The 114,743-nt window shown below is 64.4% G+C and carries 104 protein-coding genes and 1 riboswitch (2 of these 105 running past the window's edge); of the genes, 40 read left to right on the top strand and 64 right to left on the bottom strand.

Annotated elements, in window-relative coordinates:
* From X743_RS160295 to X743_RS160320, 6 genes are all read left to right on the top strand, one after another.
* Positions 1-931, top strand: partial view of a D-ribose ABC transporter substrate-binding protein gene (locus tag X743_RS160295; RefSeq protein ID WP_013896812.1) — the 3' portion only. 11 nt of this gene lie to the left of the window's left edge; only the last 931 of its 942 coding nucleotides appear in the window; its start codon lies beyond the left edge, outside the window; its stop codon occupies positions 929-931.
* Between the two features lie 77 nt (positions 932-1,008).
* A complete protein-coding gene (locus X743_RS160300) occupies positions 1,009-1,671 on the top strand; it encodes a DUF2291 family protein (RefSeq protein ID WP_023764829.1) in 663 nt (220 codons plus the stop codon).
* Positions 1,668-3,263: a sugar ABC transporter ATP-binding protein gene (locus X743_RS160305; protein WP_023764828.1), complete on the top strand. Its 1,596-nt coding sequence runs from the start codon at positions 1,668-1,670 to the stop codon at positions 3,261-3,263. Before X743_RS160300 ends, X743_RS160305 begins: the two co-directional genes overlap by 4 nt.
* Complete coding sequence (locus X743_RS160310; RefSeq protein WP_023764827.1) at positions 3,263-4,327, top strand: ABC transporter permease; 1,065 nt, start codon at positions 3,263-3,265, stop codon at positions 4,325-4,327. The genes X743_RS160305 and X743_RS160310 overlap by 1 nt, the downstream gene beginning before the upstream one ends.
* Positions 4,328-4,329: 2 nt before the next feature.
* Positions 4,330-5,364 (top strand): Gfo/Idh/MocA family oxidoreductase, encoded by a 1,035-nt coding sequence (locus X743_RS160315; RefSeq protein WP_023764826.1) that lies wholly within the window; start codon positions 4,330-4,332, stop codon positions 5,362-5,364.
* Entirely contained in the window at positions 5,361-7,199 is a 1,839-nt protein-coding gene (locus X743_RS160320; protein ID WP_023764825.1) for a hypothetical protein, read from the top strand. The genes X743_RS160315 and X743_RS160320 overlap by 4 nt, the downstream gene beginning before the upstream one ends.
* A gap of 11 nt (positions 7,200-7,210) precedes the next feature.
* Here X743_RS160320 and X743_RS160325 read toward each other — a convergent pair whose 3' ends face one another.
* On the bottom strand, positions 7,211-7,924 hold the full coding sequence (locus X743_RS160325) for a transcriptional regulator NanR (protein ID WP_023764824.1): 714 nt from the start codon (positions 7,922-7,924) through the stop codon (positions 7,211-7,213).
* Between the two features lie 187 nt (positions 7,925-8,111).
* On the opposite strand from X743_RS160325, the gene oiaX reads away from it, so the two are divergent.
* Together oiaX and X743_RS160335 are read left to right on the top strand one after the other, a co-directional pair.
* Positions 8,112-9,362, top strand: coding sequence for a 3-oxo-isoapionate-4-phosphate decarboxylase OiaX (gene oiaX, locus X743_RS160330; protein WP_023764823.1), 1,251 nt, complete (start codon positions 8,112-8,114; stop codon positions 9,360-9,362).
* Between the two features lie 8 nt (positions 9,363-9,370).
* Positions 9,371-10,693, top strand: a complete 1,323-nt coding sequence (locus X743_RS160335; RefSeq protein ID WP_023764822.1) for a four-carbon acid sugar kinase family protein — start codon at positions 9,371-9,373, stop codon at positions 10,691-10,693.
* An 18-nt stretch (positions 10,694-10,711) separates the two neighbouring features.
* On the opposite strand, the gene X743_RS160340 is transcribed toward X743_RS160335, so the two are convergent.
* Complete coding sequence (locus tag X743_RS160340) at positions 10,712-11,524, bottom strand: class I SAM-dependent methyltransferase (protein ID WP_023764821.1); 813 nt, start codon at positions 11,522-11,524, stop codon at positions 10,712-10,714.
* A 156-nt stretch (positions 11,525-11,680) separates the two neighbouring features.
* Positions 11,681-12,220 (bottom strand): Lrp/AsnC family transcriptional regulator, encoded by a 540-nt coding sequence (locus tag X743_RS160345; protein WP_023764820.1) that lies wholly within the window; start codon positions 12,218-12,220, stop codon positions 11,681-11,683.
* 48 nt (positions 12,221-12,268) lie between these two features.
* On the opposite strand from X743_RS160345, the gene X743_RS160350 reads away from it, so the two are divergent.
* The 4 genes from X743_RS160350 to dhaL all read left to right on the top strand — a co-directional run bounded on the left by X743_RS160350 (position 12,269) and on the right by dhaL (position 16,013).
* Complete coding sequence (locus X743_RS160350; RefSeq protein ID WP_023764819.1) at positions 12,269-13,459, top strand: MFS transporter; 1,191 nt, start codon at positions 12,269-12,271, stop codon at positions 13,457-13,459.
* Between the two features lie 57 nt (positions 13,460-13,516).
* Positions 13,517-13,731: riboswitch (FMN riboswitch) on the top strand.
* Positions 13,732-13,807: 76 nt separating this feature from the next.
* On the top strand, positions 13,808-14,281 hold the full coding sequence (locus X743_RS160355) for a 6,7-dimethyl-8-ribityllumazine synthase (protein ID WP_023764818.1): 474 nt from the start codon (positions 13,808-13,810) through the stop codon (positions 14,279-14,281).
* 74 nt (positions 14,282-14,355) lie between these two features.
* Positions 14,356-15,363 carry a dihydroxyacetone kinase subunit DhaK gene (locus tag X743_RS160360; protein WP_023764817.1) on the top strand — a complete coding sequence of 336 codons (1,008 nt, stop codon included), beginning with the start codon at positions 14,356-14,358 and terminating at the stop codon, positions 15,361-15,363.
* A 14-nt stretch (positions 15,364-15,377) separates the two neighbouring features.
* Positions 15,378-16,013: a dihydroxyacetone kinase subunit DhaL gene (gene dhaL / locus X743_RS160365; protein WP_023764816.1), complete on the top strand. Its 636-nt coding sequence runs from the start codon at positions 15,378-15,380 to the stop codon at positions 16,011-16,013.
* Here dhaL and X743_RS160370 read toward each other — a convergent pair.
* The 3 genes from X743_RS160370 to X743_RS160380 form a co-directional block, all read right to left on the bottom strand.
* Entirely contained in the window at positions 16,010-16,450 is a 441-nt protein-coding gene (locus tag X743_RS160370; RefSeq protein ID WP_023764815.1) for an RpiB/LacA/LacB family sugar-phosphate isomerase, read from the bottom strand. The two genes, dhaL and X743_RS160370, sit on opposite strands and share 4 nt — an antisense overlap.
* A 34-nt stretch (positions 16,451-16,484) precedes the next feature.
* Entirely contained in the window at positions 16,485-17,243 is a 759-nt protein-coding gene (locus tag X743_RS160375) for a triose-phosphate isomerase (protein ID WP_023764814.1), read from the bottom strand.
* A gap of 61 nt (positions 17,244-17,304) precedes the next feature.
* Positions 17,305-18,075, bottom strand: coding sequence for a DeoR/GlpR family DNA-binding transcription regulator (locus X743_RS160380; RefSeq protein WP_023764813.1), 771 nt, complete (start codon positions 18,073-18,075; stop codon positions 17,305-17,307).
* A 265-nt stretch (positions 18,076-18,340) separates the two neighbouring features.
* On the opposite strand from X743_RS160380, the gene fba reads away from it, so the two are divergent.
* A complete protein-coding gene (fba, locus tag X743_RS160385) occupies positions 18,341-19,405 on the top strand; it encodes a class II fructose-bisphosphate aldolase (RefSeq protein WP_023764812.1) in 1,065 nt (354 codons plus the stop codon).
* 63 nt (positions 19,406-19,468) lie between these two features.
* On the opposite strand, the gene X743_RS160390 is transcribed toward fba, so the two are convergent.
* The 10 genes from X743_RS160390 to X743_RS160435 form a co-directional block, all read right to left on the bottom strand.
* On the bottom strand, positions 19,469-20,410 hold the full coding sequence (locus tag X743_RS160390; protein ID WP_023764811.1) for a TIM barrel protein: 942 nt from the start codon (positions 20,408-20,410) through the stop codon (positions 19,469-19,471).
* Positions 20,411-20,460: 50 nt separating this feature from the next.
* Complete coding sequence (locus X743_RS160395; protein WP_023764810.1) at positions 20,461-21,978, bottom strand: glycerol-3-phosphate dehydrogenase; 1,518 nt, start codon at positions 21,976-21,978, stop codon at positions 20,461-20,463.
* A 46-nt stretch (positions 21,979-22,024) separates the two neighbouring features.
* Positions 22,025-23,065, bottom strand: coding sequence for a 2-hydroxyacid dehydrogenase (locus X743_RS160400; RefSeq protein ID WP_023764809.1), 1,041 nt, complete (start codon positions 23,063-23,065; stop codon positions 22,025-22,027).
* A gap of 10 nt (positions 23,066-23,075) precedes the next feature.
* A complete protein-coding gene (locus tag X743_RS160405) occupies positions 23,076-24,629 on the bottom strand; it encodes an FGGY-family carbohydrate kinase (protein ID WP_023764808.1) in 1,554 nt (517 codons plus the stop codon).
* On the bottom strand, positions 24,629-25,753 hold the full coding sequence (locus X743_RS160410) for an ABC transporter ATP-binding protein (protein ID WP_023764807.1): 1,125 nt from the start codon (positions 25,751-25,753) through the stop codon (positions 24,629-24,631). The genes X743_RS160405 and X743_RS160410 overlap by 1 nt, the downstream gene beginning before the upstream one ends.
* On the bottom strand, positions 25,750-26,868 hold the full coding sequence (locus tag X743_RS160415) for an ABC transporter ATP-binding protein (protein ID WP_023764806.1): 1,119 nt from the start codon (positions 26,866-26,868) through the stop codon (positions 25,750-25,752). Before X743_RS160415 ends, X743_RS160410 begins: the two co-directional genes overlap by 4 nt.
* 2 nt (positions 26,869-26,870) lie before the next feature.
* Positions 26,871-27,728, bottom strand: a complete 858-nt coding sequence (locus X743_RS160420) for a carbohydrate ABC transporter permease (protein ID WP_023764805.1) — start codon at positions 27,726-27,728, stop codon at positions 26,871-26,873.
* Positions 27,729-27,737: 9 nt separating this feature from the next.
* Positions 27,738-28,661: a sugar ABC transporter permease gene (locus X743_RS160425; RefSeq protein WP_023764804.1), complete on the bottom strand. Its 924-nt coding sequence runs from the start codon at positions 28,659-28,661 to the stop codon at positions 27,738-27,740.
* Between the two features lie 268 nt (positions 28,662-28,929).
* The gene (locus tag X743_RS160430; RefSeq protein WP_013896838.1) at positions 28,930-30,375 is read right to left on the bottom strand and encodes an extracellular solute-binding protein; all 1,446 of its coding nucleotides are present in this window, start codon (positions 30,373-30,375) and stop codon (positions 28,930-28,932) included.
* A gap of 45 nt (positions 30,376-30,420) precedes the next feature.
* On the bottom strand, positions 30,421-31,395 hold the full coding sequence (locus X743_RS160435; RefSeq protein ID WP_023764803.1) for a sugar-binding transcriptional regulator: 975 nt from the start codon (positions 31,393-31,395) through the stop codon (positions 30,421-30,423).
* Between the two features lie 235 nt (positions 31,396-31,630).
* On the opposite strand from X743_RS160435, the gene X743_RS160440 reads away from it, so the two are divergent.
* Entirely contained in the window at positions 31,631-31,789 is a 159-nt protein-coding gene (locus tag X743_RS160440; protein WP_023764802.1) for a hypothetical protein, read from the top strand.
* Between the two features lie 56 nt (positions 31,790-31,845).
* Positions 31,846-32,571, top strand: a complete 726-nt coding sequence (locus X743_RS160445; protein ID WP_023764801.1) for an MgtC/SapB family protein — start codon at positions 31,846-31,848, stop codon at positions 32,569-32,571.
* Positions 32,572-32,598: 27 nt separating this feature from the next.
* Here the strand turns inward: X743_RS160445 and X743_RS160450 are convergent, their stop codons facing one another.
* The 6 genes from X743_RS160450 to ftsZ all read right to left on the bottom strand — a co-directional run bounded on the left by X743_RS160450 (position 32,599) and on the right by ftsZ (position 41,256).
* A complete protein-coding gene (locus X743_RS160450; protein WP_023764800.1) occupies positions 32,599-33,834 on the bottom strand; it encodes a VWA domain-containing protein in 1,236 nt (411 codons plus the stop codon).
* Positions 33,827-36,076, bottom strand: a complete 2,250-nt coding sequence (locus tag X743_RS160455; RefSeq protein WP_023764799.1) for a DUF5682 family protein — start codon at positions 36,074-36,076, stop codon at positions 33,827-33,829. The genes X743_RS160450 and X743_RS160455 overlap by 8 nt, the downstream gene beginning before the upstream one ends.
* 4 nt (positions 36,077-36,080) lie before the next feature.
* Positions 36,081-37,160, bottom strand: a complete 1,080-nt coding sequence (locus X743_RS160460; protein ID WP_023764798.1) for an AAA family ATPase — start codon at positions 37,158-37,160, stop codon at positions 36,081-36,083.
* 31 nt (positions 37,161-37,191) lie between these two features.
* Positions 37,192-38,619 (bottom strand): DUF5691 domain-containing protein, encoded by a 1,428-nt coding sequence (locus X743_RS160465; protein WP_023764797.1) that lies wholly within the window; start codon positions 38,617-38,619, stop codon positions 37,192-37,194.
* On the bottom strand, positions 38,616-39,995 hold the full coding sequence (locus X743_RS160470) for an SWIM zinc finger family protein (RefSeq protein WP_245264184.1): 1,380 nt from the start codon (positions 39,993-39,995) through the stop codon (positions 38,616-38,618). The genes X743_RS160465 and X743_RS160470 overlap by 4 nt, the downstream gene beginning before the upstream one ends.
* Positions 39,996-40,218: 223 nt before the next feature.
* Positions 40,219-41,256, bottom strand: a complete 1,038-nt coding sequence (gene ftsZ / locus X743_RS160475; RefSeq protein WP_023764795.1) for a cell division protein FtsZ — start codon at positions 41,254-41,256, stop codon at positions 40,219-40,221.
* 412 nt (positions 41,257-41,668) lie between these two features.
* Between ftsZ and X743_RS160480 the strand changes: the two genes are divergently transcribed.
* From X743_RS160480 to X743_RS160490, 3 genes are all read left to right on the top strand, one after another.
* Positions 41,669-43,714 carry a N,N-dimethylformamidase beta subunit family domain-containing protein gene (locus tag X743_RS160480; RefSeq protein ID WP_023764794.1) on the top strand — a complete coding sequence of 682 codons (2,046 nt, stop codon included), beginning with the start codon at positions 41,669-41,671 and terminating at the stop codon, positions 43,712-43,714.
* A 184-nt stretch (positions 43,715-43,898) separates the two neighbouring features.
* Positions 43,899-44,597, top strand: a complete 699-nt coding sequence (locus X743_RS160485; RefSeq protein WP_023764793.1) for a GntR family transcriptional regulator — start codon at positions 43,899-43,901, stop codon at positions 44,595-44,597.
* 429 nt (positions 44,598-45,026) lie between these two features.
* On the top strand, positions 45,027-46,382 hold the full coding sequence (locus tag X743_RS160490; RefSeq protein ID WP_023764792.1) for a glutamine synthetase family protein: 1,356 nt from the start codon (positions 45,027-45,029) through the stop codon (positions 46,380-46,382).
* A gap of 6 nt (positions 46,383-46,388) precedes the next feature.
* Here the strand turns inward: X743_RS160490 and X743_RS160495 are convergent, their stop codons facing one another.
* Positions 46,389-47,246 carry a MurR/RpiR family transcriptional regulator gene (locus X743_RS160495; protein ID WP_023764791.1) on the bottom strand — a complete coding sequence of 286 codons (858 nt, stop codon included), beginning with the start codon at positions 47,244-47,246 and terminating at the stop codon, positions 46,389-46,391.
* Positions 47,247-47,451: 205 nt separating this feature from the next.
* Between X743_RS160495 and murA the strand changes: the two genes are divergently transcribed.
* The 9 genes from murA (at position 47,452) to X743_RS160540 (ending at position 58,307) form a co-directional block, all read left to right on the top strand.
* Positions 47,452-48,708 (top strand): UDP-N-acetylglucosamine 1-carboxyvinyltransferase, encoded by a 1,257-nt coding sequence (gene murA, locus X743_RS160500; RefSeq protein WP_023764790.1) that lies wholly within the window; start codon positions 47,452-47,454, stop codon positions 48,706-48,708.
* Positions 48,705-49,586, top strand: coding sequence for an N-acetylglucosamine kinase (locus tag X743_RS160505; protein ID WP_023764789.1), 882 nt, complete (start codon positions 48,705-48,707; stop codon positions 49,584-49,586). The genes murA and X743_RS160505 overlap by 4 nt, the downstream gene beginning before the upstream one ends.
* A 173-nt stretch (positions 49,587-49,759) precedes the next feature.
* Positions 49,760-50,683, top strand: coding sequence for an N-acetylmuramic acid 6-phosphate etherase (murQ, locus tag X743_RS160510; RefSeq protein WP_023764788.1), 924 nt, complete (start codon positions 49,760-49,762; stop codon positions 50,681-50,683).
* Between the two features lie 120 nt (positions 50,684-50,803).
* Entirely contained in the window at positions 50,804-52,321 is a 1,518-nt protein-coding gene (locus X743_RS160515) for an ABC transporter substrate-binding protein (protein WP_023764787.1), read from the top strand.
* Positions 52,322-52,412: 91 nt separating this feature from the next.
* A complete protein-coding gene (locus tag X743_RS160520) occupies positions 52,413-53,372 on the top strand; it encodes an ABC transporter permease (RefSeq protein WP_023764786.1) in 960 nt (319 codons plus the stop codon).
* Positions 53,372-54,211, top strand: a complete 840-nt coding sequence (locus tag X743_RS160525) for an ABC transporter permease (protein WP_023764785.1) — start codon at positions 53,372-53,374, stop codon at positions 54,209-54,211. Before X743_RS160520 ends, X743_RS160525 begins: the two co-directional genes overlap by 1 nt.
* A complete protein-coding gene (locus tag X743_RS160530) occupies positions 54,208-55,956 on the top strand; it encodes an ABC transporter ATP-binding protein (protein WP_023764784.1) in 1,749 nt (582 codons plus the stop codon). Before X743_RS160525 ends, X743_RS160530 begins: the two co-directional genes overlap by 4 nt.
* A gap of 226 nt (positions 55,957-56,182) precedes the next feature.
* Positions 56,183-57,181 carry a serine hydrolase gene (locus X743_RS160535; protein WP_023764783.1) on the top strand — a complete coding sequence of 333 codons (999 nt, stop codon included), beginning with the start codon at positions 56,183-56,185 and terminating at the stop codon, positions 57,179-57,181.
* Between the two features lie 10 nt (positions 57,182-57,191).
* A complete protein-coding gene (locus X743_RS160540; protein WP_023764782.1) occupies positions 57,192-58,307 on the top strand; it encodes an anhydro-N-acetylmuramic acid kinase in 1,116 nt (371 codons plus the stop codon).
* Here the strand turns inward: X743_RS160540 and X743_RS160545 are convergent.
* From X743_RS160545 to X743_RS160555, 3 genes are all read right to left on the bottom strand, one after another.
* On the bottom strand, positions 58,304-58,726 hold the full coding sequence (locus X743_RS160545) for a GNAT family N-acetyltransferase (protein ID WP_023764781.1): 423 nt from the start codon (positions 58,724-58,726) through the stop codon (positions 58,304-58,306). The two genes, X743_RS160540 and X743_RS160545, sit on opposite strands and share 4 nt — an antisense overlap.
* 72 nt (positions 58,727-58,798) lie before the next feature.
* Positions 58,799-60,178, bottom strand: coding sequence for a sigma-54 dependent transcriptional regulator (locus X743_RS160550; RefSeq protein WP_023764780.1), 1,380 nt, complete (start codon positions 60,176-60,178; stop codon positions 58,799-58,801).
* Positions 60,175-62,064 carry a sensor histidine kinase gene (locus X743_RS160555; RefSeq protein WP_245264183.1) on the bottom strand — a complete coding sequence of 630 codons (1,890 nt, stop codon included), beginning with the start codon at positions 62,062-62,064 and terminating at the stop codon, positions 60,175-60,177. The genes X743_RS160550 and X743_RS160555 overlap by 4 nt, the downstream gene beginning before the upstream one ends.
* 242 nt (positions 62,065-62,306) lie before the next feature.
* Between X743_RS160555 and X743_RS160560 the strand changes: the two genes are divergently transcribed.
* Positions 62,307-63,635, top strand: a complete 1,329-nt coding sequence (locus X743_RS160560) for a dicarboxylate/amino acid:cation symporter (protein ID WP_023764778.1) — start codon at positions 62,307-62,309, stop codon at positions 63,633-63,635.
* A gap of 116 nt (positions 63,636-63,751) precedes the next feature.
* Here X743_RS160560 and X743_RS160565 read toward each other — a convergent pair whose 3' ends face one another.
* The 12 genes from X743_RS160565 to X743_RS160620 form a co-directional block, all read right to left on the bottom strand.
* Positions 63,752-64,771 carry an ROK family protein gene (locus X743_RS160565; protein WP_023764777.1) on the bottom strand — a complete coding sequence of 340 codons (1,020 nt, stop codon included), beginning with the start codon at positions 64,769-64,771 and terminating at the stop codon, positions 63,752-63,754.
* Complete coding sequence (locus tag X743_RS160570; protein ID WP_023764776.1) at positions 64,768-65,490, bottom strand: ribulose-phosphate 3-epimerase; 723 nt, start codon at positions 65,488-65,490, stop codon at positions 64,768-64,770. The genes X743_RS160565 and X743_RS160570 overlap by 4 nt, the downstream gene beginning before the upstream one ends.
* Positions 65,487-66,320, bottom strand: coding sequence for an alpha/beta hydrolase (locus X743_RS160575; protein WP_023764775.1), 834 nt, complete (start codon positions 66,318-66,320; stop codon positions 65,487-65,489). Before X743_RS160575 ends, X743_RS160570 begins: the two co-directional genes overlap by 4 nt.
* Positions 66,320-67,138, bottom strand: coding sequence for a sugar phosphate isomerase/epimerase (locus X743_RS160580; protein WP_023764774.1), 819 nt, complete (start codon positions 67,136-67,138; stop codon positions 66,320-66,322). The genes X743_RS160575 and X743_RS160580 overlap by 1 nt, the downstream gene beginning before the upstream one ends.
* Positions 67,138-68,214: a Gfo/Idh/MocA family oxidoreductase gene (locus X743_RS160585; protein WP_023764773.1), complete on the bottom strand. Its 1,077-nt coding sequence runs from the start codon at positions 68,212-68,214 to the stop codon at positions 67,138-67,140. The genes X743_RS160580 and X743_RS160585 overlap by 1 nt, the downstream gene beginning before the upstream one ends.
* Positions 68,215-68,225: 11 nt before the next feature.
* Positions 68,226-69,047 carry a sugar phosphate isomerase/epimerase gene (locus tag X743_RS160590; protein WP_023764772.1) on the bottom strand — a complete coding sequence of 274 codons (822 nt, stop codon included), beginning with the start codon at positions 69,045-69,047 and terminating at the stop codon, positions 68,226-68,228.
* A 99-nt stretch (positions 69,048-69,146) separates the two neighbouring features.
* Entirely contained in the window at positions 69,147-69,989 is an 843-nt protein-coding gene (locus X743_RS160595; protein ID WP_013896870.1) for a carbohydrate ABC transporter permease, read from the bottom strand.
* A gap of 5 nt (positions 69,990-69,994) precedes the next feature.
* Positions 69,995-70,891, bottom strand: a complete 897-nt coding sequence (locus X743_RS160600; RefSeq protein WP_023764771.1) for a sugar ABC transporter permease — start codon at positions 70,889-70,891, stop codon at positions 69,995-69,997.
* Between the two features lie 133 nt (positions 70,892-71,024).
* Entirely contained in the window at positions 71,025-72,272 is a 1,248-nt protein-coding gene (locus X743_RS160605; RefSeq protein ID WP_023764770.1) for a sugar ABC transporter substrate-binding protein, read from the bottom strand.
* Positions 72,273-72,380: 108 nt separating this feature from the next.
* The gene (locus X743_RS160610; RefSeq protein ID WP_023764769.1) at positions 72,381-73,526 is read right to left on the bottom strand and encodes an ABC transporter ATP-binding protein; all 1,146 of its coding nucleotides are present in this window, start codon (positions 73,524-73,526) and stop codon (positions 72,381-72,383) included.
* Positions 73,527-73,615: 89 nt separating this feature from the next.
* On the bottom strand, positions 73,616-74,566 hold the full coding sequence (locus tag X743_RS160615; protein ID WP_023764768.1) for a PfkB family carbohydrate kinase: 951 nt from the start codon (positions 74,564-74,566) through the stop codon (positions 73,616-73,618).
* A gap of 3 nt (positions 74,567-74,569) precedes the next feature.
* The gene (locus tag X743_RS160620; RefSeq protein ID WP_023756676.1) at positions 74,570-75,370 is read right to left on the bottom strand and encodes a class I fructose-bisphosphate aldolase; all 801 of its coding nucleotides are present in this window, start codon (positions 75,368-75,370) and stop codon (positions 74,570-74,572) included.
* 162 nt (positions 75,371-75,532) lie between these two features.
* On the opposite strand from X743_RS160620, the gene X743_RS160625 reads away from it, so the two are divergent.
* From X743_RS160625 to X743_RS160635, 3 genes are all read left to right on the top strand, one after another.
* Positions 75,533-76,294: a DeoR/GlpR family DNA-binding transcription regulator gene (locus tag X743_RS160625; protein ID WP_023764767.1), complete on the top strand. Its 762-nt coding sequence runs from the start codon at positions 75,533-75,535 to the stop codon at positions 76,292-76,294.
* A 262-nt stretch (positions 76,295-76,556) separates the two neighbouring features.
* Positions 76,557-77,705, top strand: a complete 1,149-nt coding sequence (locus tag X743_RS160630; protein ID WP_023764766.1) for a Gfo/Idh/MocA family oxidoreductase — start codon at positions 76,557-76,559, stop codon at positions 77,703-77,705.
* 101 nt (positions 77,706-77,806) lie between these two features.
* Positions 77,807-78,757 (top strand): alpha/beta hydrolase, encoded by a 951-nt coding sequence (locus X743_RS160635; RefSeq protein WP_023764765.1) that lies wholly within the window; start codon positions 77,807-77,809, stop codon positions 78,755-78,757.
* Here the strand turns inward: X743_RS160635 and X743_RS160640 are convergent.
* Entirely contained in the window at positions 78,745-79,779 is a 1,035-nt protein-coding gene (locus X743_RS160640; RefSeq protein ID WP_023764764.1) for a LacI family DNA-binding transcriptional regulator, read from the bottom strand. The genes X743_RS160635 and X743_RS160640 overlap by 13 nt on opposite strands.
* Before the next feature lie 254 nt (positions 79,780-80,033).
* Here X743_RS160640 and X743_RS160645 point away from each other — a divergent pair, with 254 nt between their 5' ends.
* Entirely contained in the window at positions 80,034-80,987 is a 954-nt protein-coding gene (locus X743_RS160645) for a sugar kinase (RefSeq protein ID WP_023764763.1), read from the top strand.
* Positions 80,984-82,267 carry a D-tagatose-bisphosphate aldolase, class II, non-catalytic subunit gene (locus X743_RS160650; RefSeq protein WP_023764762.1) on the top strand — a complete coding sequence of 428 codons (1,284 nt, stop codon included), beginning with the start codon at positions 80,984-80,986 and terminating at the stop codon, positions 82,265-82,267. Before X743_RS160645 ends, X743_RS160650 begins: the two co-directional genes overlap by 4 nt.
* Before the next feature lie 13 nt (positions 82,268-82,280).
* Here X743_RS160650 and X743_RS0135670 read toward each other — a convergent pair whose 3' ends face one another.
* The 11 genes from X743_RS0135670 to X743_RS160695 all read right to left on the bottom strand — a co-directional run bounded on the left by X743_RS0135670 (position 82,281) and on the right by X743_RS160695 (position 96,322).
* The gene (locus X743_RS0135670; protein WP_023764761.1) at positions 82,281-83,795 is read right to left on the bottom strand and encodes a zinc-binding dehydrogenase; all 1,515 of its coding nucleotides are present in this window, start codon (positions 83,793-83,795) and stop codon (positions 82,281-82,283) included.
* A 9-nt stretch (positions 83,796-83,804) separates the two neighbouring features.
* Positions 83,805-84,242 carry an SRPBCC family protein gene (locus X743_RS160655; RefSeq protein ID WP_023764760.1) on the bottom strand — a complete coding sequence of 146 codons (438 nt, stop codon included), beginning with the start codon at positions 84,240-84,242 and terminating at the stop codon, positions 83,805-83,807.
* Positions 84,243-84,548: 306 nt separating this feature from the next.
* A complete protein-coding gene (locus tag X743_RS160660) occupies positions 84,549-86,735 on the bottom strand; it encodes a flotillin domain-containing protein (RefSeq protein WP_031257560.1) in 2,187 nt (728 codons plus the stop codon).
* A gap of 83 nt (positions 86,736-86,818) precedes the next feature.
* Positions 86,819-89,044, bottom strand: coding sequence for an ABC transporter permease (locus tag X743_RS160665; protein WP_023764758.1), 2,226 nt, complete (start codon positions 89,042-89,044; stop codon positions 86,819-86,821).
* Positions 89,037-89,822 carry an ABC transporter ATP-binding protein gene (locus tag X743_RS160670; RefSeq protein WP_013896886.1) on the bottom strand — a complete coding sequence of 262 codons (786 nt, stop codon included), beginning with the start codon at positions 89,820-89,822 and terminating at the stop codon, positions 89,037-89,039. The genes X743_RS160665 and X743_RS160670 overlap by 8 nt, the downstream gene beginning before the upstream one ends.
* 22 nt (positions 89,823-89,844) lie before the next feature.
* Positions 89,845-91,092: an ABC transporter substrate-binding protein gene (locus X743_RS160675; protein ID WP_023764757.1), complete on the bottom strand. Its 1,248-nt coding sequence runs from the start codon at positions 91,090-91,092 to the stop codon at positions 89,845-89,847.
* 52 nt (positions 91,093-91,144) lie between these two features.
* A complete protein-coding gene (locus X743_RS160680; protein WP_023764756.1) occupies positions 91,145-92,170 on the bottom strand; it encodes a branched-chain amino acid ABC transporter permease in 1,026 nt (341 codons plus the stop codon).
* Positions 92,167-93,168, bottom strand: coding sequence for a branched-chain amino acid ABC transporter permease (locus X743_RS160685; protein WP_023764755.1), 1,002 nt, complete (start codon positions 93,166-93,168; stop codon positions 92,167-92,169). The genes X743_RS160680 and X743_RS160685 overlap by 4 nt, the downstream gene beginning before the upstream one ends.
* 50 nt (positions 93,169-93,218) lie before the next feature.
* Complete coding sequence (locus X743_RS1000000172745; RefSeq protein WP_245264182.1) at positions 93,219-93,974, bottom strand: amidohydrolase family protein; 756 nt, start codon at positions 93,972-93,974, stop codon at positions 93,219-93,221.
* Positions 93,975-94,667: 693 nt separating this feature from the next.
* Positions 94,668-95,447, bottom strand: coding sequence for an alpha/beta fold hydrolase (locus tag X743_RS160690; RefSeq protein WP_023764754.1), 780 nt, complete (start codon positions 95,445-95,447; stop codon positions 94,668-94,670).
* Positions 95,444-96,322 (bottom strand): fumarylacetoacetate hydrolase family protein, encoded by an 879-nt coding sequence (locus X743_RS160695; protein ID WP_023764753.1) that lies wholly within the window; start codon positions 96,320-96,322, stop codon positions 95,444-95,446. Before X743_RS160695 ends, X743_RS160690 begins: the two co-directional genes overlap by 4 nt.
* Before the next feature lie 222 nt (positions 96,323-96,544).
* On the opposite strand from X743_RS160695, the gene X743_RS160700 reads away from it, so the two are divergent.
* Complete coding sequence (locus X743_RS160700) at positions 96,545-97,216, top strand: FCD domain-containing protein (protein WP_013896893.1); 672 nt, start codon at positions 96,545-96,547, stop codon at positions 97,214-97,216.
* 93 nt (positions 97,217-97,309) lie between these two features.
* On the opposite strand, the gene pobA is transcribed toward X743_RS160700, so the two are convergent.
* Genes pobA through pcaD form a run of 6 tightly spaced genes read right to left on the bottom strand, consistent with a single transcriptional unit; the run spans position 97,310 to position 102,122 of the window.
* Positions 97,310-98,482 carry a 4-hydroxybenzoate 3-monooxygenase gene (gene pobA / locus X743_RS160705; RefSeq protein ID WP_023764752.1) on the bottom strand — a complete coding sequence of 391 codons (1,173 nt, stop codon included), beginning with the start codon at positions 98,480-98,482 and terminating at the stop codon, positions 97,310-97,312.
* Entirely contained in the window at positions 98,482-99,534 is a 1,053-nt protein-coding gene (locus X743_RS160710) for a 3-carboxy-cis,cis-muconate cycloisomerase (RefSeq protein WP_023764751.1), read from the bottom strand. Before X743_RS160710 ends, pobA begins: the two co-directional genes overlap by 1 nt.
* 19 nt (positions 99,535-99,553) lie before the next feature.
* The gene (pcaG, locus tag X743_RS160715; protein WP_023764750.1) at positions 99,554-100,168 is read right to left on the bottom strand and encodes a protocatechuate 3,4-dioxygenase subunit alpha; all 615 of its coding nucleotides are present in this window, start codon (positions 100,166-100,168) and stop codon (positions 99,554-99,556) included.
* The gene (pcaH, locus tag X743_RS160720; RefSeq protein ID WP_023764749.1) at positions 100,168-100,923 is read right to left on the bottom strand and encodes a protocatechuate 3,4-dioxygenase subunit beta; all 756 of its coding nucleotides are present in this window, start codon (positions 100,921-100,923) and stop codon (positions 100,168-100,170) included. The genes pcaG and pcaH overlap by 1 nt, the downstream gene beginning before the upstream one ends.
* Positions 100,913-101,320, bottom strand: coding sequence for a 4-carboxymuconolactone decarboxylase (gene pcaC, locus X743_RS160725; protein WP_023764748.1), 408 nt, complete (start codon positions 101,318-101,320; stop codon positions 100,913-100,915). Before pcaC ends, pcaH begins: the two co-directional genes overlap by 11 nt.
* On the bottom strand, positions 101,313-102,122 hold the full coding sequence (gene pcaD, locus X743_RS160730) for a 3-oxoadipate enol-lactonase (protein WP_023764747.1): 810 nt from the start codon (positions 102,120-102,122) through the stop codon (positions 101,313-101,315). The genes pcaC and pcaD overlap by 8 nt, the downstream gene beginning before the upstream one ends.
* A gap of 92 nt (positions 102,123-102,214) precedes the next feature.
* On the opposite strand from pcaD, the gene pcaQ reads away from it, so the two are divergent.
* On the top strand, positions 102,215-103,219 hold the full coding sequence (pcaQ, locus tag X743_RS160735) for a pca operon transcription factor PcaQ (RefSeq protein WP_023764746.1): 1,005 nt from the start codon (positions 102,215-102,217) through the stop codon (positions 103,217-103,219).
* Positions 103,220-103,252: 33 nt separating this feature from the next.
* On the opposite strand, the gene X743_RS160740 is transcribed toward pcaQ, so the two are convergent.
* From X743_RS160740 to X743_RS160770, 7 genes are all read right to left on the bottom strand, one after another.
* A complete protein-coding gene (locus X743_RS160740) occupies positions 103,253-104,653 on the bottom strand; it encodes an FAD-binding oxidoreductase (RefSeq protein ID WP_023764745.1) in 1,401 nt (466 codons plus the stop codon).
* 214 nt (positions 104,654-104,867) lie between these two features.
* A complete protein-coding gene (locus tag X743_RS160745; protein ID WP_023764744.1) occupies positions 104,868-106,127 on the bottom strand; it encodes an ABC transporter substrate-binding protein in 1,260 nt (419 codons plus the stop codon).
* Positions 106,128-106,187: 60 nt separating this feature from the next.
* A complete protein-coding gene (locus X743_RS160750) occupies positions 106,188-106,619 on the bottom strand; it encodes a DUF4440 domain-containing protein (protein WP_023764743.1) in 432 nt (143 codons plus the stop codon).
* Positions 106,616-107,671, bottom strand: coding sequence for an aldo/keto reductase (locus tag X743_RS160755; protein WP_023764742.1), 1,056 nt, complete (start codon positions 107,669-107,671; stop codon positions 106,616-106,618). The genes X743_RS160750 and X743_RS160755 overlap by 4 nt, the downstream gene beginning before the upstream one ends.
* Complete coding sequence (locus X743_RS160760) at positions 107,668-108,021, bottom strand: TIGR04076 family protein (RefSeq protein ID WP_023764741.1); 354 nt, start codon at positions 108,019-108,021, stop codon at positions 107,668-107,670. Before X743_RS160760 ends, X743_RS160755 begins: the two co-directional genes overlap by 4 nt.
* 1 nt (position 108,022) lies before the next feature.
* Positions 108,023-108,505, bottom strand: a complete 483-nt coding sequence (locus X743_RS160765) for a DUF3830 family protein (RefSeq protein WP_023764740.1) — start codon at positions 108,503-108,505, stop codon at positions 108,023-108,025.
* Positions 108,502-109,233: a GntR family transcriptional regulator gene (locus X743_RS160770; RefSeq protein ID WP_013896907.1), complete on the bottom strand. Its 732-nt coding sequence runs from the start codon at positions 109,231-109,233 to the stop codon at positions 108,502-108,504. Before X743_RS160770 ends, X743_RS160765 begins: the two co-directional genes overlap by 4 nt.
* 127 nt (positions 109,234-109,360) lie before the next feature.
* Here X743_RS160770 and X743_RS160775 point away from each other — a divergent pair, with 127 nt between their 5' ends.
* Genes X743_RS160775 through X743_RS160795 form a run of 5 tightly spaced genes read left to right on the top strand, consistent with a single transcriptional unit; the run spans position 109,361 to position 114,084 of the window.
* Positions 109,361-110,155, top strand: coding sequence for an ABC transporter ATP-binding protein (locus X743_RS160775; protein WP_023764739.1), 795 nt, complete (start codon positions 109,361-109,363; stop codon positions 110,153-110,155).
* Positions 110,152-110,898, top strand: coding sequence for an ABC transporter ATP-binding protein (locus X743_RS160780; protein ID WP_023764738.1), 747 nt, complete (start codon positions 110,152-110,154; stop codon positions 110,896-110,898). The genes X743_RS160775 and X743_RS160780 overlap by 4 nt, the downstream gene beginning before the upstream one ends.
* Positions 110,895-111,803: a branched-chain amino acid ABC transporter permease gene (locus X743_RS160785; protein ID WP_023764737.1), complete on the top strand. Its 909-nt coding sequence runs from the start codon at positions 110,895-110,897 to the stop codon at positions 111,801-111,803. The genes X743_RS160780 and X743_RS160785 overlap by 4 nt, the downstream gene beginning before the upstream one ends.
* Entirely contained in the window at positions 111,800-112,783 is a 984-nt protein-coding gene (locus X743_RS160790; protein WP_023764736.1) for a branched-chain amino acid ABC transporter permease, read from the top strand. The genes X743_RS160785 and X743_RS160790 overlap by 4 nt, the downstream gene beginning before the upstream one ends.
* Positions 112,780-114,084, top strand: a complete 1,305-nt coding sequence (locus X743_RS160795; RefSeq protein ID WP_023764735.1) for an FAD-dependent oxidoreductase — start codon at positions 112,780-112,782, stop codon at positions 114,082-114,084. The genes X743_RS160790 and X743_RS160795 overlap by 4 nt, the downstream gene beginning before the upstream one ends.
* A 27-nt stretch (positions 114,085-114,111) precedes the next feature.
* Here X743_RS160795 and X743_RS160800 read toward each other — a convergent pair whose 3' ends face one another.
* Positions 114,112-114,743 carry the 3' portion of a GntR family transcriptional regulator gene (locus X743_RS160800; protein ID WP_023764734.1) on the bottom strand. Its footprint extends 25 nt past the window's final position, so 632 of the gene's 657 nt are visible here — the last part of the coding sequence; its start codon lies beyond the right edge, outside the window; the stop codon is at positions 114,112-114,114.

Genomic DNA, 114,743 nt, shown 5'->3' with positions numbered 1-114,743 from the left:
ACGCAGAATGACGCTCGCGGCTTTCGCCGGCGTATTGGCACTTGGCACCGCGGCACCGGCCTTCGCGGCCGACCTGATCGCCATCATCACTCCCTCGCACGACAATCCGTTCTTCAAGGCAGAGGCCGTCGGCGCCGAGGCAAAGGCCAAGGAACTTGGTTACGACACATTGGTGCTGGTCCATGATGACGACGCCAACAAGCAGTCCGAGCTGATCGACACCGCGATCGGCCGTGGCGCCAAGGCGATTATCCTCGACAATGCCGGCGCCGACGCCACGGTCGCCGCCGTGCAGAAGGCGAAGGACGCGGGCATTCCTTCCTTCCTGATCGACCGCGAGATCAACGCCACCGGCGTCGCCGTGGCGCAGATCGTCTCCAACAACTACCAGGGTGCCCAGCTCGGCGCGCAGGAATTCGTCAAGCTGATGGGCGAAAAGGGCAATTTCGTCGAGCTGGTCGGCAAGGAATCCGACACCAATGCCGGCATCCGCTCCAAGGGCTATCATGACGTCATCGACGACTATCCGGACCTGAAGATGGTCGCGCAGCAGTCGGCCAACTGGAGCCAGACGGAAGCCTATTCCAAGATGGAATCGATCCTGCAGGCCAATCCGGACATCAAGGGCGTCATCTCCGGCAATGACACGATGGCGATGGGTGCCTATGCGGCGCTGGCCGCGGCAAACCGCAAGGATGTCATCGTCGTCGGCTTCGACGGCTCGAACGACGTGCGCGACTCCATCACCTCCGGCGGCATCAAGGCCACGGTGCTGCAGCCGGCCTACGCCCAGGCGCAGATGGCGGTCGAGCAGGCCAACGACCTCATCAAGAACAAGAAGTCGCCCGAGAAGGAAAAGCAGCTGATGGACTGCGTTCTCGTCAATGGCGACAATGCCGCCAAGCTTGAGACCTTCGCTCTGAAGAACTGAGCCGGCGCAACGCAAACAGCGAGGGGCGAACCCAGGGTTCGTCCCTCGCCTTCATTTCACTGGGATGCTTGACCGCGATGCTGAACAAGCCGACCTGGCCAGCCAAGGCGATCTGGCCGATCCTTGCCCTGACCGCCAGCATTGGCCTCGGCGCCTGCAAGATCCTGCCGACGCCGTCGGCGCAAGGCGACGCCAACGCGTCGACCTTCAACCCCGACAAGATGGTCGAGGATATCTGGGCTTCGAAGGTCATCCCTTATCTCAGCCAAAAAGCCGGGCCGTTCGCCGAGGTCCATGCGCTGGCGAAAATGGATCAGGCGGCAGCCGGCGCCAAATACGGTAATCCCAAGAAGCAGGCGAATTCGCCATGGACCTTCGCGGTCCGCGTCGAAGGCAAGATCGTCGCGGCCAACACGCAGTCCCGCGCGGGCACGATGGATATCGACGTCGACGGCGACGGCAAGGCGGATGCACGTGTCCAGATCGGACCGGCAATGCGCGGAACGGCGTTGCGCGACAGCCTCGATTTCGTCCAGTTCAACGACTTCACCAACCAGATCGACTTCGCCCAGTTCGGCAAGGCGTTCAACGCCCATGCCGGCAAGACCGTGCTTTCCAAGCTGCCGCGCGAGGCGCTGGAAGGCCGTACCGCCAAGGTGCTCGGCGCCTATACGATCGAAGGCGGCCAGGATCTGCCGTTGGTGACTCCGGCGGAGGCCGAGATCGGACCCACGCCATGAGCACGGCGGTCGGTCACGACGTCATTTTGAAGCTGGAAGACGTCTCGAAGGTCTATGCCGGCACCGTCGCGGTCAAGCAGGCCAATTTCGAGGTGCGCAAGGGTGCGGTCAATGTTCTGGTCGGCGAAAACGGCGCCGGCAAATCGACGCTGATGAAGATCATTGCCGGCGTCGAGCAGCCGACGGCTGGACGCATCCTGCTCGACGGCAACGAAGTCTCGTTCTCGTCCTCCGGTGACGCGGTGAACCGCGGCATCGGCATGGTGTTCCAGGAACTGAACCTGTTCGGCAACATGACCGTCGCCGAGAACATTTTCGCCACCCGAGAGATCACCAACCGATTTCGCAAGATCGACCGGAAGGAGCAGGAAAGGCGCGCGGGCACATTCCTCGAGCGGCTCGAGGCCGGGATACGGCCGGATATGCTGGTCGAGGACCTGCGCATCGGCCAGCAGCAGCTTGTCGAGATCGCCAAGGCGGTTTCGCTCGACGCGCGCATCCTGATCATGGACGAGCCGACCTCGGCGCTGAGCGCCGCCGAAGTCGAGATCCTGTTCAAGGTGATCGCCGACCTCAAGTCGCGCGGCGTGGCGATCGTCTATATCTCGCACCGGCTGGAGGAGCTGATCCGCATCGGCGACTACATCACCGTGCTGCGCGACGGCCGCATCACCGGCCAGGAGGAGATGAGAAACGTCGACACGCAGTGGATCGTGCGGCAGATGATCGGCTCGGACGCCAAGGATTTCGCCAAGGCCGACGACCATGCGCCGGGCGAGGAAATCTTCCGCGCCGAGGACATCTGCCTGCCGCGCGCCACCGGCGGACTGGCGGTCGACCACGTCTCGCTGTCGCTGCGTGCCGGCGAGATCCTCGGCATCTATGGGCTGATGGGCGCCGGGCGCAGCGAGTTGTTCGACTGCATCATGGGCCGCCATGGCCATGCCAGCGGCAACATCTTCATCGACAGAAAGCAGGTCCGGGAACGCGACACGACGCGCCGCATCCGGCGGGGTCTGGCGCTGATCCCGGAGGACCGGCAGCGCGAGGGCCTGGTGTCGATCCTCTCCGTCGCCAGCAATCTGACGCTGGCAAGCCTGTCGCGCTTCGTCAGTCTGTTCCACATCCGTAGCGCCGCCGAACGGCAGGCCGTGCTGCAGATGGTACGGGAACTTGCGATCAAGGTCGCGGATCCGGCGCAGGAGGTTTCGTCGCTGTCCGGCGGCAACCAGCAGAAGGTGGTGATCGGCAAGGCGCTGCTCACCGGACCCAAGGTGCTTCTGATGGATGAGCCCAGCCGCGGCATCGATGTCGGCGCCAAGGCCGACGTCTTTCGCACCATGCGCAAACTGTCGCGCGATGGGCTCGGCATCCTTTTCGCCACGTCCGATCTCGATGAGGTGATGGCGCTCTCCGACCGGATCGCGGTGATGAGCAATGGCAAACTGACCGGCATGTTCGAGCGCGCCGACGCGACCGAGGCCGCGATCGTCGCCGCATCGGCGCTCGGCCACGGACCTGTCCCCGCACATCCTGCCCCCGCAGATCTTGCCCCCGCACATCTTGCCCCCACACATGGAGAGCAACGCTGATGACTGACATTCCGGCCAGGGCGGCGCAGTCGTCGGCCACCAGCGGTTCCGCACTGCTGACGCTGATGAAGCTCAGGACCTTCATCGCGCTGATTGCCGTGCTGGTGTTCTTCTCGATCGCGGCGCCGAACTTCCTGTCTGCGGCCAATTTGATCCTGATGGCCAAGCACGTTGCGCTCAACGCCTTCCTGGCCATGGGCATGACCTTCGTCATCATCACCGGCGGCATCGATCTTTCGGTCGGCTCGATCGTCGGCCTGTGCGGCATGATGGCCGGCTATCTCGTGCTCAACGGCATCGACCTGCAGATCGGCTACACCATCTATTTCAACGTTTTCGAGATCGCCCTGATCACGCTGGCGGTCGGCATCCTGATCGGCGCCGTCAACGGATTGCTGATCACCAGATTAAACGTCGCGCCCTTCATCGCCACGCTGGGCGTGCTCTATGTGGCGCGCGGCCTGGCGCTGCTGTCGTCGGACGGGCGCACCTTCCCCAATCTGGTCGGCAAGCCGGAACTCGGCACCACGGGCTTCGGCTTCCTCGGCGCCGGCCGACTCGTCGGCCTGCCGGTGTCGATCTGGATCCTGATCGTGGTGGCGCTGGGTGCCGCCTATCTCGCCAGATACACCCCGCTCGGCCGCCACATCTTCGCCGTCGGCGGCAACGAGCGCGCGGCGCGGATCTCGGGCGTGCGCGTCAACATGGTCAAGATGTTCGTCTACATGTTCTCTGGTTTCTGCGCGGCGATCGTCGGCCTGATCATCTCGTCGGAGCTGATGGCCTCGCATCCGGCGACCGGCGAAAGCTTCGAATTGAATGCCATCGCCGCGGCGGTGCTTGGCGGCACCTCGATGTCGGGCGGCCGCGGCACCATCGGCGGCACCATCGTCGGTGCCTTCGTCATCGGTATCCTGTCGGACGGGCTGGTGATGATGGGTGTGAGTTCCTTCTGGCAGATGGTGATCAAGGGCCTCGTCATCATCGTCGCGGTGGTCGTCGACCAGGCGCAGCGCCGGCTTCAGCAGCGCGTCACGCTGATGCAGATGGCAAAGGCGGGCTGATCATGGCTAAATTGCGTGGAGCGCTGATCGGCTGCGGCTTCTTCGCCGTCAACCAGATGCATGCCTGGCGCGACATCGAGGGCGCCTCGATCGTCGCCATCTGCGACCGCGATCCGGAACGGCTCCGGATCGTCGGTGACCAGTTCGGCATTTCCAAGCGCTACACCGATGCGGCTGCGATGCTTGCAGGCGAGACGCTCGACTTCGTCGACATCGCCACGACCGTCGGCAGCCACCGGCCGCTGGTCGAGTTGGCAGCCAGCCACCGCGTTCCTGTGATCTGCCAGAAACCGTTCGCGCCGACGCTCGCCGACGCCAAGGCGATGGTCGCGGCCTGCGCCGTGGCCGGCGTGCCGCTGATGGTGCACGAGAATTTTCGCTGGCAATCGCCGATCCAGGCGGTGCGCGCCGTGCTCGACAGCGGCGAGATCGGCACGCCCTTCTTCGGACGCATCTCCTTTCGCTCCGCCTACGACGTGTTTTCCGGCCAGCCTTATCTGGCGACCGGAAAACGCTTCATCATCGAGGATCTCGGCATCCACATCCTCGACATCGCCCGTTTTCTGTTGGGCGACGTATCGAGCCTCACTGCCCGCACCGCGCGCATCAATCCCGCCATTGCCGGCGAGGATGTCGCCACGATGCTGATGGACCACGAGAGCGGCGCCACCTCGGTGGTCGATTGCAGCTATGCGACAAGGCTCGCCGTCGAACCGTTTCCCGAAACGCTGATCGAGATCGATGGCAGCGACGGCACGCTCCGGCTGGCGCGGGGCTACCAGCTCACCGTCACCGGCAAGAGCGGCACGACGGCCAGGGACATTTCGCCGCCGCTTCTGCCCTGGGCATCGCGGCCATGGCACAACATCCAGGAAAGCGTGCTGGCGATCCAGCGGCACTGGGTCGACTGCCTTGTCGGCGGCAAGGAGCCGGCGACCTCGGGCGCCGACAATCTCAAGACGTTCGCGCTGGTCGAGGCCGCCTATGCCGGCGCCGCGAGCCGCAAACCGGTGCGGCTGGACGAGCTGCTGAAATGAGCGTGGATGGCTTCCTCCTCTGCGGCACACGCGCGGCGGAAGCCAGGCCGGTCCGGCTCAGCGCCGGCCCGCTCAGCGCCGATTTCGTCAACGGCAATTTGCGCACCATCCGCCATGGCGGCACCGAGGTGCTGCGCGCCATCGCCTATATCGTGCGCGACCGCGACTGGGGCACCTACGAACCCGTGCTGGCGGACCTGACCATCGACCAGGGCGCCGATGCTTTCTGCGTCGGCTACACGGCAAGCTGCGCCGGACCGGGCGAAAGCCGGCTCGCCTTCCGCGCCACCATCAAGGGAGCGGCCGACGGCCGGCTGGTATTCGACGTCAGCGCGCTGCCCGAAAGCGATTTCGAGACCAACCGCTGCGGCTTCTGCATCCTGCATCCGATCGCGGGACTTGCCGGCAGCCCGGTGACCGTCGAGCATACAGACGGCAGCGTGGTGGATACGACACTGCCCGACCTGATCGACCCTTGGCAGCCTTTCAAGGATTTGCGCGCCATCACGCATGCGGTGCGGCCCGGCGTCACCGCCGAGTGCCGGATGGAAGGCGACATTTTCGAGATGGAGGACCAGCGCAACTGGTCCGATGCCTCCTACAAGACCTATGTCCGGCCGCTGGCGCTGCCCTGGCCCTATGTGCTGCCGGCGAAGGAACCCGTGCGCCAAACCATCAGCCTGCGCATTGCGGGCGAGGCCAACCCTTCGGCCACGGCTTCGGGCAATGAACCGGTCCGCATCGAGCTTGGCGAAGCCGGACCAAGACTGCCCGATATCGGCGTGGTCATTTATCCCCAGGATGTGGAGGCAACGCTGGCGGACCGGCCGATGCTGTCGAAGCTCGGCCCGCAGCAGCTTTTGCTCCACTTCGACCCGACGCGCGGCCATGGGCTGGACGCCTTGCGCGCCCATGCCCGGCTTGCCGCCGCTTGCCCTGCGGCAACAACGCTGGAATGCGTTGTCGCCGGCACCAGCGATCTCGATGCCGAACTCGCAGCGGTCGCCGACATGGTGCGCCAAGCAGGCCTGCGGCTCGACGCCGTCGCGGTATCGCCTTCGGTCGACCGGCAGTCGACGCCGCCGGGCAGCGCCTGGCCGGCATGCCCGCTGCTCGAGGATGTCTACGCCGCCGCCCGCCGAGCCTTTCCCGATATTCGTCTCGGCGGCGGCATGTTCAGCTATTTCACCGAGCTCAACCGCAAGCGCGTTCCGGCCGGGCTGCTCGATTTCGTCACGCACTGCACCTGCCCGATCGTGCATGCGGCCGACGACCTCAGCGTCATGCAGTCGCTGGAGGCATTGCCGTTCATCACCCGGTCGGCGCGGGCGATCTTCGGCGACAAGCCCTACCGGATCGGGCCGTCCACCATCGCCATGCGGCAGAACCCCTATGGCGGCACGACCAAGGACAATTTTGACGGCCAGCGCATCGCCATGGCCAATCGCGATCCGCGTCATGCCGCCCAGTTCGCCGCCGCATGGACGATCGGCTATGCCGCGCGCGTCGCGCCGGCCGGACTGGAGATGCTGACGCTGTCGGGCTTCACGGGGCCATTCGGCGTGCTGGCGGCATCCGGGGAACCTGCCGCCGAGGGATCGCCGCGGCCGATCTTCCAGGCTATCTCCGCGCTTTGCGGACTGGCTGGGCTCGCGCATGTTGCCGCGAAAACGAGTGACGAGACGCGGGTGCTGGCGCTGGCCGGGCGCTCCACCTCGGGCGAGACCGTCGCATGGCTGGCCAACCTGACGGCGGACGATGTCCCGGTCGATGCGTCCAAGCTTGGCGAGGGCCGTCTCGTCATGCCGCCCTACGGGATTGCCAGGATCGGTTAGGCTAATTTAGGCTACTTCTCGGAATTCATCACATAGAGCGCGCGCGAGCGTTCGAGATGCTTGATCATCGCCTTCTCGGCGCCGTCGGCATCCTTGTGCTCGATGCGGTCGATGATCTCCTCGTGCTCGGTCAGCGTGTACTTTTCCTTGCCGGTCCAGATCAGCATCTCAGTGTGGTATTCCTTCAGCCAGCCGAGCATCGCCTCGCTGACGGCGACATAGATCGGGTTGCCCGAAATGGCCGCGATACGGCTGTGAAATTTCATGTCGGCGGAAATGAAGGCTTCCGAATTGCCGCGTGCGCCGCGCTGCTCGGCAACGGTTTCCTTGAGCTGCCGCACATCCTCGGCGGTGGCCCTTTCGGCGGCCTCCTTGACCATGCCGCGTTCGAAGAAGATGCGCGCGCTCTTCAGATGCTCGAGCGTATCCTTCGATGAAGACAGGATGATCTTGGCCGCACCGTCGACCTGTCTGATGATCGACTTGGCGGTCAGCTGCAACACCTTGGCCCGCTCGCCATGCGAGATGGCGACAAGGCCCATATTGCTCAACGCCTGCATGGCCTCGCGGATCGCAGGCCGGCCGACCTCGAAGCGCTCCATCAATTCGCGCTCCGACGGCATGTCATCACCCGGCTGCAATTCGCCGCTGGTGATCAGCCGCTTCAGCCTTGCAAAGACTTCGTCGGAAAGCTTGCGCCGGACGATCGGTTCCGAACGGTTCATCGCCGCGAATCACTCCCTTGCCCCGATTCCTGTGTAGCATTCCGGGCAGGACTATCGGAATGCCTGCCCTTAACCGACGCCCGTCGCGGCAGCCGGGATATTTGCTTGCAATACTTATGTACTCATTATACCAGATTTCATTTGCAACGAAACTTTTTTCGAACCCTTTCGACCCGGTCCATCCATCATGATCACCCTCACCTATCGCATTGAAACCTCAGGCAGCATAGAAGCCCTGGCGGCCAAGATCGCCAGCGACCAATCGACAGGCACCTTCGTTGCGCTGCCCGGGGAAACCGAAGAGCTGAAGGCGCGCGTGGCGGCACGGGTGCTGGCGATCCGGCACCTGCCCGATGCGGAGCAGCCATCCATTCCCGAGGCCGGCACCGGACCTTTCAGACGCGCCGATGTCGACATCGCCTTTCCGTTCGATGCCATCGGCACCGACCTCTCGGCTCTGATGACCATCGCCATCGGTGGCACCTATTCGATCAAGGGCCTGTCGGGCATCCGCGTCGTCGACATGAAGCTGCCGCAAGAATTCAGGGGCGCCCATCCGGGGCCGCAATTCGGCGTTGCCGGCAGCCGCAGGCTGACCGGTGTCGAGGGCCGTCCGATCATCGGCACCATCGTCAAGCCGGCGCTGGGCCTGCGACCGCACGAGACGGCCGCCATGGTCGGCGAACTGATCGCGGCCGGTGTCGATTTCATCAAGGACGACGAGAAGCTGATGAGCCCGGCCTATTCGCCGCTGGCGGAGCGGGTGAAGGCGATCATGCCGCTGATCCTCGATCACGAGCAGAAGACCGGCAAGAAGGTGATGTACGCCTTCGGCATCTCGCATGCCGACCCGGACGAGGTGATGCGCAACCACGATATGGTGCTCAAGGCCGGCGGCAATTGCGCGGTCATCAACATCAACTCCATCGGCTTCGGCGGCATGGCGTATCTCAGAAAGCGGTCCGGCCTGGTGCTGCATGCCCACCGCAACGGCTGGGACATCCTGACCCGCCATCCCGGCCTCGGCATGGATTTCAAGGTCTGGCAGCAGTTCTGGCGGCTGCTCGGCGTCGACCAGTTCCAGATCAACGGCATCGCCTCGAAATACTGGGAGCCGGACGCATCTTTCATCGCCTCCTTCGAGGCGGTGACGACGCCGCTGTTCTCACCTGACGATTGCGCCCTGCCGGTCGCGGGTTCCGGTCAGTGGGGCGGACAGGCGCCCGAGACCTACGAGCGCACCGGGCGCACGGTCGACCTGCTCTATCTCTGCGGCGGCGGCATCGTCAGCCATCCGGACGGCCCGGGTGCCGGCGTGCGCGCCGTCCAGCAGGCCTGGCAAGCCGCCGTCGAGGGCATTTCCTTGGCGGACTACGCAAGCAGCCATGTCGAACTGACGCGCTCGATCGAGAAGTTCGGCGACGGCAAGGCCGCGTGAGCGAGGCCATGCAGAACCTGCTGCTCAGCTATTATGGCGACGACCTCACCGGTTCGACCGACGTCATGGAGGCACTCGAACTCGGCGGCTTGCCGACGGTGCTGTTCATGCGCCAGCCCGACCTGCCCCTGGTGGCGCGATTTTCGCATTGCCGCGCCGTGGGACTGGCGGGCACCAGCCGCAGCGAAACGCCGCAATGGATGGACGAAAACCTGGCGCCGGCCTTCGAATGGCTGAGAGGGCTCGGGGCGGCGGTTTGCCACTACAAGATCTGCTCGACCTTCGATTCCAGTCCGACGATCGGCAGCATCGGCCGCGCCATAGAAATCGGCAGGGGTGTCTTCGGCCAGAAGGCCGTGCCGGTGGTTGTCGGGGCGCCGCAACTCAAGCGCTATACAGCGTTCGGGAACCTTTTCGCTGCATTCCGTGGCGACTATTTCCGCATCGACCGGCATCCCGTCATGAGCCGGCATCCGGTGACGCCGATGAACGAGGCCGATCTGCTCCTCCATCTGTCTCACCAGACCGGTCTCGCTTCCGGCCTTGTCGACCTGGCGGCATTGCAGGCCGATGATCTTCCCCGACGGGTCGACCAGGCCATGCAAGACAGGGCAATCGTCCTGTTCGACGTCGAGAGCCGCCAGACGCAGAAGCGCGTCGGCGAACAGGTCTGGCGCATATGCGAACAAGGCCATGGTTTCGTCGTCGGATCCTCCGGCGTCGAATATGCGCTGCTTGCCGAATGGGCCGACAAAGGCATCGCCGCAGGGCATGCGTCCTTCACACCGCCCGGTCCGGTCGACCGGCTCGCCGTGGTCTCGGGCAGTGTGTCGCCGACCACGGAGAAGCAGATCCGTTTCGCGCTCGCCCATGGGTTCGACGGCATCCAGATGGACGCAATGCAGTTGGTCTCGGAGGGCGCCGGCGAAGCGATCGAGCGCGCCGTCGCCAGCGGATTGTCGAGCCTGGCGGCGGGGCGCAGTGTCATCCTCTACACCGCGCTCGGTCCCCAGGCCGATCGCAGTGCCGAGATCGACCATATCGAAGGCGCACGCAACAGGCTGGGACGGGCGCTGGGAACCATCCTGCGCCGGCTGGTGGCGACAGAGAAACTCAAGCGCGCGGTGATCGCCGGCGGCGACACGTCGAGCCATGCGCTGGGACAATTGTCCATCGATGCGCTGACCGTGCGCATGCCGTTGCCGCAATCGCCCGGCTCGCCGCTTTGTCTCGCCCATGGCGGCGGCGAGATCGACGGGCTCGAAATCGCGCTGAAGGGCGGTCAGGTCGGCACCGACGCCTATTTCGAGACGATCCGGCTGGGAAGCTAGGACACGCTCGATGGCAGACTAAGCCAGGGCCACGATCACGTGAGCCTGGATTTTGGCGGCAACCTCCCCGCTGCCATGCCTTTCCGCGATCGCGGCCGCGGCATAGTCGGTAGCGGCTTCCAGTTTTCCGGCGTCCCTGGCCTCGATTTCGCTGCGAAGAACCGTACCCTTGCAATAGGCAACGGCCGGCAGGCGCGGCGAGGATGCACGGCTCTGTTCGGCTCTGGTCTCGATGACCACATGGGAGAACCCTGCGTCTTCCAGATCGCCGCGGATCAGGGCCGTATCGTGATAGCCATGGGGTGTGCGCGCCAGAAAGCGTGGCGGATCGTCCGGAAAAATCCTTGCGAGAGCATTCGTCACATCATCGGCAAATACGTTCTCCTCGATGCGATCCCAGACGTTGAACAGGAAGTGTCCGCCGGGCTTCAGAACCCGCCTCGCTTCGCGGTAGGCGGTTGAACGGTTGGGAAAGAACATCGCGCCGAACTGGCAACAGACGACATCGAAGGCCGCATCCTCGAACGGCAGCGCCATGGCATCCGCCTGGCGCCATGTGATGCGGCTGTCGGGAGCTTGTCGCGAAGCGGCGTAGTCGAGCATGGGCTGGTTGAGGTCGCTCACGACATAGCTTGCGCCAGGGGACAGTTTTGGCGCCAATGCGCGGGTGACCACCCCGGTGCCCGCGGCGATTTCCAAGACCGCGCCGGGCGACAGGGACGCAGCCCGCCGTGCCAGATCGGCGGCGAAAGGTTCGAAAATCAACGGCACCATATAGCGGTCGTAGTTTTCCGGGATCGAACCGGTAAAGGCCTTATCCGTTTCCAACATTGCCATCCCCCGCCGTCAGTTTGAAACCTCGCGAGACCGGCACGCGATTGTCCCTCTGCGGCGCAATCGCTGGGAGCCGACCTGCTTCAGCCCTTGTCTTACCACGCCCGCGACCTGGTCGCGACAGGCTTGCGCTGGGCGTCAACGAGCCCAGACCTAGTATAGCGGCCGGCTCATATGTTGGGGCGTTGGCCATTGCGTGGTGACGCCGGGCTGCACCGGCCGCTCGAGATAGGTCGACAGCACTACGTAGCTGCGTGTCGAGGTGACGCCAGGCGTTTCATAGAGACGCGACAGCAATCCTTCGAGCGCCCTCGGATCCTCGGTGCGGACCTTGAGCAGCACGCAGGTATCGCCCGCGACGGTGTGGATCTCCTCGACTTCCGGATATTGCGAGATCGCCATCAGTTCCGGCGTCTTGCCCCAGCCCTTGGTGTCGATATGCACGAAAGCGAGCAGCGGCTTTCGCACCGCATTGGGGTCGATGATGACAGCCGTGCCGCGTATGGCGCCGCTGCGCCGCAGGCGCTTGACCCGCTCATGGGCGGCGGGCGGCGAAAGGCCGACACGGTCACCCAGTTCGGCGTAGCTGACCGTGGCGTCCTCGACGAGAACGCCTAATATCTTTCGGTCGATCGCGTCGACATCACGGGGTGCTGGCCTGTTCTGCCGAATGCCATCTGTTTCTTCATCCATATCGATAATCCCGATTGCTACAGAATTTAATACGGCCATTATGTTGATATGTCGAACAGTGATCAAGCCACGACCTTCGCAGCCGAGGCCAGGCCGCCGATCCCGGCGCTGGCCTATCTTTTGACCGGGTGCATCGCCGTGATCGGCTCGAACTCGCTGGTGCTGGGCCCGATTGCGCCGGCGGTGGCCGCGTCGTTCGCAACCAGTGTCCCGGCCGTGATGGCTGCTGCGGCCGCGTTTGGCCTGGGCACCTCGGCAAGCGCCCTGTTCCTGGCACGCTATATCGACCGCCTCGGCGCACGCCGGATGCTGCAGGGGGCGTTGCTGCTGCTGGCGCTGGCACTTGTCGCGAGCGCGGCGGCGCCGACGGTGATCATGCTGGTCGCGGCACAGCTGCTGGCCGGCATCGCCGCCGGCATCGCCATGCCCGCGATCTATGCCAGTTCGGCGGCGATCGCGCCGCCCGGCCGCGAAAGCGGGACGATCGGCGTCGTGCTCACCGGATGGACGCTCAGCATGGTGGCCGGCGTTTCGCTGTCGGCCGTGCTTGCCGATCTCGTGCATTGGCGCGCCGTCTTCGCCGCCGTCGCGCTCCTCGCGATGCTTGCACTGGCCGGCCTCACCATGACGTCGCTGAGCGACATCAGGAAGAGCGGCCCGGCGCCGGCGCCGCTGGCCGCGCTCGGCATTCCCGGCATTGTGCCGCTTCTCGTCGCCTGCGCGGCCTTCATGACCGCCTTCTACGGCGTCTATGGCTATCTCGGCGACCACCTGCACAGCGGGTTGGGCAAGCCGGTGAGCGCCAATGGGTGGGCCGCGCTCGCCTATGGCATCGGCTTCGGCGCGGCTGCTCTCCTCGATGGCGTGATCGATCGCCTCGGCGCCCGTCGCGTCATGCCGTTCGCCTATCTGCTTGTCGCCATCGTCTACGTCGCCATTGCCACGACGAGCGACAGTTTCGGGTTGACCATAGCCATGGTCGCGGTGTGGGGACTTGCCAATCATTTCGGGTTGAATGTCCTGGTGATGCGCCTCTCCGCGCTCGATCCCTCGCGGCGCGGCACGATCATGGGCCTGAACAGCGCGGTGACCTATCTGGCGGTCTTTGTCGGCACCACCGGCTTCGGCCCGCTCTATGCCACCTTCGGTTTTGCCATCTGCGCTATGATCGCGGCATTGCTCATGCTGGTTGCCGCCTCGGCGGCGGCATGGCGCACGCGCCACTCGAGCAGCACCTGATAGGCCAGCGCGTTGGCGCGGTTGACAGCCGCCCCCTGCCCTTTCATACAAAGCCGTCAATGTTCTCAGGGCGGGGTGAAAGTCCCCACCGGCGGTAGGGGTTTCGACCCGAGCCCGCGAGCGCTTTCCAGTCCACGCGCCAATGCGTGGATTCTTAAGTGCTAGAGCGTCCTTTACGCGTCCAAGAGGACGCATGGCGCTCTAGTGGAAAGGTCAGCAGATCCGGTCTGATTCCGGAGCCGACGGTATAGTCCGGATGAAAGAGAACGAACGAAAGACGGACTGCCTCGGCGGGCCGGATTTTGTATCGTGCGTCCTGATTCTGGTTCGAAACGGAAGGATGGACCCATGAATCAGCATTCCCACAAAGACTATGAAACTGTTCGCATCGCCGTCGTTCGCGCGCGGTGGCATGCCGATATCGTCGACCAGTGCGTTGCGGCCTTCGAGGCGGAGCTTTCCGCTATTGGCGACGGACGCTTTGCCGTCGATGTCTTCGACGTGCCCGGCGCCTACGAGATCCCGCTGCACGCCAAGACCCTGGCCCAGACCGGCCGCTATGCCGCGATCCTGGGCGTGGCGTTTGTCGTCAATGGCGGCATCTACCGGCATGAGTTCGTCGCCGGCGCCGTCATCGACGGCATGATGAACGTGCAGCTGTCGACCGGCGTGCCGGTGCTTTCGGCGGTGCTCACGCCGCACAATTATCACGACAGCGCCGAGCATCACCGCTTCTTCTTCGAGCACTTCACCGTCAAGGGCAAGGAAGCGGCCAATGCGTGCGTCCAAATCCTGGCGGCCCGCGAAAAGATCGCGGCATGAAATGTTCGCGGCCGGGTGGAAATCGCGATAACACACGGTAGTATTTGCGAAATACCGAATTCGGGAGGATGCCGGTGCAGACCAAGAAGATCATCAATGACGGCAACCGAGCCGTCGAGGAGATGCTCGAAGGGATCCTCGCCGCGCATCCTCGCCACCTCAGGAGCGCGGACGGCAGCCCGCGCTCGATCGTCGCCCGCGACGGGCCGCGGCCCGGCAAGGTCGGGCTGGTGATCGGCGGCGGCTCGGGCCACGAGCCGACCTTTCTCGGCTTTGTCGGCAAGGGACTGGCGGACGCGGCGGCCATCGGCAATGTCTTTGCCTCGCCACCACCCGATCCGATCCTGGAATGCGCCAAGGCGGTTAGCGGCGGCGCCGGCGTCCTGTTCATGTACGGCAACTATGCCGGCGACGTGATGAACTTCGACATGGCGGCCGAGATGGCCGGCATGGACGACATCGAGGTGCGCACCGTGCTGACCACCGACGACGTCGCTTCGGCACCGCGCGACCAGCGGGACAAACGCCGCGGCGTCGCCGGCAATTTCTTCATCTTCAAGGCAGCCGGCGCCGCATGCGACCGGATGCTCTCCTTCGACGAATGCGAGCGCATCGCGCGCAAGGCCAACGACCGCACCTTCACCATGGGCGTGGCGCTGTCGCCCTGCTCGCTGCCGCAGACAAGGCGGCCGAATTTCGAGATCGGCGCCGACGAAATGGAGATCGGCATGGGCATCCATGGCGAGCCCGGCATCGCGCGCGGCAAGCTCGGGACCGCCGACGAGATCACCGACGAGATGCTGGACAAGATCCTCGCCGAGATGTCGCCTTCGCGCGGCGACAAGGTCGCGGTGCTGGTTAACACGCTCGGCTCGACGCCGCTGATGGAGCTCTACATCATGAACCGCCGGGTCAAGCAGAGGCTCGACGACATCGGTGTTTCCATCCACGCGACCTGGGTCGGCAACTACTGCACGTCGCTGGAAATGGCCGGCGCATCTGTGACCTTGATGCATATCGACGGCGAACTGCAGACGATGCTCGACCACCCTTGCGACTGCGCCATGTTCCGCGCCGGCTGACGAAAGAGCGATCCGTGACCATCGATGCCGCCGACCTGAAAAGAATGTTCGATGAAATCGCCGTGGCGATCGAGGCCGACAAGGACCGGCTCTGCCGGCTCGACGGTGTCATCGGCGACGCCGATCACGGCATTGCCATGGCGCTTGGTTTCGGCGCCGTACGCGATGCGCTGGCATCGCTCGACCTCTCGGCTGTCGAGCCGACCGCGCTGCTCAACGGCGCGGCGAAGTCGTTCCTCAATGCGGTCGGCGCTTCCTCAGGCCCGCTCTATGCGACGGCCTTCATGCGCGCGGCTGCAGCCGTCAAGGGCAAGGGGACGCTGACGGACGCGGAATTCATCGCCCTGTTCCAGGCCATGGCACAGGGCATCAAAGACCGCGGCAAGGCCGAGCCTGGCGAAAAAACGATGATCGATGCCTGGCAGCCGGCTGCCGAAGCAGCCGCTGCCGCGCATGCTGCCGGCAAGACGCTGTCCGAAAGCTTGGCCGCCGCCCTTGCCGCGGCTGAGTCTGGTGCTGAAGCGACCAAGGACATGGTCGCGACCAAGGGCCGCTCGGCCCGGCTCGGTGAGCGCTCGCTCGGCCACGTGGATCCGGGTGCGGCGTCCGCCGTCACCGTCATCGCTGCGATGACGAAAGCTTTGGCTTAAGCCTTTGCCGTATCGAGCCTGTTTATGGCCTGGACATTGCCGACCGACGGTCCCTTCTCGTCGAACTCGGAAGCGAGCCAGGTATCCACGATAGCCTTGGCCAGTTCCGGGCCGATGACGCGGGCGCCCATGGTGATGATCTGCGCGTTGTTGGATTTGGCCGCGCGTTCGGCCGAATAGGTGTCGTGGGTGAGTGCGGCGCGGATACCCGGCACCTTGTTGGCCGAAATCGAAACGCCGATGCCTGTGCCGCAGAACAGGATGCCGCGATCGTTGTCGCCGTCGACGATCGTCTGGGCGAGCTTTTGCGACAGGTCGGCGTAGTAGCCGGCCTGGCTGAGATCATTGACGGTGAGACCGGGTTTGGTCGCCAGATGTGCGGCGATGACATCGAGCAGCGGCTTGCCGGCGCTGTCGGCTCCAATGGCTATTTTCATGATCGTGTCCTTTCTTGACTGGATGCGTTTGATTTCAGATCGTGGCCGAGGCGCGGCCGAGGATGTCGATGTAGCCTTGCGCCTGCCAGGCGGAGCGGCCGATGAAGAGACCGTCGACATTGGGCTGACCGATCAGCTCGGCGGCATTGCCGGGATTGACGCTGCCGCCGTAGAGCACCGGCGGGATGGACGGCAGCAGGCCCCCGGCCACGGTCTTGATCAGTCCCTGCTGCTTGTCGGCATAGTCCGAGCTGGCCGGAATGCCCTTGTCGCCGATCGCCCAGACCGGCTCGTAGGCGAACAGGATTTTCGCGCCCTTCCCTTCCTCTTCGAGGAATTGCAGCGCCCCCTCGACTTGCCTGGCCAACACCGCATCGGCCTCGCCGCTTTCGCGCTCGGCCAGCGTCTCGCCGACGCAGATCAGCGGGATCAATCCGTGCTTCACGGCCGCCGCCGTCTTCAGACCGACGGTGCGATCGGTCTCGCCGAAATGCTCGCGACGTTCGCTGTGGCCGAGTTCGACCAGATCGAGCCCGCAATCGGTCAGCATCACAGGTGAAATCTCGCCGGTCCAGGCGCCGGCATCGGCCCAATGCATGTTCTGGGCGCCGACTTTGACCCGCGTCGAGGACAGCGCCTGCCTGACCTCCCGAACTGCCGTGAATGGCGGGATGACGAAGGGTTGGATGCGGTCATCGAAATCAGGGACGAACCCGGCCAGGATCGCGGCGAATTCCATCGCCTCGGTGAGCGTCTTGTTCATCTTCCAGCTTGTACCGACCCAGTAAACCACGCTTACCGCTCCTTGCCTTCTGTTTGACCACGAACTCCCGAAGAGAGCTCCGCTTTCGGGATCATGGTCCCTTGTCGATCACCGTCAGCGAAACGCCGCCGGCCGCCAATGCCTCGCGCATTCCAGGCCCCGGCTCGCGTCCGGTGAAGACGGCGTCGAACGCGCTGAGATCCGTCAGGAAATGCAGCGCCGTGCGGCCGAACTTGCCGTGATCGACCAGCAGATAGTTGCGGGTGGCGGCCGCCATCATCAGCCGCTTGGACTGCACCACCTCCTGATCCTGATGGAAGGCGGACGCGCCGTGGATGGCCGATGACGACAGGAAGGCGACGTCGGCGCGCAGCGATTTGAGCGAGGCCTCGGCAAGCAGGCCGAAAAAGCCGTGAAACTTCTTGCTGTACTGGCCGCCGAGCGCGATCAGGTTGATGCCGCCAGTGCCGGCCAGTTCCTGGATGACAGCCAGATTGTTGGAGATCACCGTCAGCGGCCGCAAATCGGCGAGATGCCGCGCAATGCCGCCCGCGGTCGAGCCGTCGTCGATGATCACCGTCTGGCCGGGTTCGATCATCGCGACCGCCGCTGCCGCCAGGCGCTGCTTTTCCTCGGTAGCCTGCTTCTGCCGGTAGCGGAAATCGCTTTCGAAGAGGCTGCTCGGCTGGATCGAGGCACCGCCGCGCACCTTGCGCAGGAAGCCGCTTTCCTCAAGTTCGTCGAGATCGCGGTGCACGGTCATCTTCGAGATGCCAAAGCGCAAGGCGAGATCCTCGACGCTCGCCGCGCCGGCGTCCATCAGGAAATCCATGATGCCTTGCCGCCTGGTATCGCTCTTCATCGCAGCCGACCGCCGAATGGTGCTCCTTGATCGAGCCTAATAGATAGCAGGTATCGTCGCAAAAGTATCAGGATTTTTGTTATAATGAGATATTTTCATGGGATATGCCCACAGCTTTCATCACGGCACTGTAACAAGAATTGCGGCTGGGATGGTCTCTGGCGGTTGCGGTCGCGCCGAAATCCGGCCAGAAGCATCGACGGGCTGAACGATGCGCGGACAGTCCGCAACCACAGGTTCGAAACCAGATACGGGAGACTAATCGTTGGCTCGCATCACACTGAGACAATTGCTCGATCACGCCGCCGAATATGGCTATGGCGTGCCGGCCTTCAACATGAACAACATGGAACAGGGCCTCGCCATCATGGAGGCGGCGGAAGAGACCAAATCGCCTGTCATCCTGCAGGCAAGCCGCGGTGCGCGTGCCTATGCCAATGACGTGGTGCTGGCCAAGCTGATCGATGCGCTGGTCGAAATCCATCCCGACATCCCGGTCTGCATGCATCTCGACCATGGCAACAACGAAGCCACCTGCGTCACCGCGATCCAGCATGGTTTCACCTCGGTGATGATGGACGGTTCGCTGAAGGAAGACGGCAAGTCGCCGGCCGACTACGCCTATAATTCCGGCATCACCAAGCGCGTCGTCGACATGGCGCATTGGGGCGGCGTTTCCGTCGAAGGCGAGATCGGCGTGCTCGGCTCGCTCGAGAGCGGCGGCGGCGAGCAGGAAGACGGCCACGGCGTCGAAGGCGCGATCAGCCACGACCAGCTGTTGACCGATCCGGTGCAGGCCGAACAGTTCGTGCGCGACACCCATGTCGATGCACTGGCGGTGGCCATGGGCACCAGCCACGGCGCCTATAAATTCTCGCGCAAGCCCGATGGCGCGGTGCTGGCCATGAACGTCATCGAGGAGATCCATCGCCGCCTGCCGAACATGCATCTGGTCATGCACGGCTCGTCCTCGGTGCCGGAGGACCTGCAGGAGATCATCAACAAATATGGCGGCCAGATGAAGCCGACCTGGGGCGTGCCGGTGGAAGAGATCCAGCGCGGCATCAAGCACGGCGTGCGCAAGATCAACATCGACACCGACAACCGCATGGCGCTGACCGGCGCCATCCGCAAGGTGCTGACCGAGAACCCGAGCGAGTTCGATCCGCGCAAATACCTGACGCCGGCGATGGCTGCCATGCGCAAGCTTTGCAAGGAGCGGTTCGAGCAGTTCGGCACCGCCGGCAACGCACCGAAGATCAAGCCGCTGCCGGTCTCGGAAATGGCCAAGCGCTACAAGTCGGGCAGCCTCGATCCGAAATTCGGCTGACGACTATCCGACCGGGACGAATCCGGTTCAACGGGCGGGCGCCTATCGGCTCCCGCCCGTTTTCTATCCGGCCTTCGGCACGAGGCCGGATCTGCCTGTCTCGATGAAGGGCGCCCAGTAGTCGACCGATTCCCGGATCATGGCGACAACCTGGTGATCGACCGGTTCGCGTTCACGGAACGACAGTTCCAGGCAAATCTCATTGTCCGTGCCGCCGCCGCGCCGCACCGTCTCCAGCAGTTTTTCCGGCGTGATGCGACCGTCCTTGTTGTAAGCCGCTGTGAACGGCCAGTGGCCGCCCTTGTTCATCGACGACTGCTTGATGTGGATGATCGGCGACTTCCTGGGAAAGGCTTCGGCCCAGGCATAGGGATCGATGTCGGCCGGATTGCTTGAGGTGACGTCGCCATGGTCGATATCGACCATCATCTCCAGCGGAATGGCCATGCCGGCGGCGTCGATCGCGCCTTGCAACCGCCGGCAGTTCTCGATTGTGTGGCCGAATTCGCGGCCAACCGACATCGGCTCCCAGAACAAATAGCTCAGCCCGGCCGCGCGGGCGTGTTCGGCGACCTCCCGCCAGCACTCCAGTGCGATGTCGAACAGCCACGCGCGGCGCTCCGGGTCGTCGAAGTCGCGATGGGTGAAGATGGCGAACTGCGTGCCCATGCCGCTGGCGCCAAGCTCGGCGGAGATGTCGGCGAAGGTCTTGAACCAGTCGACATAGTAACGGCGCACATCCGCGTCGGGATGGCCGAAATGGTTGAGCCGGCCGTAAGGGCCGGTCATGCCCGAAGTGACGCGTACGCCGGTGCGGGTGAGCGCGCCGCGAAACAGCCGGACGAATTTGACGATCGTCGCCGCCGGCCAACCCGGATTGACGAATTCATGCGTGAGCTGAACGTCCCTGATGCCGATGTCGTAGGCAATCGTATCGATCAGGTCGTCCGGCTCGGCGAAGCGGTTGACCAGCGGATTGGTGTTGAGGGAGAGCGTGAAGGCCAAGGTCGCGATCCCTCCTCAGCGCTGTCGCGGGACATTGGCGATGGCGGCCATCAGCCTGCCCTCGCCAGCCGGTTCGTACACCAATGCTCGAAGGCGGCCCTTTCCTCGACCGACAGATGCAGCCCATGCTTGGTGCGCCGTTCCAGGATGTCGGCTGATGTCGCCGCCCACTCCTGGTCGAAGAGATAGTTGGCCTCGCGCTCGAAGAAATCCTTGCCGAAGCATCGCCCCAATCCGGCGAGCGACCCCGTGGCACCGACCAGAAGGCGGGTCCTGGTGCCGTAAAGCCGCCCATAATGCTTGATCAGCGATGCCGGCATCCACGGATACTCACGGCCAAGGTCGCCGAGGAACTGTTCGAAATCGGCATTGGCGATATCGCCGCCGGGCAAATGTTCTTTCGCCGTCCAGGGCTTGCCCATCCGGGGAAAGAACGGGGCTATCCTGTCCAGCGCATGTTCGGCAAGCTTGCGGAAGGTGGTGATCTTGCCGCCGAAGACGGAGAGCAGCGGCGCCTGCGCGTCGGGCGCATCGAGCTCGAAAATATAGTCGCGGGTCACCGCACTCGGGTTATCGGCATTGTCGTCATAGAGCGGCCTGACGCCCGAGAACGAATAGACGACATCGCTGCGCGCAAGGCCGCGCTTGAAATAGCGGTTGACCACCCTGATCAGGTAATCGATCTCGCTCTCATCCGCCGTCACGTCCTCGGGCCGCCCCTCGTAGGGAATGTCGGTGGTGCCGATCAAGGCGAGATCGTTCTGATAGGGGTTGATGAAGATCACGCGCTTGTCGCTGTTCTGGACGAGATAGGCGTGGCGTCCCTCCCAGAATTTAGGCACGACGATGTGGCTGCCCTTGACCAGTCTGACGTTGCGCTTCGAGTTCTGACCGGCCACGCGGTTGACGATGTCGTTGACCCAGGGGCCGGCGGCGTTGATCAGGGCGCGTGCCCGAACCGTCGTCCTGGCGCCGGTTCTGCCATCCCGCATCTCGACGACCCAGAGGCCGTTCTCGCGGCGGGCGGCGGTGCAGGCGGTGCGGGTGAAAATCTTCGCTCCGCGCTCGGCGGCGTCGAGCGCATTGATGACGACGAGGCGGGCATCGTCGACCCAGCAGTCGGAATATTCGAAGCCGCGCTTGAAGCTGTCGTTGATCGGCGCCCCTTCGGGCGCCGTGCGCAAGTCGAGCGTGCGGGTCGCCGGCAATCGCTTGCGGCCGCCGAGATGGTCGTAGAGGAACAGGCCGAGCCGCACCAGCCAGGCCGGCCGGTCGTCGGGGCTGTGCGGCAGCACGAAGCGCATCGGCCAGATGATGTGCGGCGCCGATTCCAGGAGCACCTCGCGCTCGATCAGCGCCTCGCGCACCAGGCGGAATTCATAGTATTCGAGGTAGCGCAGGCCGCCATGGACGAGCTTGCCCGAGCGGGAGCTGGTGCCTTCTGCGAGATCGTCCTTTTCGCACAGGATGACGGAAAGGCCGCGGCCCGCCGCATCGCGCGCGATGCCGGCGCCGTTGACGCCGCCGCCGACGACGAAGAGGTCGACGATTTCGCTGCCGCCGCTCATCCCACCTTGGCCTCGATGCCGCATTGGTATGCCATGGCCGCCACCCTCAGCACGGATTGACGGGAGGAAGGCCGGCGATGTAGCGGCGCACCTCTTCGGCGGCCTGCTCGGCGGCATAGGTCACGGTGCGCACCGAGGCGCCGGCGATATGCGGCGTCAGCGTCACGTTGGGAAGCTGCAGCAGGGGCCAGTCCGATGGCACCGGCTCGACCGCGAACGTCTCCAGCATGGCGCTGGCGATCTGCCCCGAAACCAGCGCCTCGTAGAGCGCGTCATAATCGACCAGCGGCCCGCGCGCGGTGTTGACGAAGATCACGCCGGGCTTCATCCGCGCGATGGTGTCCTTGCCGATCAGGCCGCGCGTCTCCTCGGTCACCCTGGGATGCAGCGTGACCACATCGGAGCGGGACAGGAGATCGTCCAGCCCAACCAGCTCGACGCCGGCATTGCGATCCTCCGCGCTCAACTGCACATAGGGGTCCCTGACCAGCACGTGGCAGCCGAAGGCACGCAGCAGGCGGACCACCTTGGTGCCAATATTGCCATAGCCGACGACGCCGACGGTCATTTCGCCGAGTTCTCGGCCGGTGCGGTCGGCGCGGTAGAGATCGCCGCGCCATTCTCCCTTGCGCAAGGCCTCATGGCCGACCCTGATCAGCCGCGTCTCGGCCAGGATGGCGCCGATGGTGAACTCGGCGACGGCAGTGGCGTTGCGGCCGGGCACGTTGACCACGGTGATGCCGTGATCCCTCGCCGCGGCCATGTCGATGTTGATCGGGCCGCCGCGCGAGACCGCAATCAGCTTGAGCCCCGGCAGGCGCCGCATCATGTCCTCCGACAAGGGCGCGAGTTGGGTGACGAGGATCTCGGCATCGCCGATGAAATCGACGACCTCGTCGGGATGGCCGAAATATTCCTTGACCTTGTCGAGGCCGAGGGCCGGATTGCCGAACTCCATCGGCTCGTCGGGCCAGGCCGTCTGCAATGTGCGGATATCGAGGTCGCCACTCGCGACCTTCTCGATTTTGGCGCGAAACACCTCCGGAAGCATGAAGTTGTCGCCAATGATCGCTATTTTCCTGGGCATACTCGACTTCTCAATTTGCCTGCACTGAAGCCATCGCGCGCCAGACCGGCCGCAACGCCTGGTGCGCCAACATGTAGGATGGGGTCATCTTGTCGTAGATCGCGGCGAGGCTTCGGTCGCTCGGCTCGGCATCACCGAGCAGCGGCGTCACCCATTCGCCGACGCACGCGTCCATCGACGGGTAGAGCCCGACGCCGACCGCGGCGATCATCGCCGCACCCGCGGCACCCGCCTCCTCACGCGCGCTGGTGCGGATGTCGGCGCCCAAAGCAGCTCCCAGTATCTTGCGCAGCGCCGGGCTTCTGGCGGCGCCGCCGGTGAGGCGGACCTCGCGCGGCAGCGGGCCCATGGCGGCGTAGCAGTCGCGCGCGGCGAACGCCAACCCCTCGAAGACGGCGCGGACGAGGTCGGCATAGCCGTGCCGCGAGGAAATGCCGACGAAGCCTGCCCTGGCATTCGCATCGACAAACGGTCCGCGCTCGCCGGCCTCCGACACATAGGGCTGATAGAGCAGCGAGGCCGGCTGCGAGGCCGTGATCCAGGCATCGACCAGCGCGATCATCTCGCCATTGCTGCGGGTGATGCCTTGCGAGGCGAGGATGCCCGAGGCGAGCCCAAGGACCCAATCGATGTTGAGCGTCGCCGCCATGTTCGACTGCATCTGGGCGAACACGCCGGGCGCCGGCATTGCCATCGTATAGCCGGTCGCCGCTTCATTGAGCTGCACATCGTCCGGGGTCTCGGCCAGCCGCATGTGCATGCCGGTGGAGCCGATGATCGAGCAGCCGGGCTTGCGCTCGCGGTCGAGCAGGCCGGCGCCGAGAGCGGTGCAGACGACGTCGACATAGCCGAGCACCACCGGCGTGCCGGCAAGCATCCCGGTGGCGTCCGCCGCCGCCTGCGACAGGCCGGTGCTGTGCCTTGTGCCGTCGACGATCGGCGGCAGCAGGTGCCTGAGATCGGCGACGCCGAGCACGTCGAGCACCTCGTCGCTGTAGTCGCGGGTGTGGAAGTCGCCGAAGGTGAAGGTTCCCTCGGACGGGTCGGTGGCGCGCTCGCCGGTCAGCTTGAAATAGAGCCAGTCCTTGCAGTGGAACGCGGTTGCCGCCTTGCCGAGCATTTCGGGCATGTTGCGCTTCATGAATACGAACTGCGAGCCCTGCTGGCAAGCGGCGAGCCCGCTGCCGGTCTTTTCGAAGCGCAGCCGATCCTCGGGACGCGCGCGGATTTCCTCGACGATTGCCGCCGCGCGCGCGTCGAGCCAGAGCCAGCCCTTCGCCACCGGCTCGCCCTTGCCGTCGATCAGCCAGGTGCCGTCGCCCTGCCCGGTCACCGCGATTGCCACGGTCCGGCTGGCGAGATCGGGCACCTTGTCGGCGAGCTGGCGCAAGGTTGTGGCGGCATCGCTCCATGTTCGCGCCAAATCCTGTTCGGCGCCGCCGCCCGGCAACGTCTCATAGTGGTTCGGCAGCGCGGCGGCGGCGATCTGCCGGCCCGCCGTGTCGAAGGCGATGGATTTGATGATCGACGTGCCGGCATCGATGCCGATCAAGACGTCACCCATCACGCAAGCTCCCTGCCGTGCGAGATGGCATTGCCGCTCGCCTGGTCGAAGACGTGCAGGTTCCCGGGATCGATGCTGACATTGATCGGCGCACCCAGATCCAAGCGCGTGCGGTCATGTTCGACGAGGACCAGCGAACCGCCGGCAAAGTCGGCGGCGATATGGGTCTGGTCGCCAAGCCATTGGTTGGCGGAAACCCTTGCTGGAACGCCCTCCTTCGAGCGCCGCACGGCGTAGGGCCTGATACCAATGACGACCCGCTCGCGGCTAAGTAGCTGATCGCGGACGGGAGCGCTGAAGGCGTCCTTGTCGTAGTCGAGCGACAGGCCGTCCGGCAGCCGCAGGCTGATGCGGCCGGCAGTGGCGCCGACATAGGCCTCGAAGACGTTCATCGGCGGTTCGCCGACGAAGGTGCCGGTGAACAGGTTCGCGGGACGCTCCTTGATCTGGTCCGGCGTGTCGAACTGCTGCAGCACCCCGCCCTCCATCACCGCGATGCGGTCGGCAAGCGCATTGGCCTCGGTCTGGTCGTGGGTGACCAGGATCGCGGTCAGGCCGCGCTCCTTGATGAAGTGCTTGATGCGGCCGCGCAGCACGGCGCGAAGCTGCGGTTCGAGCTGACCCATCGGCTCGTCCAGCAGATGCAGGTCGGCCTCCCGGATCAGCGCCCTGCCAAGGCTGGCGCGCTGCTGCTGGCCGCCGGAGATGGAGCTCGGATAGCGCTCCAGTATGTCCTCGATCTCGAGCAACTTGGCGATGCTGGCGACCTTGGCGTCGACCTCGCTCTTCGGCAGCCTTGCCGCCTTGAGCGCGAAGGCCATGTTCTCGCGCACGGTCAGCGGCGGATAAAGCGAATAACCCTCGAAGGCCATCGCCACGTTGCGCCTGACCGGCGGCAGAGTGTGCACCTGCCGGCCGCCGACCGAAATCGCACCGCGCGACACCTCTTCGAAGCCGGCGATCATGCGCAGCGTCGAGGTCTTGCCGCAACCCGACGAGCCAAGCAGGGCGACGATCTCGCCCTTACGGATTTCCATCGTCAGGTTCTTGACGGCATGAACGCCCCGGTCGATCGGACCATAGAACTTGTCGACACCGGAAATGGTGAGTGCGCTCGGGCTCATGCCGCTTCTCCGCTGCGCAAATTGAGGACGTTCTTGGAGCCGATGCGGTCGCCGCTCGCCTGATCGAACAGCAAGGCGCTCTTGCCGTCGACGGCGATATGGGCCTTGCCTTCGCTGCGACCCGGCGTTCCGGCCGGGCGCGAGACCAGGATCTCGCGGCCGCGCACCGTGCGCACCAGCGTGACGATCTTTTCGTTGAGCGGCGTCTCGGCCTCGACCGTCACCGGAATGGCGCCGGGCACGCCTTCCTCGACGAAACCAAGCGCTTCGGGCCTCAGGCCGATCACGCAGTCACGGCCGACCGCCGTTTCATAGGCGCCGGCCAGATGCACCTGAACGTTGGACAGGCCGACATAGATGCCCTTGGCGTCGCGCGCGGGCTTGACGTCGAGCAGGTTGATGGTGGGATCGCCGAACAGCCGCGCGATCTCGATGTTGGCCGGCTCGCGATAGATCTGCTCGGGCGTGCCGAGCTGCCTGATAACGCCTTGCGACATCACAGCGATGCGGTCGCCGAGCGCCATGGCTTCCTTGTAGTCCTGGGTGACGTAGACGACGGTGGCACCGCGATCGGCGAGCAGGCGCGGCAGTTCGAGGCGCATCTCGAAGCGAAGCTTGGCATCGACATTGCGCAAGGGATCGTCGAGCAGCAGAAGCGGCGGCGAGCCGACCAAAGCGCGGGCAAGAGCCGTACGCTGCTTCTGGCCATTGGAGAGCGCACGCGGCTTATGGGAAAGCACATGGCCGATCTTCAACAGCTTGGCGACGCTCTCGACGCCGGCCTTGATCGTGCCTTGCGACGAACGCTTGGCCGCCAGCGGCGTGGCGATGTTGTCGAAGGCGGTCATATGCGGAAACAGCGCGAAATTCTGGAACGCCATGCCGACGCCGCGGAACTCCGCATCGACATCGGTCATGTCGTCGCCGCCGATGAATATCTTGCCTTCGTCCGGGTCGATGACGCCGGCAACCAGCCGCAGCAGCACCGTCTTGCCGGCGCCAGAGGGTCCGAACAGGACGAGGGTTTCGCCGTCGGCAACCGTCAGCGACAGATTGTCGAGCACGGTCTGGCTCTTGTAGCGCTTGACGACATTTTTAAGTTCGAGGCTGGCCATATCTATCCTTTCACCGCGCCAAGCGACAGGCCTTCGACGAGATAGCGCTGCGCATACAGCGCAAGCGCCAGGGTCGGCGTGATCGAGAGCACGATGGCCGCCGAAATCTGGCCGTACTGGATGCCCGAGGAAGTGATGAAGGCAAGCGCACCGACCGTCACCGGCTGCTTGTCGGCCGAGGCCAGCACCAGCGCGAAGACGAAATTGTTCCAGGCGAAGATGAAGGCGAGCAGGCCGGCGGCGGCGATGCCGGGGCCGGCGAGCGGCAGCGCGATCTTGCGGAAGGTGGCGAACCAGGAATGGCCGCCGATGCGATAGGCATATTCGATGTCGGCCGGAATATCCTCGAAATAGCCGCGCACGATCCACAGGATCAGCGGCAGGCAGATCAGCTGGTAGACCCAGATCAGCCCGATATAGGTGTTGGCGAGCCCCAGCTTCTGAAAATAGAGGGTGAGCGGCAGGAGCACCAGCAGCGCCGGCGCGAACTTGAACGACAGCAGCGTGAAGGCGATGTCCTCCGAGCCGCGAAATTTGTGCCGCGCAAAGGCATAGGCCGCCGGCACGCCGAGCAGCAGCGAGACCGCGACCGACGTCACCGACAGGAACACCGAATTCCACAAATTGCGCATGAAGGCGATGTCGAGCGTGCCTGCGGCGGTCATCAGCTTGCCGGTGATCAGCGCGGTGTAGTTGGCGAGCGTCGGCTCGAAGATCAGCTGCGGGGGAATGCGCAGGATGGTCTCGTTGGTCTGGAACGACATCATGAAGATCCAGACGATCGGGAACATGAAGAAGGTCACGACCAGCGTCAGCGCCACGCCGCGCAGGATGCGTTCGAGAAGCGAGGTGTGTTCCATCGCCGCCTCCTATGCCTGTCCACGGGCGCGTTCGCGCAGCCGCAGCCAGTTCTTGATGAAGATGTTGGAGAGGAAATAGGTGATCGCCCACAGGATGATCATCAGCGCCGCCGAACGGCCGACATTGGTCGACTGGAAGAAATTGAGATAGGCCTCGACCTGGAAGACGGTCAGCGTGTCGCCCGGTCCGCCCTGCGTCATGGCATAGATGATATCGAACTGCTGGATGGAATCGAGCAGCCGGAACAGTGTTGCCGTCAGGATATAGGGCGTCAGCATCGGCAGCGTGATGCGAAAGAAGACGAAGCTCCGCGGCACGCCATCGAGCGCGGCTGCCTCGAAGGGTTGCGTCGGCAGGCTGCGCAGGCCGGCAAGCAGCAGGATCATGATGAAGGGCGTGTAGACCCAGATGTCGACGAGCACGACGGTGAACAGTGCCGTCGACGGCGAGGAGGCCCAGCGGAAATCCTGCAGCCCGATCAGGCTGGCGAGATAGCTCAGCACGCCGAAGCCGGGATTGGTCATCAGCTTCCACATCAGCGCGGCAAGTGCGGGCGCCGTCATCAGCGGCATCAAGAGCATGATCGAGATGAAATTGTTCAGCGTCGAGCGCTTCTGCAGCAGCAGGGCGATGGCGAGGCCCAGAAGCAGTTCCAGCACGACGGTGGTGCCGGCATAGAGCAGCGAGACCTTGAGCGTGTTCCAGAACTTCGGGTCGGTGAAGAACGAGATGTAGTTGTCGCCCCAGTTGAACTGGCGCGCCCAGGGCTGGCTCAGCCGGTACCGCTGGAACGAATAGACCACCGAGGTCAAGAACGGGATCAGGATGCCGATGCAGACGAGCAAGGCCGGCAGGCTGAGCACATAGGGCAGCACCCTTTTGCTGATCCTGAAGCCGGATGGCTTGTGCCTTTGCGATACCACCGCAGTCATCGAGCTGCTCCGTTGTTACTGTCGCTTCGCCCCTGCCGGCCGCCCAAGGGAGCAAGGCGACCGGTCGGGCGAAATGGCGGGCTTTTTTTCTCGATCATCGGACCCAAGACCGGATTCCACTTTTGGGTCCGATGCTCGCTTTTTCTCGAGCATCGGAGTTTCCCAAAACCGGATTCCACTTTTGGGTCCGATGCTCAAGGCACCGCATCGCAAACAAAAAAAGCGTTATGAGGGCCGGCCCGCCAAGCAGGCCGGTCCTCGTTGCGACTTAACCGAGACCGGCTTCCTTGAGCTGGCCGTTGATGCTTTCGGCCAGCTTGTCGAGGCCCTCGTCGACCGGCACCTCCTTGGACACCATCTTCTGCAGCGTTGCCGCCCATTCGGTGGTGAGGTCGAAGAACAGCGGCTGCGCGGTGAACTTGATGCTGGCGCCCGGCGCCGAAGCGTCGAACATTTCGACGTAGCCGGGATAGCTCTTGTTCAGCTTCTCGCGGAACATCTCGTCCTTCCAGACCGACTGGCGGACCGGATTGACGAAGTCCATCTTGGTGGCGCCGAACAGCCCATGCTCCGGCCCCGAGGCCCATTGCATGAAGTACCAGGTAGCGTCCTTGTCCTTCGAGAAGTTGGACATCGACAGCGACCAGATCCAGATGTTCGGCGTCGGCGCCTTGGCGTCCGGGTTGGCCTTGAAGGAGGCGAATGCAAGCTTCCCGGCCATCTTGTTGTCGCCGCCGTTCATGAAGTAGCCGAGGATGTCGGCGTCGAAGATCATGGCCGAGGCGCCGGCGCCGAGATCGGTTCCGACCTGATACCAGGTGTAGGTCGACCAGTCCTTGGGGCCGCTCTCCTGGATCATCTGAACCCACTGCTTGTGGAAAGCCTTGGATTGCGCGGTGTTCATGGCGGCCGACAATTTGCCGTCGGCCGATACATTCAAGTCCTTCTGATCGAAGTTGGCGTAGGCCGACAGGAAGCCCGGATGGATCGTCGCCCAGGAGCGCGAGCCGCGTACGCCGATGCCGTAGACGCCGCCGCCGACATCCTTGGTGAGCTTGGCCGCGGCGGCCACCATCTCGTCCATGTTGCCGGGCACCTTGACGCCCGCCTTGTCGAACATTCCCTTGTTGTAGGTGATGTTGTTCTGCTCGAAGCCCCACGGAATGCACCACTGCTTGGCGTCCTCCGAACCCAGCGCACCGCCCGGCTTGCCGTTCCAGGCACAGGAATTCCTGACGCCGGGCAGGAAGTCGTCCCAGGCATAGTTCGGGTTGGTCTTGGCCGGATCCTTGATCCATTCGTTGAGGTCGGTGATCCAGCCTGCGGGACCATAGGTCCAGGTCATGTAGGCGCCGGTCATGAAGGCATCGTATTCGGGCGAGCTTGCCGACAGTGCCGCCGTGACCTTGTCGAAATAGACGTCTTCGGGGAACACGTCATAGACGACGTTCATGCCGGTCAGCTGCTTGAAGTTCTCCAGATCGGCGATCATGGCATCGGCATAGGGATGCTTGTTGAGCAGGAGCTTGATGGTCTTGCCCTTGTGCGCCTGCCAGTCGAAGTCGGCGGCGAGCGCCCGGGTCTGCCCCAGATTGAGCAGCGTGCCGGCGGTGCCGGCGGCAAGGCCCATCGCACCCAGGCCCTTGATCAGTCCGCGACGGTCAACTTGTCCGCGCAGGAAGGCGTCAATGAGGTCTTTCTCTTTCTCATGCATTTCGTCTTCTCCTCCACAGGGTAGTTTCAACTGAACGGTTGCCGGCTACCCGACCGGCGTCTCTTCCACGAGCGATCGCGCCGTCCGCTCGTCGGTTATCAGGCCCTTGAGATAGCGGCCTTCCAGCACCGCCTTGATGGCACGAACCTTGATCTTGCCGCCGGCGACGGCGACGATCCGGCGGCTGGCAATGTCCTCACGCGCCAAAGCCAGCGCCCGGTTGGAAACGGTCGTCGCCACCGCATTGCCGGCGCCGTCGAAGAAATGGCCAAGCAACTCGCCGACGCCGCCATTGCGGCGGATCTCCTCCATCTCGCCTTTCTCGATCATGCCGGTGGCGACCAGGGACGCCTCGCGTTCGGCCGTACCGACACCGGCAAACAACAGATCGGCGGATCTGGCGAGATCGAAGACCTCGCTGATGCCTTTCTGGCCGAGCAGGACAGTCCGGTCTTCGGCCGTATTGGCGAACATCGGCACCGGCATCACATAGGCTTCGGCGCCGGTGCGCTCGGCGAGGCGGTGGATGACATCATGCGGATTGGCCGAGAATTTCCGCGTCAGGCCGCCAAGCAGCGAAACGAAGCGAATCCGGTCGGTCGAGGTGCGCGGCAGATATTCGACGCAGGCGGCCAGCGTGCGGCCATGGCCGACACCGATCAGCGCCTGCTCGCCACGTTCGATCTCGCGCTTGAGGAACTGCGCGCCGGCGATGCCGAGCGCCTTGAGCGGCAGATCCTCGGCGTCAAAATCAGGAACGACTTCGCAGTAGTCGAGGCCGTAGCGGCGGGACAGTTCGTCCTCGAGCTCGACGCATTCCGAAACTTCGCCGTCGATATAGACCTTCACCAGCCCTTCCTGGTTGGCCTTGGTGATGAGGCGATGGGCCTTGAGACTGGTCAGCCCCAGGCGCTTGGCAACCTCGGACTGGGTCATGCCGCCGGCGTAATGAAGCCACGCGGCGCGCGCCGCCATGCTGCTTTCATCGTCGCGCAGGAGACCGTTGCCGAACCCTACCATTTCCACCCTATGATATTTTTATCAGTTGCTGCAAAATTTTTCACAAGGCTTCGCCAGAGTCAAGCGTCGCCGTTCAAATCGCGTGGCGTCGTGGTTTTGCCGAGCCGCCCGGGCGTCCCGCCGGAACTTCGGGAGCGAGAAAAGGTTTTTAGATCGACATTCCGGTGTCGCGGCATGCCAGGAAGGCACGGGCCCAGGAAGGCACGGAAGGCGCGGGGCCAGGAAGGAGCATGTCATGAGCAAGGATCGTGACAGGGAAGGACCGGTTTTTTCCGGAGAAAATGCACGGCAAGGCGAAATCATCCTGCGCACGTGCACGCAGCGCGTCCTCTTCATCGCCGGCCTGGTCGGCATTATCGTGCTGGCATTGGTGCTGACTTTCGCCCTCCGGTGAACCGGTGCGCGAGGTGTTGACTGAGGGCGGGAAGCATCCCGCCGCAAGGAACCACAATGTTCGAGCCGTTTTGCTGCGACATGCCGCTTCACCCGATCTGGCCCGATCTCGCCGCACGCCTGTTGCTCACCATGGTCGCCGGTTTCCTGATCGGCCTGAACAGGGAAGCGCGCGGCCACACCGCGGGGCTTCGGACGACGATCCTGGTCGGCCTTGCGGCCGCGATCGCCATGATCCAGGCCAACATACTGCTCGACACGACGGGCAAGGGAGCGGACTTCTTCGCCCGCATGGATGTGCTGCGTCTTCCGCTCGGGGTCCTGACGGGCGTCGGCTTCATTGGCGGCGGCGCCATCCTTCGCCGCGGCGATCTTGTGACCGGCGTCACCACCGCCGCCACGATGTGGATCATGACAATGATCGGACTGGCGTTTGGCGGCGGCCAGTTCGGCCTTGCGGGAGTTGCGACCCTGCTGACCTTGATAACGCTTCAGGCGCTGAAATGGGTCGACCTCAGGATTGCGCGCAACCACCATGCGATCCTGTCGGTCTCCTGGGCGCATGGGTCCCCGCCCGACCTTCAGGAGATGGTGCGACCGCTTGGCTATGGCGCGCGTCTCGCCATGATGGAGCACGATCCCGGCCGCGACCGCTTCGTGTACTCGTTCAATATCGAGTGGAAACAGCCCGATGCGATCGAACCGGCGACGGAAATCCTGGCGCTGGTCGCCCGGCAATGCGAGGTCGAGCGGTTTGAACTGATCGGCGAGAAGGCATCCTGAGTGGCCGAGCGTTGCTGGCCGACGCGCCTACGCGCCGGCCGGGGAAACGTTGGCCTCGGCGCGAACCAGCTTGATGTCGGCACCTGCCGCCCATGCGCCGACATCTTCCCGTCGCAAGGCGGCCGCCATCATGTCTGGAAACAGGTCCGGCGTGCAGGCGAAGACCGGGATGCCGAGTCCCGCCACCGACCCGGCCATCTGGGGGTCATAACCCGGCCTGCCCTGGTCGGTCAGCGCCAACAGCACCACGACATTGACGCCTGAGCGGATGAGTGCCGCCAGTCGCTGCAGCAATTCCTGGCCGTTGCCGCCTTCATAAAGGTCGGTGATCAGCACCATATGCGACTTGGTCGGCCGCTCGATGCGATCAGCGCAATAGGCGACGGCCTGGTTGATGTCGGTGCCGCCGCCGAGCTGCACGCCGAACAGGACTTCGACGGGGTCGCTGAGCTCCTCGGTCAAGTCGACGATGGCCGTGTCGAAGCAGACCAGCTTGGTCCGCACCACCGGCAAGGAGGCCATCACGGCGGCGAATATCGACGCGTAGATCACCGAGCTTGCCATCGAGCCCGACTGGTCGACGCACAGCACCACCTCATCCAGATCGACCAGCCTTCGCTGCTTGCGCATGAAGCCGACCAGCTTCTCCGGGACGATGGTTTTGTGCTCGGGCTGATAATGACGGAGATTGGCCGAAATGGTGCGCGGCCAGTCGATGTCGCGCTGGCGCGGACGGTTGGTGCGCTGCGACCGGTCGAGCGCGCCACGGATCGCCTCGGCGGTCTTCTGTTCCAGCCGCTGCATCAGCTTGGCGACGATTTCGGCAATGATCGTTCGCGCAATGTCCTTGGTCTTGGACGGCATGACCGAGCGCAGCGAGATCAGGTCGGCGACGAGGTTGACGTCGGCCTCGATCGCCTTGAGGAATTCCGGCTCCATCAGCATCTGCTTCAGGTTGAGCCGTTCGAAGGCATCCTTCTGGACGATCTGCACGACCTGCGCGGGAAAGAACGATCTGATATCGCCCATCCATTGCGCCACTCGTGGTGCCGATCGGCCAAGCCCGCCGCGGCGCTTGCGCGGATCGGCAGCCGTATCGCCGGCGCCATCGCCATAGAGTGCATCGAGCGCTGCCGACAGCCGCTTGTCGGTGTCGGACAGCGCCGACGAGGTTTCGTCATCGGCACCGATCGCCAGGCGCCAGCGGCGCTCCCGTCCGTCGACGGCAGGTTCGTTTTCGCCGATATCAGCCTCGTCACCCATTGCCGTTCCCGCTCATCAGCAAAGGCCCAAGCCGTTCCAGATGCCGGCGCCAGGCCTCAGCACCATCTGGCGTCGGCGTCAGCCCTGCCGGCAGGCGTCTGACACGGCCGAGCACCGCCTCGATCAGCCGCCGCCGCTCCATCGAGTCCAGATGGGAAAAGACCCGGCGCAACAGTGGCAGATGCGCAATGAAGGCGTCTTCATCGAGGGATTTGAGCCAGGTATCGACTGCGCCGCGGAGGCTTTCGTCATAGATCAGCCGTTGACCGGCGGTGCTGAAGAACCCTTCGAAGAAACCCGCGGCCTCGATGACCGGCGTGCCCGGCGACAGGCGCTTCGCGATCAGGGCAGCCGCCGCAGCGGCGGACAGATGGCCGGCCTCGTAGAGCAGATGCGCGGCACAGCCCGCCACCAGGGCGGTGGACCGCGATCCGTCCAGCACGGCCGCCAGCCCACTGCGCCAGGCGTCCAGAACGTCTTGTCCAGGTTCGACCAGCTTGATTGCCTCATCGGCGTTGCGCATCGCGCCGACCAAGACGGTCGAAGCCTGGGCATCGAGATCGCGGGCGGCATAGGGAAGCGCGATGGCGCCTTCGACGATCAGCCGCTCCAGCAGACCGGACAAGCGTGCGGTCTCGGTCTTGCGGGCTTCACCGTAGCGGATGATATCTGCAAGCGGCGGCACCGATGCCAGGATCTCGAGGCATTCGCTGCTGTGCGCCGCGCGTTCCTCCAGTGCCGCCAAACCGGCGATCGAGGCCTCCGACAGGTTTGCCGTGATGGCGCCTTGAACCAGTCCTGCCAGCGCATCGAGCGAGGTCGCCGCGCCGATCATCTGGATCAGCCGGCCGTTAGCGGCTTTTTCGATGGTCGGGCCATGGACCAGATTCTCGACCAGGCGAACGGCATATTCCGGCTCCCATGACAGGGTCCAGCGCTCGCGAAAGGTGCCGCGGCTGCGGCCGCTGTCGGTCAATTTTCCCCAATGCACGCCAAGCATGTTCAGCCGGTGCAGCAAGGTCGAGCGAAACAGCCCGCTTTCGCTGCGCAGGTCTACCGACAGTTCGCGCTCCAGCGCCTCGGGCTTCAGCCGCGCGACCTTCTGATTGCGCTGCAGGTCCTCGATCAGCGGCGCCAGCGGTGTATCCGGCGGAATTTCACCGACATCGGCGCCCAAAAGCAGCTCGGCTTCGACCAGCGCCCACAATACCGCTTCGCCGTTGAACAGGGCAGCGATTGCCGCATCGCGCAATTCTTCGAAACCAGGCTTTGGCCGGTCGCGAATCACGGCCAGCGTGCGGGCCAGCCTTTCGGCTTCAATTAGCGAGGCGGTCGAGACCATGTGCCCCTTCGCCCTCAGCACCGCCGCGATCATGGCAAGCCACAGGGTCGCCGCGTCATGCCGGCCGCGGGTGCGCCACAGATGCTTGCACCAGCCGGGAGCGACGACACCGGCGCCATAACCGAAGCCGAGCGCCAGACGCGGACCCGTCCACGGCGCCCAGGTCATCGTGCTTTTGCGCCGGGCAAGCCCTTTGAGCAGGGCGTGATCCTCCTTCTGCGGGCGCGTCGGCTGCAGTGCCGGCACATGGAAGGCGCCGCAGACGACAGCGATCGGTCCGTCGAATTCCTTGCGCGCGGCAGCGATTTCAAGCCGCATATGCGCCTCGCGTCTTGCCTCGAATTCGGCAAGCGGACCTTCGCCCTCGCGCAGCGTCGTCATCGCGTCGGCTATTGCCGCGAAAATGGGACCGGGTTGCGAGTTCTGCTCGATGATATCGGACCACCAGCTCTCGCCATCCTCGTAGCCGGCGGCTTGCGCCAGCGTGCCGATCGGGTCACGCAAATGCGGTGCGAGTGCGGACTCGACCTCGGTCTTCGTCTCATCGGCAACGGCCTCTTCCTTGGCCTCAGCCGGTGCGACCCGTGCCGAGGAGGGCAAGTCGACGAAGCGAACTGTCGCGTTGTTGGCGACAGCCCAGAGCGTCGCCTGATATTCTGGCGAGAACTCGGCGAAGGGCCAGAAGCTGGTCGAGGCCGGATCGTCTTCGGGATAGCAAAGCAGTGCCACCGGCGGCTGCATTTCGGGGCGGGCGAGCAATGGCAGCAGCGCCGAAGCGTCAGCCGGTCCTTCGATGAGCACGGCGACCGGTTTCAACTCCTGCAACGCCTGCACCAGGCTCGCGGCGGAGCCGGGCCCGTGATGGCGGATGCCAAAATAGGAAACGTCGCTGAGCACCATGGCGTCAGATCGCGGCGTTCAATGCCGTGTAATAGCCGGCATAATCCGGCCGCTTCTTGAGCACGGTCTCCAGATATTCCTCAAGCACGAGTTTGTCCTGCACAGGATCCTTGACGATCGCGCCGACAAGGCTGGCGGCAAGGCCTTCAGCGCCAAGCTTCCCGCTGTCGAACCAGGCCGCCTGGCTGAGGCCGCCGACCATGGTCGCGATCGCTTCGGCCGTGGATAGCGAGCCGGACGGCGTCTTCAACGTCACCTTGCCGTCCGATGTCGCGCCGGAGCGAAGCTCGCGGAAAATGGTCAGCACGCGGGCGATCTCCTCGCCGACATTTTTCGGCACCGGCAGGTCGAGACCGCCTGCCATCTCGCCGACGCGCTTGGAGACGATCGCCACTTCCTCCGCCATGTCTTCCGGCAGGGGCAGCACGACGACATTGAAGCGGCGCTTCAGCGCCGAGGACAGTTCGTTGACACCCTTGTCGCGGTTGTTGGCGGTGGCGATGATGTTGAAACCGCGCTGGGCATAGATCGACGTGTTGAGTTCGGGGATCGGCATCATCTTTTCGGACAGCACGGTGATCAGCGTGTCCTGCACGTCCGAGCCCATGCGCGTCAGTTCCTCGAGGCGGCAGAGCTTGCCGTCCTGCATGGCGCGGTAGAGCGGCGTCGGCACCAGCGCCTCCTGGCTGGGGCCTTTGGCGAGAAGCTGCGCATAGTTCCAGCCATAGCGGATCTGGTTCTCGTCGGTGCCGGCCGTGCACTGCACGATCAGCGTCGAATCCCCCATGATGGCAGCCGCAAGATGCTCCGACACCCAGGATTTGGCGGTGCCGGGAACGCCGAGCAACAACAGCGCGCGGTCGGTCGCGAGCGTCGCCACGGCGGTTTCCATCAGCCGGCGGCGGCCGACATATTTGGGTGTTATCAGCGTGCCGTCGTCGGCCTTCCCGCCGAGCAGATAAGTCAGCACCGCCTTTGGCGACAGGCTCCAGCCGGCGGGCTTCTGCCTGTCGTCATTGCGCGCGAGCGCCTGCAATTCGGCAGCGTAGGCCTGCTCGACCGGAAGACGGATGGCTGCGTTCATTTGCTGTTCTCCGGAGTGATCATGTGTTGGTTCAAGGCCCGGTCAGGGAAGCGTTGAGACGCAAAAGGCCGAGCGAAGGTGCTGCCGGCGCCATGCCGGCCGCGACGACATCGCCGATCAACTTTTCCGCCGCCTCCGCGGTAGTGAGAAAGCCCAGCGTTTCCAGGAGCTGATCAACGCCTCGCTTCACGGCGTCATCGTTTCCCGCAACGGCGGCGCGAAGTGCCGGGAGCGTCTTGCCGTTTATCAGGTCTCCCCATTCCAGCCAGCCCGCTTCGACGCCTTCGACTTGGGTGAGCGCGCCAAGATGCTGCGTGTCCTTCAGGATCAGCCTGATCAGGACACGCTTTCTGCTTCTGTCCAGACGCGGCATTAAATGGAGCACGAAGAGTGCAGGCTTGCCGCCTTGGGCGACAAGCGTGTCTGCCATGTGCGTGACCGCGGCATCGCTGCCTGAGGCCGCGGCCATGCGCGCGACAAGGATATCGGCATTGTTGTCCGCGCCGAACTGCCATGCCCCGATGAAGTCGGACTCGGTAACACCGAAGCGGGCGGCAAGATCAACCAGATTGCAGGTTTCGAACAGTTCGGCGCGGCGGCGTTCCTGCGCCGGGGACTTCAGCTTTGCCGGCGTGTAGGTGGTACGGCGGCGGATGAAGCCGGATTTGCCCTCAGCAATGAAGGCCGCGAGCTCCGCCACTGGATCTTCCGGTCCGCCATCGCCTGGCTGGCCGTGCTCGCCCAACCGTGCCAGCAGCCGGCCGGCCAATTCGCGCACCTTGCCGGAGCGATCGGCGGACAGGCTTTTCAGGAAGGGCACGTCATCGGATCCGAGGCCGAAGTGCATGAGTTCGATGAGTGCAAGCCTCACCTCCGCCGGCTCGCTTGGGCCCTTGGTTTCGATCAACTGCCGGGCCGAGGCTGGCGCGGTGCGGCGCATATCGGCCAGCGCACTGCGGCGCGCGGCCGGATAGAAATCGTCCCAGTTCTGCGCCGTCAGTTGCTCCAGGCTTGTGTGTTTTTCGCCATCCACCCCGGCCTGCCAATCGATCCAGGGCGCATAGACATCCGGGCTGGTCTGATCCGACGCGGCGGGCATCCAGTCCATCGGATGCAGCACGAAGCCGCGGCTGGCGACGAGGGCCACCACACGCGACTTGGTTCTGGCGTCGGCGGCGTGTTTCAGCGCTGCCCGCAAAACCGGTCGCAGCCGCTCAGGCAGCATCGGCAAGGCAAGCTCGGGCAACGGCGGGCGCCGCTTCAGCGTCTTCGGCGCGGCCGGCCGCAAGGCGATTTCTAGGGCTTGCGCGGCGATCGCCAACAGCCGGCGTTCACGCTCGTCGGGGTTTGCACTGCCGGCAATCTCCTTCCACGCGGCCGGAGCCAGGTCGAAGCTTGTCCCACCGGTGATCCAGCTGTCGCGCATCGTCGCGAGCCCTGTCTGCTCGATCTCGTTCACGACAGATCAAGCCTCCCGAACCCGCTTTGCGCCGCCAGCAAAAGAAGCCGGCTGCCGCTCCAAAGTCCGGCCGTCGCCGTGAGGTCCAGCCCAAGCAACGTCGGGCTGACGGTATCGGCAATCGGCAAGGCGATGCCGTGCGGATCATCGGCGGATTGCCACCAGGCATCGCCCCGATCATCCTTCAGGATCGCGCCGGGCGGCAGCATGACAGGACAGTCGGTGAGCCAGGGGGCTCTTTCCTGGTAAGCGACATGGGCCGCGAGCGGATCGGCTATGTCAAAGCCGAAATCCGGCCATTCGCCCGACGAGATATCGCCTTTGCGATCGACCACGAGCGCCCGCAGCGGCTGGCGTGCAGGATAAAAGACCAGCCGGGCATCGAAGCGATCCCCCGGTGTGAAAGCGTTGGAACGACGGCCGGCAGAGGCCGGAAAATAGTCGAGCAGGAGTGCAAATCGCGGACTGGCGCTGTTCAGGTCGAGCAGCCAGGTCGAGTGACTGACGAGACCATCACGGCGAGTTTCGATCTTCTCGCCGAGCACCTCCCAGGCGCTTTCGATCTGCATCGCATCCGGATTGGCCAGCACCTGCTCGCGGCTTTCGGAGCTCGATACCAGCCGCTTCAGCTCAGCATCATCAGGCGTCAATCGCCAGGCCTTGGCCAGCAGTACGAGCTTGCCGAGTTCGCGAATCGCGGCGTCCGGGCGCTCCTCGCTACGCAACCCCATCAGCCGGGATGGAATTTCATCGATGCGGCCGGCAAGCGCTGTCGCCTTCATGTCGACCAGCCGCGCCGCGATGCGGCGGCAACGATCACTGCTGTTGTCGACAAAACCGGCAAGGCCGAGCCGCAACTGATCCGATATCCATTGATCGAGTTCGTCCAAAGCCGCCGAGACCGCGGAGCGCGTATCCTGGGCGCGCTTGCGCTGCGCGGCTTCGCGGCGCTCGACCGAGGCCGCGTCCTCGACAACATCGTTTTCTTCGTCGCGCGAGGCCTCGCCGATGCTCTTGCCTCCCGCACCGGGCGCTGGTGCCTGCGAGGTGGTTTTCCGGCGGCGGCCGAGCCAGTCATTCACCCATTCGGGCGTCGCGCCGGCGGCGGCAAAACTGGCTGGCGTGGTGGCGGCGATCCACATCAGCGCCAATGTGTGCTTGCAGGGAAATTTTCGCGACGGACAGGTGCATTTGTAGCCGTGGTCGCCGGTGTCGACGACGACGCGATAGGGATTGGAACCGGAGCCCTGGCATTCGCCCCAGATGAGCGCCAGCTGCTCGTTCTTTTCAAGCCGTGGCCAGTTCGATTGCTTGGTCAACTTGGAAGCGGCGCTCAACGACGCCTGATCGGGCGCAAGCGCCTCGATGGTTTTCAAGTCAAATTCCAAGCCGCGCCCCTCGTCGCTCGAACGAATGCCGGTCGCCAGTATAGATGGCCATCCGTGACGGATTCTTGTAGCAGCAGCGGGCTATAGATCGATACTGCCGGCCGCATTAATTTTGCGTCGGCCAACCTGATCCTATGCAATGCACGCTACTGTTTAGCGGCCTCCCCCCACGGAAAACAAGTCTCGCCTAGGATACGTCCGAAAGGGCAGCTCACTGCAAGATCCGCGCGGCGGGCGGCATGGAATGGTCATGCTGGATGCCGGCATCGGCGTCGCCGACGCCGAGTGCGCGGTCGAGACCGGTCGCCACCACCGAAACCCGGAAGCGGCCTTCCATGCTCTTGTCGAAGATGGCGCCGACGATGATATCGGCGTCTTCGTAAACCTCCTCGCGGATGCGGGTGGCGGCCTCGTCGACCTCGAACAGGGTCATGTCCCTGCCGCCCGATATCGAGACCAGGACGCCCTTGGCGCCCTTCATCGACACCTCGTCGAGCAGCGGATTGGCGATCGCGGCTTCCGCCGCCTTCATGGCGCGGCTGTCGCCGGACGCCTCGCCGGTTCCCATCATGGCGCGGCCCATGCCGCGCATCACCGATTTGACGTCGGCGAAGTCGAGATTGATCAGGCCTTCCTTGACGATGAGATCGGTGATGCAGCTGACGCCGGAATAGAGCACCCGGTCGGCAATGACGAAGGCGTCGGCGAAGGTGGTCTTGGCATCGGCGATCCGGAACAGGTTCTGGTTGGGGATCACGATCACCGTGTCGGCGGCCTCGCGCAGCCGCTCGATGCCTTCTTCGGCCATCTGCATGCGGCGCCTGCCCTCGAAGGTGAAGGGCTTGGTGACGACGCCCACGGTCAGGATGCCGGCCTTGCGCGCCGCTTGCGCAATGATCGGCGCAGCGCCGGTTCCGGTGCCCCCGCCCATACCGGCGGTGACGAAACACATATGCGTGCCGGCCAGATGATCCATGATCTCGTCGAGCGATTCCTCGGCCGCGGCACGGCCGATCTCGGGGAGCGATCCGGCGCCCAGCCCCTCGGTGACGTGAGCGCCAAGCTGGATCAGCCGCGTCGCCTTCGACATGGTCAACGCCTGCGCATCGGTGTTGGCGGCAATGAACTCGGTTCCCTGAAGCTGCTCCGCGATCATGTTGTTGATGGCGTTGCCGCCGCCGCCGCCGACACCGATGACGGTGATCTTCGGTCTCATCTCGGAGATCTCGGGCTTTGTGAACTCTGCCATGCCGCTTTCTCCTTCATGAATTGCGCGCGCTTCACGGCCCACCCGCACATGCCCTTTGAGGGCAATGCAACCGGGCGGCACGACGCGAATCAGTCCGCCCAAGTGGGTACCCCAAAAAGCCAGAGAGCGGCCAGAGGTGCAAGTCCGCGCAAGCTCAAGATTTATGATGAAGGGGCCGACCTCGCGCGACCGACCTGTCCGGCCCCGGCGATCGGGCGCGGTCCGGTGGCTTTTCAGGACGCCTTGCGCTCGAAAACGTGGCTGGGTCGCCCGCTCCATGATCGCCATGAGCGCGAACAATTCCGCCTGCTATGAAAGACGCATTGTTGTAAAAGCTGCTTGCGAAAAGCAGGGATGCGAGCGATTTGTCCGGTATGCCCTCCGAGGAAGTACACAGGCCGGGATCGCGGAAATGAAACGTCCCGTCGATCATGGCGCCATGGCCGTTTCAGGCTACACGGTACCCTGGCACACGGGGGCCGGGACGCCTATCGCTCTCCATGTCTCCTCGTCACGGCAGGTGCGCGATGTACGGATCGTGCGGCTCGACACAGCCGAGTTCATGGACTGGCATGTCGAACCGACCGGCAATGCCCCGTCGCATCGCGACTTCGATCATGGGTCCTTCCTGAAGATCGCGGCGTCGGAACTGGCCAAGGCCACCGAAATCACCGGTGTCGCCTTCGAGGTGTATTTGACCCGCAATGACGGCGCCCGCGTGCTATTCGAAAGCGGAAATCTGCGTCTCGGGTTGGAGGACGGACGGCTGACGTGGGGCCATGACGGCAAGCTGCTTGAAAAGATATTGCCGGCAAACACCTGGCTGACGGTCGAGATTTCGTCCGATGGCAGCGGGACAGCACTACGGATAAGCTCGGACGATCTCCTGGCGCCGTTTCGCCTGTATCGTCAATTCGACCGGCCCTGGTCCGTGTCCGGCGATATGGCCTTCGGCGCCAGCGCGGCAAACGATGTCAGGTCGCTCAACGCCAAATTCTCGTCGATCGCGCTGCAAAGCGAAACCGGGCGCATCGGCTGGACCTTCCCCACCCTGCTGCCGAGCGGCCCGGTCGCCTCGACAGGTGGCGATAGCGCCCTCTTGCTGGAACCGGTCAACCAGCCGGCGTTCTGCATGACCTCGCGCCGCTGGGACGGGTCAAGCTTCGATCCAAGGCTGGTGCCGTCGCACTACGACGCGGTGCATTGCCATGACGACGATATGGGCGCCCTGCAGTGGCCCGCCTCCTACCATTTGCAGATCCCGGCGGAAGCGTCTGCCGGCGTTTATGCTTTCGAGGTCGGGCATGGGGGTGGATCGGAGCGCATCGTCTTCTTCATCACTTCGACAACACGCCGGGCGCCGCTGCTGTTCCTGGTGCCGACCGCCACCTATCTCGCCTATGCCGATGAATTCCTGCCGGCGCATCTCTACGAATGGATGTGCGAAGACCGTGGCCATCGGTTCGCCATCGATAACAATCTGAAATCGCTCTACGACTATCACAGCGACCTCAGCGGCGTGTCGATCTCGTCCTACAAAAAGCCGAAGGCGACGCTGCGCGACGACTACAATTATCCGCTGTGTGGCTGCCCGCACAATCTGCCCGTCGACCTGCATTTTCTGCGCTTCTGCCACAGTAACGGCATCGCCTTCGATCTCATCACCGACCGCGACCTGCATGAGCGGGGCGTTGCGGGCCTCGAGGAATACGGGGCGGTCATCACCGGCAGCCATCCCGAATACATGTCGGTCGATATGGAACATGCGCTGCGCCAGTTCGCGGCGGCTGGCGGCAGCATCGCCTATCTCGGCGGCAATGGCTTTGCCGGCAAGGTCGCGTTCCAGGACGATCTGATGGAACTGCGCCGCTCGCCGCTCGAGGCGGCCCGGACCTGGGACGGGCCGATCGCCGAACAATCGCTGTCGATCACCAACCAGCCGGGTGGCTATCTCCGCGCCAGCGGGCTCGGCGAATTCTCGCTGACCGGCGTCGCCATTTCGCTGATGGGTTTCGATGCCGCGCGGCCCTTTACGCGCACGCCGGAAAGCCATGACGCTTCCGCGGCATGGCTGTTCGACGACGTCGCCAGCGAGACCTTCGGCGACGAGGGCATCGTGCTTGGGGGTGCTGCCGGCTACGAGGTCGACGCCACCGACCCGCATCTTGGCACCTCTCCCGATACGATAGTCATTGCCCGCGCGACCGGCTTCCCCGACAGCTTCGTCCACGACGCGACGCGCTGGTACGAGGGCGGCGCGGACGAACGCGCATCGCGGCGCTGCGCGGAGATGACGCTGCGCCATCTGCATTCGGGCGGTCTGATCTTCTGCGCAAGTTCGGTCGCCTGGTGCGGCGCCTTGCCTGCCGGCGACGCCATGAACGACGTCGGCAGGATCACGAAGAATTTGCTGACGCATCTGGCTGCGGCAAAGGGCCCGGCGAACCCTGATCGATGAGCGTTCTCGCGCCTGCGAGCGGCATCACGGAAGTCGCGTCATTGGCGGCCGAGAACCGAGACCTCATCCGCCTGCGGCATCGCGCGTTGGCTTGCCGGTCGATGATCCAAGTGTCTATCATGCCCCGTCCGCGGCTGTTGTCGTCAGGCCAGATTTCAGAACGAGCGAAGTAGCGCCCCCGCCAATGGCCGACAGAACACAATTCGGGTTGAGCGCCGTCGACACCGTCCCCTTGCATGAGAAGGTCTATCTGGAGCTCGTGCGGGCCCTGATGTCCGGCCAGTTCGCACCCGGCCAGAGGCTGACCTCGCGCAAGCTCGCCAAGGAGCTTGGCACCAGCGACATGCCGGTGCGCAGCGCCTTCATGCGGCTGCAGGCGCTGCGGGCGTTGAGCCCGATGCCGAACGGCAGCGTCGAGGTGCCCGTCATTTCTGCCGAACGGTTCTCGCAATTGACCGCCGTGCGCACGATCCTCGAAGGCTCGGCGACCGAACTTGCGACCAAACGCATCAACGGCAACAATCTGCGCGCGATCCGACGCCATTGCAGCGAACTCACTCTCGCGGCGCGCGAAGGCGATATCGACGACTATCTCAGGAAGAACCACGGCTTCAAATTCTCGATCTATCGCCATTGCGGCAACGAGCAGATGATCTTCCTGATCGAGACCGTCTGGATGCAGGTTGGCCCCTTCCTGAGAAACCTCGCCATGGGCTTCGAGGACGACCTCTCCTCCATCCTCGACATCGACTATCACGAGGAGGTGGTCGCGGCGATCGAGGCCCAGGACGGCGCGCGCGCCCGTGCGGCCATCGTTCGCGACATCGACGAAGGCGCCGCCCACATCCTGCGGCAAGCCAGGTTTCCGGAATCCAGGAGCTAGGATTGGGACTTCTGATAGGCGGCTATGGTTCTTTCCACCTTGGAGATTGGCTGAAGCCTCTCGTCATCCTAGGGCGGAGCAAGGAGCGAAGCCCGTGGATGACGAAATCATTGATGTTTCCGCTAATCGCAAGGCATGCGGTCCATCAACGCAAGGGGATCAAGACTTCCTGCCGAAGGACCAGCATCCACCCAAGAGCTGCGGGCCTAGAAATGCCCCTTGGCTTTCCACCTTCTTGCCTCTATGTTGCGATCGCAGATCGCGAAATTGGTTTTGAAATGCCTCCCGACATCCCCGCTAATGAGTTGAAAAAATAAGGAAATCTATCCGGCATCTGCCGGATATGCTTCCCGAAAACTCACAAGCATTTTTACCAGGGATAGCGCAGCCAGCCGGGCTTGGGCACCTTCGAAAACCAGAGGTTTGAAATTGAGCGATGCAATTGCGGACGTGTTGAACTGGCTTGAAAGCAGAAACGACATACAAAGCCTGAGGGCGGCGGTGTGCGACCTCAACGGCGTCATGCGCGGAAAACGCATCCCCGTCGAGCAGGCGCGCAAGGCGCTGGAGGGCAAGCTGCGCATGCCCTATTCGCTGATCGGGCTGGACATCTGGGGCGAGGACATCGAGGGCAACACGCTGGTTTTCTCGACTGGCGACGCGGATGGACTTTGCCAGTGGACGGGACGCGGCATTCTGCCGGTGGAATGGACGGCGCATCCGACGGCGCTCGTCCCGCTCTGGCTCGCCGACGAAAACGGTTCGCCCTATCTCGGCGATCCCCGGCGGGCGCTGGCCCGCATCCTCGACCGCTACAAGGCGCTTGGCCTGACCCCGGTCGCGGCAACGGAACTGGAGTTCTACCTGGTCGATCCGCAATCGCAGCGGCCGGTCGGGCCGGTGTCACCGGTCACTGGGCGGCGCCTCGATTCCGACGCGGCGCTGTCGATCGACGAGATCGACGATTTCGAGGCCTTCATCCACGACGTCTATGAGGCCTGCCGGGCGCAAGGCATCCCCGTCGATACGGCGATCGCCGAAAATGGCGTCGGCCAGTTCGAGATCAATCTGAACCATGTCGCGGACGCGCTGCGGGCGGCCGACGACGCCGTGCTGTTCAAGCGCACGGTGAAGGGCATTGCCCGCAAGCACGGCTTTGCCGCCTGCTTCATGGCAAAACCCTATGGCGACCGGGCCGGCAACGGCTTTCATGTCCATTTCAGCGTGGTCGATGCCGAAGGGCGCAACGTGTTCGACGACGGCACCGATCAGGGTTCGGAAACCATGCGCCACGCGGTCGGCGGGCTGCTCGCGGCAATGGCCGAGAGCACGCTGGTGTTCGCACCGCACTTCAATTCCTACCGCAGGCTTCGCCCGCGCTCCTATGCGCCGACCGCTGTCGCCTGGGGTTACGAGAACCGCATGGTCGCGATCCGCATTCCCGGCGGCCCGACCGCCGCGCGCCGCATCGAGCATCGCGTGTCGGGAGCGGACGCCAATCCCTATCTCGTGCTGGCCGCCATACTGGGCGCGGCGCTGATCGGCATTGAAAGGCAGATGTCGCCGGGCGAGCCGACAGGCAGCGATGGACAAGGCGTTGTCCCAGCCAAGCTGCCGCCGGACTGGGCGTCGGCGATCGCGACGTTCGAAAGCGGAACGCATGTGGCGGAGATCTTCCCGGCGATCCTGCGCGACTCCTTCATCGCCTGCAAACGCCAGGAGCTGAACACGTTCGCCCTCAATGTCAGCGACTTCGAGATCGAGACCTATCTCGAAAGCGTCTAGGCCCTACTACGACCGCTCGGCTTTCAGCACCGAGACCGCCGCCTCGCTGTTGTGGACATAGTCGTTGGCGTCCGGCTGCCTCTGCACAAGAAGGATGAACAACAGGTCGGTCAGCGCCAGCTGCGCGTCGCGCGCGGTGATGGAGGAGGAGCGCGCACGCTCCTCGTCGGCGATGGTGTAGAGGCAGATGTCCGCGACGCGGCTCAGCGGATTGTCGTGGAGGCCGGTGACGGCGATCACCATCGTGCCGCGCTTGCGGGCCAGCTCGGCGATGCGCAAGGTTTCGATGCTGGCGCCGGAATAGGAGAGCGCGAACAGCACGTCGCCGGGTCCGAGCGTCGCGGCATTGGCCATCTGGATGTGGCTGTCGCTGTCATGCAGCACATTGCGGCCGAGCTTCATCAGCTTGTAGGAGAAATCGCGCGCCACCAGCGAGGAGGCGCCGACGCCGGCCAGATGGACGCGGCGCGCGCCATCCAGCAATTCCAGCGTCCTGGTGATGATGCGCTCCGTATTGGCGGCGACGGTCTGCTGCATCGACAGAAGCTTGCTGCCGATCAGCTTCTTCAGGATCACCTGGTAGCCGTCGCCGACCTCGATCGACCCGTGGATGACGCCGGCCGGCACCTGCCACTCCTGCGCCTTGGCCTCGCTGACCGCGAGCTTGAGTTCCTGGTAGCTGGCATAGCCGAGCTTCTGGCTGAACTTGACGACGCTCGACTGGCTGCGCCCGATCTCGGCCGCAAGTGCCGCCGTCGAGAGCCGCAGCATCTGGTCGGGATTGTCGACGATGTAGCGGCCAATCTCGCGATCGCCGGTCGCCATGCCGTCGAGCTTCGCATTGATCCTGTTCAGAATGGACAAGGGATTGCCTCGCGCTTTTCGGTCCCGCACGCCGACAGCCATTTGTCATCGCTCCTGGCTGGCAGCCTATGGAACCAAGGAATAAATTATTCCAATTTCGATTGACAGCCGAGAATGCAGAATTAATTCTCGAACGGGATCGGGTGGAAATCCGGATTCTGAACAGACCCGAACGCCCCGGCTTTCGTCGCACAAGGTTTCAGCCATGGACAGATTGCGGATCGTCGGCGGGCACAGGCTGCAAGGCGCGGTCACCATATCAGGCGCAAAAAACGCCGCGCTGCCGCAGATCGCGGCCGCCCTGCTCAGCCCATACCCGCTCGAACTGACCAACCTGCCCGATGTGACCGACGTCGAGAACATGCTCGGCGTCGTGCGGCTTCACGGCGCCGAAGTCACACGGGCCGCGTATGCCGCGACGATCGATACCAGTACTGCCGTGTCCAAGGAAACGTCCTACGACACGGTCCGAAAGATGCGGGCGACGGTGCTGGTGCTGGCACCGCTGCTTGCACGCTTCGGCCACGCGCGGGTTTCGCTGCCGGGCGGCTGCGCCATCGGCGCGCGGCCGGTCGATATGCATGTTTCGTCGCTAGCAGCCTTGGGCGCCACGATCGCCATCGAAAACGGTTCGATCGTCGCGTCGGCGCCGAACGGGCTGACCGGCACGCGCATCGTGCTCAGTTCGCCGTCGGTCGGGGCAACGGAAACCGCCATGATGGCGGCAACGACGGCCCAAGGCGAAACCGAGATCCTCAACGCGGCGCGCGAGCCGGAAGTGGCTGACCTCGCCGCTTGCCTCACCGCCATGGGCGCGCGCGTCGAGGGCGCCGGCACGCACCGCATCCTGATCGCCGGCGACACTTCCTGGCAAGCGGCCAGGCACGACATCATCCCGGACCGGATCGAGGCCGGCACCTATGCCATTGCCGCGGCGATCACCGGCGGCCAGCTCGAGCTCACCCATGCCCGGCTCGAGCACATGGCTTCGGTGGTGCAATTGCTGGAGGCCACCGGCGTCAGCGTCTGGCCCGGCGACCGTGGGCTGATCGTCTCGCGCGACCGGCCGCTTAAGGCGGTCGACCTTACGACGGAACCCTATCCGGGATTTCCGACCGACCTGCAGGCGCAGTTCATGGCGCTGATGTGCTGCGCGAAGGGCGCATCGCTGCTGCGCGAGACCATTTTCGAAAACCGCTTCATGCATGTGCCCGAGCTGATGCGCCTCGGCGCCAACATCAAGCTGCAGGGAACCATGGCGCTGGTGCGCGGCGGCGAGAAACTGCACGGCGCGCAGGTGATGGCCACCGACCTGCGCGCTTCGGTGTCGCTCGTGCTGGCGGCGTTGGTCTCCGAGGGCGAGACCATCATCAACCGCGTCTATCACCTCGACCGTGGCTACGAGCAACTGGACCGCAAACTGCGCCTTTGCGGGGCCGATATCGAGCGGCTGAGCGCATGAGCGGCGGCCGATCCGACTATTTTCTCGGCGTCGATGGTGGCGGCACCGGCTGCCGGGCCCGCATCGAAGACGCCGATGGAACCGTGCTGGGACAGGGCCTGTCCGGCCCGGCGACGACGCGGCTCGGCATCGATGCTGCCTGGGCCTCGATTTCCAGAGCATTTGACGCGGCGGTCGAGGAGGCCGGTTTCGGCCCGGACGAAACCGCTCGTGTCAGCGCCGGCATCGGCCTTGCCGGTATCGGCCGCAAGGGCGCGCTGGAGGCGTTGCGGGCGATCGCGCATCCCTTTGCCAGCATAGATTTCGTCAGCGATGGCGTCGGTGCCTGCCTCGGCGCGCATTCCGGCCAGGACGGCGCCATCGTCATTGCCGGCACGGGCTCGATCGGTCTGGGCTTTGTCGAGGGCCGCGACCTGCGCGTCGGCGGTTACGGCTTTCCGATTTCCGACGAGGGCAGCGGCGCCGATCTTGGCCTGAAAGCCGTGCAGCTGGCGCTGCGCGCCCATGACGACCGGCACGAGCGGACGCCGTTGCTGGCCGAGGTGATGCAGCGCTTCGAGGGCGATCCCATGGAAGCGGTCGCCTGGATGGACCGCGCCAGCGCCACGGACTACGCCGTGCTGGCGCCGATGGTGATGCGCCATGCCGACCAGGGCGACCCGGCCGGGCGGCGTATCGTGCAAGGCGCGGCCGAGCAGATCGATACGCTGGTGCGGGTGCTGTTCGAAAAAGGCGCGCCGCGCGTGACCTTGCTGGGCGGCCTCGCCAGTCCGCTCGAGCCCTGGCTTTCTCCCGATGTGCGGCGCCGGCTGAAACCCGCCGACGGGGACGCCGTATCCGGCGCGATCATCCTTGCCAAAAGGGCGCTTAGCGTCTGACCCCGTAGGAATAATCTATTCCAGATATGTGTTGACGGTAGGAATATTCAATTCTAAAAAGTTAACAAAAGCGAGCACGGCGGCCAGCACGGACCTTATAGGCGGTACGCGGCGTTTCAGGCGAAGAGCGCTGCCTCGCCGCTGGCTCCGCCGTATGGTTTGAAAGCACTGGAATGACCGAGCAAGGGTTGATGTCTGAGCTGGATCGGCTGGTTTCCGAGGGTCGAAATCCTCGAACTGTCGATATCGACCTGCTGCCGACCATCGACGTGCTGCACAAGATCAATGACGAGGACAGGGTTGTGCCGGCGGCTGTCGAAAAGGTGCTGCCGGAAATCGCCGCCGCGGTCGATTGTATCGTGCTCGCCTTCCAGAAAGGCGCGCGGCTGATCTACCTGGGCGCCGGCACCAGCGGGCGGCTTGGCGTTCTCGACGCCTCCGAATGCCCACCCACCTTCGGCGTGCCCGAAGGTATGGTGGTTGGCCTGATCGCCGGTGGTGCCGATGCCTTGGTGCGATCATTGGAAGGCGCCGAGGACGATCCGAAAATGGGCGCCAGGGCCTTGCAGGAGATCGGGCTCACGCAGGACGACGTTGTCGTCGGCATTGCGGTCAGCGGGCGCACGCCCTATGTCGTCGGTGGGCTGACCTATGCCAGGCAGGTGGGCTCAACCACGGTTGCCCTGTCCTGCAATCCGGCATCGACCATTGCCGGCATCGCCGACATCGCGATCTCGCCGGTCGTCGGCCCGGAGGTGCTCACCGGCTCGACCCGGCTGAAGTCGGGAACCGCGCAGAAGCTTGTGCTCAATATGCTGACCACGGCCTCGATGATTCGCATCGGCAAGAGCTATGAGAATCTGATGGTCGACCTCAACCCGTCCAACAGGAAGCTGGTGGCGAGGGCGATCAGGATCGTCATGCAGACGACCGGCTGCCCGGCGCAGCAGGCCAGACAGGCGCTCACCCAGACCGGCAATGACGTGAAGCTGGCGATCCTGGTGACGATCACCGGCATGGGTGTCGAGGAAGCGCGGACAGCGCTCGGCAAGGCTGGAGGATTCCTGCGCAAGGCAATCAGCAACGGGAAGGCATGAGCCGTATGGGACAGACGCCGTCAGGCCGCATAGACTGGGCCGATACTCCGAAGCATGTGTGTCTGGAAGCGGTCGGCAGAAACTGCAAGGCATCAAGTCAACTCATAATGGGAGACGAAAATGACAAGGCATTTCACGAGAACCCTGCTGTCGGGCATCACGGTTGCAGCGATGCTCGGCATCGCGACGGTCTCGGCCCAGGCCGCAACGCTGCACATGGCCTGGTCGCAGGACGCCACCGGGCTTGACCCGCACAAGCAGACGGCCTTTTCGTCGCTGCGGCTGCTGGAACTGATTTATGAGCCGCTGGTGCGGGTCGATGCCAGCCTGCAGATCATCCCCGCCATCGCCACGTCTTGGCAGTTTTCGCAAGACGGCAAGGAACTGACCTTCAAACTCGACCCAAAGGCGAAATTCCAGGATGGCACGACCGTCACCTCGGCCGACGTCAAGGCCTCGTTCGAACGCATCCTCGACGAGAAGACGGGGGCGGCCGCCCGCGCCAATTTCCTGTCGATCGCCAGCATCGACACGCCTGATCCGGCGACCGTCGTGTTCCATCTGTCGCAGCCCGACGTACCGATCCTGACGGCGATGACCGACGTCAACGCGGCCATCGTCCCGGCCGGCGAGATCAAGGCCGGCTCGATCGGCACCAAGGCGCTCGGCTCCGGTCCGTTCAAGCTCGACAAATGGGACCCCAACGCCAAGGAAGTCTTGAGCGCCAACAAGGACTGGGCCGGGGGTGCTACCGGCGTCGACCGGATCGAGATCAGCGTGCTGCCCGATGAAGCGGCGATCCTGGCCGCCATGCGCAGCAAGCAGATTGATTTCGCGCTGCTCAACGATCCGCTGGTCGCCACGCTGGTGCCGAAGGAGGCCAGCCTGCAGCTCAACCGCGCGCCGGTGCTCGCCTACAACGTGCTGCAGCTCAATCCGTCGCGCAAGCCGATGACCGAGCTCAAGGTGCGCCAGGCGATCTCCTGCGCCATCGATCGGCAGGAGGTGCTGGACACCGCCGCGCTCGGCGAAGGCAAGGTCACCGGCCCGCTGACCATCCCCGCGCTCGCGACGGATCCCAGCCAGCTGTTCTGCTACAAGCGCGACGTCGAGAAGGCCAAGAAGCTGATGGAAGAGGCCGGCTTTGCCGACGGCTTTTCGGCGACGGTGATCGGCGCTACCGGCGAACCGCCGACGGCGGCGGCGGAGGCCCAGGTCATCCAGTCGCAGCTCGCCGAAATCGGCGTCAAGCTCGACATCAAGATGATGGAGCTCAACGTCTATGTCGACGCCTGGCTGAAGGGCGATTTCGACATGGCGATCGCGCTCAATGGCGGCCGCGCCGACCCCTATACGATGTACAACCGCTACTGGACCAAGGCAGGCAATCTGCAGAAGGTGGCGAACTACATCGACGACACGCTGGACAGCCAGATGCAGCAGGGCCGCGCCGAGACCAATCCGGCCAAACGCAAGGCGATCTTCGCCGCGTTCGAGAAGCACCTCGCGGAGATGTCGCCGTGGATCTGGCTCTACACGTCCTACAGCTACACGGCCCAGCAGAAAACCGTCTCCGGCTTCGTGCCGACCCCGACGGGCACGCTGTTCAGCCTGAGCAAGGTTACCGTCCAGCAGTAGCCGCCTCCAGATCAGTGGATAGAGCATGATGTCGTCCGAAAACCGCTTCACACTTTTCGGCATCATGCCCTAGACGAGAGGTATCCTTCGCGTGAACTATCTGATGCGGCGACTGGCGACGTTTCCTCTTGTCCTGCTTGGCGTGTCCATCCTGGTCTTCGTGGCGATCCGGATGGTGCCGGGCGATTCGATCACGGCGATGCTGGGGACGGAAGCCGGCCTGCTGACGCCGGCGCAACGGGATTCGCTCGCCGCCTATTTCGGCATCGACCAGCCCTGGTTCGTCCAGTACTGGCGCTGGATAGGCGGTATCCTGTACGGCAATTTCGGCATCTCCGTCACCTATGGCAGGCCGGTGCTCGACGTCATCCTCGAGCGCTTTCCGCTGACGCTCGAACTGGCCGTGCTGTCGATGGTCATCGCGCTGGCGGTCGGCCTGCCGGCAGGGATCTACGCCGCCACGCATAGTGAAAAAGCGTCCGATCTCGGGGTGCGCATCGTCGCCATGATCGGCCAGTCGACGCCGAGCTTCGTGCTTGGCCTTTTGATCATCTACACGCTGTCGGCGGGCTTCGGCGTGCTGCCGGCGATGGGCGAATTCGCGCCGCTCTGGCAGGATCCGCTGCGCAATCTCAGCCAGCTGATCCTGCCCGCCATCACGCTCGGCTTCGCCTTTGCGGCGTCGGTCACCCGCATAGCGCGTTCGGCCATGCTCGACGTGTTGAGCGACGACTATGTGCGCACCGCCCGCAGCAAAGGCGCGTCGGCACGCAGCGTCATCTGGCGGCATGCGCTGCCCAATGCGCTGATCCCGGTGGTGACGCTGAGCGGGATCGAGTTCGGTTATCTCCTGGGCGGCGCCGTCATCGTAGAGCAGATCTACGCCCTGCCCGGCCTCGGCCGCATGGTGCTCGACGCGATCCTGCAGCGCGACTACGCGCTGGTGCAGGGATCCGTGCTGTTCATCGCCTTCAACTTCATGATCGTCAACCTCCTGGTCGATCTCGCCTATGTCGCGCTCGATCCGCGCATCCGGCTGGGAGAGCAATGATGCGCATTCCGCGCGCCATTTTCGGGCATGGCAGTGGCCGCATCGGCGGTGTCATCGTCTGCATCTATCTCGTGCTCGCTATCCTCGGCCTCCTCGGGCTGACGCCGCACAACCCGATCACGCAGTTCCGCGTCGACCGGCTGCATGCGCCGGGAGCCGCCTACTGGATGGGCACCGACCTGTTCGGCCGCGACGTGGCCAGCCGGCTGATGGCGGGCATCGGCCAGTCCTTTACGGTCGCCTTCTTCTCGGTCGCTTTCGCCGCCCTTGCCGGTACGGTTCTGGGCCTAGCCGCCGCCTGGCTCGGCCGCCGCTGGGACGGCGTGGTGATGCGGATCATGGATGTGCTGCTGGCCTTTCCGGCGATCCTGCTGGCGCTGCTCATCGTCACCGTTGCCGGGCCGGGCACCTGGACCAGCGTCGTTGCCATCGGCATCGTCTACACGCCGATCTTCACCCGCGTGGTGCGCGGCCCGGCCTTGTCGCTCAAGGCACGCGAATTCGTCGACGCCGCGCGCACCTTCGGCAGCAGCTCGAGCTACATCGTGACGCGGCATCTGCTGCTCAATCTGGTGGCGCCATTGACCGTCCAGGTGACGCTGGCGCTGGCCTGGGCATTGCTCACGGAAGCCGGTTTGAGCTTTCTCGGACTCGGCACGCAGCCACCGGCCGCGTCGCTCGGCCTGATGCTAAGCGACAGCCGCAATCTGATGGAGACCGCGCCCTGGCTGATGATCTTCCCCGGCCTGACCATCATGATCAGCATCCTCGGCTTCAACCTGCTTGGCGACGCGCTGCGGGACATCCTCGACCCGAAGATGCGGAGGGCGCCGGCATGAGCCTCTTGCTGTCGATATCGGACCTGCGCGTCGGCTTCGGCCGCAACCCGCAAGCCAATGAGGTGGTGCGCGGCGTCAGCTTCGATCTCGCCGACGGCGAGACGCTGGCCATTGTCGGGGAAAGCGGCTCGGGCAAATCCGTCACCGCGCTGTCGATCAATCGGCTTATCGATTTCGGCGGCGGCCGCATCACCGGCGGCGCCATGAAGCTGAAGCGCGCCGACGGCAGCCTCTTCGACCTGATGGACGCCACCGAGCCGCAACTGATCCGCATTCGGGGCGCCGAGATCGGCATGATCTTCCAGGAGCCGATGACCTCGCTCAATCCGGTGCTGACCATCGGTTCGCAGATCGAGGAATCGTTTCGCCTGCACCGAGGCCTGACCGGCCGGCAAGCCATGGCCGCGGCCAAGGATGCACTCGACCGCGTGCGCATTCCCGATGCCGCGCGGCGGCTGAAATACACGCCCAACCAGCTGTCGGGCGGCATGCTGCAGCGGGTGATGATCGCCATTGCGCTGGCCTGCAATCCACGCCTGCTGATCGCCGACGAGCCGACGACCGCGCTCGATGTCACCGTGCAGGCGCAGATCATGGCGCTGCTGGCCGAGCTGAAGCGCGAGACCGGCATGTCGATGATCTTCATCACCCACGACATCGGCCTGGTTGCCGGCATTGCCGACAAGGTGATGGTGATGCAGAACGGACGGGCCGTCGAACAGGGCGAGCTGAACCAGATCCTCGACAGGCCGCAGCATCCCTACACGCAGCATCTGCTGCAGGACGTGCCGCATTTCACCAACGGCAGGGCGACGCGTGCCGACGGACAGCGCAAGGAGGATGCAAGGGCAGAACCGGCCTTGAAGGTCGATGGTCTTGTCGTGCGGTTTCCGCTCAAGAGCAATTTCTTCAGCCGCGCCACCGGCGCGGTGCACGCCGTCGACGGCGTCGACTTCGACCTGATGCCGGGCGAGACGCTGGCGATTGTCGGCGAGAGCGGCTCGGGCAAGTCGACCACGGCAAAGGCGGTCCTTGGGCTGATACGTTCCACGCGTGGCAACTTCTCGGTCGGCATCCGAAAGGCATCGGCGGAGCACAGCGCCAAGCCCGTGCAGATGGTGTTCCAGAACCCCTACGCTTCGCTCAACCCAAGGCTGACCATCGAGAGCATCCTGGCCGAGCCGGTGATCGCCACCAGCGGCCGCGCGAATGCCGAAGCCCGAACCAGGATGGCGAACCTGCTGGAACGCGTCGGCCTGCCCAAGAACAGCCTGGAGCGTTATCCGCATGAATTCTCCGGCGGCCAGCGGCAAAGGCTGTGCATAGCACGCGCGCTGATGCTCAACCCGTCCGTGGTCGTGCTGGATGAAGCGGTGTCGGCGCTGGACGTCTCGGTGCAGGCCAAGGTGCTTGAATTGCTGGTCGACCTGCAGCGCGAGTTCGGGCTGGCCTATCTGTTCATCTCGCACGACATGGCGGTCGTCGAGCGGATCGCTCACCGCATCGCCGTCATCTATGCCGGCCAGATCGTCGAGGTCGGCGACGCGGCCTCGGTGCTGTCGAAGCCGCGGCATTCCTATACGAAGAAGCTGATTGCCGCCGTTCCGACAATCGCGCGGCGGCGCGAGCATTTCGAGCTCGACACGCGGCAGGTTCCCTCGCTGGTGCGCCCGCAGGGGTTCGAGCCGGCACCGGCGCGGTGGGAGGAGTTCGGCGGGGATCATCGAGCGAGGGTGGAAGGGTGATGCCTGTGCTCCAGACACATCCAAACTCGGCGGGACAGCACCCCCCTCTGCCCTGCCGGGCATCTCCCCCTCAAGGGGGGAGATTGGATGCCGCATCGGCTTTCGCCAATCTCAAATGTTGGAAGGTTGGCGCAACATCAAAGCTGCCAATCTCCCCCCTTGCGGGGGAGATGTCCGGCAGGACAGAGGGGGGTGTGACGGATCGCGGCCTTTCAGGAGGCCAGCATTGAGGCCCCTCGCCCCACTCTTCGACCGAGCATTCCAACCACTGGAAGCGGCAGTAGCGGAGGGTCGCATTCCCGGCGGCGTGCTTGGCATTGTCGACAGGAATGGCGAACGCATCACCCGCTCAATCGGCTCCGCGCAGCTCGTGCCGAAGCAGCGACCGATGCATGTCGACACTTGGTTCGACCTGGCGTCGCTGACCAAAATCATCTTCACCACGCCGCGCATCCTGGCGCTGGCGGAAGCCGGTTTGATCGACCTCGACGCGCCGCTGATCTCGGTGCTGCCGGATCTTCGCCAGTATGACGCGACGGCCTGGGAGCGGAAGGTGACGTTTCGCCAGTGCCTCGGGCACCAGACGCCGTTTCCGGCGGTCGAGCCAATCTACACTTACGGACGCGATCCGGAGCTGCTGCGTGCCTTCATCCTGCAGCGCGAATGGCGGGCTCGCGATCCTGTTTATTCCGACATCAATTTCATCCTGCTCGGCTTCGCGCTCGAGCGGCTGTCGGGCAAGACCATCCGTGACATGGATCCCGGCCCGGGATTTGCCTGGTCCGCCGAACCCGACGCGTCAGCCGCGACGGAGGACTGCACCTGGCGTCATCGCGTGCTCTCCGGCGAGGTGCACGACGACAATTGCTCGGCGCTGCAGGGCGCGGGGCATGCTGGCCTGTTCGGAACGGCGGCGTCGATACTCGATTTCGCGCAAGGGCTGCTGACGGGCGCTTCCGAACCTTCGATCACGCTGATGCGCACGCCCTTGTCCGCCACCCGCACGCATGGCTGGGAACGTCCGTATGAGGGCTGGTCCGGCGGCGCCTTGTGCAGCCCGGGGACCGTCGGCCATACCGGCTTCACCGGCACTGGACTGTGGATCGATTTCGACAGAGGCAAGGCCTGGACCTTGCTCACCAACCGGATCCATCCGACACGTCATTTCGACAGTGGAATCGTTGCGCTTCGGCAAGCGGTCGGCGATCTCATCAACAGCGACTAAGGAAGCGACCATGGAACCAATCTGGGCCGTCGGCCTGATGACCGGCACGGTGCTTGACGGCAACATCGACGTCGCGCTGATCAAGACCGATGGCGAGCGCATCGACGATTTCGGCACCTATCGGCTGATGCCCTATCCCGCCTCCATCCGCGCCCTGCTGGAAGAGACGCTGACGGCGGCGCGGGCCTGGAATTTTGTCGGACCCGAACCGGCGATCTTCCGCGAGGCCGAGGAAGCGCTGACGCGCGCCCAGTCGGCGGCGGTCAAGGAATTGGTCGAAGGCTACGGCATGACGATGGCCGATATCGGCATCGTCGGCTTCCACGGCCAGACGGTGCTGCATCGCGCGCCGCAGGTCGGACGGCTCGGCCAGACCCGGCAGTTGGGCGACGGCGAACTCATGCACGCCCTCTTGGGTACCAAGGTCGCCTATGATTTCCGCTCGGCCGACATGCGCGCCGGCGGGCAAGGCGCGCCCTTGGCCGCCGCCTATCACACCGCGCTGATGCGCAGCGCCGGCGCCAGCGGCGAGGTGGCCGTGCTCAACCTCGGCGGCGTCGCCAACGTCACCTGGTGGGACGGCGCCGACAATGTCGTTGCCTTCGACACCGGCCCCGCCAACGCGCCGCTCAACGATTTCATCAAATCGAAGGGGCTCGGCGAAATGGACCGCGACGGCGCGCTCGGCCGTGCTGGCAAGGTCAACGAGGCCCGGCTCGCCAAGCTGCTGGAGCATCCTTATCTGACCAAGCCCTATCCAAAATCGCTGGACCGTTTCGATTTTGGCGCTGCGATGGCGGACGGGCTGGACGCCGAGGACGGCGCAGCCCTGCTCACCGCCTTCACTGCGGCGGCAGTCGGCAAGGCGCTCGACCTTTTGCCAAGCCGGCCGAAAAAACTGGTGGTCAGCGGCGGCGGCCGTCACAACCCGACCATGATGGCGATGCTCGCCAGCCGCGCCGGCGTCGAGGTGGTGCAGGCGGAAAGCCTCGGCTGGAGCGGCGACGCGGTGGAGGCCGAGTGTTTCGCCTTTCTCGCCGTGCGCGTGCTGCGCGGCCTGCCGATCAGTTTTCCGAGCACCACCGGCGCGCCGCAACCGATGCGCGGCGGAAAGCTCGCCGGTTAAGCCAGTTTCTTCTGCAGGAAGATGCGGCTGCGGCCGACCGGGAAATCGGCCAGCGTGCCGAAGGGCTGGTAGCCCTGGCGTTGGTAGACCTTGGCGGCGTTCGGATTGAAGGTGTCGATCCAGGCGTTCCCGCAGCCGCGTGCAACGGCTTCCTGTTCGGCCGCGTCCAGCATCTGGCCTGCCATGTGCTGGCCGCGCAGCCTTTCGTCGACCCACAGCCACTGCACGTAAAGCCAGCCCCAGGCGGTGTAACCCGAGATGCCGGCGACGACCGCGCCGTCCTCGTCGCGCACGAACACCGCCAGGGCCTTTCTCTCGGAAGCCCCGACATCGCCGTCGTTGAACGCCGTCAGCTGTTCGCCGAGAAAGGCGAGGTCTTCCGGCAAAGGCTTAGCCGTCGTTTCAAGTGTCGTGTTCATGGCTCTTCCGAAATGCTCGACTGGGTGGGCTTGAAGCGTTACGGGCGTAAGGCCCTGGCGCAATTTCTATGTCTACTCTCGAACAGCTTGCGGGTCGCCGCCATTGCGGAAATCCGACGCGGCAATGCCATAGCGCTTGAGCTTGTCGTAGAAAGTCTTGCGCGGCACGCCGAGCGCGTCGATGGCGCCGCGCACGTCACCGCCATGATCGCGCAGGGCCTCGCGGATGAGCTGCGCCTCGTAGTGGCCGACGCGTTCGGGCAACGGGGCCGCCGGCTCCCGCGATCGCGGAGAAGCCGCCCTCGCCTCATCGTCCGGACCGAGGCCGAGCGCGACGCGATCGGCGAAATGGGCGAGTTCGCGGACATTGCCGGGCCAACCATGCGACTGGAGATGATCGCTCACCGCGGCATTCACCCTGGCGACCGGCCGGCCGAAGCGTTCGGCGGCTTTGCCGAGGAAATGACCGAACAGCATCGGGATGTCGCCGCGCCGCTCGCGCAGCGGCGGGATGCGCAGCGTCACCACGTTGAGGCGGAAATAGAGATCCTCGCGAAAATGGCCGCGCTGGTCCGACTGGCCGAGATCCACCTTGGTCGCCGCCACGACCCTCAAATCGATGCGCCTGACATCATTCGAGCCGAGCGGGGTGAGACTGCGTGTCTCCAGCACCCGCAGCAGCTTGACCTGGAGGGCCGGCGGCATGGATTCGATCTCGTCGAGGAACAGCGTGCCGCCGCTGGAATGCTCGATGCGGCCGATGCGCCGCCGCTGCGCGCCAGTGAAGGCGCCCGCCTCGTGGCCGAACAGCTCGCTTTCGATGACGGTCTCCGGCAGAGCACCGCAGTTCAGCGCCACGAAAGGTTTTGCCCGGCGCCGGCCCCACCGGTGCAACAGGTCCGCCACCACCTCCTTGCCGGTCCCGGTCTCTCCTTCCACCAGCACGTCGACATCCATGTCGGCGATCTGGCGCAAGGTTTCGCGCAGCCGGCTGATGGCGGGCGCTTCGCCGATCAGCGGCAGGCCGTCGGCTGCCTGGGCCGCGGCTTCGCGCAGCCGCCGGTTCTCCACGACCAGCCGCCGCTTCTCCGAGGCTCGTCTCAGCGCCTCGACGAGGCGGTCACCGGCATAGGGCTTCGGGATAAAATCGTAGACGCCGTCCTTGAGCGCGGCCACCGCAAGATCGACGTCGCCATGCCCGGTGACCAGGATCACCGGTATGTCGGGATCGATCGCCTTGATGCGGTCGAACAGTTGCAGCCCGTTCATGCCGGGCATGCGGATGTCGCTGACGACCACACCGTCGAAATCCCGGTCGACGACAGCAAGCGCTGCCTCGGCCGCCTTGAGCGCGACCACGGTGAAGCCGGCGAGTTCGAGCAATTGCGTGGTGGCGTGAAGCAGGTCGGCATCGTCGTCGACGAGTGCCACCAATCCTTGTTTCTGCGTCATTCGATCCGCCTCAAGTCGATGGTGAAGGATGCACCAGTGCCATTGCCGGGGCCGCTGGCGCTGCCGTGATCGAGCCGCAGCGTGCCGCCCAATTCCTGGGCGATCTCTTGCGAGATCACCAGCCCCAGCCCAAGCCCCTTCTCCTTGGTGGTCTGGAACGGCATGAACAGATTGCCGGCCGCTTCAGGACCGAGGCCGGGACCGTTGTCGCGCACCGAAATCAGCACCCGGTCGTCCCGCTCGGCGAGTTCGATCTCTATGCGGGGATCGGGCCGATCCTTCATGGCGTCCAACGCATTCTGCAACAAATTGACCAGGATCTGCTCCAGCCGGATACGGCTCGCCATGACCATCGGCGAGCCGTTGCCGAGCGGCTTGACGATGGTGACGCCGGAATCGCGGATGCGGCCGGACAGAAGCGACAGCGCGCCGTCGATCGCCTCGCGTACCGGCAGCGGCGAGGCGGCGACACCGGGCCGGCGGGCGAAGGTGCGCAGTGTGTTGGTGATGGCGCCGATNGAGATGATCGACGCCAGATTGCCGGTCGCCGGTTCGGTCTTGCCGGTTTCGAGAAAGCGCCCGGCATTCTCGGCATAGGTACGGATCGCGGCGACCGGCTGGTTGATCTCATGCGCCACGCCGGCGGCGATCTGGCCAAGGATGGAAAGGCGGTTGGCCTGGGCGAGATCGTCGCGCAGCCGGCGGACCTTGGCTTCGGCGCTCTCACGCTCGGAGATTTCCTCGGCGAGTGCCGTGTTGGAGCGCGTCAGCTCGGCCGTCCGGGTGCTGACCCGGCTCTCGAGCTCGGCATTCATGCGCGCCAAGGCCTCTTGCCGCAACCGGCGCGTACGGCGGCGCCTTGTGAGCACGTAGGCAAGCAGGCCCGTCAGCAACAGCCCCAGCAGCGTTGTCAGGCGCGCCGTGTTGGCGGCGGACGAGAGGGCGGCATCGGCCGGCGTCAGCAGCCAGAGGCGCCAGCCGGGGACCGCACCGGGCAGATCCTGCACCACTTCGACGAACTGGCGCGATTTTCCAGAACCGTCGATCGTCGCCAGGCCGTCACCGGCACCACGCCGTATCGGCAGCGGTTCGAAGGCCGCATCGGCCAGCTGAAGCTGCTCATGCGCGGCGGCGGCAGCGCCAGTTGAGAGCGGCGCCAGCGCATGAAAGCGCCATTCTGGCTGGCTGGTGGCCAGCACGACGCCGCGTTCGTCGGTGACGAAAACGAGGAAGCCGCTGGAGCGCCAATTGGCTTCGACGCCGTCGAGTTCGACCTTCAGCACTGCGACGCCAAGCGGCTTGTCGCCATCGTCGACACGGCTGGCGAGGTACAGGCCGGGCTTGCCGCTGACCGTGCCGAGGCCATACTGGCTGGCGGCGCCCTTCGCCATCGCTTGCTGGAAATAGTGCCGAAAATTGTAGTCGATGCCGACAAAGCTCGCCGGCTCGCCGGCATTGCTGGCCGATATGGCGATGCCGGCCGTATCGATGACATAGATGGCGGAGGCCGAGGCATCGCCGGCAATCGCCTTGAGCTTGTCGTTGAGGGCGGCTTCCCGCATCTTTCCGGCGCGGCGCAGCGCTCCGCGCACCGCATCGTCGCGGGCCAGCACCAATGGCACCAGGCGCTGCTTGTCGATTTCGCCGGTCAGCGTGCCCGCCGCCAGCGGCAGGGCGGCAAGCGCTGTGTCGCGCAGATTGTCGGCCGCCTGGTCGGAAGCGATGCGGCCGGCAATGGCGATCGCGGCAGCCAGAACCGCAAGGGCAATGATGACGACAAGCCAGCGGCCATCGCGTAGCCGCACTGCTGCCTCGCGCAGCAAGTCACGGCCGAGGGTCCCCGCGTTGCCGCTATCGGTGCCTGCTTCCGGCGCTGGCTTGTCCATTTGTCCTCGGGTCTTCGCCGCCAGTGTAATGCGAAATTCCGCCCAAGCAAACGCTGCCTGTGCGGAAATCCGCACAGGTAATTGCCGCATGGCTGCGAACAACGCTGGAAATCCGGGGATTCCGGCCTTTCCGCGATCTGGCACGGCGCTTGCAAAACTCTCTCCAGCGGCGTGCGACCGGAGCGCCGCGATGGGAGAAGTCACGCAGGGCGGGTTCCGTCCATCCGGCCAGGGAGAGTTCGATGCACATCGCAGATCAATCGGGCGCGCCTGCCGCGCAGCGCAAGCCCCTCTATGCCCAACTCTACGTGCAGGTTCTGGTGGCGATCACCGTCGGCATCCTGCTCGGCCACTATTATCCGTCGATCGGCGAAAGCATGAAGCCGCTCGGCGACGCCTTCATCAAGCTGGTCAAGATGATCATCGCCCCGGTCATCTTCCTGACGGTCGCGACCGGCATCGCCGGCATGAGCGATCTGCAGAAGGTCGGGCGCGTCGCCGGCAAGGCGATGCTCTATTTCCTCACCTTCTCAACGCTGGCGCTGATCATCGGCCTTGTCGTGGCCAATGTCGTGCAGCCGGGCGCCGGCTTCAACATCGACCCCGCCACGCTCGATGCCTCGACCGTCAGCACCTATGCCGCCAAGGCGCATGACCAGTCGGTCACCGGCTTCCTGATGAACATCATTCCAGGCACGATCGTCGGCGCCTTCGCCGACGGCGACATATTGCAGGTGCTTTTCTTCTCGGTGCTGTTCGGCATCGCATTGGCGCTGGTCGGCGACCGCGGCGCGCCGGTGCTCAACTTCCTTCAGGCGTTGATGGCGCCGATGTTCAAGCTGGTCAGCGTGCTGATGAAGGCCGCCCCCATCGGCGCGTTCGGCGCCATGGCCTTCACCATCGGCAAATACGGCATCGGCTCGGTCATCAATCTCGCCATGCTGGTCGGCACCTTCTACGCGACGTCGCTGCTGTTCGTGTTCGTCGTGCTGGGAGCCGTCTGCCGCTACAACGGGTTTTCCATCCTGTCCTTGATCCGTTACATCAAGGAAGAGCTGCTTCTGGTGCTCGGCACCTCCTCCTCGGAGGCCGCGCTCCCCTCGCTGATGGAAAAGATGGAAAAGGCCGGCGCCAAGCGCTCGGTGGTCGGGCTGGTCATTCCGACCGGCTATTCCTTCAACCTCGACGGCACCAACATCTACATGACGCTGGCGGCGCTGTTCATCGCCCAGGCGACGAACATCCATCTGTCGATCGGCGACCAGATCCTGCTGCTGCTGGTGGCGATGCTTTCCTCGAAGGGCGCCGCCGGCATCACCGGGGCGGGCTTCATCACGCTGGCCGCGACGCTTTCGGTGGTGCCTTCGGTGCCGGTCGCCGGCATGGCGCTGATCCTTGGCGTCGACCGTTTCATGTCGGAGTGCCGGGCGTTGACCAACTTCGTCGGCAACGCCGTCGCCACGCTGGTGGTCGCACGCTGGGAAGGCGAACTCGACGAGGCCAAGCTGGCGAGAGCATTGGCTGGAACAGCCGACGACAGCCTGCCGGCGGATATCGTTCCCGCCGAGTAATCCGCGGCCGTTTAGAAACGTCGATGGCCGGAGGCATCGCTGTCTCCGGCCATTTTCACGCGCGGCGATGTCAGGCGGTTTTGCCGTGCGGCGCGAGCACGCCGCGCAGCTTGAGCTCAACCCTTGAAGTCCCTTCTGATGTCCGGATAGGTGCTTGGACCGACAGGCATGCGCGCCGCCAGGTTGCCATCATCGAACAGGACAAGGCTGGCCGCGCCAACCAGACCGGCGTGGCGACCGAGCTGGGCCTCGACAACCGGCACGTCACGGTAGGCGCGCATGGCACGCTGCCGGATGGTCGCCTCGATCACAGGCGCCATCAGGTCGAGGCCATTGGCGATGCCGCCGCCGACAACCAGCACGTCGGGCGAATAGAGATGCAAGAGGTTGGTGAAGCCGACGCCCAGCCAGCGCGCCTCTTCCTCCAGCAAGGCCACAGCGAGGTCGTCCTCCAGCCGTGCCGCCTCGACGACGTGGCGGCCGGTGACCTCGGCGTTGGCCGAGAGACGGCGCAGCGTCGAGCCATCGAAGGCCGATGTCGCGGCATTGGCGCGGCGGCCAAGCGCCGTGCCCGAGGCAATGGCCTCGAAGCAGCCGACGACACCGCACACGCAACGCTCGCCCTCATTGGTGATGGTCATGTGGCCGATCTCGGCGGCAAGGCCACGGCGACCGTGCAGGATGCGCCCGTCGACCACGACGCCGCCGCCAATGCCGGTCGAAACGGTGACGAAGACCAGCGAGCGAGCGCCATGACCGGCACCGAAGCGCCATTCGCCAAGTGCAGCCGCGTTGGCGTCGTTCTCCAGCCGCACCGGCAGGCCGAGCCGGCGCTCGAGGATGTCGGCCAGCGGCACGTCCTGCCAGCCGGCGAGCGTCGGCGGTCCGACGGCGATGCCGGCCAGCGGATCGAGCGGCCCCGGCGCACCAACGCCGACACCAACAATGGCGAGCCCAGGGGCCTCGGCATGAACGGTCGCGGCCAGCGCCTCGATCTGGCCGATCACCACGTCGGGACCGGCCTGTGCCTGCGTCGGCACGGCCGAGAAGGCCAGGATCTTGCCGTCACGGTCGACCAGCGCGGCACGAAGCTCGGTGCCGCCAAGATCGATCGCGAGGGCGGCTTCGGTGGTCATGCCGCAACCTTCAGCCCATGCAGCCAGCCGATGCGGCCGACCAGATCCTTGTCACCAAAGGCGAGCGAACCCAGAACCACGGTCTCGGCGCCCGCGGCGCGCAACAGCGGCACGGTCTCGTGGCGAATGCCACCGTCGGCGGCAAGAACCACGGCTGCCTCACGGCCGGCCTCTCGCAGGATGGCACGGGCAGCGCGCAGCCGGTCGCAGGCTTTCTCCGACAGGCCCTGGCCCTTGACGCCGATCGCGGTGCCGAGCAGCGTGACGAAGGCGACCTCGGAGACGAAAGGCGTCACCGCCTCGACCGGCGTCTCCAGCCGGAGCACCACGCCGGCTTCGGCGCCGAGTTCACGCGCCAACTGCACGGCGCGTAATCCCGCCTCGCCGTTTTCTGCGTGGACGCTGATCATGTCGGCGCCCGCCTCGATGAACTGGCGCGTCTGCGCCTCGACGATCCGATCATCGACCATCAGATGGACATGGATAGGCTTCGCCGTCAGCTTGGCGATGCGGGCGACGAGATCGGGAAAGAACAGGAAAGATGGCGCGAAATGACCATCCGCCACATCGACATGGTGAAGGTCGACATAGGGCTCGATCCGCCTGAGATCGCTCTCGATATTGACGAGGTCCGCGGACCACGACGAGAATTCGGCGATCATGCGGTCGCGCGGCAGTGCGGCGATGGCGGCCGGGCCAGAGAGTGGTTTCGAGATCATGATGGGTCCTGGTTGTTGAAATTCATGTCGAGAAAGCCGCCTATGGCGGCACGGATCTCAGCGAAATGGCGGTCCTTGTCGGTCGCCTTTGGTGTCACTTCGGCGAAAATCGCGTTGGGGATGATCTCAGCGAGCTCGCGGGCGGTCGCCAAGGGATGAACGAGATCGAGGCCGCAGCCGATAACGAGCGTCGGGATGGCAAGCGCGCCAGCGGCAGCCCGCGACACGCCGGACCCGTCGGCTGCGATCGCCTGCATCACCTCGGCGAAGACGGTGGCATTTTCACGCTCGAAGAAGCCGAGCAGCGAGGCGAGATTATCCGGCGCCCCGCTGCGAAAGCGGGCCGCAGTCACGGAGGCTGCGAAGGCGTCACTCGCCTCTGCCAATGGAAGCCGATTGATGAGTTCCGCAACTTCGACGTAAGGGCGCATGTTTTGTGGCGCCGCGTCGAAGGCCCAGGCAGGCCGCACCAGCACCAAACCAAGGACACGGTCGGGGTGGCGAGAGGCCAGGTGCAGCGCGATCGCCGCGCCCATCGAGATGCCGCCGGCGACGAAACGGTCGAGGCCGGCCGCATCGGCGGCGGCCAGCAGGTCGCCGGCGAACATCGCGATCGAGAACGGGCGTTTGCCGCCCACGCCGGAATCGCCATGGGCGCGGCATTCGACTGTCAGCCGGCGGTATGATGGTTGGTCAAGAAAATTCTGTGCCACCTGATTGGCATCGCCGCCGAGACCATGCTGGAAGATAACGGGGAGCCCGCCCTGCCCCGTATCGAAGACACGAAGCGCGGCATCGTCGCGAAACATGGTCGTCGACGCGGCGTTCATCAAAGCAGCCCGCGCAGGAAGGCGGCGACGCCTGGGGCCTCGTCGGCGGACAGCCCGTGGGTGACGAGCGCCCCGTCGAAGCCCACGGCCTTCAGACGCGCGATGAAATCCGGGAAATCGACGATGCCTTGCCCAACTGTGGCAAAGCGGCCGTCACCATGCCGGTCCTTGGCGTGCGCCATGGCGATGTGGCCCGCCGCCTCATCGATCGCGGCGGCGACGATGGCACGTGCTTCGTCGGGGCTCGCGTGCTCGAACAGGTTCGCTGGATCGAGCACGATCTTGAGGTGCCTGGATCCCATGTCGACAATCAGCCGTGTTGCATCCTTGGCCGAGGTGACGATGTTAGCCTGTTCGGGCTCTATGCCGAGATCGACACCGGCGGTCTCGGCCAGCGCCAGCGCCTTCGCCATCTCAGCAGCCATGTCCGACCAGGCGGCCGGGGTGGCATTGTCCGGGTGATACGCCCATTGATCGGCGGCGTTGCGCGAGCCGGTGCAGAGTGTCACCAGCGGAATGCCGAGGGCGGCGGCCGTCTCGATGACGACGGCAAGACGGCGAAGACCGTCGTCGCGCACAGCCTTGTCGGGATGCGCCATGTTGTAGGTGCCCGAGAGTGCAGCGAGCGAAACGCCTGACGTTTGCGCGCCGACCCGGATGTTCGCAACAGCATCCGCCGGCACGACATCGGGCATCGACGGCAGGCCGGCGCAGGCGAGATTGAACTGCGTCGTCTCATAGCCCGCTTGCCGTACCGCCGTTAGCACGGCGGTCGGCTCGGTGCCCGCAAACGTCTTGGCGAAAATGCCGAGACGCATCAGACCGCACCCGAAACCGAGGCGAGCTCGACCCGTTCGCCAGTTTCCACCGAGCGGGCAATGGCGACCATGGCGCGGATCGAGGCGATGCCATCGTCGACATTGGCGCCACGCATCGGGGCACCATTCAGCACCGTGTCGGCGAGGCCTTCCAGCTGGCGGCGGAAGAAATGGCCGTCGGCGCCAAGCGGCTTTCGCGAGGTCGCGTCCTTTTCGTGGAAAATGTCGACCTCGCTGGCGCGGAAATACCAGGGGTTGAATGTCTTGGCGATGACGGAGCCGTTCTCGCCATAAAGCTGAAAACCCTCGTGCCAGTCCATGCGCACGGCGACGGTGAGATCGAGATGGCCGAGCGCGCCGCTGGCGAACTCGGTTTCGACGAACCAGCAATAGGCGCCGAAGCGTTCGTTGAGGCGGGCGCGGACCGCCGTGATCTCGCCGCAAAGGAAACGGGCCGTGTCGACGAGATGCGAGCCGTGCGCCAGCATGAAATATTGCCTGAGATCAGCCTTTGGATTGCCCGCCGGCTTCTTCGCCAGCTTGCTGGTGACCGGCAGCGGCTGAATGGCGTCGGTGTTGGTGTAGCGATGGGTGGAATCGCAATACCAGGCCTTCAGCGCCAGCACCTCGCCCATCTCGTCTCGCACGAAGTCGCGCGCAGCCTCCAGCGCCGGGTCGAAGCGCTTCATGTGCCCGACCTGCAGCACCTTGCCCGAGCGCCTGACCGCCTGCGCCAGCGCCTCGCCTTCCTCGACTGAGGTACCGATCGGCTTTTCGCACAGAACATGCTTGCCGGCGTCGAGCGCCTTGATCGACATCGGCACGTGATAGGCGTCCGACGTGGCGACGATCACCGCTTCCAGTTCGGGATCGGCGAGCATGGCGTCATAGTCGGCGTAGATCTTTTGCGGCTCGTAGGTGGCGCCCATGCGGGCGAGCAGATCGGGGGCCGCGTCGCAGATGGCGTAAAGGTCGGCATTCCCGGCCTTCACGCAGGATTGCAGATGCGCGAACTGCGCGATGGGGCCGCAGCCGAGCACACCGACCCTGAGGCGTCTGTCTTGTTTCTTGATCATCGTCTCGTTCTTCAGGCGCCGTAGCCGCGCATTGTCTGTCGGTTGGTCTTGACCGCGCCGGCGGGATCGGCGGCGGCGGTGTCGGATTCCTCTTCGAGCACCAGCCAGCCGTTGAAGCGCGGCGCGGTGCCGGCAATCTCGATCACTTGGGCGGTGTCGCAGACGCCCTTGCCGAGCATTGCCCAGATGCCGTTGGCATCGACGTCCTTCAAATGGATATAGCGGATGCGGTCGCGGTAGGTGCGCAGCGTGTCGGCCATGTCCTTGTGGCCACGCAGGATGTGGCCGGTATCGGGCACCCAGCCGACCAGATCGGGGTCGAGAAGCGCGAAGATCGTGTCGTAGTCGGCGCGATCGAACAGCAGCGTGTTGTGGTGCGAGCTCGGATGCACCGCGACGTCGACGCCGGCCTTGCGTCCGAGTTCGCCGGCCTTGTTGTAGACTTCGGCGGCGATGGCGAACTTGTCGCCGCGCGGACCGTCGGACACGACGGTCGCCGACCCCATCGACACCAGCGCGCCCGGAAAGGCGGCGGCGAAATCGATCCAGCGTTTGGCAGTTTCGAGGTCGGAGCCGATCTCATCCTTCAGTGTAAAGCCACTGTCCGAGCCAAAGGCGAAGGAGACCAGCGTCAGGCTGGACGACCTCAGCGCGGCGGCGAACTCCGACGGCTTGCCGGCATAGCGGCCGATCATGGTATCGGTGATCTCGATGCCGGCATAACCACCATCGGCGATCGCCTTCAGCAGATCGTCGGGGCCGCCGGTGAACCGGTCTCCCAGCATTTCCCAGGTGAAGGTCTGGCAGCCGACTTTGAGGTCTTTCACGTTCATCCTTTCATTCCTTGATATTCCTGATGCGCCTTGCGTCAGCCGTTCGATGATGTGGCGCTGATACGCGAGGGCCCGCTCCTTCTCCTTGGGAGGGGCATCCTACTTGACCGAGCCTGCGGTCATGCCGGCGAGGAAGTACCTCTGGGCAACGAGGTAGATGAGCAAGAGCGGTAGCGAGCCGAGCACGCTCATCGCCATCATCTGGTTCCATTCGAAGGCGTGCTGCCCCATCAACAGCTGGATACCGATCGGGACGGTGCGCATGGACGTCGACTTCGTCAGCGTCAGCGCAAAGAGAAATTCGTTCCAGCACAACAGGAAGGTGTAGACCGACGTCGCCACGATACCAGGCAGTGAAATCGGGACGATCACCCGCCAAAGCGCTGTCCAACTGGTGCCGCCATCGACAGCCACGGCTTCATCGAGATCGCGGGGCAAGGTGTTCAGATATCCCGTCATCAGCAGGATCGCGTACGGCAGCGTAAACACCAGGTAAGTCAGGATCAGTGCGACGTAGGTATCGAAGATACCGTATGAGACGACAAGCCCGAAGAAGGGGATCAAAAGTGTGATCGGCGGAATCGTCTGCGTGCTGATGATGATTGTGTTCAGGCTGCCCTTGCCGCGGAAGTTGAAGCGGCTGAACCCGTAGGCCGCCAGCAAGGCGATCAGCACCGTCAGCACGGTCACCGCTCCCGCCACGAAATAGCTGTTGAAGAAGAAGCGCAGTTTTACCGGGTCGCCAAGGATGGCTGCATAGGCTTCCAGGGTGAAGGCCTTTGGCAGGATGGTTGGCGGCAGGGCAAAGATTTCGGTATTCGATTTGAACGAACTGCTCAGCATCCAGTAGATCGGGAATGCCGCGAAAAAGAGCCCCGCTGCAAGCGCTGCATGGAGCGCGACGGTGATCAGCCTGTCTTTCGGCGTATGCCTTTTCCTCATGGTGACTACCGAGCCTTTTGATAGCGGATGTAGAACAGCGTCAGGCCGAGAGAGATCAACAAGATGACCACAGCGCTCGCCGAAGCCTGCGACAGGTTGTAGCTCGAAAACGCCAGCTTGTACGTGTAGGTGCTGAGGACCTCGGTCGAGTAGATCGGGCCACCGCCCGTCGTTATCCAGATCAACGGGAAGACCTGCATGGTCCAGATGAAGTCAAGCAGCGAGATGCTGATGATGATCGGCATCAGCTGCGGGATCGTGATGAAAATCAGCTTCTGGTAGGCTTTCGCCCCGTCGATATCGGCCGCCTCGTAAAAATCCTTGGGAATGCCCTGCAAACCCGCGAGCAGGCTGACCATGAAGAGCGGATAGCCCGCCCAGATATTGGCGAAGGTGACGGCGTGCAGCGCGGTCTCGGGCGAGGAAAACCATTCGACCTTGGAACCGATGATGCCGATTTGCATGAGAATGCTGTTCACGACCCCGTTCGGCTCAAGCAGGAGGCGCCAGATCACGGCGATGATCACCGCGGTGAACAGCCAGGGCAGTATGTAGAGCACGCGCAGGATATTGCGCAGCGTCGGATTTATGCGGTCGCTGTTCAGCATGAGCGCGAAGACCATGCCGATTGTCATGTGGAAAATGACACTCATGCATGTGAAATAGAGCGTGTGCCACAGCGAAGCCCAGAACACCGGGTCGTCGAAGATCGCCTGGTAGTGTTTCAGTCCGGCAAAGGATGGGTCGCGACGCAGCACCGCGCTGTTCTGGAACGAGTAGGCAATCACCGTCACCATCGGCAGCAGCATCAGAAGCCCGATTATGAGCAGCGAGGGCGACAGATAGAGGTAGGGTGCGACCGCTCGTTTCAGCTTGTGGTGGGAGCGCTTTTGCCGGGTCATGTGCCAACCTTGGGATACGCCTTCAAGAGAAGGTGAGCTTCAAAAACAGGTCCATCTCAAATTGCCGATCCGTTGTTGCCGGGTGGCCTGCCCGAAGTCAGGCCACCCGGTCGAAGCACTGGGAACGGGCCGATCAGAATTTCGCCATCCAGCCCTTCTGAGCGGCGGCTGCGGCTTGTTCGGGAGACTGTTCGCCGGCGAGCATCTTCTGGGCTTGCACGTCGAACTGGGTCATCAGGTCTTCAGCCACCGGCAGGCCCGTGAACTCATTGGCGAGATAACCGGTCTTGAAGATTTCAAAAGCCTTGCCGAACGCCTTGTCCGAGGTCACGAAATCGGGCTTGGCGTTGACGTTTCCCGGGAAGGCGTTTGCAAGCGACACGAGCTTGGCGTTGACCTTTTCACTCATCAGATATTGGACGAGTTTCCAGGCCTCTTCCTGATGTTTCGACGCAGCCGAGATGCCGATGCCCCAGGAGGCATAGGGAAGGCCGCGCTTGCCCGTATAGTTTTCCACGACAGGGACCGGGATGAGGTCGAAGTTCAGCTTGGGATTGCGCTTGCGGATGAGGTTCACATGGGCGAGCGAGTCGATCATCATCCCGACGCGGTCGTTGACGAATTCCTCGACCTTTTCCTGCTCGGTCTTGGTAGCGATGCCGGGCGAGATGGTGCCGGCGTCGTTGAGCGATTTGACGAAGGTTAGCATGTCCACCACCGGCTTGCCCTCAAGGTCCGGCTTGCCGTTCGCCATCATCGACTGGCCGGAAGCCCAGACCCACGACATCATGTCGTTCTGGACGCCGGACGGCGTTTGCAGCGAAAGGGGCAGCACCCAGCCATACTGGTTCTGGTCGGCGTGCGTCATCTTCTTGGCGGCATCGAGAAACTCCGCACGGGTCGACGGCAGCTTGGTCACGCCGGCCTTGGCGGCGAGGTCCAAATTCACGAAGACCGGGTAGACGAAGGAAGCGACGGGAAACATCACCGCCTTGCCGTCCACCTTGATGATGTCCGCGACTTGGGCTTTGTCGAACTTGCTCGCCTCCATCATCGGGTTCATGTCGGCCAGCGCACCCTGCGCGTTCAGATTGTTCACCCAGGCGCCGTCGAGACCGACGACGTCGCTGAGTGTTCCGGTTGCAGCGCCAACCGAGATCTGGTCTCGCGTGGTGGCGTAGGGGCCGCTGACCAGCGTCACCTTGATTCCGGGGTTTGCCGCCTCGAACTCATCCATGATTGACCTGAGCGAGCCAGCCGGCAATTCGGGCTCCCACCATTGGGTGAATTCCAGCGTCGTATCCGCCATGGCGCCGGTTGCGCCAAGCAACCATGCGGCCGCGGCTATTTTCAGCATCGCGGGTTTTATGCGAAACATCATTTTCTCCTCCTTCTTTAGGATCGACCGCACAATGCGCCCGATCGTCTGGTTATTAAGAAGTCTCCTTATGCAGGTGCCTCACCCTCACCCGCGTCTTGTCGCGTATATTCAGATCGCCAGATGCGTCTCGGGATCGAAGAAATGGAGCTTGGCGTCGTCCAGCGCCAACCTGATTTCCGCGCTGGAGCGGACTGTGCTGACCGGTTCGAATCTTGCCACCGCATTCGACGCCAGGCCGAAATCCTGCACCGCGTCAGGGTCGCCGGAGTCCACCCGGACCGCGTCTATGTTGAGATGGACGATATGTTCGGATCCGAGTTCTTCGATCGAGGTTACCCTTGCCGGTATCGTCTGATACTTGCGGCCGGATTCGAGGCTGCTGTCATAGAGATCCTCCGGTCGTATCCCGAACACGACCTTGCGCCCCGCATACGACCTCAAGCCCGGTCTGCGCACGAAGGCTGCATCCTGCAGCCGGATGGCAAAGGCGCCGGACGTCAGTTCGTCGCCCGTCAGGGTCGCCTCGAAAAGGTTCATCGAAGGAGACCCGATGAAGCCGGCAACGAAGGCGTTCACCGGCGATTCATAGAGCCTCTTGGGTGTGTCGACCTGCTGCAGCACGCCGCCTTTCAACACCGCGACCCTGTCACCCATCGTCATGGCTTCGGTCTGGTCGTGGGTCACATATATGGTCGTTACGCCGAGCTGCTTTTGCAGACTGGTGATTTCGGCGCGCATTTGGACACGCAGTTTCGCGTCCAGATTGGAAAGGGGTTCGTCCATGAGAAAGGCTGCCGGCTCGCGCACCATGGCGCGGCCCATGGCAACCCTTTGACGCTGTCCGCCTGAAAGGTTCGCGGGTTTGCTGTCCAGCAGAGATGTCAGTTGAAGGGTTTTGGCGATCTCGTCCACGCGTTTCTTGCGCTCGGCTTTCGGCTTGCCTGCCAGCCGCATCGAAAAGGCGATGTTTTCGGACACCGTCATATGCGGGTAGAGGGCGTAGCTCTGGAAGACCATCGCGATGTCGCGATCCTTGGGCGGCATGTCGACGACGTCTATTCCGCCGATCCGCAGGCTGCCGCTGGTGACGTCCTCCAACCCTGCGATCATCCGCAACGCGGTGGATTTGCCACAGCCGGACGGCCCGACGAGAATCAAGAACTCGCCGTCCTCGACCGACAGGTTCAATTGGTCGATCGCGTGAAAATTGTTCCCGTAGGTCTTGCAGATATTCTCAAGAACGACTTCTGCCATATTCCTCCCTCCACAAGTCCAAGCCACTGATTCTTATGATGGTCCTCGGCTTATGTTCACCTGCGAAATCTTTCCTCGTACAGTTCGGGCTATGTTCCGGTATCGAGCCGCGCATGTTTCAGTTCGACCGCCGACGGCGCGTTCGTCGATGCCAGGAGTTCCGTGACCCGGTCGGCAGTCGGAAGCGCTTCGCGCCCGCCCCGCCCCGTTATCGAAAGGGCCGCCGCCGCGGCCGCGAATGCAACCCGGCCCGCGGTGTCGGCCCCGCGCGTCAAGGCAAGGGCATAGGCGCCATGAAAGCAGTCGCCGGCACCGGTCGAGTCGACGACGGCAACCCGGTGCGGCGGCAGGTGCCAGACCCCCGTCTCGTCGCGTCCGCGATAGAAGACGCCCCTGCCGCCATCCGTCAGAACCACGGCGGATCGCGACGGCAACCACAATGCATCGAGTATCTCGGCCGGCGACTGGAGGCCCGTGGCGGTCCGCGCAAAGCCGAGCGGAAGAATGAGATGGTCGCAGAGCCCGATCAGTGTCTCGGTGGCTGAGCCGTGGCTCCATTCGATATCGCCGAGGATCGCAAGGCCAAGATCGCGAGCCCGAGCCACGACATCCAGCGACCCGATCCCGTAGCCATCGACGATCAGGACGGTCGCGCGGCTGAGGACCTCGTCCGGAAAATCTGGCGCGGTGCCCAGCATCGCTTCGTCGTCATACGCGATGAACCGCTCCCCATCCGAACCGACGGTGATCCGCGAGCGCACCGGGCGCGCGTGCGGGTGGCGCGGCGCGAACGCGGTTTCAACGCCGCTTGCAACGAGGTCGCACAACACGGCGTCGTCGGCGGCATCGCTCAGCCAGCCGACGAACCCGGCGGTGCCGCCAAGCCGCGCGACGGCGGCAAGTGCCGTCGCGACATTTCCCCCGAAAGCTCGGGCACTTTGCAGAACCTTCCCCTTGCCCGCCGACAACGGCTGATCGACATAGACGATGTCGTCGATCGCAATCGCTCCGAAGCCAATGATTGAAGGGACGGTGGGCATCGTTCAGGCACCCGCCTTCGCCAAGGCGTCTTGCGCCGAAAGGCCGTCATGGATGACGCCCCGAAAGGCAATCGCCGCCTTTTCCGGATCGCCATGCCCCCAGAGATTGCGGCCCACAACGGCACCGCGCGCGCCGGCACGGATGGCGTCCGCCGTCTGCTGAAGGGCGCCGAGCAGCGTGTCGGTCTTCGGACCACCGGCGATCACAACCGGCACCGGGCAGGTCCGAACGGTCTCTCGAAACGACTCGAAATCGCCCGTGTAACCGATCTTGATCACGTCGACGCCGGACTCGTAGCCGATGCGTGCCGCATAGGCGATCTCGTCGGGGGTGAAGACGATTTTTGCCCCGTCGGTGAAATCGCGAGGGTAGATATGCGCCACCACCGGCATGCCGTAGCGGGCCGCAGCATTCACCGAATCGGTCAGCCAGCGTATGTATTTGCCCTCGGTCGCGCCGCGCACCGGAATGGCCACGGCCAACGCATCGGCGCCAGCGCGCACCGCATCCTCGGGCGTTGCAATCAGTTCGCTGATGCGATCGTCTGGAGTGAAGCAGCCGGCCTGGATCACCAGGGAAGCCTTGCCCGCATATTGCGGCCACAGATGGCGCGCGGTGCCGGGCTGGATGCTGACATAGTCGGGTTTGCCCACCATGACGCGTGCAAGCGCGCCCGGCAGGTCGGCAAGACCCCCTTTGCGCACGTCGCCATAGCCGACGAAGTGGTCGACCGCGCCGCCAAAAAGATTGCCCGATGGATGTGAGAAGAGGCGCGCCAGGCGCACCTTGGTTCCGAGGCTCATGAGTCTAAAACTCTCCAATCGATTGGTTTCAAAATCCCGGATCCAGTGTTTTCGAAAGAAAAGATAAATGCAATCTTTCGAAAGCTTTCGAATTCGCGTATTTTTGATAGAGTGAACCGAGGCCAGCGCGATCGCTTGGCGCATGGAGGCAAGGACAGGGCAATGTTGTCGGAGCAGAGACGCCAGTCGATCCTGGGTGAGGTGCAACGCAGCGGACAGGTTCGCATCAAGGACCTGTCGGACGAATTTGGCGTGTCGGAAGTCACGGTGCGCTCCGACCTCGAGATACTGGACCGCAAGGGACTGCTGACCAAGACCCGCGGAGGGGCGGTGACCCGGACGACGGATTCGACCACGGCCGCGTTCGCCCGGCGGATGCAAACGAACCTCGACGCAAAGAAACGCATCGCCCGGGCAGCGGTAGACCTGTTCGAGGACAACCAATCGGTCATCTTCGACGGCGGCTCGACGTTGATGCAGGTTGCCATGCTGCTACCACCGCTCAGCAATGTCGTGGTCGCGGCCACGGCGATGAATATCGTGCAGCATCTGATGCATCGGCCGGGGCTCGACGTTCACATGATCGGTGGCCGGGTCTATCCAGACACGGTGAGCACGCTGATCACCGATGCCGACACCGCTCTCGGCGGCCTGGTGGCGCATCAGGTCCTTGTTGGAGCGCATGCGATTGACTCGTCACTGGATGTGGTCGACGTGAACGAAGATATGGCGCGAACCAAGCGAAACCTCGTGCGCATGGCCCGGCGCGTTGTGCTGCTTGCGGATTCGAGCAAATGGGGCGTCAGCGGAACCTCCAAGGCATTTTCGCTGTCGAGCGTCGATGTCGTGATCACCGACGATGGTCTGTCCGACCCGATACGCAGCCAGCTCGATAGGACCGGGGCCAAGGTGATCTATGCCTGACCCCATCGCGGTCCCTGGCCGCGACGTAATATCTGCGCGCGCAAGCCCACGGGATCCGCATCGGCGGCCGGCCGTTTTTTCATGTCTGTCATTTCCTCCTCCTAGGGCTGGCAGCCTACCAATGTCGCCAGCGTTTTCGCATGTTCTATAAAAATTTTACGCGCGTCAATATTTAAAATGTTGTATAGCGCTTTCCAAAACGATCCGTTGCCGGCGCAGCGGATCCGGCAGACCATAACCGCATCGGGAGGACCGATCTAAAATGCAGGCAAAATCAAGGGAAAAACTCGGAATCGGTGTCATCGGATGTGGCAACATCTCGATGACCTATTTGCGCAATGCCGCCCTCTTCGGCGGCATCGAGTTGCGCGCCTGCGCCGATATTTCGGCCGACATGGCGGCGTTGCGGGCCAAGGAATATGGTATCCGGGCACTCGGCGTCGATGCGCTGCTGGCCGACCCCGAGATCGATCTCGTCCTCAACCTGACCATTCCCGCCGCACATTTCGACATTTCGTTTTCAGCGCTTTCGGCCGGAAAGCACGTCTTCACCGAAAAGCCGCTGGCGATTTCGGCTAGCGACGGGCGCCGGCTGGTGGCGGAGGCGGCCAAACGCGGCGTGCTGCTCGGCTCGGCCCCTGACACCTTCCTGGGTGCTGCCGGGCGCCGCGCGCGCCGGCTGATGAACGAGGGCGCCATTGGCCGCCCCGTCACCGGCACCGCCTTCATGATGGGGCGCGGCATGGAGCACTGGCATCCCAACCCGCAATTCTACTACCAGCCGGGCGGCGGCCCGGTGTTCGACATGGGACCCTACTACCTGACCATGCTGGTCAACCTGCTCGGTCCGGTCGCGCGCGTCATGGCGATGGCAACGCGTGGCCAGGAGGAAAGGCTGATCACCGCCGAGGGACCGTTCAAGAACACGACGTTCAAGGTCGGTACGCCGACCAATGTGTTGTCGCTGCTCGAATTCCGCTCGGGCGCCACCGTCACCTTCGGCGCGTCATGGGATGTCTTCCGCCATTCCAACCACCCAATCGAATTGCACGGCACGGAAGGTTCGCTGCGCCTGCCCGATCCCGACACGTTCGGTGGCACCGTCTCCTTGTCCGAACGCGGCGCCGAGTGGAAGGATTACGCCAGCGAAGGCGAGCTCTACGGCGCCCGCAACTGGCCTTACGCCGCGCCCGACCGCGCCAATTACCGCATGCTGGGCGTCGCCGATCTGGTGCGCTCGCTCACGACTGGTGCGACACCCCGCGCGTCCGGCAATCTGGCGCTGCATGTGCTGGAGATCATGGAGGCGATCCTGCAGTCGGGCGAAACGAAAAGCTCGGTTTCCATTGCCGGCAATGTCGCCCAGCCGGCGCTGCTGACCGAGGACGAAGCAAGCAGCTTTCTCGCCTAGACTCGGATCACCGTTTCACCGAACGATGATCTGTTGTTCTGACGCAATTCCGGACGGAAAACCGTTTCACACTTTTCCTGGAATGCTTCACGGAGATAACGATGACGCTCGACCCCGATGCCTTGCGCGCCCTCGAAATCGGCCGTGCGGCCGGCAGCGAACCGTTCGAGCATGGCAGCGTGGCGGCGGCGCGAGCAGCCTACAACGCTTCGTTCCCGGCGCAGCAGGGCGAGCACGAGCCAGTCGCATCAACCGCGCAGCTAACGATCGACGGGCCGAACGGCCCGGTCACGATCCGCATCCATCGCGGCATCGGCGCGCCACTGACCGCAGCGCGCGCCGTGCTCTATCTGCATGGCGGCGGCTGGGTCATCGGCAATCTGGATTCTCATGACGAGATCTGCCGCTGGTTGGCCAATCTGGGCAATGCCATCGTGGTCTGCCCCGATTACCGGCTGGCGCCGGAACACAAGTTTCCGGCCGGGCTCGACGATTGCGCGGCAACGCTCCGCTTCATGGCGCGGAATGCCAGGGAACTCGGCATCGACCCAGCCCGCATCACTGTGGCCGGAGACAGCGCCGGCGGCAACCTCGCCGCTGTTCTGGCTTTGCTTTCCCGCGACGGACTGGCGCCGCCGCTTGCAGCCCAGATCCTGATCTACCCCAACACCGATGCCCGCCAGACGGCGGACAGCTACCGCCGTTTCGGCGACGGCTTCGGGCTCACCGCCGCCACCATGGCCTGGTTCCGCGACCACTATGTGCGAACGCCTGATGACATCACGGACTGGCGGGTTTCGCCGCTGCTCGCGTCAAGCCTTGCCGGCGCGGCACCGGCGTTTGTCGCGCTCGCCGGCCACGACATCCTTGCCGACGAGGGCACGGCCTATGCCGAACGCTTGCGGGCCGACGGCGTGCCGCTGGTCTTGCGGCAGTGGCCGGGGCAGATCCATGGCTTCGTCTCGATGGGTCGCCACATCAAAGCCGCGCGGCAAGCGGTGAGCGAGGCGGCGGCCTGGCTGCAGTTGCAGCCGCCCGATCAGGCCGATTGACGCATCACCAAGGTCGCGCCGAGCTTGACGTTGCGTGCCAGGCCTTGTCCGGGCGGATCGGCCTCGTCCAGCAGGGCAAGCAAGATCTCGACGCTGCGGCCGGCCATGGTGGCGAAATCCTGCGCCATCGTGGTCAGCGCCGGACAGGTGTAGCGGCTCAGCGGATGGTCGTCATGGGCGGCGACACGGAAGTCGCAATCGGGTCGGCGACCGATCTTCAGCCCGCGCGAAAAGGCGGCCGCCATGACGCCGAAGGCGAGGCGGTCATTGGCGCAGAGCAGCGTGCGGGCCGGCAGGCCGCCATTCTCGAGCGTCTTGTCCATCCATTCATGGCCAATGCGCTCGAAATCCCAGCTGTAGTCGGCCGCCGCCTTGAGCACGATCGGCTCCAGACGAGTGGCTCGCATCGTGTCGATATAGCTCTGCAGGCGCTCGCGAGAATTGTGATTGACGTGCGGGATGTCGACATAAACAGGCGGTTCGCCGGACCGGCAGAGATAGTCGACGATGGTCGAGGTGCTCTGATGATTGTCGTTGCCGACGAACGGCGTGTCGCCCTCGATATAGGTGTCGAAATAGACGATCGGAATGTCCTCGCTCATCTGCTCGAAGACGCCGGGTTCGGAGACCGATCCCAGGGGAGCGACGATGGCGCCGGCGACCTTCAGCGACATCAGCGTCCTGACCGATTCCGCCTCCAGTTTCGGCGAACCGTGCGAGGAGATGACGATCGGCCAGAAGCCCTCGTCGCGGCAGCGCAGTTCGATGCGGCTGACCATTTCGGCATAGAATGGATCGGTGAGCGCCGGCACGATGATGCCGACATTGCGGGTGCGCTTGCGATTGAGATTGCGCGCGAAAACGTTGGGCTGGTAGTCCGACGACCGCAATGCCGCCTCGATGCGCGCCCGCGTCGCCGGCTTCACGCTCGCCGGATCGTCGAAATATTTCGACAGGGTCGGCCGCGACACGCCGGACGCCCTGGCGAAATCATCCATGGTACGGTGGGTCTTCTCCGCCATCGATATTCCACGCCCCCTCGTCCTTGCTCGCCAGTCCTTTTTCGGTCTGGCCAGAATCAGTCTTGCGACCGTTGCCGTGAGGCAGCATTGCTTGACCGAATTTATCAGTCAAATTTTCGCGTTTGCAGTACAACGCAAAAGAATCGCGCGCGTCAAATTATTTATTGACGCTCTAAAATTGGCAACCTAGGTTTTGAACGCGCATGGCAATAGGGATGGCATCCGGCAACCCGCCACGGGCGAATGGGGAGGATATGAAGAAACTGGTTTGCGCCGGCGAGATCCTGGTCGAGATCATGGCCGAGCGGATCGGCCAGAGCTTCCTTGCCCCCGGGCCGCTCGTCGGCCCGTTTCCATCCGGCGCGCCGGCGATCTTCATCGACCAGGCGGCGCGGCTCGGCCAGCCGGCAGGGCTGATCGCCGCGGTCGGCGATGACGATTTCGGCCATTTGAACATCGAGCGCCTGCGCGCCGACGGCGCCGATATCTCGGCCATCAAGGTGCATCGGGGTGCGGCGACCGGAACCGCCTTCGTCACCTACGAGGCGGACGGCAGCCGGCATTTCGTCTACAACATCAAACAAAGTGCCGCCGGCCTGATCGAGATCGGCGCCGAGGCGCGCGCGCTACTGGCCGGCGCCGATCATTTTCACGTCATGGGCACCTCGCTGTTCTCGCCCGAAGTGATCGAGGTGGCGCGCAACGGGATCGAGGCTGTCAAGGCGCGCGGCGGCACGGTCTCCTTCGATCCCAACATCCGCAAGGAGATGCTCGATCTGCCAGGCATGCGCGACGCCTTGCACTTCGTGCTCTCGAAGACCGACGTTTTCCTGCCGAGCGGGCCGGAACTGTTCATCTTCGCCAAAGCGACCGACGAGGAAGGCGCGGTGCGCGAAATGCTGGGACGCGGCATCTCCACTGTGGTGGTCAAGAAGGGCGCCGACGGTGCCGTTCACTACGACCGGACCGGGCGGACGGTTTCGCCCGGCTTCGCCGTCGATGAAATCGATCCGACCGGCGCCGGCGACTGTTTTGCCGCCGCCTTCGTCTCCTTCTGGCTGCGTGGAGCGACACCTGAAAAAGCGCTCAGCATCGCCAATGGCTGCGGCGCGCTGGCAGTGACGAAGAAGGGACCGATGGAGGGCATCGCCTCGCTTGCCGCCGTCGAAGCCTTCATCAAGACCGCCAAGACCGGTGCGCCGGCATGAGCCAGGCGACGGACAGGCTGGCAGCGATCGCGACGCGTCGCGCGGCCGGTGAACGCTGCGGCATTGCCTCGATCTGCTCTGCTCATCCGCTGGTCATCGAGGCGGCGCTGCGCGATGGCAAGACGCGCGGCGCCGACGTGCTGATCGAGGCCACCTGCAACCAGGTGAACCACGAGGGTGGCTATACCGGCATGACGCCAGGGGATTTCCGCCGCTTCGTCGAGGCGATCGCCGGCAAGGTCGGCTTTGCCCTGGACAGGCTGGTGCTCGGCGGCGACCATCTCGGTCCCAATCCGTGGAAACACCTGCCGGCAGCCGAAGCCATGGCGAAAGCGTCGCGCATGGTCGATGCCTATGCCGAGGCCGGCTTCACCAAGCTCCATTTGGACGCCAGCATGGGCTGCGCCGGCGAAGGCGCCGCACCGCCAGACGCGACGATTGCCGCGCGTGCGGCCGACCTGGCCGAAGTGGCGGAAGCCGCCACAGAACGAACTGAAGGTGCCAAGCCGGTCTATGTCATCGGCACGGAGGTGCCGGTGCCTGGTGGCGCTCTTGAGGCGATGGAGCATCTGGCGGTGACCACACCGGAGGCGGCACGCGAGACGGTGCGCATCCACCGCGATGCTTTCGCCCAGCGCGGCCTCGACCGGGCTTTTTCGCGGGCGATCGGCGTCGTCGTGCAGCCGGGTGTCGAATTCGGCAATGCCGACGTGATCGCCTATCAGCCGGAACGCGCACGGGCGCTCGCCGGCACGCTCCGAGACCTGCCGCAATTCGTCTTCGAGGCCCATTCGACCGACTACCAGCCGGTGGCGGCACTGAGCGCGTTGGTCGATGACGGCTTCGCCATTCTCAAGGTCGGGCCGTGGCTGACCTTCGCGCTGCGCGAAGCGCTCTACGGCCTGAGCCACATCGCCGACATTCTCGCTCCCGACGCCTCGCGGGAAAGCCTGCCGGCGGCGATGGAGCGCGTCATGCTGGCGGCGCCGGGCAACTGGAAGAATTACTATCACGGCACCGAGGCCGAGCAGCGGATCGAACGGCATTTCTCCTACAGCGATCGTATCCGCTATTACTGGCCGGCGCCGGGCGCCCAACAGGCCGTGGACGCGCTGATGCAGGCGCTTGGCGACCGCGACATCCCCTCTCCCCTCATCAGCCAGTATCTTGGTCGTCTCGGTGGTGCCGTGGCGAATGGATCCGTCGCGCCGAAAGCGAGGGAATTGCTGATCGCTGGCGTGACGGAGGTTCTCGACATCTACGCCAGCGCGACCGGCTGACCAGCCGATCAGATTACGGCAGCAGAACCAGCGCGCCGGTGGTGCGGCGGGATTCCAGATCGCGATGCGCATCGGCGGCCTCGGCAAGGGTGTAGCGGGTCGGCGCCTCGACCCTGACCACGCCTTGCCGAAGCGCCTGGAAGAACCTGGCGACGTGCGGCGCGAGCTTTTCCGGCGTGTCGGTGTAATGCGCGTAGTTGGGCCGCGACAGGGTGAGCGATTTGGAGGCGAAGCGGCCGATATCCCAATTGCCGACCGGCCCCGAAGCCTGGCCAAAGCTGACGAGATGGCCGCGCACGGCAAGGGCCGCGAGCGAGCCGCCGAATGTGTCGTTGCCGACCGCGTCATAGGCGACATCGGCGCCCTTGCCCCCTGTCAGTCGCAAGACGGCCTCGGTGAAATTCTCACGGGAGTAGACGACGACATGGTGCGCGCCAAGACGCTCGACGATCCGCGCCTTGTCATCGCTCGACACGGTGGCGATGACAGTCGCGCCGAGGTGGCGCGCCCATTGCACCAGCAGCTGGCCGATGCCACCGGCCGCCGCATGGATGAGGACGATGTTGCCCGGTTTCACGGCGTGTACATCATGCAGCAGGAAACTGGCGCTGACGCCCTTGAGCAGGCCGGCGGCGGCGATCTCGTCCGGGATATCGTCGGAGAGATGAACCAGCAGTTCGGGCGCCATGTTGCGCCGCTCACTGTAAGCGCCGACCGGCGGACAGGCATAGGCAATGCGGTCGCCAGCAGAGAAACCCGACACCGCCGAGCCAACCGACTCGATGAGCCCGGCGGCCTCCATGCCCGGCACGCCAGGCGGCTGCAGGAGGTCGAAAAATCCGGTTCGGCAATAGACGTCGATGAAATTGACGCCGATCACCGTGTGGCGGATCCGCACCTCGTTCGGCGCGGGTTGTGGCAGGCCGATTTCCCGCAGCTGCAATTCTTCCGGGCCGCCATAGCGCTCGACAACGATCGCACGGGTCGTTGCGGCCTGGCCCGATGTGACCATTGGGGCGGCACGCGGCATCTCCACGGATGGTGGCGACGCGACCCGAAGCGTTCTTGTCTCGACCGGCGAGCCTATGCTTCCGCGCCGCAGCAGATTGCGCACCGCCGTAAAGCCGGCCTGATAGATGCCTTCGGTGACCAGCTTGACCAGTTCGTCGCGGCGATGCGCCGGCGGGTGGAATTCGGAATTCCATTCCCAGAAGGTGGCATTGCCGTCGGTTACCGGCTTCAGCCGCAGCGAGGCGACGTAACCCATCAGCGGCAGCGGCGCTTCGAGCAGGCAATAGCTCAGCCGCAGGTCCTTGTCGGACAGCGCCAGCAATTGCTCGCGCAGCTCGCCGCCGTCGTTCAGCCTGAAGTGGCGCACGGAGCCGACCGCATCGACCGGCTCGCCGCCCTCGATTTCGCTGAAGGCGATCGCCGGATGCCAGCGGTCATGGCCGTTGAAATCGCGCAGGATCGCCCAGACCTCGTCGACCGGCGCATCGATGATCGTGCTCTGACAGACCTGGACCATCGGCCGGCGTCAGCGCCCGAACCGGTGCTTCAGCGCGGTCAAGGCGGCCTGGAACACGCCATTGCCGATCTGCTGCATAAGCGTGGTCTCGCGATCCGGCGCGCAGTCGAACTCCGCCTGCCATTCTGCGAGCGTCAAATTGCCGTCGGTGATCGGCGTCAGCGACAGCGTGGCGACATAGTTCTCCACCGCCATCGGACTTTCCAGGATCGCGTAGCTGCATGACAGATCGTAATCGGACAGCGCCAGCAATCTTTCGCGGATGCGCCCGCCGTCCTTCAGCGTGAAACTTCTGATGCAGCCGATCTGGTCGGGTTGCGCGTTCTGTTCGATGCGGCTGTCGGCAACGAACGGCGCCCAGCTTGGCAGTGCATTGAAGTTGCGGACGAGCTTCCACACTTCCGCTGCCGGTGCGGGAATGACAGAGGAGACATAGACCTTGGTCATGCTTGGGGGCCGGCTATGGGCATGGCAGTCCGCGTATGCATTGTCTCGCGCCGCGCCAGATCGACCCCCACTACGTCGAGCTTTGCTCGACACCTCTCCCCCGATCGGCGGGGGAGAGGAAGGGTGCGAACCGTCCACGACGGGCTCCCTTCCTCTCCCTCCGGAGGGGGGAGAGGTGGCGCTGCGAAGCAGCGACGGAGTGGGGGGACCACTTGGCAATCATCGCGAACCGACGCAGCATGGCAATCAGGCGCAAGGCATCGTCTCGCACGGCCCAACGAAGCGCGAGGAAACGCCGCCCGCACTTCAGTGATCGCGGTCGTCATCGTCGTCCTTGGCGGCCTTGCCCTTGCCCTTCTTGTCGCGGGTCAGGCTGGAAATATCCTTGGCGTCGCGCAGCACGTCGGTCATGCGGCCGAGCGAGCCGCCCTCGATGCCGATCTCCTTCATCAGATTGTCGATCATCGGCGCCTGCACGCGGTAGCGCAGCGCGGAATCGATCACCTCGTCGGTGACGTTGCGGTTACCGCCGGTGCCGCCGTTGATGCCGTCGACATGCAGGATCTTGATGCCGTCGATCTTCTCCATCGGCTTGACGCTTTCGCGGATGATGCCTTCCATATGGTCGAGCAGTTTTCCGCGCAGACGTCCGGCGCGGGCTTCGTCGGACAGAAGGTTCTCGGCCTCGTTCAACTGGCGATGGCCCGTTGCGTCGACCTCGTAGCGCTGCGCGGCGGCAAGAGCGTGGATCTTCTCGGCCTCCGCCGAAGCGACGGCGGCGATCTTCTGCGCTTCGGCCAGGCTCTTCGCTGCCTTCATCTCGGCATCCGCGGCGGAGACGATGCGCAAGGCCTCGCGCTCGGCCTCGCGCTGCGCGCCGATCAGGTCGGTCAGCTTGCGGCGCTCGGCGATCTCGCGTTCGCGGGCGGTGAAGGCCTGTTCCTCGGCCTGGACGGCCTTGGCGCGAACCGCCTCCGATGCGGCGATAGCGGAAGAGCGTTCCTGCGTCTTCTTGGCGATGTCGATGGCCTTCTGGATCTCGGCGATCTCGATCTTCTGGTCGCGGTCGACGCCGAGCTGCCTGATGTCACGCTCCTTGATCAGCCGGGCTTCCTCGATGCCACGTTCGGTGGTGATGCGGGCGCGCTCGACCTCCTCGCTGGCCGAAATTTCGGCCTCCTCGAAAGCCTGGCGCTTGGCGATCTGCAGCGCTTCCAGATGACGCTCGCGTTCGATACGGACCTCGTCGACGACGCGTTCCTGCGCGATTCGCGCCGTCTCGGTCGCCTGGTTCTCGACGATCTCGGCGCGGCGCTTCTCGGCCTCGGCCTTGGTCACTTCCAGCGCTTTTTCGGCCAGCGCGATCTGGCGTTCCAGTTCGGCAACCTCAAGCAGTTTCTTGCGCTCGATCTCGAGCTTGCTTTGCGCGCCCTCGCGTTCGATGCGGGCCTTTTCCAGCGACAGTTCGAGCGCGATCTGCTCGCGCTCGGTCAGCTCGCGCATCTTCATCTCGGTCTCGTCGAGCGAACGGCGGCGCGCGATCTCGCGGCGCTGCGTGTCCTCCTCGCTCTTGATGCGCTCCTCGGTGATGTTGCGCTCCTGGTTGAGCCGCGATTTCTCGACGGCTTCACGCGACGAAAGCTGCGCCTGCTCGGATTCCTGGTCGCGCAACGCCCGCTCGATGGCGAGTTCAGACCGCTGCGCGGCGCGACGGATCTCGACCTCGCGCTCCTGTTCGAGGCGCGCATATTCGGTGTCGCGGTCGATCTCCAGCACCTTGCGCTGGGTGTCGAGGTTCTGGTTGCGGATATCGACCAGCGTGCGCTGCTCGATCTCGTTGCGCATGCGCCGCCTTGTCTCGATCGATTCCGTCAGCTGCGTCAGGCCTTCGGCGTCAAAGGCGTTGGATGGATCGAAATATTCGAGGCTGGTCTGGTCGAGATCGACGATGGCGACGCTTTCCAGCTCGAGCCCGTTGGCTGCAAGCGATTCTTCGGCCAGCCTGCGCACCTTGGCGGCGTAGTCGCCACGCAGTTCATGCATCTCTTCCAGCGTCATCTGGGCGGCGACCGTGCGGAGGGCGCCAGCGAACTTGCCCTCTAGCAACTCGCGCAGGCTGTCGGGCTGCAGCGTGCGGCGGCCCAGCGTCTGCGCGGCGGCGGCGACCAGTTCGCGGCTGGCGCCGACGCGCACGAAGAATTCGGCGATCAGGTCGACGCGCATGCGGTTGCGGGTGATCAGCGCTAGCCCGTCTTCGCGCCGCACCTCGATGCGCAGCACGTTCATGTTGACCGGAGTGATCTCGTGCAGCACCGGGATGACGAAGGCGCCGCCATTCACCACCACCTTCTCGCCCATGAAGCCGGTGCGCACGAACGCCGTCTCCTTGGTCGAGCGGCGATAGAGCCACCGCAAGATGTAGACGGCGATCACCACGACGACTGCCGCAACGATCAGCCACAACAGGAAAGCGCCAAAGGTCTGCGCGTCCATGATCTATCCTCCCCAAGACAATGCGGCCGGCGCGAGGCGACCGATTTCAAACATCCACCCGCGCGGTGGCGAAGTCCAATTCTTCATGCCCGCCTCTGCAGCTTCGGCGTGATCGCGTGGAAGGCAGCGACCGCCGCGTCGACGAAAGGCGTGTCGTTGATGTTGGACCGCACCCGTTCGACATGGCGCAAAGGTGTCTGGCGAACGGTCTTCTCGATCGCCTCGAACAAAGCGTTGTCGGCTTCCGGATCGTGAAAGGGCTGGCCGGGCGCGTCGAGCATCGAGACACCGCCTTCCGGCAGCAGGAAGCGCACCGGGCCGTTCATGGCATTGAGCCGCGCGCCGATCCATTCGCCGAAGGCACGGTTCTCGTCGCGCGTGGTGCGCATCAGCGTGACGTTGGGATTATGGATGACGAATTTGCGGCTGCTGAATTTCTCCGGCACGCTGTCGCGAGGACCGAAATTGACCATGTCGAGCGCGCCGGCCGAGCCGACATAGGGCAGTCCGGTGCGGATCGCCGCACCAAAACGATCCTCGGTCGCCGGGAAGACGCCGCCGACGATCATGTCGGCCACTTCCGTGGTGGTGAGATCGAGAAAGGCCGACAGCAGGCGGGAATCGCCGAGGTTTTCCATGGCCCGCCCGCCAATGCCGGTGGCATGGAAGACCAGGCAGTCATAGTCGGCTTCAAGTCGTTTCGTGACAGCTTGCACCAGAGGCGTGGTGACGCCGAACATGGTGATGCCGACGGCCGGCCGCGCCAGCTTGCGCTTTGCCTCCCACGCCTCGGCGTTGGGCAATTGCGCGACCATGCCGGCCATGGCGTGCGCGGCATTGGAGAGCACCTGTTCGGTGATCGAGTTCAGCCCCTGCACATCGGCGACCGAATGGAACATCATGATATCGGCGCCGCCGACATATTTGGCGACATCGCCGGCTGCCACCGTCGAGACCATCAGCTTGGGAATGCCGACCGGCAGCACCCGCATGCCCGCGGTTGCCAGCGTGGTGCCGCCGGAGCCGCCGGCCGATATGACGCCGCCGATGCCCGGTTCGCGTTCGATCCAGCGCGCGAAGGCTTCCGCCATGGCGCTGACCGATCCGCCGCGATCATTGGTGAAGACGGCGGATGAGCCACGCGGGTGCATGCCGGCCACCTGCATGGCCGGCACATCGGCGCTGGTCGGTTTTCCCGAGGTCGACAGATCGACGGTGCGCACAGGCAGGCCGAGCGACTTCAGCCGGTCGGCGACGAAGCGCAATTCCTTGCCCTTGGTGTCGAAGGTGCCGGCGACCAGCACCGTCCTGCCGATGCGCTCGGCAAAGGGGATGGCGAAGACCTTCTTCAGATCGTCCTGCGGCGCTGCCTTGTCGACCGCCGCCTGGCGCAGTTCGGTCACCGGCACGTTCCAGCGGTTGGGCAGTTCGGTGACCGGGCGATAAACGCCAATCTGTGACACCGCTTCGGTCGAACCGTTGGCGGTGCGGTCGATACGATAGACGTCCGCCAGTTGCTCCTTGGCTTGCGCGGCTTCGGCCGGCGTGACCTGCGCTTCCTCGGCATGGCGTCCGACACCGAGCAGCCGCTGCTGCAATTCGCGATCGGCGGCGAGCGCCTTGGCGTCCATCAGCCTGTTGATGCGGCCGTTGACCATGATGGCGACCTGGTTCGACACAGCGGTCGCCACGCCGATGTTCTGCTCGATCACCAGCACCGCCATCTCGCCTTCGGCGGCGAGATCGACGAGCATCCGCTCGACCTGGTCGACGATGACAGGCGCCAGGCCCTCTGTCGGCTCGTCCATGACCAGCAGTTTCGGATCGCTGAGCAGCGCGCGCGAGATCGCCAGCATCTGCTGTTCGCCACCGGACAGCTGCGAGCCGCCATTGCCGCGGCGTTCGGCCAGGCGCGGAAAGGTCTGGTAGACACGCTCGACGGTCCAGCTGGCGTCGCGCCGATTGCCCGCGGCGAGACGCAGATGCTCGTCGACCGTCAGGCTCGGCCAGACGCGGCGGCCTTGCGGCACATAGCCGACGCCGAGGCGATGGATTTCGTGCGGCTCGAGTGACGTGATCTCGCGGCCATCGACGCGGATCGAACCGGACTTCGCCCGCTTCAGCCCGACAATGGTATTGCAGAGCGTCGACTTGCCCATGCCGTTGCGGCCGACCACAGACAGCACGCCGCTTTCCAGCGTCAGCGAGACGCCCTGCAGCGCATGGCTCTCGCCGTAGAAGACCTGCAGGTCTTCTATCCTGAGGATGGCCCTGGTCGGCTTGCCGGAGGAGGCTGGACGCTCAGCCATGCTTGCCCCCGAGATAGATCTCCTGCACCTCGGGATCGGCCTCGATTTCCTGCGGCGTGCCTTCCTTGAACAGGCGGCCATTGTGCATCATCGAGACATATTCGGAGACGCGCAGCGCGACATCGAGGTCGTGCTCGATGATGATGTAGCCGATATGCTTCGGCAGTGCGTTGAGGATGGCGACGAGGTCGCGGCGTTCGGTCGGGGAAAGACCGGCCGCCGGTTCGTCGAACAGGATGAAGCGCGGCGCGCCGGCGAGCGCCAGAGCGATCTCCAGCTGGCGCTGCTGGCCGTGGCTCAGCGTCGCCACCAGCGTGTCGCGGAGGGCTTCGAGGTGGACGGCGTTGAGGATCGATTCCGCCTGCACCATGTTGACGTCGGTCGTTGCCGGGCGCAGCAGCGAAAATCGCCGGCGCGAGACGCCGCGGCAGGCGAGGAAGATGGAATCGAGGACCGACAGGCCCTTGAACAATTGCGAGATCTGATAGGTGCGGCGCAAGCCGCGCCGGATGCGCTCATGCGGCGGCAGGTCGGTGATGTCCTCGCCGAAGAAGCGGATGCGCCCCGCCGTCGGCAGGAAGTCGCCGGTCACGGCGTTGAACAGGGTGGTCTTGCCGGCGCCGTTGGAGCCTAGGACCGCGCGCCGCTCGCCGGCCGCGATCCTCATGGTGATGCCCGAGAGCGCCACCAGCGCCCCGAAATGCCGCGCCACGCCATCGAGCTCCAGCGCATAGGCGCCGGTGCTCTGGAGACGGTTTGCTGCGAAGCTTTCGGTCACTGGCGGCTGCACCCGGCGTCGGTTACGGGCAGCTCGGATTGTCGCGATTGACCGCGCCGAGCTTCATGAACTCGTCTTCGGGAATGCCGAGGGTCTGGTTGACCTGCGGCACGACCTTGACCAGCTTGTTGAGGAGGTTGCCGTCGGCGCCTTCGGTGACCTCGGTCAGGAAGATGTCGGCGATGGCGTTGCGGTTCTTGTCGAGCGACACCTTGCCGGTCGGCGTGTCGAAGGAGAGTTTCGACAGCGCCTCGCGCAGCTTCTTGCCGCCGTCGGAGACATCGCCGCCGACCTGGTCGAGACCAAGCAGCGTCGCCTTCATGTCGACATAGTAGCCATGGGCGAAGAGCGAGGGCGAGGGAAACGCGCCCGGTTGCTTCTTGTAGGCCTCTACGAAGGTTTTCCAGGCCGGCGCATCGTTGGTATCGGCGGTCGGGCCGGCCGAGGGCGTGCCCTTCAGCACGTCCTTCAACTTGCCTTTCGAGGTCAGCACCGTCTGGTCGACGGTGATCGAGCCGCCGATCAGCGGCGCGGTGCCGCCGCCCTGCTGATACTGGGTCAGGAAGTTGACTGCATCGGCGCCGCCGAGCGCGACATAGATCGCATCGACATCTTCCGGAATGGCGGCGATGACCGAGGAGAAGTCCTTGTTGCCGATCGGCACCCAGGACTTCGATGGCACGTGGCCACCGGCCTTGCAGAATTCGGCCATGAAGCCGAACACCTGCGTGTAGGGGAAGGAATAGTCCTCGGCGACCGTGGCGACCTTCTTGTAGCCCTTGTCCTTGAAGGCATAGGTGCCGAGACCGGCCATCCACTGCGCACCATCGGTCGAGAAGCGGAAGAAATTCTCGGCCGGATCACGCAATGTCGTGTCCTGCGCGGCCGAGGTGCCGTTGATGAAGGTCACGTTCGGCTGCGTCTTGGCGTAATCCTTGACGGCAATGCCTTCGTCGCCCGAGAGCGGGCCGACCAGAACCTTGACGCCGTCCTGCTCGACCAGCTTGCGTGCCGCGCGCACGGCGCTGTCGGGAGAAGCATCGGACGAGCCCTTGACGATCTCGATCTTCTTGCCGGCGACGCTGCCGTTCATCTCGGCAACTGCCGTCATGGCGCCGCGCTCGCCGTCCTCGCCGAGCACCGTGAACGGCCCTTCGAAGGTGGCGAGCAGGCCAATCTTGATGGTGTCGTCGGCAGCCAGCGCCATCGACGGCGCGGTCAGCCCGGTGAACACCGCCAAAGCGAGCAATGTACGTCTATGCATCCTCATGATTTTTCCTCCCGTTGATTTCATTTTGCAGTGGTTCATTCCATCCCGGTTGCTAGGGGCCGGGACGCAAGGACTCCTGGGCAAGATGTGGCTTGATCCTCCCCCACAACCCAAGAATTCCATCCGGTGAGACGAAGACGATCACCAGGAACACCAGGCCGATCAGCGTGTTGAAACGCTCCGCACCAACGATGTCGATGGCGAAGGTCTGCATCAGGACGACGACGAGCGCGCCGAGAAACGGGCCGATCGGATGGCGCAGGCCGCCGATGACGGCGATTATCAGCACGTCGATCGCCGCGTCGACGCCGATGGTGCCCGGCGAGACGCGGCCGTTGAACCAGACCAGCAGCACGCCCGCCAGTCCGGCGATGACGCCCGCCAAAGCCCAAGCGAAGACCTTGTGCGCGGTGACGTGATAGCCAAGCGCACGCATGCGACGCGGGTTGTCGCGGATCGCCTGCAAGGTCATGCCGAAGGTCGAGCGCGAGCCATAGAGCACCGCGGCGTAGGACAGCACCGCGAGGCCAAGGCAGAGATAGTAGAACGGCTTCGCGTCGCGCCAGCCGATGCCCCAGAACACCGGCGCGCGGATGCCGGCATAGCCGGAATGGCCGTTGAAGATGGCGTAGTTCTGCTGCGCGAAATAGTAAGTCGCGGTGGCGATCGCCAGCGTGATCATGATTGTGTAGATGCCCTCGGTGCGCACCGAGATCCAGCCGATCAGCGCCGATGCCAGTGCCGCTGCCAGAACCGCGAACGGCACCGCGATCCACCACGGCCAGCCGAGGCCGAGGATGCTGGAATTGTTGTTGCCAAGAATGGCGATGGCGTAGGCGGCGATGCCGGCGACCGTGATCTGCGCCAGGCTGACCATGCCGCCATAGCCGGCGAGCAGCATCAGCGACAGGCCCAGCATGCCGAAGATCAGCGAATAGCCGCCGATCTGCGTCAGGAAGAAATCGGATGCCACCACGGGATAGAGCACCAGTGCGACACCAAGGATGATGTGGCCGGCACCGAGCTTCTCCAGCCAGTTCGGCTGCGTGGCGCTGGTGGTGGCGATGGCCAGGCTCATCGCGCCTTCCCCATGATGCCTTGCGGGCGCACCGCCAGCGTCACCACCATGATGACGAAGGTCAGAACGATGCCGTAGGTCGGGAAGTAGACGAGGCCGATCTGCTCGGCGAGACCGATGAGCAGCGCGCCGATGGCGGCACCGGTGATCGAGCCCATGCCGCCGACGATGACCACGACCAGCGAAGCCAGGAGATAACGCACATCCTCGCCGGGGGCGACCGAAAGCGCCGAGCCACCGACGACGCCGGCAAAGCCGGCGAGGCCCGCGCCGACGGCAAAGACGATGGCGAACACCGCATGCACGTTGACGCCGGATGCCTGCAGCATGGCGCGGTCGTCGACGCCGGCGCGGATCATCATGCCGACGCGGGTCTTGTGCAGCATCAGCCAGAGGCCGACGCCGATGACGATCGCCGCCGCCAGCACGACGACGCGGTAGAGCGGGTAGGTGAGGAAGACCGAGGCGCCGTTGGAGCGCACCGCGGTGATGACGGGCAAGGTCAGGGCACCGTCGAGCCATTCCGGCGTGGTGATCTGGTAAGTGCCGCCGGCCCACACAGCGAGCATCAGATCGGCGGCGACGATCGAAATGCCGATCGAGACCAGGGTTTGGCGCAGATCGTCGCCTTCGAGGCGACGGAAGACGAAGACCTGCATGACGACGCCGACAATGGCCAGCACGACGAAACCGGCGGCGACGCCCAGCAGCCAATAGCCGGTGCGGTTGGTAACCTCGTAGCCGATATAGGCGCCGAGCAGATAGAGCGAGCCATGCGCGAGATTGACGTTGCGCATCAGGCCGAAGATCAGCGTGAAGCCGCTGGCAACGAGGAAATAGAGGCCGGCCAGCGTGATGCCGTTGAGGATGGCGCTGACGAAAGCCTTCTTGGAGATCAGGATCGCATTCAGCCAATCCGGCCAGACGGCAAAGACCAGCCACGCGATGACGGCGGCAGCAAGCAGACCGACGAGGCCCCAGGCCTGCTTGCGCGTCATGCCGCCGCTGCCGCTTGAGAGCGACGACGAAGTTGGCTGGTCGAGCAGGCTCATGCAGTCAGCCGCCGGCGCTGCTCGTTCATGCGCGGCGCCTTGTGGAACTTGCCATCCTTCATGATGGCGAGGATGCGGTTCTTGTCCTGCAGGATGCGCACATCCGAGATCGGGTCGCCATCGACCAGCAGGATGTCGGCGAGATAGCCTTCCTTGATCAGGCCGAGCTCGTCGCCCATGTTCATGATCTGACCGCCATATTTGGTGCCGGCCTGGATCGCCTCCATCGGCGAGAAGCCCAGCATCTCGACGAAGGTCTGGATGTCCTTGGCGTTGGAGCCCTGCGGCGTCCAGGCAAAGCCGTAGTCGCCGCCGATGCAGACGCGGATGCCGCGCCGGTGCATCTTCTTCATGGTCCCGACGCACATTTCGAGCTCGCGCTCATATTCGAGCGACAGCGGCGAGCCTGGCTTGATGCCCCATTGCTCGGCATGGCGCGCGGTGTTGATCAGCCAGGCGATGCCGGGCGCGACGAAGTGCTTGTCCTTGACCGCCTCGAGCATGTCGAGCGCTTCCTCGTCGGCGAAGGAGGCGTGGTAGATGTTCTGGATGCCGTGGCGGACGCATTGCTTGACCGAGCCGGACGAGCGCGCATGCGCCGACAGCACCTTGTTGCGGCAGCGCGCCTCGGAAGCGGCCATCGCGACCTCCTCCTCCGACATCGGCGTCTCCTCCGCGCCCATGCCGGTGATGCTCTCGCCCGACAGATTGAGCTTGATGGAATCGACGCCGTATTTGATTAGCTGGCGCACGGTGCGGCGGATTTCCTCCGGACCGGAGACGACGAGGCCGAGATTCAGCCCCTCATGCGGAATGTGCGACGGCGCGGAATCGCNTCCGGACCGGAGACGACGAGGCCGAGATTCAGCCCCTCATGCGGAATGTGCGACGGCGCGGAATCGCCGAGGCCGCCGACCGTGGTGATCTCCGGCCCCGCCGCGAGATAGCGCGGTCCGGGGAAACGACCCTGGTTGATGAATTTCTTGGCGACGACATCGAGGCGCGGCTTGGCGGCGGCGGCACCCCGGCCGGCGGTGAAGCCGGCGTCGAGCACCAGCTTGGCCATCTCCATAGTGACCAGCATGTGCTCCTCGACCTCCATCATCTGGATGGGATCGATACCGGGCGCGTTGTTCCAGGACAGATGCAGATGGGCGTCGATCATACCCGGCATCAGGGTCGCGCCCATGCCGTCGATCACCGTAGCCCCACCACCATAGGATGAAGACGAAGGTGCGCCGAAGCGCGATGAGCCCTTGGTGATCTGCTTGATGCGGTTGCCCTGCACCAGCACCTCGCCGGTGTAGGGATATTCACCTGTCGCGTCGAGCACGCGCACATTGGTGAAGAGCGTGCTGCCCGAGCCGTTTGCGTTCCAGCTGTCGTCTGCCATAACAAGCCTCCCAACTTGCCGAGCGCGTAGTTCTACGCCCGATCAGAAATCCTCACCTATCAACCCGTCTCAAAAAATCGGCGAGCTTCGAGCTGCTTTCGCGCGGGCTTTCCACCGTGGCCCAGTGCCCGCACCGATCAAGCGAGGAGAATATGGCCCCCTTGATCTTGTCGGCAAGCGCCTGGCCGACGCCGGGTGGATTGACGGTGTCGGCGTCGCCGGTGACGAGCAGCGTCGGCGCCGAAATCCTTCTCGCATCGACAGCGGTTGCCTTGGCCAGCGCCTCGCAGGTGCGGGCATAGGATTCCGGATCCTGGCGGGTGATCGATTCCCGCACGAAGGCGACGGCGGCCGGCGAGGTTTCCCTGGTGTGCGCCGAAATCGCATTGGCGACGATCTGGTCGGCGATGTCGGCGATGCCGCCCGAGCGCGCCAACCGGGCCCGGTTGCCGAGCCCTTGCCTGGTCGCCTCGGTCGGTTCCGCCAGGGCGCCGAACAGCGCCAGCGAGGCGACCAGTGAAGGCTGCGCTGCTGCAATCTGCTGGCAAACGATGGTGCCCATCGAATGTCCGACGAAATGCGCGGATGTGACCCCCATGCCGGCCATGGCGCGAATGACCGCCTCGCTCATCCCTTCGACGGTCAGCGGTTCGATCGGGCACGGCGAACGGCCCGAGCCCGGCAAATCGAGCCGGATGACGCGGTAGCCGGAAAGTGCCGCCATCTGCGGCTGGAACATGTTGGACGTGCCGCCGAGACCGTGGATCATCACCACGGCAGTGCCTTCGCCCACGACTTCCGCAACGACCTGGCCAACCGTCACCGTGGTCATTGCACATGCTCCGCGAAGCGGTTTTCCAGCGTGCCGATGCCGTCGATCTCGATGCGCACGACGTCGCCGGCCTTGAGGTATCTCGGCGGATCGAAGCCAATGCCGACGCCGACCGGCGTGCCGGTAGCGATGATGTCGCCGGGCCTCAGCGTGATGCCTTGCGACAGCGTGGCGATGATGGTCGGGATGTCGAAGATCAGCAGCGATATGCGGGAATCCTGGCGTAGGTCCTCGTTGACGAAACACCTGATGCCGGCGGTCGACAGGTCAAGCTCGTCCCTGGTCACCGCCCATGGCCCCATCGGGCAGAATGTGTCCTGCGATTTGCCGATCAGCCACTGGCTGTACTTGCCCTGCAGGTCGCGCGCGGTGACGTCGTTGACGATGGTATAGCCCCAGACGTGGTCGAGCGCCTCTTCCCTGGAAATGCCGCGCCCGCCCTTGCCGATGATGACGGCCAGCTCCGCCTCGTAGTCTATGGCCGTCGAGACCGACGGATCGATCAGCACGCTGGCATGGTTGGCGACGACCGATTCAGGCACTTTGGAAAAGATGATCGGATGCTTCGGGATCGCGCCGGCGCCGGCGCTGGAATCGAAGCCGCTGCGGGCGAACTCATGCGCATGCTCGTGATAATTCTTGCCGACGCAGAAGATGTTGCGGCGCGGCTGCGGGATCGGCGCGTCGATCTCGACCTGCGCCAACGGGATCGGCGACAGGGTGCGCGGCATGCCGGCGCCATTGCGCTCGATCAGGGCCAGGATGCCGGATCTGGCCTGGTCGACGGAAATATCGAAAGGCGCGATTGTCTCAGCATCAAGATCGACAAGACCCACGCGACGTTCGCCGGCGATCGAAAAAGTCGCGACCCGCATTCCCATCCTCCCTGAACCAATACTGAGCCAATTCTTCGCTCTTTTGTTACACGCTATCGCCGATTGGTTTAGGCCGCAAGCGGAATCTAAGCTGGTCATGCCAAAAGGAATGCGGCTGTTGCGGGCGGCTCCGCTGGGATGCCGATGACGCGGCACGGTGGACGACAGCACCGGAAGCTGCTAACGATGGTTCAATATTGGATCAGATAAAAGTTGCCAGGCATGCCAAAGCTCGTCGCCAACGATATCGCCACGGCGCTGAAGAAACGGATCTCTTCCGGCGAATGGATCGAGAATGGCCGCATGCCGCCGGAGCGCGATCTGGCGAGCGAATTCGGCGTCGCGCGCAACACGGTGCGGCGCGCGGTCTCCTTCCTCGAGGATGACGGCACGGTGGTGCGGCATGTCGGGCGCGGAACGTTCCTGACCACCACCAATCCGGCGTCGATGGCGGCGGTTGTCGGCCGGATGGAAGGCACCAGTCCCGCCGACATGATGGAGATCCGGCAATTGCTGGAACCGGCAGCGGCGGCGTTCGCCGCCACCAATGCCAGCGCCATGGAACTCAACGCGGTGCGCGAGGCGCACAAGATCGCTTCGGAATCGCAGGACATGCCGACCTTCGAGCACTGGGACGCGGAGTTTCACCACCGCATCTTCGCGTGCTCGCGCAACGACTTCCTCAAGGAGATCCACAACCTGATGCGCATCCTGCGCAATCAGGCGCCATGGTTCGAAATGAAGAAGCGGTCCTTTTCGGAGGAACGCCGCAGCATCTATTGCAGCGAGCACCAGACCGTTCTCGATGCGCTGCTGCGCCGTGATCCCGAGAGCGCCAGCCAGGCCATGCTGGCGCATCTGCGGACCGTCGAGCGCAATCTGCTCGGACGGTAGAAACCGGAAATCGGGAGGCGCAGATAGCTGCGCGGCTTTCCCGGTAAAGCCGCATAGCGTTTTCCCTTGGGAATTGCGTCGAAGAAATAGCCTTCAATAGGGAAGGCCGACATAGTTCTCGGCCAGCGCCGTCGACGCCGCCCGCGAATGGACGAGATAGTCGAGCTCGGCCTCCTGGATGCGCTGACCGAAGTCGCCGGTGTCGGGAAAACGATGCAGCATGGTCGTCATCCACCAGGAAAAGCGCACCGCCTTCCAGACCCGCGCCAGCGCCTTTTGCGAATAGGCGTCAATTCCTGCGGTTGATTTCTCGGCGTAGAAATCGCGCAGGCCGGCAAAGAGATAGCGCACGTCGCTGGCGGCGAGGTTGAGGCCCTTGGCGCCGGTCGGCGGCATGATGTGGGCGGCATCGCCGACCAGGAACAGCCGGCCAAAGCGCATTGGCTCCGCAACGAAGGAACGCAGCGGCGCGATCGACTTCTCGAAGGATGGCCCGGTGACGACGCTCGCCGCCGTCCGTTCCGGCAGGCGTCGGCGCAACTCGTCCCAGAAGCGGTCGTCGGACCACGCCTCGACGCGATCGCCCTCGGGGCACTGCACATAGTAGCGACTGCGGTGCGTCGAGCGCATCGAACACAACGCAAACCCTCTCTCGTGATTGGCGTAGACCAGTTCATGATCGGCCGGCGGCACTTCGGCCAGCACGCCGAGCCAGCCGAACGGATAGTGCCGCTCGAACGTTTTCAGCGCGCTTTCGGGCACCGATTTACGGCTGACGCCATGATAACCATCGCAGCCGGCGATGAAGTCGCAGTCGATGCGATGGCTGACGCCGTCCCTCACATAAGTTACGAAAGGTGCGGCGTCATCGAAATCGTGCGGCGCGACGTCAGCGGCCTCATAGACGGTGACGAGCCCGGCCGCCTCGCGTTTGTCCATCAGATCATGCGTCACTTCGGTCTGGCCATAGACGGTGACATGCTTGCCGCCGGTCAGCGCCGACAGGTCGATGCGATGCAGACGACCGTCGAAAGCCAGCGAGATACCGGAATGCGACAAGCCTTCGGTGTGCAAGCGCGTGGCTGCGCCCGCTTCTTCCAGCAATTCGACCGTACCCTGTTCGAGTACACCGGCGCGCACGCGGCCAAGCACATGCTCACGGCTTGAACGTTCCAGAATGACCGTCTCAACGCCGATGCCGGCCAGAAGCTGGCCAAGCAGCAGGCCGGAGGGTCCCGAGCCGACGATCACGACCTGCGCGCGCATCAGTGCCCGAGGCTTTCGACCTGGGCGGCCAGTTCGGCGGCAAGGCGCAGCGACGCCGCGGTTGCCACAGCCATCTGCGGCAGCAACAGCCATTCCAGCGTCCAAGCCGTGCCCGATCGTTCCTGTTCATGCACCAGAGCCTGGTGTATGCCGGCAAGCTGTGTGGCGTTGAAGCGGGCAAGCGCTACCAGCGCTTCGGCCTTCACCGGGTTCTGCTTGTGCGGCATGGCCGACGAGCCACCACCGCCGGAAAGCGCGATATCGGTCCCCCCTTGCGCCATCAGCGCAATATCTTGGCCGAACTTGCCGAGGCTGCCGGTCACCAGCGACAGCCAGCCGGCAAAGTCGGCGAGCGCATCGCGCTGGCTGTGCCATTGCGGCGCGTCCGCAAGACCGAGTTTCGCGGCCAGTGCCGCGCGTATCGCCGCCCCTTTGTCGCCAAGCTTTTCCAGCGTGCCGGCAGCGCCGCCGAACTGCACCACCAGCAAGCGCCTGGACTGTTCCGACAATCGCTCCTGATGCCGCTGCAGCGGCGCCCGCCACGCCGTCACGCGATCCTGCACCTGAATGGGGATCGCCGGCTGCATGCGCGTCATGCCGGTCAGCGACCTGCCCTCGAAGCGCTCCTCGAGCGATGTGAAGCGTATGACGGTCTCGGTCAGAAGCAGGCCGAGGTGCTCGACGACGGATTTCAGCCGGAGCACAAGCCCGGTGTCGAGGACGTCCTGGCTAGTGGCGCCGAAATGCGCCTTGTCGCCATGCGGTTCGCCGACCGTCATTCTGAGCTGGCGCACGAGTTCCGGAACCATGACGCCGTCCCTGGCGACGCCGGCCCGCAACAGGGACGTGTCCGGCCGGAACGAGGCCAGCGCCGCCATGATCGCGGCCGACGCATCCCTGGTGATGATCCCGTTCTCCGCCTCCACTTCGGCCAACGCGCTCTCGAACGCCAGCGCCGCCTCGATTTCTGCTTCAACGGAAAAATGCCTCGATGCCTCCTCGTCCCCGAGAAGGGCGGAGAGCAACGGATGGTCGAAAGGCGATACGGTCATGTCCTGCTTCTCCTGACCATCAGCTGTCGAAGAAGACCGTTTCCTTCTCCCCCTGGAGATGGATGTCGAAGATGTAGGCGTCACCCTTGCGCTCGGCGATCAACGTCGGCACGCGGATGCGGTGCTCGATGCGCGCCAGGATCGGATCCTGCGCATTGGCCTTTTCCTCATCGGAGAAATAGAGCCGCGTGTGCAGGCCGAGATTGATGCCGCGCGCGACGATCCAGAGGGTGATGTGTGGCGCCATCAGGCGGCCATCGCCGAACGGCACGCGTCCCGGCTTGATCGTCTCGAAGGCGCACAGACCCGTGTCCATGTCGGTCGGACAACGGCCCCAGCCCTGGAAATTCGGATCGGCGGCGCCGCGTATCTCGGCCGGCGAATTGTAGAACCCGTCGGCGTCCGCCTGCCAGATCTCGATCAGCGCATCCTTGAGCGGCGTGCCGGTACCATCGAGCACGCGGATGCGCAAACCGATGCGCTCGCCCCTGGTCTTGTCGTTGACCATGGTCGCACCGAGGTCGGTCGGATAGACGCCGCCGATGCCGCAGAAATTGGGCGTCAGTCCGATGTGGACGTAAGGTCCCGCGGTCTGCGAAGGGCTCTCCCTGAGCCGGTCGAGCGACCGGGCCATCAATTGCCCTCCCGCCGGTTTTCGAACAGCGAGGAACGCCGCCCGCGCAACACGATGTCGAACTTGTAGGCGCGCGCGTCGAAGGGGACCGTCGCCTGCATGTCGAGCGCGGCGATCAGCGTTTCGATGGCGGCCTTGTCGGGAATGCCGCGCGCGATCGGGCAGCGCCAGATCAGCGGATCGCCTTCGAAATACATTTGCGTGATCAGCCGCTGCGCGAAACCGTGGCCGAAGATGGAGAAATGGATATGCGAGGGCCGCCAGTCGTTCGGCCCGTTCGGCCAGGGATAGGGGCCGGGCTTGACGGTGCGAAAGGCGTAGCCGCCATCATCGCCCGATATGGTGCGGCCGCAACCGCCGAAATTCGGGTCGAGCGGGGCCAGATAGCCGTCTTTCTTGTGGCGATAGCGGCCGCCGGCATTGGCCTGCCAGAATTCCAGCAACGCACCGGGCACGCCGACGCCGCGTTCGTCCAGCACCCGCCCATAGACGATGATGCGCTCGCCGATCGCGCTCTCGCCGGGCCTGGCGAAATTGTGGATCAGGTCGGCGTCGAGTCCGCCCAGCATGGCGTGACCGAATACAGGGCCCGATAGTTCCGACAGCGTGTTGTCGAAGGCAAGCAGCGCCTTCTGCGGCGAGCGCAACACCGAAGTCTTGTAGTTCGGCGTCAGCGGCGGCGGATGCCATGTCCGGTCGCGCTGGAAAAAGGCGCCGGTCTCGGGCCTCCGGTTCGATCCGGATTCAACGGGCATTGTCGGCTCCGTCCATTTCCGAAAACACGTCCTTGGCGATCTTGAAGGCACGGTTGGCTGCCGGCACGCCGGCATAGATGGCGACATGCAGGAACGCTTCGCAGATATCCTCGCGCGTGGCGCCGGTGTTGGCGGTGGCACGCACATGCATGGCGACTTCCTCATCATGGCCGAGCGCGGCCAGCAGCGCCAGCGTGACGATCGAGCGTTCGCGCTTACTGAAGCCCGGCCGCGCCCACACCGTTCCCCAGGCCGCTTCGGTGATCAAATCCTGGAAGGGCTGGTCGAAATCGGTTGCTGCAACCTCCGCGCGGTCGACATGCCGATCGCCGAGCACGGAGCGGCGCACCGCAAGACCGGTGCGATATCTGGCGGCGTTGCCGGGGGCTTCATCCATGAGTTTCCGCTCCAGGGGCAAGCGATGCGATAAAACCGCGGATCAGCGCGACGAGCGCCTTTGGCTGTTCAACGCAAGGAATATGTCCGGCATCGCGGATGATCTCGAAGCGCGCGCCGGGGATCAGAGCGGCCAGCGAGCGGACAAGATCGGGGGGCGTCGAGCCATCCTGGTCGCCGGCGATGCAAAGGGTGGGGACCTCGATGCGGGCCGCCGCGTCGGTGAAATCCGCGTCACGAACCGCCTTGCAGGTCCCGATGTAACCGGCCAGTGTCTGCCGGGTCATCATGTTCCAATAGCCATCCAGCTCGGCCCCCCGCGTCGTGTGGAAAGTGGGGGTGAACCAGACTTTCAGCACGCCATCGGCAATGGCCTGAATGCCCTTGCTCTCGACCGTCGCGATGCGTGTGTTCCAGCTCTCCGCCGTGCCGATCTTGTGCGCCGTGTCGCACAGGATCATGGCCTCGACGATCTCGGGGCGCCTGGCATAGAGCCCTTGCGCGACCATGCCGCCGACCGACAGGCCGCACAGCACGACCTTCTCCAACCCGAAATGATCGATGAGCGCCGAGAGGTCATCGACATGATCGTCGATCGAGCCGATATCGCCGATGTCGGACAGTCCGTGGCCGCGCTTGTCATAGAACAGCAAGGGCATTTCCCCATCAAGCGCCGCGACGACATCGTCCCAAATCCGGAAGTCGGTGCCGAGCGAATTGATGAACACAATCGGAGGCGCCTTGCCGCTTGCCCCGACATATTGGTGATGCAGCGTGATGCCGCCGATGGTGACGAATGGCACGATCTCGATCCTCCATCCCTACATTGCACAAGGCATTTGGTTCGGTAAAATGATATTTTGTGCCGTTTCATTAACTCAGGGGTTATCAAACCATGTCCGAAAGCCGCATCCGGTTTCGTCATCTGCAGGCGTTCCTGGAGGTCGCACGACAGGGAAGCGTGGCTCGTGCCGCCGACTTCCTGCATGTCAGCGCGCCGGCGGTGACCAAAACCCTGCGCGAATTGGAGGAGGCGCTCGGTGTCGCCGTCGTCGAGCGTGACGGGCGCGGCATCCGGGTCACGAGGCTTGGCGAGATCTTCCTCGGCCATGCCGGCTCGGCGATCACCGCGTTGAAGCGCGGTGTCGATTCCGTTCGCCAGGACGGCGCCATCAATCGCCACCCGGTCCGCATCGGCGCGCTGCCGACAGTGTCGGCGAAGGTCATGCCGCAAGCGATGAGCCTGTTCCTGAGGGAAGAAACCGGCGCCGCGATCAAGATCGTCACCGGCGAGAACGCCGTGCTGCTGGAGCAACTGCGCACCGGCGCGCTCGACCTCGTCGTCGGACGGCTGGCCGCACCCGAGAACATGACCGGCTTCTTCTTCGAGCACCTCTACTCCGAGCCGGTGCTGTTCGTGGTGCGGGCCGGACATCCGCTGCTCGAGCCAAGCGCGGACATCTTCGCCCGCCTCGACGAATTCCCGGTGCTGATGCCGACCCGGGAATCCGTCATCCGTCCCTTTGTCGACCGCCTGTTCATCACCAGCGGCATGACCGCTCCGGCCACGGAGATCGAAACGGTTTCGGACTCCTTCGGGCGCTCCTTCATGCGCCAGAGCAATGCGGTGTGGATCATTTCGGCCGGCGTGGTCGCCAATGAGATCGACAGCGGCGCATTCGTCGCCTTGCCGGTAAACACCGAGGAGACCAGGGGGCCCGTCGGGCTGACGATGCGCACAGATACTGCCCCCTCGCCCGCCTTCATCATCCTGCTGCAGACCATTCGCGAAGCGGCAAGGNGCAAGGCAACTGAGGCGCTGGACCGTTCAGGCAAGCCCGCCAGCCAGCTGGGGTTCTGTCTCGGCATCGCCCGATGGAAAGGGCCAGTTATCGGCTGACCGGGCGGACGCCAGTCGAGGCCGGCGTCGCGCTCAGGGCAAGCCTGTCGGGTCGAGATCGAAGATACGTCCTCGGTTGAGGATGTTCATCGGGTCGAGCGCTGCCTTCAGCCGCCGCATCGTGGCGATTTCGGCGTCGCTGCGCACCAGATGCAGCCACTGTTTCTTGTCGAGGCCAATGCCGTGCTCGGCCGAAACGCCGCCGCCTGCCGCCGCCACGCCGCGATAGACAATGCCGTACGCGGCCGCCGGATCCGCGGTAATGACCTGATAATGCAGATTGCCGTCGCCGAGATGGCCGAAGACATAGACCTCGGCGCCGGGGTCGACGGCATGGATGGCGGTGTCCGCTTCCTGTAGGAACGCGCTCATGCGCGCCAGCGGAATGCTGATATCGATGCCGATCAGGCCCTTCATCGAGAACAGGACGCGGTTGGCGTCCTCCCGCACGTCCCACAGCGCCCGGAATTCGCGCGGCGACTGCGACACCACCACATCGTCGATAACGCCATCCTCGACCGCCTGCATCAGCACCGCGGCGAAGCGCTCGCCGTCGCGCTCGGGCTCGCTGCCCTGAATCTCGGCCAGCACATAGACCGGAGAGCCCGCCGGCAGCGGCGCCGGCAGCGCCATGCTGGCGACCATGACGTCATAGAGCGGCGCGAAATTCACCTCATAGGCGGATAGCAGCGGACCGAGCTTCTGCCGCAGCAGCCCGAGCAAGGCGATCGCCGCGTCGAGCGAAGGGAGCGCGCAGAAGGCATTGACCTCTGACGCAGGTTTCGGGTGCAACCTGAGCGCGGCGCGGGTGACGACGCCGAGCGTCCCTTCCGAGCCGATGAAGAGCTGGCCGAGGTCGTAGCCGGAATTGTCCTTGGGCAGGCCTTTCAGCGAGGTGAGCACGCTGCCGTCGGCAAGCACGGCCTCCAGCCCCAGCACCTGCGCCCGGTACATGCCATAACGCAGCACGCGGATGCCGCCGGCATTGGTGGCGATGTTGCCGCCGACCGTGGCCGAACCGCGTGCGCCGATATCGACGCCGAACATCAGCCCCGCGCCGTCTGCCGCCTCTTGCACCGCCTGCAGCGTCGCGCCCGCTTCGGCAACGATGCTGGCGGCCTGCCGGTCCGGATCGGCAAGGCTGATCATGCGCTCCAGCGACAGCACGACCTCGCCCGGCTGCACGCGTGTGCCGCCGGCCAATCCGGTGCGTCCACCCTGGATCACAACCGGCTGGGAGAGCTCATTGCACACGGCAAGAGCTGCCGCGACAGCTTCGGTGCCGCGCGGACGCAGCACCAGCTCGGGCAGCGCGCCGAGCTTGCCGTCGGGATCGTCGCGATAACGCTGGTCGACATCGGAGCCGGCGAGGATGCCGCCCGCGCCCAGCCGAGCGCCAAGCGCGGATAGAAGTCGTTCCGTTTCGGGCGCCATCGGGCCTAGCTGCCTGCGTGGCGAAGCGCGTCGTCTTCATCCCTCGACCGGATGGCCCGATGAGTATTCTTGTCCAGCACGCTCGCCATCCTTCAATTGCAGCCCGCCGATCCTATTCGTGATGGCGTGCCGTGCAAGTGGTATCGGGCCTGCCCCAGGCGATGCTGGCATCGATCACGACAAGACGCGATCGATGCCGGAGCACTGTGTCAGCTTACTGAAGCTTGGCCTGCAGGGCGTTGACGTCGTCAGTGGTCATCTCGCCATCGGTGGTCACCTTGCCGTCGACGATTTTCCACAGCCGGAAAGGGCCGGTGATGTCGCCATATTTGTCGAAGGCGACCGGACCGATGACGCCTTCGTAGCGGATCGGCTTGCCGTCCTTGATCAGGCCGAGCGCCTTGGCGAACTCGTCCTTGCCGGCGAAGATCGGCGTGCCGGCAGGGTCGACCGCCTTGTACATGGCGTCCTTGATCTTGGCCGGATCCTCGGAACCGGCAATGGCGATGGCCAACCCGACGATGGCACCGGCGTCATAGGAACGGTCGGCGGCAGGATTGGACGGCTCGATGCCGGAGAACTCCTTGTAGTTCTTCATGAAGTAGTCGGTCGAAGCGGTCGGGCTGGTGCCCGACGAGGTGCCGTAGGCCTCCTTCAGATAATCGGCGCCGACGGATTCTATGAAGTCCGGGCTGTTCATGCCGTCATTGAGCAGGAATTTCTGCACGCCGCCCTGCGAAATCCAGGTACGGGCAACCGTGGCGCCATCGACCGGTGTGCTGACAAGATAGAGGCCGTCAGGCTCGCCGGCCATCGCAGCCGTGACTTCCGAGGCATAGCTCGACTGCTTCTCGTTGTAGGGCGTGTCGGAGACAATGGTGCCGCCGAGCGCTTTGTAGGCGCGGGAGAATTCGGCCACCATGTTGACACCGAAATCGTTGTTGACGTGGATGATCGACAGCTTCTTGAAGCCCTTGTCGATGGCGTATTTGGCTGCGGCGACACCTTGCAGCGCATCCGAGGTGATGGTGCGGAAAAAGATGCCGTTGGTCTTGCCGTCGCGGCCAAGCGCCGTCAGCGTCGGTGAGGACGAAGCAGGCGAGACCTGGACGATCTTGGCCGGTGCGGTGACCGAGGTCAGGATCGGGATCGACACCGAAGAGATGATACCACCGATGATGACCGGCACCTTCTTGACCTGAACCAGCTGTGTGGCGGCATCGACCGCGATATTGCCCTGGCTCTGGCTGTCGCGCGTGTCGGTCGCCAGATCGCAGCCGCGCACGCCGCCGGCAGCGTTGATGTCGCGGAAGGCCATCTCGACCGACTTGGCCCCGGCCTGGCCGTATTCGCCGGCCGGGCCGGTCAGCTCCATGACGAGGCCGACGGTGATCTTGCAGTCCGCGGCCTGTGCCGCGCCCGCCATTGTTACGAGGGCAAGTGCCGTGGTGAGTTGGAGTATCGTGTTTCTCATTGTTGTTCCCCTTGAGTTACTTGTTAAGTTACTTGGCTGTCTTTGATCTCTGGAGCCTGTTCAGCTTTCCGGCACCTGCAGCCAGGTTTCATGCAGATGTCGCCATTCGACGCCGTTGGGCGCCGATGAACTGGTGGTGAAGACGGCACTCGACTGGCGGCGGCTGTGCTTGCCCGCGCGCAACTGCGCCTCGACATAGAAGACAACGATCGTGACGGCGTCCTGCCAGCCGGGCCGGATGTCCTCGATCGAGATAGCAAAGCCGTCGTCGCAAATGGCGCGGCTAGAGCGGACGTGATCAACCACGGCGGCGCGATCGAGGACATGGCCATCCGGCGTGACCATGCTGAGGCCGTCGCCCATGACGCGTTCGAAGCGGGCGAAGTCCACCGTGTCGGCGCGGGCGGCGACGAACCAGTCGACGAAGAAGCGATGCAAATCGATCACCTCGGCGCTGGCCCTGGAAAACAGCGTCTGGTTGATTGCGCTCATGCCCGGCCTGCATTCAGATTGTAGTGCATGATCGAGCCGTGGCGGCCGTGGCGGTCGCGCTCCAGCGTGTAGACATCGCCCTCGACGCCAGGGCTTTGCGCGATGATGGCAGCAATCCGCGCCCGATCCTCGGCGTCAAGCGCGACATCCATGATTTTGGCATTGGCCAGCGCATGCGCCTGGTTGCGGGCTCCGACGATCACGGCCGCCACTTGCGGCTGCTGCAGCACCCAGGCGCTCGCGACGGTGGCGATGTCGACGCCGTGACGATCACCAACGGCTTTCAGCGCCGCAAGCAGCTGCTGGAACAGGTCCCAGCCGCCAAAGTCGTCGATGATCAGCTTGTATTTGACCAGGGATCGGTTTTCGAGCGGCGTGGCTGGCTCGGCGGCACCAAGCCATTTGTCGCTGAGGAAGCCGCCGGCCACCGAACCATAGCAGAGAAAGCTGACGCCGTTCTTCGCGGCGAGGCCAGCGAGGCTGTTCGCAGGCCGCTGGTCGAGAACCGAATATTGCAGTTGCTGGCTGACCAGCGGGATGCCGGCGGCGAGGATTTCGGCCAGCCGCGGCGTATCGAAATTGGTGGTGCCGAGATTGCGCACCTTGCCTTCGCGCCGGAGCTCGTCGAGCCAGCCCATCGCCTCGACATAGCGAGGCTGGCCATAGTCCCACCAGTGGAACTGAACGAGATCGAGCCGTTCGGTCTTCAGCCGCCGCAGCGACTGGTCGACGATGCCCCTGATGTAGTCGCGGCTGATGCCGGCCAGCCGCTCGAGGTCGGGCACCAGCTTGGTGTGCACCTTCATTCTCGCCGCAACGTCCAGTCCGCGCTCGCCGGCCAGCCGCAGGCGCGCTGCGCCGATCAGCTCCTCGACACCGGTGTAGATGTCGGCGCAATCATAGGTCCAGATGCCGGCGTCGAAGGTGGCGATCAGGTCAGCTATTGCTTGGCTGCGGTCGATGGCGCCGTGCCCGCCGGCCAACTGCCAGCCGCCGCGGATGACGCGCGAAATGGTGTAGCCGGGCCCGAGTTCAAAGGTCTTGGCGGTCATGTCGGGTCATTCTCCTTCGGCAGCGGCACGGCCGTGGTTGCGGCATGACTGAACCGCCGCCTGGCCAGCCTGACGATCCGCAGCCGGCTGGCGCAATTGGGATCGGGACAGGCGATCTCGGCATCCGATGTCATCCAGTCGTTGGCATGGGTCGGGCGCTGCTTTGCCGCCAGCAGAGGCAGCACGGCGGCGAGTGAATAGATCGAAAAACCCTGCCCCGCGGGCATCGACAACATCTCGCCCTTGAGCTCGAAATAGTCGCCGGCCTTGGCGCCGCAATAGATCGGCTTGCCCTCGGGGACGACCGCTTCGACGCGCAGATCGAAGAGCTCGAAACTGTCATCTGCCATGTCACGCCTCCACCAGACTGAAAGTGACGTCGCAGGCGCCATTGCGCCGGATGACGCCACAGGCGGCGGCGAAGTGGTCCCGCTCCTCGACTCGCACCTGCGCCACCACACTGCCGGCGAGCCAGCCGATCGGGAACAGCAGGCGCGCGCCCGGCCCGTAGTAGAGACCGATGTCGAAGATCGCATTGGGATTGCCGCCCCACATGCGCGGCGGCACGTAGGACAGCACGATGTCGCCCGGTTGTGGCGTCAGCGTCGCGTTCTCGGGCGGCAAGGGTCTGGCATAGGACTGGCCATCGAGATCGGCTGACGGAACCGGACAAGAAATCTCAGGTCCCGTCCACATCGCATGGATGCCGGGAACGATGCGTGGCTTGGCGAGATACGCCAGGAGAAAGGCAGCGTTTTCCGGCGCCTTTCCAGGCAGCAGCAGCGCCGTCACGGAAAGCTTCGAGCGTGGCTCGGTGATCCTGATGGAAGTCATGTCTGGTCTTTCCCGGCGGTTTGCAATTTGCTGCGCAGGAAGGTGAAGGGCCTGCTGATGTCGGCGACCAGCGATTCGCGCGCCGCCTGTGCATCCTGCGTGGCCAGGGCCGTGACGATGCGGCGGTGATACTGGGCGGTGTCGACCTCGCCGGCTTCCGAGAAGGCATAGATGGCGACACGGATGCATGGCCCCGACTGCAGCCACAGGCTCTCGATCATCGGGATCAGCACCGCCGAGCCGCAGCAGCGATAGATCTCGAAATGGAAGCTCTGGTTGAGCGTCACCTCGCGATCGACATCCTTCTTGTGTTTCAGTGCCCGCATCTCGTCCCATTCGGCCAGAATGGTCTCGATGGCGGCGATCTGGCGCGGACCCATGCGGGCGGCCGCGAGCGCGATCGCCTCGCCCTCGATCAGGATGCGGGCGCGCAACAGATCATCGATACGCTCCAGCGTGATCGGCGGCACGCGCACCGAACGGTTGGGCAATGCCTCCAGCGCCTTTTCCGTGATCAGCCTCCCGAGTGCCTCGCGCACCGGCATGGTCGAGGTGACCAGCGCATCGGCCAAGCCACGTATGGTCAGCACCTGGCTCGGCTCGAACAGGCCGCCGATCAGGGCGCGACGCAGTTCCGAATAGACGCGATCCTGCACGGTTTCGCGGCCGACCGGCGCAAGCTGCGCAGCGATCGCCTCGTTGTTCTTTTCGATGGCAGCCTTTTGCATGGAATTCCGATCTCGGCCGGTTTTCGGCTTGCGGACGAAATTAAAGCCGAATAGCGTGATCAACGCAAGTGTGATCACAAATCAAAAATCAGGAGACGGCGACGATCGTCTTCGGCCAGAGGGTTCGATGAGCGAGGCAGCGGAACGGCAAGAGCACCGTGCACCGGTTCTGATGGCAAGGAATGTCGTCAGGCGGTTCGGCGGCCTCGTCGCCGTCAACGATGTCTCGTTCGATGTCAAAGCGGGCGAAATCCTCGGCCTGATCGGCCCGAACGGCGCCGGCAAGACGACGATGTTCGATCTGCTCGCCGGCAGCCTATTGCCGACCAGCGGCGACATCCTTCTCAACGGCGCCCGCGTCTCGGGCGAAGCGGCTCATCTGCGCATCGGACGAGGCCTTGGCCGAACCTTCCAGATCCCGCGTCCACTTCCCAATCTGACGCTGATCGAAAACATCATGCTGGCAGCCCAGGGCCAGGTCGGCGAGAAGCTGCTCGCCAATTTCGTCACGCCATGGCGGGTGGCGGCGCAGGAAAGAGCGGCCAGGACCAAGGCGCTCGAACTTCTGGAACTCGTTACCCTCACCCACCTCGCACGGGAGCCGGCGCGCGTGCTTTCCGGCGGTCAGCGCAAGTTGCTCGAACTTGCCCGGGTCATGATGGCCGACCCGGCGATCATCCTGCTCGACGAGCCGGCGGCCGGCGTCAACGCAACATTGCTCGAAGTCATCATCGACCGCATCCGCGACATCAACAAGCGCGGCATCACCTTCCTCTTGATCGAACACAACATCGACATGGTGACGCGGCTCTGCCACCGCGTCCTGGTCATGGCGAGCGGCCAGTTGCTCAGCGAAGGCACGGCGGAAGAAGTCGCCCGCGACCCGCGCGTCATCGAGGCCTATCTCGGAGGCACCGTATGAACGAGGCGGTTCTCGATGTCCGTAGTCTCGAAGCCGGTTATGAACCAGGCGTGCCGATCGTGCGCGGCGCCTCGATCACCGTCAGCAAGGGCGAGATCGTCGTCGTGCTCGGCCCCAACGGCGCCGGCAAGTCGAGCTTTATCAAGGCGATCGCCGGCCTCGTCCCGATCACCGGCGGCACGGTGTTCCTGGACGGCAAGGACATCACCGCGGCACCCGCCCACACAATGGTGCGGCTTGGCCTGGCCTTCGTGCCGCAAACCGAAAACATCTTTCCGCTAATGTCGGTCGAGGACAATCTCAAGGTTGCCTGCGGCATCCTCGAACGGCGCGAAATCCCCGCCCGTATCGAGGAAATGTATGCAGCCTTTCCCGACCTCGTCCGCCAGCGCAGGACCGCCGCCGGCAACCTCTCGGGCGGGCAGCGGCAGATGCTCGCCGTCGCGCGGGCGCTGATCGTCCACCCCAAGGTGCTGGTGCTGGACGAGCCGTCGGCCGGCCTGTCGCCGAAATTCGTCTCGATGGTGTTCGAGATGCTGGCCGGCATCCGCAAATCCGGCGTCACCATCCTGCTGGTCGAGCAGAACGCCAAGGCAGCGCTTGCCATCGGCGACCGCGCCTATGTGCTGGTCGAAGGCAAGGACCGGCACGAGGGTGTCGCCTCCGAGCTGGGGAACGATCCGGTGGTGGCCGAACTCTATCTCGGCCAACGTCCGCTCAAATCCGGAGAGGGTGCGGCATGAGCCTGCAATTTGTCGTCGACGGATTGCTGACCGGTTCGATGATCGGCCTGGGCGCCATCGGCGTGACGCTGACCTATTCGATCCTGCGCTTCTCGAACTTCGCCCATGGCGAATTCATGGCCTGGGGCACCTATGCGACGCTGGCCGTGGTCAGCGCCATCGGCGCGATGTTCGGCAAGGTGGCGCCGATCGCGCCGCTGTCCTTTGGCTGGCCGCTGATCGTCGCGCTGATTGTCGGCATGGCATTCACCGCGCTGCTGGCGCTGCTGCTCGACAAGGTGCTGTTCGCGCGGCTGCGTTCGCAAGGCCAGGCGATCATCGTGGTGATGGCAAGCTTCGGCGCCTCGATGGCGCTTAGAAGCTTGCTCGAATTCACCTTCACTTCGCGGCCGACCTATTTCAGCCGGGCGATCCAGATCGCCATGCCGGTCGGCTTCGGCATTCGCATCACGCCCGACCAGATCGCGCTGCTGTTGCTGACCGCCGTGCTCGTGCTCGGCGTGCATCTGTTGATGACCCGCACGCAAACCGGCCGCGCCATGCAGGCGCTGAGCCAGAACGCAGCACTGGCCCGCATCGTCGGCATCGACGTTGCCAGCGTGGTGCGCGTCACCTGGATCATCGGCGGGGCACTCGCCTGCGTCGCCGGCGTGATGATCGGCATTCTCGTGCAGATCCGCCCCTTCATGGGCTTCGACATGCTGCTGCCGATGTTTGCAGCCGCAATTCTCGGCGGCATCGGCAGCATCCCGGGCGCGGTGCTCGGCGGGCTGATCATCGGGCTCGCCGAAGCCGGCGCGGTGCAGCTGGTCGGCGCGGAATGGCGCGCCGCGGTCTCCTTCGTCATCCTGATGGCGGTGCTGTTCGTCCGGCCGATCGGCCTTTTCGGTGTGAGGGAACGCTGATGGACCTCGTCGGCTACGGCGCCTTCTTCCTGACCACCGCGCTGATCTTTTCGCTGGTCACGCTGGGGCTCAACCTGCAGTGGGGGCTGACCGGCCTGTTCAATGTCGGTCTCGCCGGCTTCGTCGCCATCGGCGCCTATACATCGGCACTGCTGACCACACCGGACGATGCCGCGCGGCTAGGTGGTTTCGGCCTGCCGATCCTGGTTGGCTGGGCGGGTGCCATGGTCGTCGGCGGCATTGCCGCGGCGCTGACCGGCATGGCCACATTGCGCCTTCGATCGGACTATCTCGCCATCACCACATTCGGCGTCGCCGTGGTCGTGCAGCTCGTCGCGCTCAATGCACAGAAGCTGACCGGCGGCCCGTTCGGCATCGGCTTCATTCCGCGCCCTTTCGGCAGCCTTGCCGAAACACCGCTGCTGTTCAACCTGTCCAACCTTGCCGTGGTCGCGGCAGTGACACTGATCGCCTATCTCGCCCTGGAGCACCTGTCGCGCAGCCCGTGGGGACGCGTGCTGAAGGCGCTGCGCGAGGACGAGCGGGCAGCGATTTCGCTCGGCAAGAGCGCGCGCTTCTACCGTGTCCAGGCCTTTGCGGTCGGCGGCGCCATCATGGCTCTGGCCGGGGCGATGCAGGCGCATTTCACCGGCTTCATCGCGCCGGACAATTATCTGCCGATCCTGACCTTCCAGGTCTGGGTGATGCTGATCGTCGGCGGCTCCGGCAGCAATCTCGGCGCGGTGATCGGCAGCATCCTGGTGTGGGGGATTTGGGCTGGATCCGGCACGCTCACCAGCGTGCTGTTCCCGCCAGAGCAGCAGGCGCGCGCGGCCTCGCTGCAGATCGCCGCCATCGGCGTCATGCTCTGCGTGATCTTGCTGATCCGGCCGAACGGATTGCTTGGCGACAGGCCACGGCGGCCGCGCTTCGGCAAGCGAGCGAAAGCGGCCGCGGCCAAGAGCAGTTCAGGGTCATGAACGCGATGGCCCGGCAGGAGGCGCAAGGCGTTTCGCTCTGGCAGGCCGTCAGCCGAAACCATCGCCAGCGGCCGGCGCTGCAAGGCGAGCTCGTTGTCGACCTCGCCATTGTCGGCGGCGGTTTTTCGGGTCTTTCAACCGCGCTGCACGCCGCCGGGAAAGGGCTCTCGGTCGCCATTCTCGAAGCCGAATTCATCGCCTGGGGCGCAACCGGCAGGAATGCCGGCTTCGTCGTGCCGAACTTCGCCAAGATGGATCCGGAAAACATCCTTGCCCATCTCGGCCCCGAGCGAGGCAAGAGACTGATCAATTTTGCCGCCGGCAGCGCCGATCTGGTGTTCGGCCTGATCAGGCAACATGGAATCGACTGCGACGCCGTGCAGAGCGGCTGGATCCAGCCGGCGCATTCACCCGCGGCGCTGGAAAAGGTCAAGTCCCGCGCCGAACAATGGGCGCGGCGCGGCAGGCCCGCGGTTACCTTGGACCGTCAGGATGTCGAGGCGCTGACGGGCGCGCGCGGCTACCTCGGTGGCTGGATGGATCGTTCGGGTGGCGTGCTCAACCCTGTCGCCTATGCGCGCGGCCTGGCCGATGCGGCGCAGAAGTCCGGAGCGAGGATTTTCGAACGAACACCGGTCACCACGATCGATCGCGTGGCTGATGGCTGGACGCTGAAGACGCCGTCGGGATCGGTGCGCGCCGGCAAGGTGCTGATCGCCACCAATGCCTATGGCGCGTCGCTCAATCCGCTGCTGCAGCGAACCTACTTTCCGCTGAAGGTTTTTCAGATCGCGACTGGACCCCTGCCGCGCGAAATCCGCACATTTCTGCTGCCGGGAGGACAGGGCGTCGGCGACACCAGGCGCAATCTCTTCACCTTTCGCTTCGACGCCGACAACCGGCTGATCAGCGGCGGCATGCACATCTTGAGCGCCGGCGCCGACACGCGCGTGCCGCAGACAATCTGGCGGCGGCTCGCCAAGCATCTCGACCTGCCGGACCTGCCGCCGCTTGCCTATAGCTGGTCGGGAATGGCCGCGGTCGAACCGGATTTCCTGCCGCATCTCCTGGACCTTGGACCGGGCCTGATCGCCGGCCGCGCCTGCAACGGGCGCGGCATTGCCATGACGACGGCGATGGGCAAGGTGCTGGCCGACTGGGCCGCCGGCGCCGATGCGCGTGACCTACCGCTGCCGTTCGCGCTGCCGGCGCCGATCCCGTTCCACGCCGTGCTGCGGCACGCGCCCAACATGCTTCTCGGCTGGAGCATGCTGCGCGACCGGATGGACGAGAGGGGATAGGTCGTCGACCGTGCCTGGACGCGCGGATCAGTCGGCCGTGCGCAGATTTTCGGAGAGAACCGCGGCCGCCGCCGCTATGTCCTGCTCAAGCGCGGCCCGAACGGCAGGGCCATTGCGCTGCTCCAACGCGCCAACAATACTGCGATGTGCGTTGTTCGATTGCGGAATGTAACGGTCGGCCTGCATCAGCAGCTTCAGATAGGGCCCGACCCGACCCCAGAGGTCCCGGATCATGTTCAACAGGATCGGCGCGCCGGCATGCTGGTAGATGGCGAAATGAAAGGCCTCGTTCAATGAGAGATACGCCCTGGCATCTCCCGCATCGATGGCGCGCTGCATGCCGGCGAGCATGGCCTGTACGTCGATCAGGCCGCATTCGCTCATCCGCGACGCGGCCATCTCACCCGCCAGCCCTTCGACGGCGATGCGGATGCGCGTCAGTTCCTCGAAAGCGGGTGCCGACAGCAAGGGCACGATGACCGAGCGGTTGTTCTGCATTTCGAGCAGGCGCTCGGCGACGAGCCTTTGCAGCGCCTCGCGGATCGGCGTCGTCGATATGCCGAAGGTCTCGGCAAGTTTGCGGATGACCAGTGTCTGGCCCGGGCTGAAACCGCCTGAAATCAACTCCTGCTTGAGAGCGCCATAGGCGCGATCGTTCA

Origin of the sequence: Mesorhizobium sp. LNHC232B00, from assembly GCF_000502435.1 — a bacterium.
In the GTDB taxonomy this organism is placed as follows: Bacteria; Pseudomonadota; Alphaproteobacteria; order Rhizobiales; family Rhizobiaceae; genus Mesorhizobium; species Mesorhizobium opportunistum.
Note: the sequence above shows the minus strand (reverse complement) of the source record. Positions and strands in the feature narration are given on the sequence as shown.

What these genes read in the sequence shown, in the direction of transcription:
- X743_RS160300 (WP_023764829.1), top strand. Translation starts at nt 1,009, where the DNA reads ATGCTGAACAAGCCGACCTGGCCAGCCAAGGCGATCTGGCCGATCCTT.
- X743_RS160305 (WP_023764828.1), top strand. Translation starts at nt 1,668, where the DNA reads ATGAGCACGGCGGTCGGTCACGACGTCATTTTGAAGCTGGAAGACGTC.
- X743_RS160310 (WP_023764827.1), top strand. Translation starts at nt 3,263, where the DNA reads ATGACTGACATTCCGGCCAGGGCGGCGCAGTCGTCGGCCACCAGCGGT.
- X743_RS160315 (WP_023764826.1), top strand. Translation starts at nt 4,330, where the DNA reads ATGGCTAAATTGCGTGGAGCGCTGATCGGCTGCGGCTTCTTCGCCGTC.
- X743_RS160320 (WP_023764825.1), top strand. Translation starts at nt 5,361, where the DNA reads ATGAGCGTGGATGGCTTCCTCCTCTGCGGCACACGCGCGGCGGAAGCC.
- X743_RS160325 (WP_023764824.1), bottom strand. Translation starts at nt 7,924, where the DNA reads ATGAACCGTTCGGAACCGATCGTCCGGCGCAAGCTTTCCGACGAAGTC.
- oiaX (WP_023764823.1), top strand. Translation starts at nt 8,112, where the DNA reads ATGATCACCCTCACCTATCGCATTGAAACCTCAGGCAGCATAGAAGCC.
- X743_RS160335 (WP_023764822.1), top strand. Translation starts at nt 9,371, where the DNA reads ATGCAGAACCTGCTGCTCAGCTATTATGGCGACGACCTCACCGGTTCG.
- X743_RS160340 (WP_023764821.1), bottom strand. Translation starts at nt 11,524, where the DNA reads ATGTTGGAAACGGATAAGGCCTTTACCGGTTCGATCCCGGAAAACTAC.
- X743_RS160345 (WP_023764820.1), bottom strand. Translation starts at nt 12,220, where the DNA reads ATGGATGAAGAAACAGATGGCATTCGGCAGAACAGGCCAGCACCCCGT.
- X743_RS160350 (WP_023764819.1), top strand. Translation starts at nt 12,269, where the DNA reads ATGTCGAACAGTGATCAAGCCACGACCTTCGCAGCCGAGGCCAGGCCG.
- X743_RS160355 (WP_023764818.1), top strand. Translation starts at nt 13,808, where the DNA reads ATGAATCAGCATTCCCACAAAGACTATGAAACTGTTCGCATCGCCGTC.
- X743_RS160370 (WP_023764815.1), bottom strand. Translation starts at nt 16,450, where the DNA reads ATGAAAATAGCCATTGGAGCCGACAGCGCCGGCAAGCCGCTGCTCGAT.
- X743_RS160380 (WP_023764813.1), bottom strand. Translation starts at nt 18,075, where the DNA reads ATGAAGAGCGATACCAGGCGGCAAGGCATCATGGATTTCCTGATGGAC.
- X743_RS160395 (WP_023764810.1), bottom strand. Translation starts at nt 21,978, where the DNA reads ATGAGCGGCGGCAGCGAAATCGTCGACCTCTTCGTCGTCGGCGGCGGC.
- X743_RS160400 (WP_023764809.1), bottom strand. Translation starts at nt 23,065, where the DNA reads ATGCCCAGGAAAATAGCGATCATTGGCGACAACTTCATGCTTCCGGAG.
- X743_RS160405 (WP_023764808.1), bottom strand. Translation starts at nt 24,629, where the DNA reads ATGGGTGACGTCTTGATCGGCATCGATGCCGGCACGTCGATCATCAAA.
- X743_RS160410 (WP_023764807.1), bottom strand. Translation starts at nt 25,753, where the DNA reads ATGAGCCCGAGCGCACTCACCATTTCCGGTGTCGACAAGTTCTATGGT.
- X743_RS160415 (WP_023764806.1), bottom strand. Translation starts at nt 26,868, where the DNA reads ATGGCCAGCCTCGAACTTAAAAATGTCGTCAAGCGCTACAAGAGCCAG.
- X743_RS160420 (WP_023764805.1), bottom strand. Translation starts at nt 27,728, where the DNA reads ATGGAACACACCTCGCTTCTCGAACGCATCCTGCGCGGCGTGGCGCTG.
- X743_RS160425 (WP_023764804.1), bottom strand. Translation starts at nt 28,661, where the DNA reads ATGACTGCGGTGGTATCGCAAAGGCACAAGCCATCCGGCTTCAGGATC.
- X743_RS160430 (WP_013896838.1), bottom strand. Translation starts at nt 30,375, where the DNA reads ATGCATGAGAAAGAGAAAGACCTCATTGACGCCTTCCTGCGCGGACAA.
- X743_RS160435 (WP_023764803.1), bottom strand. Translation starts at nt 31,395, where the DNA reads ATGGTAGGGTTCGGCAACGGTCTCCTGCGCGACGATGAAAGCAGCATG.
- X743_RS160440 (WP_023764802.1), top strand. Translation starts at nt 31,631, where the DNA reads ATGAGCAAGGATCGTGACAGGGAAGGACCGGTTTTTTCCGGAGAAAAT.
- X743_RS160445 (WP_023764801.1), top strand. Translation starts at nt 31,846, where the DNA reads ATGTTCGAGCCGTTTTGCTGCGACATGCCGCTTCACCCGATCTGGCCC.
- X743_RS160450 (WP_023764800.1), bottom strand. Translation starts at nt 33,834, where the DNA reads ATGGGTGACGAGGCTGATATCGGCGAAAACGAACCTGCCGTCGACGGA.
- X743_RS160455 (WP_023764799.1), bottom strand. Translation starts at nt 36,076, where the DNA reads ATGGTGCTCAGCGACGTTTCCTATTTTGGCATCCGCCATCACGGGCCC.
- X743_RS160460 (WP_023764798.1), bottom strand. Translation starts at nt 37,160, where the DNA reads ATGAACGCAGCCATCCGTCTTCCGGTCGAGCAGGCCTACGCTGCCGAA.
- ftsZ (WP_023764795.1), bottom strand. Translation starts at nt 41,256, where the DNA reads ATGGCAGAGTTCACAAAGCCCGAGATCTCCGAGATGAGACCGAAGATC.
- X743_RS160480 (WP_023764794.1), top strand. Translation starts at nt 41,669, where the DNA reads ATGAAACGTCCCGTCGATCATGGCGCCATGGCCGTTTCAGGCTACACG.
- X743_RS160485 (WP_023764793.1), top strand. Translation starts at nt 43,899, where the DNA reads ATGGCCGACAGAACACAATTCGGGTTGAGCGCCGTCGACACCGTCCCC.
- murA (WP_023764790.1), top strand. Translation starts at nt 47,452, where the DNA reads ATGGACAGATTGCGGATCGTCGGCGGGCACAGGCTGCAAGGCGCGGTC.
- X743_RS160505 (WP_023764789.1), top strand. Translation starts at nt 48,705, where the DNA reads ATGAGCGGCGGCCGATCCGACTATTTTCTCGGCGTCGATGGTGGCGGC.
- murQ (WP_023764788.1), top strand. Translation starts at nt 49,760, where the DNA reads ATGACCGAGCAAGGGTTGATGTCTGAGCTGGATCGGCTGGTTTCCGAG.
- X743_RS160515 (WP_023764787.1), top strand. Translation starts at nt 50,804, where the DNA reads ATGACAAGGCATTTCACGAGAACCCTGCTGTCGGGCATCACGGTTGCA.
- X743_RS160525 (WP_023764785.1), top strand. Translation starts at nt 53,372, where the DNA reads ATGCGCATTCCGCGCGCCATTTTCGGGCATGGCAGTGGCCGCATCGGC.
- X743_RS160530 (WP_023764784.1), top strand. Translation starts at nt 54,208, where the DNA reads ATGAGCCTCTTGCTGTCGATATCGGACCTGCGCGTCGGCTTCGGCCGC.
- X743_RS160540 (WP_023764782.1), top strand. Translation starts at nt 57,192, where the DNA reads ATGGAACCAATCTGGGCCGTCGGCCTGATGACCGGCACGGTGCTTGAC.
- X743_RS160545 (WP_023764781.1), bottom strand. Translation starts at nt 58,726, where the DNA reads ATGAACACGACACTTGAAACGACGGCTAAGCCTTTGCCGGAAGACCTC.
- X743_RS160550 (WP_023764780.1), bottom strand. Translation starts at nt 60,178, where the DNA reads ATGACGCAGAAACAAGGATTGGTGGCACTCGTCGACGACGATGCCGAC.
- X743_RS160560 (WP_023764778.1), top strand. Translation starts at nt 62,307, where the DNA reads ATGCACATCGCAGATCAATCGGGCGCGCCTGCCGCGCAGCGCAAGCCC.
- X743_RS160565 (WP_023764777.1), bottom strand. Translation starts at nt 64,771, where the DNA reads ATGACCACCGAAGCCGCCCTCGCGATCGATCTTGGCGGCACCGAGCTT.
- X743_RS160570 (WP_023764776.1), bottom strand. Translation starts at nt 65,490, where the DNA reads ATGATCTCGAAACCACTCTCTGGCCCGGCCGCCATCGCCGCACTGCCG.
- X743_RS160575 (WP_023764775.1), bottom strand. Translation starts at nt 66,320, where the DNA reads ATGAACGCCGCGTCGACGACCATGTTTCGCGACGATGCCGCGCTTCGT.
- X743_RS160580 (WP_023764774.1), bottom strand. Translation starts at nt 67,138, where the DNA reads ATGCGTCTCGGCATTTTCGCCAAGACGTTTGCGGGCACCGAGCCGACC.
- X743_RS160585 (WP_023764773.1), bottom strand. Translation starts at nt 68,214, where the DNA reads ATGATCAAGAAACAAGACAGACGCCTCAGGGTCGGTGTGCTCGGCTGC.
- X743_RS160590 (WP_023764772.1), bottom strand. Translation starts at nt 69,047, where the DNA reads ATGAACGTGAAAGACCTCAAAGTCGGCTGCCAGACCTTCACCTGGGAA.
- X743_RS160595 (WP_013896870.1), bottom strand. Translation starts at nt 69,989, where the DNA reads ATGAGGAAAAGGCATACGCCGAAAGACAGGCTGATCACCGTCGCGCTC.
- X743_RS160600 (WP_023764771.1), bottom strand. Translation starts at nt 70,891, where the DNA reads ATGACCCGGCAAAAGCGCTCCCACCACAAGCTGAAACGAGCGGTCGCA.
- X743_RS160605 (WP_023764770.1), bottom strand. Translation starts at nt 72,272, where the DNA reads ATGATGTTTCGCATAAAACCCGCGATGCTGAAAATAGCCGCGGCCGCA.
- X743_RS160610 (WP_023764769.1), bottom strand. Translation starts at nt 73,526, where the DNA reads ATGGCAGAAGTCGTTCTTGAGAATATCTGCAAGACCTACGGGAACAAT.
- X743_RS160615 (WP_023764768.1), bottom strand. Translation starts at nt 74,566, where the DNA reads ATGCCCACCGTCCCTTCAATCATTGGCTTCGGAGCGATTGCGATCGAC.
- X743_RS160620 (WP_023756676.1), bottom strand. Translation starts at nt 75,370, where the DNA reads ATGAGCCTCGGAACCAAGGTGCGCCTGGCGCGCCTCTTCTCACATCCA.
- X743_RS160625 (WP_023764767.1), top strand. Translation starts at nt 75,533, where the DNA reads ATGTTGTCGGAGCAGAGACGCCAGTCGATCCTGGGTGAGGTGCAACGC.
- X743_RS160630 (WP_023764766.1), top strand. Translation starts at nt 76,557, where the DNA reads ATGCAGGCAAAATCAAGGGAAAAACTCGGAATCGGTGTCATCGGATGT.
- X743_RS160635 (WP_023764765.1), top strand. Translation starts at nt 77,807, where the DNA reads ATGACGCTCGACCCCGATGCCTTGCGCGCCCTCGAAATCGGCCGTGCG.
- X743_RS160640 (WP_023764764.1), bottom strand. Translation starts at nt 79,779, where the DNA reads ATGGCGGAGAAGACCCACCGTACCATGGATGATTTCGCCAGGGCGTCC.
- X743_RS160645 (WP_023764763.1), top strand. Translation starts at nt 80,034, where the DNA reads ATGAAGAAACTGGTTTGCGCCGGCGAGATCCTGGTCGAGATCATGGCC.
- X743_RS160650 (WP_023764762.1), top strand. Translation starts at nt 80,984, where the DNA reads ATGAGCCAGGCGACGGACAGGCTGGCAGCGATCGCGACGCGTCGCGCG.
- X743_RS0135670 (WP_023764761.1), bottom strand. Translation starts at nt 83,795, where the DNA reads ATGGTCCAGGTCTGTCAGAGCACGATCATCGATGCGCCGGTCGACGAG.
- X743_RS160655 (WP_023764760.1), bottom strand. Translation starts at nt 84,242, where the DNA reads ATGACCAAGGTCTATGTCTCCTCTGTCATTCCCGCACCGGCAGCGGAA.
- X743_RS160660 (WP_031257560.1), bottom strand. Translation starts at nt 86,735, where the DNA reads ATGGACGCGCAGACCTTTGGCGCTTTCCTGTTGTGGCTGATCGTTGCG.
- X743_RS160665 (WP_023764758.1), bottom strand. Translation starts at nt 89,044, where the DNA reads ATGGCTGAGCGTCCAGCCTCCTCCGGCAAGCCGACCAGGGCCATCCTC.
- X743_RS160675 (WP_023764757.1), bottom strand. Translation starts at nt 91,092, where the DNA reads ATGAGGATGCATAGACGTACATTGCTCGCTTTGGCGGTGTTCACCGGG.
- X743_RS160680 (WP_023764756.1), bottom strand. Translation starts at nt 92,170, where the DNA reads ATGAGCCTGGCCATCGCCACCACCAGCGCCACGCAGCCGAACTGGCTG.
- X743_RS160685 (WP_023764755.1), bottom strand. Translation starts at nt 93,168, where the DNA reads ATGACGCGCAAGCAGGCCTGGGGCCTCGTCGGTCTGCTTGCTGCCGCC.
- X743_RS160690 (WP_023764754.1), bottom strand. Translation starts at nt 95,447, where the DNA reads ATGACCACGGTGACGGTTGGCCAGGTCGTTGCGGAAGTCGTGGGCGAA.
- X743_RS160695 (WP_023764753.1), bottom strand. Translation starts at nt 96,322, where the DNA reads ATGCGGGTCGCGACTTTTTCGATCGCCGGCGAACGTCGCGTGGGTCTT.
- X743_RS160700 (WP_013896893.1), top strand. Translation starts at nt 96,545, where the DNA reads ATGCCAAAGCTCGTCGCCAACGATATCGCCACGGCGCTGAAGAAACGG.
- pobA (WP_023764752.1), bottom strand. Translation starts at nt 98,482, where the DNA reads ATGCGCGCGCAGGTCGTGATCGTCGGCTCGGGACCCTCCGGCCTGCTG.
- X743_RS160710 (WP_023764751.1), bottom strand. Translation starts at nt 99,534, where the DNA reads ATGACCGTATCGCCTTTCGACCATCCGTTGCTCTCCGCCCTTCTCGGG.
- pcaG (WP_023764750.1), bottom strand. Translation starts at nt 100,168, where the DNA reads ATGGCCCGGTCGCTCGACCGGCTCAGGGAGAGCCCTTCGCAGACCGCG.
- pcaH (WP_023764749.1), bottom strand. Translation starts at nt 100,923, where the DNA reads ATGCCCGTTGAATCCGGATCGAACCGGAGGCCCGAGACCGGCGCCTTT.
- pcaC (WP_023764748.1), bottom strand. Translation starts at nt 101,320, where the DNA reads ATGGATGAAGCCCCCGGCAACGCCGCCAGATATCGCACCGGTCTTGCG.
- X743_RS160740 (WP_023764745.1), bottom strand. Translation starts at nt 104,653, where the DNA reads ATGGCGCCCGAAACGGAACGACTTCTATCCGCGCTTGGCGCTCGGCTG.
- X743_RS160745 (WP_023764744.1), bottom strand. Translation starts at nt 106,127, where the DNA reads ATGAGAAACACGATACTCCAACTCACCACGGCACTTGCCCTCGTAACA.
- X743_RS160750 (WP_023764743.1), bottom strand. Translation starts at nt 106,619, where the DNA reads ATGAGCGCAATCAACCAGACGCTGTTTTCCAGGGCCAGCGCCGAGGTG.
- X743_RS160755 (WP_023764742.1), bottom strand. Translation starts at nt 107,671, where the DNA reads ATGACCGCCAAGACCTTTGAACTCGGGCCCGGCTACACCATTTCGCGC.
- X743_RS160760 (WP_023764741.1), bottom strand. Translation starts at nt 108,021, where the DNA reads ATGGCAGATGACAGTTTCGAGCTCTTCGATCTGCGCGTCGAAGCGGTC.
- X743_RS160765 (WP_023764740.1), bottom strand. Translation starts at nt 108,505, where the DNA reads ATGACTTCCATCAGGATCACCGAGCCACGCTCGAAGCTTTCCGTGACG.
- X743_RS160770 (WP_013896907.1), bottom strand. Translation starts at nt 109,233, where the DNA reads ATGCAAAAGGCTGCCATCGAAAAGAACAACGAGGCGATCGCTGCGCAG.
- X743_RS160775 (WP_023764739.1), top strand. Translation starts at nt 109,361, where the DNA reads ATGAGCGAGGCAGCGGAACGGCAAGAGCACCGTGCACCGGTTCTGATG.
- X743_RS160780 (WP_023764738.1), top strand. Translation starts at nt 110,152, where the DNA reads ATGAACGAGGCGGTTCTCGATGTCCGTAGTCTCGAAGCCGGTTATGAA.
- X743_RS160785 (WP_023764737.1), top strand. Translation starts at nt 110,895, where the DNA reads ATGAGCCTGCAATTTGTCGTCGACGGATTGCTGACCGGTTCGATGATC.
- X743_RS160795 (WP_023764735.1), top strand. Translation starts at nt 112,780, where the DNA reads ATGAACGCGATGGCCCGGCAGGAGGCGCAAGGCGTTTCGCTCTGGCAG.